Below are 84,017 nucleotides of genomic sequence, written 5' to 3'. Positions count from 1 at the left end.
CGCTACATCGACGAACAACGCAAACTCAACGACGACTTCGTCGCCGAACGCAACCGACCCCCGCCCTTCTAGCGGCACAGCGGGTGTCTACACCAGAGGATCACGGTAACAAGATCGACAAGTTCGGATAACGTCCGCCGTTCGGTCGAAAACCACTGCTACGCTGGCGCTTCCGGCATGAAGAGTGTCCTGAACTGAAGTGCGAGGAAGGCGATGGCTACCCGTCGAGCGTCAGCGGCGTTGTTGACCGCCACCGTCATGTTGGTCGCCATGATCGCCACCCTCGTCCGCCCGAGCGACGTCGCCTCCGCCGTACCCGTCGGCCAGATCTGGACCGGACGCTTCAACGTCGTCAGCTACGCCTCCCAGAAGGCAGGCACCAGCCCCGCCGCCCTGCAGCCCGAAGCCGACTTCACCGGTCAGTACGTCTTCAAGACCGACTGTGTCAGCGGCTCCTGCATCGCCACCGTGGTGAGCGGCCCACGCTCCACCAACCCGACCGTCCCCCAGCCCCTGCGCTATACCTGGGACGGCTCGCGCTGGACCCAGTCCTACGACTGGCAATGGGATTGCTTCATGGGCGACGGTGTTCCGAAAGTGTGGGCACCGGCACGCAGTTTCGTCTACTACGTCCCCCAGCGCGACGGCTCACTGGAAGGCAGCTGGCGCACCGACATTCTCGGCGGCCCATGCAACGGCAACGTCACCATGGCAGTCGCCGCATACCCCGTCTGGTGACCCCTCACCGCTGCGCCAGCGCCCGCAGGAAGAACGTCATGTTGGCCGGCCGCTCCGCGAGCCTGCGCACAAAGTAGCCGTACCACTGCGTGCCGAACGGAACATACACGCGCACAGCATCTCCCGCCTCGGCCAACCGCCGCTGCTCGGCGTCACGGATTCCGTACAGCATCTGGTACTCGAAGTCGCCGGCACCGCGCCCGTGCGCCGAAGCCAACCCCGGGACCGCATCGATCACCACCGGATCGTGCGACGCCACCATCGGATAGCCCCGCCCCGCCATCAATGTCTCCAGGCACCGCAGATACGAATCGGTGACCGCGTCGGCCTCCCGGAACGCCACCGACCGCGGTTCGTCATAGGCGCCCTTGCACAACCGGATCCGCGCACCCGACGCCGCGAACTCGGCACAGTCCTCCGCCGTGCGGTGCAGGTACGCCTGCAGCACCGTGCCGAGCCAGGAAAATTCCGTGCGCAGTTCCCGCACGATCGACAGCGTCGAATCCGTCGTCGTGTGGTCCTCGGCGTCCACGGTCACCCACACCCCGACCCGCTGCGCATGGGTGCACACCGTGTGCGCGTTCTCCAGCGCGATCTTCTCCCCGTCGCGCGGCAACGCCTGCCCCAACGCGGACAGTTTCAGCGACACCTCCAGCGGCCGCACCGAGCCGGCAGGTTCCGAACGCCGGTCCAACCGGTCGAGCAGCTTCACATACGCCTCGACGGTCGCGTTCGCCGTGTCGGCGTCGGTGACGTCCTCCCCCAGATAGTCGACGCTCACCATGCGCCCCGAATCCCGCAGCGCTGCCACCGAATCCAGCGCGTCGTCGACACCCTCCCCGGGCACGAACCGGTGCACCACATTTCGGGTGACGGACAACCGCTCGGCCGTGTGGCGCAGCGACGACGACCGCGCGGCGGCGAGGATCGCGGGCCGGGCGAAACGCTGAAAGGCACCCATCGCTCACACCTCCATGTGGGGATAGTCGTGGGTGGTCGGCGGAACGAAGTTCTCCTTGAGCGAGCGCGCCGACGTCCACCGCATCAGGTTCAGCGCCGACCCCGCCTTGTCGTTCGTGCCCGATGCCCGCGACCCACCGAAGGGCTGCTGCCCGACCACGGCCCCGGTCGGCTTGTCATTGACGTAGAAGTTGCCCGCGGTGTGCCGTAGCCGCTGCTGTGCGCGCAGGACGGCCTGGCGGTCGTCGGCGATCACCGCACCGGTCAGCGCGTATTTGGCGCCGCCGTCGACGACGTCGAGGATGCGCTCGTAGTCGTCGTCGGGATAGACGTGCACCGACAGGATCGGCCCGAAGTACTCGGTGCAGAACGACTCGTCGGACGGATCGTCGGACAGCAGCACCGTCGGGCGTACGAAGAACCCCTCGCCGTCGTCGTAGTCCCCGCCGACCGCGACGGTCACCGACGGTGCGCTCTTGGCCCGCTCGATCGCCGCGACGTTCTTGGCGTACGCCCGCGAGTCGATCAACGCCCCACCGAAATTCGACAGGTCGGTGACGTCGCCGTAGCGCAGCGCCTCGGTCGCGCCGAGTAGATCGTCGCCCATCCGCTGCCACACCGACCGCGGCACGAACGCCCGCGACGCCGCCGAACACTTCTGCCCCTGGTAGTCGAACGCGCCGCGGATCAACGCGGTCCGCAGCACGTCCGGCTGCGCGCTCGCATGTGCGACGACGAAGTCCTTGCCGCCGGTCTCCCCCACGAGCCGCGGATAGCCGTTGTACCGCTCGATGTTCGTGCCGACCTCACGCCACAGGTGCTGGAACGTCGCGGTCGACCCGGTGAAGTGGATACCCGCCAGGCGCGGATCGGCCAGCGCCACGTCGGACACCGCCTTACCGTCGCCGGCCAGCAGGTTGATCACCCCGTCCGGCAGGCCGGCCGCCTCGAGCAGCTGCATCGTCAGGTGTGCGGCGAACATCTGCGTCGGCGACGGCTTCCACACCACGGTGTTGCCCATCAGGGCGGGCGCCGTGGGCAGGTTGCCCGCGATGGCGGTGAAGTTGAACGGGGTGATCGCGTAGACGAACCCCTCCAGCGGCCGGTAGTCGGTGCGGTTCCACACCCCCCGCGTGCTCATCGGCTGCTGGTTGAGGATCTGCCGGGCGAACGCGACGTTGAACCGCCAGAAGTCGATCAGCTCGCACGCGGCGTCGATCTCCGCCTGATACGCCGACTTCGACTGGCCCAGCATCGTCGCCGCGACCAGCGTCTCCCGCCACGGTCCTGCGAGCAGGTCGGCCGCCCGCAGGAACACCGCGGCGCGTTCGTCGAACGGCGTCGCCTCCCAGCCCGGTTTGGCCGCCAGCGCGGCGTCGATCGCGGCGCGCGCATCCTCGTGCGTGGCATTGGTCAGTGTGCCCAGCCGCGCATGGTGACGATGCGGTTGCACGACGTCGATGCGCTCGCCCTCCCCCATGCGGCGGCGGCCGCCGATGACGTGGGGCAGGTCGATCGACTCCGGGGCCACCGTGGCGAGGGCTTGGGTCAGGCGGTCCCGCTCACCCGAACCCGGGGCGTAATCGTGCACCGGCTCATTGGCGGGCAGGGGTACTTCGGTGATCGCGTCCATGGCACCAGAATCGCCGAGCTGAGACCTGCATCACTTAGCTGATCCGCCAAAGAAACACGCGTCGCCTATTACGATCCGACAATATGCGCCCAGCCCGTATCCGGCTCGGCGAACTGCTGTTGGCGCTGGACCGCACGATGGTCACGCTGCAGCAGGCGCCGCGCGGCCTCGACCTGCCGGTGGCCTCGGTCGCCCTCGTCGACGCCGACGACGTGCGGCTCGGCATCGCCCCGTCGGCCGGCAACGCCGACCTGTTCTTCCTGCTCGGTGTGCCCGCCGACGCCGCCGTCCGCTGGTTCACCGCCCAACCCCGGCCGCCGGTGGCCGTCTTCGTCAAGAATCCCTCACCCGATTTCGTCGAGCACGCCGCCGACCGCGGCGCCGAGGTCGTCGCCGTCGACCCGCACGCTCGTTGGGAGCGGCTCTACCGGCTGGTCAACCAGTTCTTCGACCACCACACCGACCGGGACGACCCGCCGCTGCCCGGGGGCACCGATCTGTTCGGGCTGGCGCAGTCGATCGCCGACCGGGCCCGCGGCATGGTGAGCATCGAGGACGCCCAGTCCCACGTTTTGGCCTACTCGGCATCGAGCGAGGAGGCCGACGAACTGCGCCGACTGTCGATCCTCGGCCGCGCCGGACCGCCCGAACACCTGGCCTGGATCGGGCAGTGGGGCATTTTCGACGCACTGCGGTCCTCCCCCGACGTCGTGCGCGTGGCCGAGCGCCCCGAACTCGGGTTGCGGCCGCGCATGGCGGTCGGCATCCATCTGCCCTCGAGCTCCCGTCGGACACCGACGTTCGCGGGCACCATCTGGCTGCAGCAGGGTTCGGCCCCGTTCGCCGACGACGCCGAGGAAGTGCTGCGCGGCGGGGCGGTGCTGGCCGCGCGCGTGCTCGACCGGATGGCCGCCGCGCCGTCGACCCACACCCTGCGGGTACGGGAACTCCTCGGTCTCACCGACGACACCGACGTCGACATCGGCGCGATCGCCCGCGAGCTCGGCGTCGACGCCGACAGCCGCGCGGCGCTGATCGGTTTCGGCACCGAGCCGCCCCCCGACGTGATCGCACTCAGCGCGACGGCTTTTCGCGCCGACGCTCAGGTCGCCTCGACCGGTGAACGGGTGTACGTGCTGTTCCCGAAGATCGGCGCCCCGGCGTCGGTGACGTCATGGGTGCGTGGCGTGGCCGGGATGCTGCGTCGCGAGGTGGGGCTGACACTGCACGCCGTCATCGCCGCCCCGCTGGACGGGCTCGCCGACGCGGCGGCCGCGCGCGTCGAGATCGACCGCGTCTTCGACAGCGCTGCAAGGCATCCCGGTGCCATCGGGCAGATCACATCGCTGGCCGACGCCCGCACGACGGTGGTGCTCGACGAGATCGTCGCCCACGTCGCCGACCATCCCGGGCTCATCGACCCGCGCGTGCGCACGCTACGCGACCATGAACCGCTGCTCGCCGACACCCTGCGCGCCTACCTCGACGGTTTCGGTGACATTGCGGCAATAGCGATCCGAATGCACGTGCACCCCAACACGATCCGCTACCGCATCCGCCGCATCGAGACCCTGCTGGACACCTCGCTCGACGACCCCGACGACCGCCTCGTGCTCGCACTCGGGCTGCGGGCCACCGAAGGAGCTCAGCCGGTGAACGCTCCCTCGACCAGTTCGTCGAAGCGGTCCAGCGCCTCGTCGCTGTCGTCGTCGATCCCGCGCAGCGGTCCGCGGTCCTCCAGGTAGCGCCGCGCATACAGCCGCGCCACCAACGCTTTACGCTCACCGCCCCGCTCGGCGCGCTCCCACGCCGCCTGTTCGGTCAGCAGCGCACCGGCGTACACGTCGGCCATGTACTGCGCCAGCGGGAACAGTCGCGCCTCGGCGACCGCCCCGTCGAGCTTGGTCCACGCCGTCACCGCCGCCTCCAGATCCAGTACCCGTTGCGACACCAGGGCGGTCGTCGCGTCGTCGTCGGACACCGACACGGCGTCGTGCAACCGGCTCAGCAGCGCCTCGTGGGCCGCAGCGCGCCGGATGCCGCGCGCCACGTCCAGGCACAGGATGTTGTCCGGCCCCTCCCAGATCGTGTTGACCTGTGCATCGCGCAGCAGCCGCGCGACGGGCCAGTCCTCGATGTAGCCGTTGCCGCCGTGGATCTCGATCGCGTCCGACGCCATCGTGATGCCCAGGCGGCACACCTTGAGCTTGGTGACCGGGACCGCGATGCGCTGCCGGATCCGCCGTGGCTGACGGTGATTCGCCAGTCCGGTGCCGTCGAACACCAGCGCCTGGGCGGCCTCGACGTCGACGATCATCTCGGCGAGTTTGCGCCGCATCAGCGGTTTGTCGATCAACGCCGATCCGAACGCGTGCCGGTGCCGCGCATAGGTCAGCGATTCCACCAGCGCGCGCCGCGCGTTGCCGAGCGCGAACAGCGCGATGCCCAGGCGGGCGGCGTTGGTGAGCTCCATCATCCGGCCCAGCCCCTTGCCGTCCGACGGACCCGCCTCGGTGCTCGGCTCGCCGGAGAGCAGGAACGCCTCGGCGTCGGCGAACTCCACCTCCCCCGACGCCACCGACCGGGTGCCGAGCTTGTTCTTGAGCCGCCGGATCCGGACCCCGTTGCGGGTGCCGTCGCGCCGGGTGCGCAGCACGAGGAACGAGGCCACCCCCCGCCCGGAGTCCGGGGCCCCTTCGGGTTTGGCGAGGACGACGAACGCCTCACCGTCGCAGTTGGAGGCGAACCACTTGAACCCGTTGAGCCGCCAGGCGTCGCCGTCGCGGGTCGCCGTCGTCTCCAGCGCACCCAGGTCCGAGCCGCCGGTGCGCTCGGTGAGCATCTGCGCGGTCTCCCCCGCCCACTCGCCGGATTCGAACTTCGCCAGCACGTGGTCGCGGACGTCGGTCGGCGCGTACGCCGCCACCAGCGCCTGCACCATCCCGCCGCCGGTGCCCAACGCGCAGCCCATCCCGATGTCGGCCTGATCGAGCAGGTAGTTCGCCGCGAACATCGGGATCGACGAGCGACCGCCTGCGGCGCGGACGTCGTCGCGCAGCGCCTGCTGGCTGTCCAGCACAGCGCGTTTGGCCGCGGTGAACGACGGCGGCATGACCACGCGGCTGACGTCGTGGCCCCACTTGTCGTAGCGCTCCAGCCACGGCGGGTTGCGGTCGGTCTCCTCTGCCCACCGCGCGACGTCGCCGCCCATCAGCGCGCCGATCCGCGTCAGATGCGTTTCGGCGATCGGCAATTGGTCCGGCGGCAGGTAGTAGGCCAACATGAACTGCAGCGTCGGATCGGTGGTGTACCAGTTGAGCCCGACGGCCCCGGCGTAGCGCTCGGTGCGGTAACGCTCGGCCTTCTCCTGAGTGTGGAACGCGTCGCTCATCGACTGCGACGGTATTACGGCGGCGACGTGCTAGCGGTGATTCGCCGAAAGCCGTTCCGCGGCGGCGGCGATGCGCTCGTCGGTGGCGGTCAACGCCAGCCGGACGTGCTGGGCGCCGCGGGGTCCGTAGAACTCTCCCGGCGCGGCCAGGATCCCGAGCCGCGCCAACCGGTCGACGGTCTCCCGGCACGGCTCACCGCGGGTGGCCCACAGGTACAACCCCGCCTCGGAATGGTCGACGGTGTAGCCGGCGCCCTGCAGGGCGGGCAGCAGCACCGCACGGCGACGGGCGTAGCGCTCCCGCTGTTCGTGTTCGTGGGCGTCGTCGTCGAGCGCTGCCACCATCGCGGCCTGTACCGGTGTCGGCACCATCATCCCGGCGTGTTTGCGGACGGCGAGCAGCTCGCCGACCACCGCCGGGTCACCGGCCACGAACCCCGCGCGATACCCCGCCAGCGAGGACGTCTTGGACAGCGAGTGCATCGCCAGCAGCCCGGTGTGGTCACCGTCGCAGACCGACGGGTGCAGCACCGAAACCGGTTCGGCCTCCCACGCCAAGCCGAGGTAGCACTCGTCGGACGCCACAAGCACCCCACGTTCGCGCGCCCACCCGACGACCTTGCGGAGGTGGTCGAGGCCCAGGACGCGGCCGGTCGGGTTGCTCGGGGAGTTGAGGAAGATCAGCGCCGGTGTCTGCGGCCCCAGCTGGGTGAGGGAGTCCGCCCGCAGCACCTGGGCGTGGGCCAGCCGCGCGCCGACATCGTAGGTGGGGTACGCCAGTTCGGGCACCACGACCAGGTCGTCGGGGCCCGCGCCGAGCAGGGTGGGCAGCCACGCGATCAGCTCCTTGGAGCCGATCACGGGCAGCACCGCATCGTCGGTCAGCCCGGTGATGCCGTAGCGGCGTTCCAGCGCGGCGATCGCCGACGCACGCAACGCCGGCGTACCGGCCGTCGTCGGATATCCCGGCGCGCCACTCGCCGCGGCGAGCGCATCGCGGATGACCGGGGCCACCTCGTCCACGGGCGTGCCGACCGACAGGTCGACGATGCCGTCGGGGTGCGAGCGGGCGAGCGCGCCGGCGTCGGCGAGCGTGTCCCAGGGGAATTCGGGCAACCGGGCGGAGACCGCCCGGCGCGCTACCTCAGGGGTGGACGTGTCAGTCCTCGCCCTGCGGCGGCAGGTCCTTGACGGCCTGCGGATCGTTGTCGGTCTGACCCACCTTCGACGCGCCACCAGGAGAGCCCAGGTCGGCGAAGAAGTCCGCGTTGTGCTGGGTGTAACCGCCCCACTGATCCGGGACGTCGTCCTCGTAGTAGATCGCCTCGACCGGGCACACCGGTTCGCAGGCTCCACAGTCGACGCACTCGTCGGGGTGGATGTACAGCATGCGTGCGCCCTCGTAGATGCAGTCGACGGGGCATTCCTCGATGCATGCCTTGTCTTTCACGTCGACACAGGGTTCGGCAATGACGTACGTCACCGGTTCTCCTAGGTGTTCCTCGGTCCAACTGTCCAGTGGGCTGCCCCGGAAGTATGCCCATCCGGCACCTGGACGGTTGTCTCAGCCTGCCCTAACTTTTCACGCGCCCTCCGCACCAGGATTGCGCGCGGTTACTGATACTAAACGTCGCACATACAAAACGCCCACCCGCCACGCCTGATGCGCGTAAGCGGCACTGCGCTGCGGAGACGAAGACGCCACGGCTCCCGTCGGGGAACCGTGGCGTTCGGACCGTGCGCGTCAGGACTGCTTGAGCGCCTCGATCTCGAGGGTGATGGTCACCTTGTCGCCGACGACGGTGCCGCCGGTCTCCAGCGGGGCGTCGAAGTCGATGCCGTAGTCCTTGCGGTTGAGGACGACGGAGGCCTCGAAGCCGGCGACCTCGCCGTGGCCCATCCCGGGGTTGGTGCCTATGAACTCCAGGTCGAGGGTGATCGGACGCGTGTGGCCCTTGAGCGTGAACTCACCGTCGAGGGCGTAACGGTTGCCCTCGGTGCGCACGCCGGTGGAGGTGAAGGTCGCGGTGGGGTGGTTCGCGGTGTCGAAGAAGTCGGCCGCCCGCAGGTGCTCGTCGCGCTGGGGGTTGCGGGTGTTGAGCGAGGCCACGTTGATCTCGGCCGATACCGACGCGGTGCCGTCCTCACCGACGGTGATGGTGCCGCTGAAGTCGTCGAATGTGCCGCGCACCTTGCTCACCATCAGGTGGCGTACGGCGAAGCCCAGCGTCGAGTGGATGGGGTCGATGGCCCAGGTGCCGACGCCGAGCGCGGTGGCAGTGGAGGTGGTCGAGGTCATGGGAGTCTCCTTGGGGTCGTGCGCCGGGCAGGTTCCGGCACTCAATCAACACAAACGGACCTCGGTCCGGTTCTATTCCGGGCGGGCGGTAACGCCCGCTCTCCCGGGTCGATGTGTTCTCGGGTGCCCGCGATCGCAGGCGCACCGTCACGAACCACCTCGGGGGGATTCCATGAAGAAGATCGTCGTCGGTTTCGCGTGCGCGGCACTGGCCACACCGTCGCTGGCGCTGGTGAGCGCTCCAGTGGCGGGCGCGTACCGCAACTGCGACGAGGCGCGTGCCGTGGGGGCGGCGCCGATCCTCGCCGGCCAGCCCGGCTACAGCGCCAAACTCGACCGCGACGGTGACGGCGTGGCTTGCGAGACGGGTGGCGCGCCGGTCTACGCACCGGCGCCGGTGGTGGCCGCCGGCTACAACGTCGTCGTCGACTGGACAGGCACCGACTGCATCGACATCACAGTGCCCACCCCGGACACCCGCGCTTACCAGGTGGTCAACCGGTGCGGTGGGCGCGCGACATTCGGCCAGCCGGTGATCGACGCGAACTCCTACATCGGCGCCGACCCCGCGATCGGCGACGCCGCGACGCTCTCGTGCGAGATCCTCTCCGGCCGACTGGTCGACTCCGGCGTGGCCGGCGACGGACACGACGTGACCTGCCTGACCACAGCGGGCCTGCTGCCCTGACGGGTCAGGCCGCCAGCGGCGCGTAGGTGGTGGTCCGCTGCCGCGCCGGGCGGCCGATGCCCTCGGCGATCGCGACGAGTTCCTCGACGGTCTTCGCCGAGCCGTTCTCCGAACCCGCCATCCGCGAGATGGTCTCCTCCATCAACGTTCCGCCGAGATCGTTGGCGCCGCCCTGCAACATCACCTGTGTGCGCTCGACGCCGAGTTTGACCCAACTGGTCTGTATGTGAGAGATCCTGCCGTGCAACATGATCCGCGCCAGCGCGTGGACCGCCCGGTTGTCGCGGTGCGTCGGGCCGGGACGGGAGCCGCCCGCCAGGTAGAGCGGTGAGGACTGGTGCACGAACGGCAGCGGTACGAACTCGGTGAAACCGCCTGTGCGGTCCTGGATCTCGCGCAGCACGCGCAGGTGACCGACCCAGTGGTGCGGCTGGTCGACGTGGCCGTACATCATCGTCGAACTCGACCGTAGCCCCACCTCGTGAGCGGTGGTGACCACGTCGATCCACATCGAGGTCGGCAGCTTGCCCTTGGTCAGCACCCAGCGCACCTCGTCGTCGAGGATCTCCGCGGCGGTGCCCGGGATGGTGTCCAGCCCGGCCTCGCGCAGCGCGGTCAGCCACTCGCGCACCGACATTCCGCTCTTGGTGACGCCGTTGGCGATCTCCATCGGGGAGAACGCGTGCACATGCATCGACGGCACCCGCTTCTTCACCGCGCGCACCAGGTCCGCGTAACCGGTGACCGGCAGCTCGGGGTCGATCCCGCCCTGCATGCACACCTCGGTGGCCCCGGCGACGTGCGCCTCCCACGCTCGTTGGGCGACTTCGTCGGTCGACAGCGAATACGCGTCGGCGTCGCCCTTGCGTTGCGCGAAGGCGCAGAACCGGCAGCCGGTGTAGCAGATGTTGGTGAAGTTGATGTTGCGGTTGACCACGAATGTCACGTCGTCACCGACGGCGTCGCGGCGCAACGAATCCGCAAGCGCGGCAACGGCGTCCAGCGCCGGACCGTCGGCGGTGGCCAGTGCGAGGTACTCGTCATCCGAGAGTGCCGCCGGGTCGCGTTCCGCGGCCCGCAACGCCGCCAGCACGTCGGTGTCGATGCGCTCGGGCGCCCGCGCCGCCAGCTCGTGGACCTTCTCGCGGATGGACTCCCAGTCGCCGAAGGCGCTTCCCAGATCGCTGCGGGTGTCGGTCAACCGACCCTCGCTGTCGATGGCCTCGTGCAGGTCGATCCGGCCCAGCGACTGCAGCGCCTCGTCGGGTTCCTGCCACGGCCGGCCCACCGGGTTCACGTCGAGTGCGAGCCCGGTCCCCGGGTCGGCCAGCGCGTCGACATGCCCCCGCACCCGCGGATCGATCCACGCCGCACCGGCCTGCACGTACTGCGGTTGCGCGGTCAGGCGCTGCGTCAGGTCGTATCCGGCCTCGGCGGTAACGTCGGCCAGATCATCGAGGGCGGGCCACGGGCGTTCCGGGTTGACGTGGTCGGGGGTCAGCGGCGAGACGCCACCCCAGTCGTCGACGCCGGCGGCGATCAGCGCCAGGCACTCTTCGCGCGACACCAGGTTCGGCGGCGCCTGGATGCGCACCTTCGGGCCGAGCACCAGACGTGTGGTCGCGACCGTGGCGAGGAAGTCCTCGATCCCGGCGTCGGGCGTGGACGCCATCGCGGTGTGGTCCTTGGCCCGGAAGTTCTGCACAATCACTTCCTGGATGTGCCCGAACTCCTTGTGCGACTTGCGGATCGCGTGCATCGTCTCGGCGCGTTCGGCGAGCGTCTCACCGATCCCGACGAGCAGTCCGGTGGTGAACGGGATCGACAGGCGGCCGGCGTCGTCGAGGGTGCGCAACCGCACTGCCGGATCCTTGTCGGGGCTGCCGTAGTGCGCCAAACCCTTGGTCTCGAAGAGCCGCCGGGAAGTCGTCTCGAGCATCATGCCCATCGACGGCGCAACGGGTTTGAGCCGCGAGAGCTCCGCCCAGCTCATCACGCCGGGGTTGAGGTGCGGCAGCAGGCCGGTCTCCTCGAGCACGCGGATCGCCATGGCGCGCACGTAATCGAGGGTGGAGTCGTAACCGCGCTCGTCGAGCCACTGACGGGCCTCGTCCCACCGCTCCTCGGGACGGTCACCGAGCGTGAAAAGGGCTTCCTTGCAACCGAGTTCGGCACCGCGGCGGGCCACGTCGAGGATCTCGTCGGGCTCCATGTACATGCCGAGTCCCTGGGCGCGCAGCCGTCCGGGCACCGTCACGAACGTGCAGTAGTGGCAGGTGTCGCGGCACAGGTGCGTGACCGGGATGAACACCTTGCGCGAATAGGTCACCGGCAGGCGGCCGTTGGGTCCGCGGCGACCGGCGGAGGTCAGGCCGGCATCGCGCACCCGCGCCGCGCTGGCGCACAGGTCGGCGAGGTCGTCGCCGCGCGCGGTCATGGCGATCGCTGCTTCGTCGACATTGAGGGCGACGCCGTCGCGGGCCCGGCGCAGTACACGCCGCAGCGCGGCGGAACCGGGGGCTGCGGGCGTCGGCGGGAACACCGGGCTGGGCAGATCAGCGCCGTGCTGGGGGTTCAGAGCCACTCTCCTTTAACCCCGGCGGAGGCAACTTTCATCCGCGCGTCTCACATCCTGGAAGCACTGACTCCGGCATATCGGCCACAGTAGTCCGCTCCCACTTCAGTCGGCACGGGCACGCCTGAGCAGCCACGCGGCCGGAGCGACCCCGACGACGGTGTAGATCAGCACGCCGTAGGTCATCACGTCATGGCCGCCGAAGACGACGTCGCCGCCCGGACCGAAGGCGAACAGCACGACCAGCGTCGCCAGCCACGCCCACAGCGGGAGGGCGGCGAGGCGGTTCGAGGCGGTCCACTGCTGTGCCGCCCAGACCAATGCGGCGTTGAGGAGGCCGACGATCAGCGCGCTGACCGGGAACGCGACCGCGCCGATGCGCAGCGGGAGGAAGAACGCGCCGAGGATGGCAGCGAGCACACCGTCGACGGTGAGAAGCGCCAGGATGGCGGCGCGGGCCGGCGACGTCCTCAGGTCGGGATGCTGTCGAGCACACCCACCAGAGAACCGACCACCCACTGGAAGCTGTCGAGGCGGTCCTGCCAGTGCTGCAGGTTGGGATCAAGGTCGGGATCCATGACTGCCCCTTCGATGTCGCCGGATGTGGTGGAGCCTACCGTGACCCGTGTTCGCTACGCCACGGTGACGCCGGCGAGCAGGTCGGTTTCCCACCCTCGGTCGTCGCGGGGGCCGGGCTCCCCGGAGACCAACACGTAGTGCTCCTCGGCCGGAATCGGCATCGCGATGTTGTTGCTCAGTGCGCAGCTCTGCCCGTTCGGCGCGACGGTCACCTGGGTGGCGTGGGCGCGCAGGGCGGCGACCTTGGCCGCGAGAGCGTCGCGGACGTATACGACGGCGTCGATGCGGTCGTCGGTGTAGCCGAACGGCACGTCGTCGATGCTGATCCGCACCCAGTTCTCGGGGATGTCGGCGGCGGCGTCGAGCGCCTCCTGCATGGCGGTCCTGGCCAGGACGGTCCAGTACACCTTCGGCACCTGCCAGTGCGCACGCTCGACGGCGGTCATGGTGACGCGGTGGGTCTGGATGTGGTCAGGGTGGCCGTATCCGCCGTCGGGGTCGTAGGTGACGACGACGTGGGGTCGGAACTCGTCGATGGTGGCGGCGAGCAGCCCGCTGGCCTCGGTCATGTCGGCGTCGACGAAGCGGGGATGGTGGCGCGCCGGCGTGCCCTCCATGCCGGAGTCGCGCCAGTGCCCGGGCCCGCCGAGGAAGCGGGGCCCGTCGATGCCCAGCGCGGTCAGGGCGGCCGTGAGCTCGCTGATGCGGTAGCCGCCGAGTTGGTCGGCGTGATCGACGGCGAGTTGGGCGTAGCGCTCCCCGATCACCTCGCCCTCCTCGCCGAGGGTGCAGGTGACGACGCGCACGTCCGCGCCGCGGGTGACGTAGTGGGCGATGGTGCCGCCGGTGGTCAGGGTCTCGTCGTCCGGATGGGCGTGGACGAACAGCAGGCGGGGCGCTTGTGCAGTCATCAGCGGTGAATGTACGCCGGTGCGTCTCCGCCGCGCGGCGACGCATGACGGGGCGCTGACGGCAAACTCTTCCGGTTTTCGGCAGGTTTCCAGCGCAACTGGTTTCGCCGTAGGCGGGGCGTGGGCTGCCGGTTACCGGGTGTGATGACCTTCGGAATTCGTGGTGATACCTATCGCGGTGAATCTTTCTTTATTGCAAGGGTTTTGCACCCCGTCGACGGACGCTCGCGGGGGAACTGCCGTTCACTTGTGGGCATGTGGTGCAGATCACAACGTTGCGATTGTAAAGAAAGAACTTTCGACTGCAATCACCTGTCGTTGCGACGGCAGCAATTACCTCCGAGGCCGCGTCGGCCGGTGTTACGTTTCGCCGCACCTGAGATTCAGCTGAGAGGGAGGTAATAAATGTCGAAGCACCGCAAGCGGCCGCTCCGTAACCGTGTGAGGAGAGCCGCCGTGATGGGCGGGGTGACCGCGACCGCGACGGCCTTGACGATGGGGCTGACCGCCCCGGCGGCCGGCGCCTCGGCGGTGCCCGACCAGAAGGCTCCCCGCACGGATGCGGTCGAGCTGACCGCCCTCTCGCCGACCGACATCCTCAACCTGGGCAGCGTCGTCAACCTCGGCGATCTGCTGGGGCTGAACTTCGACGCCATCAACGGCATCCCGGATCTGCTGGAGCCGTTGGGGATCAACCTCGTCACGACCGGTCCCCCGTTCGGGCTGGCCAACCTGTTCGGGCTCAACCTGGGCTATGTGCCCGCATTCCCGGGGGCCATTGTCGACGAGGTCACCAGCACTGAACCGGGTCTGAACATCGGGCAGTTGCTTGGGCTGGTGAACCCGCAGTTGCCTGCGGTGATCGCCGGACTCGATGCCCTGGCGCCGCTGCTTGAGCCCCTCGGAATCGAGGTCCCTGACATCCCTCTCGCGAACGGAGTTCGCATCCCGATCGTCGTCGGCTTTGGTTTGGGAGCGCTCTCGACAGGTCTCGCCTATCCCCAGATCCGCGATTACTTCACGTCCGAGGAGCAGCGGGACATCCTGACGATCCTGCCGCTCCTTCTGCTGCGGAACTGGGGCCGCGCCGATGGTGGTATCGCGGCGCGCTTCGCACCGCTGCTCGACCCACTCGTCCGCCTCTTCGGCTACGAGAGTGTCGTCACCCCCGACGTCGAAAACGATGCGGACTACGTGAACATCGGCACCGAACCACTCACGGCCGCACAGGTGTTAGCACTGACCGGCGTCTTGGCTCCACTGCCAATCCCTGCGGCGCAGAAGGCCGCGTTGATCGGTGCGCTCACCATCGGCCTGCCCGACATCTCCATCCCCACCGGCGGACTCATCCCGATCAAGATCGACGCGACGGCGGAATACGACCCCTTCTCGGACTTCCCGGCCTGGCCGAACCCGGTCTCGCTCGCGAATTCCGTTGCGGCAGGCCTGTTTCCGACCTACCTCCTGCGTGGTGGCGATGTCGCGGCCCTGGCGCCGCAACTCGCCGCGGCGCTGCCGGGGATCATCGGCGGACTTCTCGACGAGGACGGGGCGATCAACATCTTCCTGACCATCCCGTCGGACCGTCAGCCGATTCTCGAGCCGTTCCGCTACCCGGCCGATGTCGCCAACTTCTTCACCGGCGGCGCCTTCGGCTTCACCAACCCGTTCGCGGATGCCATCGAGCCGGCCATCAAGATCCTCGGGAACCTGGGTTACACGAACGTCGTCCAGAACCCGACCGCGGCACAGCTCGCCGCCGGCATCGACCCGTATGACCGCGATTTCTCCAACAACTACGGTCAGGATTACGCACCCTTCTTCACCTTCCCCGACAACGTCGACTGGGGTCAGGTGCCGGGCGACGTGATCGAAGCCCTCGTCGACGGAGTCCGCGACGCCTTCTTCTTCGGCGGCATCCCGGGGGTCAACAACCCGCCCGACGGCATCTACCGCAACCCGATCGACGTCCTCGGCGACCTGGCGAGCCTGATCCAGAACCTGCCGCCGCTGCCGATCGGCCTGCCCAGCGGGCCGACGACGACCATCACCGCGAATGACGCCCTTGAAGAGGCCACGCCACCGCCAGCCAACCAGAGCCAGCTCGACCAGGGCTCGCAGAAGGTGACCCTCGAGGTCAGCGGTGGCGCGGCCGAGCTCGAGCCGGGTACCGACGTGACCGGCAAGAAGGACCCGATCCTGCGCAACCGCCCGGGCAAGCAACCGGCTCTGATCAAGAATCTGCGCGAAGCGGGCGAGAACGTCCGCGACGCGATGGAGGGCGGCGTCGACCGGCTCAACGATGCGGGCGAGCACCTCCGCAAGACGCTGACCGGTGGGTTGAAGAAGCAGCCCGCTCGCGAGGCCAAGGACGACCAACCCACGAACAGCCAGAACGAGGACAAGCCGGACAAGGAAGCACCCGCTTCCGAAACCGACTGACCGCAGCCAAGGAACGACCCCGGGGCGTGCTGCCCCGGGGTCGCTTCGTCCGCTCTAAACCTGTCGACGCATATTCTCAGGAAATCGACCACTCAGGCTGCTGTATTCTCAGGCCAGTCTCAGCTACGCTTTACCGATTGAACGCTGCGCACGTGGGGAGGGCGCCATGCGGCGGGCCATCGCCCCTTTTCTGGCCACCGGGGTAGTCATATCCGGTGCTGCCGTCGTGGTGGCGAACCCTGTTGTCCCGCTGCCGTCGGACATCCGTGTCTCCGCATCGGATTTCACCGCCGACGGTCACCGGCTCGACGTCCTCGACCCTGAGTTCCTGCAGTCGATCGGCGCCATCCGCCAGGACTGGCTCAGCTCCATCGAGGTGCTGCAGCGGCTGTTCAACGACGTCTCCACCACCGGGCGCGATTCGGTGATCTCCGCATTCGGCACCGGTCTGACCTACACCGAACCCGCTATCCCGCTGTCGGTCGAGGACTTCGCCCCCAACCATGAGCGATCGCTGGTCAGCCACACCCCCACCCCCTTGCCGGTGGGTGTACCGTCGGACGCGATCGGCAACGTCGTCGGCGCCCTGACCGACATCGGCACCAGCTTCGGCGAGGCCGGCATCACCTTCGTCAAGCAGGTCAGCATGGCTCCTGCGGTCGCGCTGGTGCTGACCCAACAGGTGGTGCAGCAACTGCTTACCGGCAAGATCGGTCCCGACGAGGCGCTCCGCCGCCTGATCGTGGAACCGCTCACCGCCCTGCTGGCCGGGCACCCGAATCTCACCGGTATCGAAGAGATCGACAAGGCCTTCCACGAGAGTGCGCTCAAACCTCTCATCCGCGCGTTGATCCGTAACCTGCCGAAACCGATCGGGAAGCCTGGGGGTTTGATCGACCACGTCGACCAGACCGTCGACGACGTCGCAGGCGAAATCCGCGACGGCGCCGCGCCCACGACCAAACCCGGGACCACCGCCCAATCGCAGCTGCCTTCAACGGGAACGGCACCCCAACTTCCCGTGATCATCGAAGAGCCCGCCGCCGGCGACGCCGAGGTTCCCACCAAGACAGTGCGGCCGAGCACGGCGAAGCTCCCCAAGGCTGGCGATCTGGCCAAGGAGTTCGGCGTCCGCGTTCAGCAGGGTCTCGACAACATGCAGTCGACGATCAAGCGCTTGACCCAGGGCCCGAAGAAGAACACTCCGTCGTCGACCAAAGACACCGGCGACGCCACTACCGGCGGCAAGAACGACGATGCCGATCAGGACGCCGACACCTCGTCGCCGAATTCCACGTCGTCCCCGGACGAGAAGCCGAGCGACAAGCCGGCCGGAAACGACGACGGCGCTCAGTCGTAAGACCGCAACCGCATCAAAGCGTCACTGTGACGCTTCGCCGCTCGTGTGAAACCCCGTTGAAAGACTCGGTCATGCGATAGGGCGCATGTCAGCCATTTGACGTCCGCGTCAGCGTCGTGCCGTTCCCAGCGCCGTCTCGGGGCGCCTCCGACCGCTCAGCAAGCGCACGATCAGACCCGCGCACCGCCTACCTGTCCGTTCGCTGCGCAGCGCTCCAGGAAGTTAACTGGACGCCTCAGCCGACTCTCAGATTTCTCGGTCCTTGATAAGGTGGCTAACTACATATGCGCGCTTATACGTCTCGCCGCCCAGGCTACAGCTAACTACTCGAGACGGCCGTGCCTCCGAGTACGGCGACTCGGCTAAGAAGCGGGACCGCCGGCGCGACTCACCCGAATAATCCTCCCACGACCACTCATCACCCACGCCAGAGAAGTCCTGCACAGGTACCCATTTTCGCGAGCGTCAAAACATCCCTCTCAGCTGGGACATCCGCGCCTCCCCGGGCCCCGGCCGGGGCCGCCTGCGCTTCCTGAGAACGTCCGCGCCAGCCCTTCCCGGCCACTGCGGCCGGTTCCCACGTCGATCCGCCTCGGTTCTTTGCCGACACCCCGTCGGACCCAAAACCAGCGAAGACCTGCCCAAACGGTAGCTCCATCACAAGTCCTTGCTGAAACAACAACATGACGACCGTCAACTCGGCGCGACGCGACCTAGAAGCGTCGGAGTGCACCCATCAACGCCAGATAGGCAATCCGCCACCCCGAACACACGACGGCCATACGCTCGAAGAACCTTCACGGTTCAATGTTCCAGCAATTGTCGTTAGCATGGTGAACGACTTTTCACCCCGATCGGAGACAGCTCGTCCCACACCGCCGTCGATTTGCCATTCCGGCGCTTTGTGAACGCGGGCGACATCGAAGGCTAATTACGAGTAGCAGCCGTCAGGCAAACGCGAATCGTAACCTCAGAAAAGCTCCGTAGAAAAAGGCGGGTACCACTTTGTTACTTAGGTAGTTCTCAGGTATGTTTTGCTCCGTCGGGCTTTTTGAGACTCTGAGGGGATGTCATGGAAGTTGCTGTTCGGTCGTACTTGACCGCCGGTGTGGCCGTTGTGGGAGCTACATCGATCGCGTTGGCTCCGGTCGAGGTTCTGCCCCCGGACTTCCAGATTCGTGGCGACCGGATGGTCGCGGTGCTCGACGACGTTTCGCTGTCGGCCCTGTCTGATCTGATCGCCGCCGCCCAGTCCGCGTGGGCGCCGGTCGGTGGTGCGCTCAACAGCGCCTCTCAGGCGACCCAGGCCGCGATCATCGGTCTCGGCGGAGCGCTTCAGGAAGCGCTCGTGAACGCTGTCGGGGAAGGCAACAACGCGTTCCAGGCCGTGGTCGAGGGCCTGCTCGACGGCGGTAGCGTCCTGGCCACCGCGGTCGACAACGCGCTCGCCAACTTCCCGTCGCCCGAGGCCTTCGTCGACGCCGTCGTGTCCGCGTTCGCGTCGATCAATCTGGATCTCGCCGGCGCCATCGAGATCGCTCTCGAAGCCGCGCTGGACCTCGACATCACTCTGGACGCCGGCGCCATCGGTGAGGCGTTCCTCGAGGCCGGTGCCGACCTGGCCGCCGCGTTCAACGCCGCACTGGCCGCGTTCCCGACGCCGGAGGAATTCGTCGGAGCCTTCGAGGCTGCGCTGGAAGGCGTCATCCCGGGCTTCAACGCTGTCGCCACCGCCGCCGCCGAGGCGTTCACCGAGCTGTCGGGTGAGCTCGCCGCCGCCATCGAGGCGGGTCTCGCCACGGGTGCCACCGCATTCGAGGCGTTGGTCGACGGACTGCTCGACGCCGGTGGTGAGCTCGCCGCCGCGTTCAACGCCGCGCTCGAGGCGTTCCCGACCCCCGAGGCGTTCATCGACGCGCTGGTCTCGGCGTTCGGCGCCATCGACGTCGACCTCGGTGCCGCACTCGACGTGGCGCTCGAAGCGCTTGTCGACCTGGGGATCGACCTGGACGCCACCGCGATCGCCGAAGCGCTCATCGAAGCCGGTGCCGATCTGGCTGCCGCGTTCGGGGACGTCTTCGACGGCTTCCCCACCCCGGCCGACTTCTTCGCCGCGTTCAACGCCGCCATCACGGGTGTGCTGCCGGGCCTCAACGCGTTCGCCGAGGCCGCCGGTGAGGCGCTCACCGACCTGTCGGGTGCGCTGGCCGCGGCCATCGACGCCGGCGCCGCCGCCGGTATCGGCGCGTTCGATGCCGTCGTCAACGGTCTGCTCGATGCGGGCAGCGATCTCGCCGCCGCGTTCGCGGCCGCGATCGAGGCGTTCCCGACGCCAGAGGCCTTCCTCGACGCGTTCGTGGATGCGTTCGCCGCCATCGACGTCGACCTGGGTGCGGCGCTCGATGTCGCGCTCGAGGCGATCGTCGACCTCGGTCTGGCCCTCGACGCCACGGCTGTCGCCGAGGCGCTCATCGAAGCCGGCGCCGACCTGGCCGCCGTGTTCGAAGGCGCCATCGAAGGCTTCCCGACCCCGGCGGACTTCCTCGCGGCCTTCAACGCCGCCGTCGCCGGTCTCGTCCCGGGCTTCAACGTGCTCGCCGAGGCCGCGGCCGAGGCGTTCACCGATCTCTCGGGCGCGCTGTCGGCGGCTCTGGAAGCCGGTGCCATCGCGGGTCTGGACGCGTTCGGATCCCTCATCGCCGGGCTGCAGGACATCGGCGGCGAACTGTCCGCCGCCTTCAACGCTGCGATCGAGGCGTTCCCGACGCCAGAGGCGTTCATCGATGCCCTCGTGTCGGCGTTCGGCGCGATCGACGTCGACCTGGGTGCGGCGCTCGACGTGGCGCTCGAAGCCATCGTCGACCTCGGCCTGGACCTCGACGCCGGTGCCATCGCCGACGCGCTGCTCGAAGCGGGTGCGGATTTCGCCGCGCTGTTCGACGGTGTGCTGGAGGGCTTCCCGACTCCGGACGAGTTCATCGCGGCCTTCAACGCCGCCCTCGAAGGCGTCATCCCGGGCTTCGATGCGCTCGCCGCGGCGACCGCCGAGGTGTTCGGTGACCTGTCGGGTGCCCTCACCACGGCGCTGGAGACCGGCTTCGCCGCCGGGGTGGACGCGTTCGACGCAATCGTCACCGGCCTGCTGGACGCGGGTAGCGATCTCGCCGCGGCCTTCAACGCCGCGATCGAGGCGTTCCCGACGCCGGAGGCGTTCGTCGACGCCCTGGTCTCGGCCTTCGGTGCCATCGACGTCGACCTGGCGGCGGCCATCGACGCCGCGCTCGAGGTCGTCGTGGACCTGGGTCTGAACCTGGATGCGACCGCGATCGGCGAGGCCCTCGCCGAAGCCGGTGCCGAACTCGCCGCGATCTTCGACGCCGCCCTCGAGGGCTTCCCGTCGCCCGTGGAATTCGTGGCCGCCTTCGAGGCCGCGCTGGAGGGCTTCATCCCGGGCCTCACCGCCCTGGCCGACGCCACCGGCACCGCGATCGCCAATTTCTCCGGCGCGCTGTCGGCCGCCATCGAGGCCGGCCTGGCTGCCGGTGAGACGGCGTTCGAGGCGGTCCTCGCCGGCCTGCAGGACGCGGGCGGTCAGCTGGCCGCGGCGTTCGAGGCCGCCCTCGGCGCATTCCCGACGCCCGAGGCGTTCCTCGACGCCTTCATCGGCGCCCTGAACGCGATCGACATCGACCTCGGCGCTTCGATCGACGCGGCGCTGGACCTGATCGTCGACCTCGGCATCGACCTGGACGCCGGCCTCATCGCCGACGTGCTGGCCAACGCGGGTGCCGAACTGGCTGCGGCGTTCGACGCCGCGATCGCGGGCTTCCCGACCCCGGCTGAGTTCGCCGCCGCGATCGAGACCTCCATCGAGGCGTTCGCACCCGGCTTCGACGCCATCGCCGATGCCACCGCCGACGCGATCGGCAACCTGTCGGCCGCGCTGACCGCTGCCATCCAGACCGGCATCGACATCAGCGGCGAGTCGTTCGGCGCCTTCCTCGAGGCACTCGTCGAAGGTGGCGGCACGCTCGCCGCCGCGTTCGAGGCAGCCGTCGAGAATCTGCCCAGCCCGGCGGTGTTCATCGATGCGCTCATCGATGCCTCGGCCTCGCTCGGACCGGTGCTGTCCGACCTCGGGCTCTCGCTGGAAGCGGGTCTCGAGGCCGGCCTGGACCTGGGTGCCGCGGCACTGGAAGGCTTCGCCGAGGTCGGTGCGGACATCTCCGCGGCGATCGGCGCGAGCCTCGAGGGTCTGCCGACCCCGGCGGAGTTCGTCGAATCGTTCGGCGAGGCCGGCGCGTACTTCGGTGCGGCAGCCGATTCGCTGACCGAAATCGGCACGGATGCGGTCAACAACATCGCAGCGGCCACCCGCGCGGTGGTCAACGCGTTCCGCGCCACGGCGATCTCTGCCTTGGAGAACGGCAACGACGCGGCCCAGGCCATCGGCGCCGGCATCTTCGCGGCGGCGCGGGCCTTCGCCGAGGCGGCCAGCGACGTCAACATCGGCGGTGCGATCAGCGCGGCGATCAGCGGTGCCATCCGCGGGGCTCTCGGCGGGTTCGGCGGCAGCATCGGTGGTAGCGCGGGCGGCGGCATCGAGGCCAACCGCGTCAACGCCGACGCCTTGCGCACCGGTGCGGTCCAGTCCTCGGACGCTGCGGACGCCTCGGTGGGCAGCGGATCGCGTGCGGTGACGCTGACGACCGAGGACGCCCCGGCGGCCAAGGCGCCGGCCACCAACGCACTGCCGCGACTGCCCGAACTGCCGACCAAGATCACGCTGCCCGCGCCGGCGAACCCGGCTGCCGATCTGCAGAAGCAGGTCACCGAGGCACAGGCGGAGCTGCGTGAGGCGGTCGACAACGCCGGTAAGCAGATCAACGACGGGCTGACCCAGACCCGCAAGAACCTCGAGGGTGCGGTCAACGAGACCCGCAAGAACCTCGAGGGTGCGGCGAACCAGACCCGCAAGAACCTCGAGGGTGCGGCCAACCAGACCCGCAAGAACCTCGACGGGGTCCGGAAGAACATCGAGAAGGCGGTCGGCGGCAACAAGAAGCCGGCCAAGGACTCGAACGACAGCTCCTCGACGAAGACCGAGAAGAAGACCTCCGACTCGGAGTAATCAGCAGCACCGCGAGCGGCCCCGGACCACACGGTCCGGGGCCGCTTTGCGTTTGCCCGGTGACCGGCGCACGTGGCCGGGATGCGCTTGTCTGGCATGCACGTCGACGTGACGAATTTCTGTCTGCAAACAGTTGGCCGCCTTGTTGACGCCATCGTCATCAGCAAAAGACGGCTCGTTCGGTCACCGACAGCAACTCTTCATTGCCCACTCAATGATCATAAAATGATCGTGATGTAGCTAGAGGCTGTCAGATGGCAGACGCAGACGCGACTTTGCGACGGTTCTAGCGAGTTTTATCTCGGCACCTAGCTGGTGTATTGCGTTTCGTGGATAGTCGCTGCGTCTGACGCGGGCCACCTTACGTCGACGTAAGCAAGTTTGCTCAATCCGCTTCCTGTGACCTTACTGAGAGGTAAGTTGCGGTTTCGTCAACAAAACTCCGACGCAAGGAGACTCATGCACCTCGCAGCCCGCTCTTATCTCGCCACCGGCGTAGCGCTCGTCGGCGCCGGCGCCATCGCGATCAGCCCGGTGGCACCGCCTTTGCCGGACGTGAAGGTACCCACCCTGTCGACCATCGGCGTCGAACTGAATGCAGCCGTCAATCCCATCCAGACCTGGATCGACGTCTTCGGCACAACGGCCGAGAATCTCGCCATCCTCGGGCAGATGGTGGCCGAGAACCCTGCCCCGATCCTGCAGCAGGTGATCGAAAATCAGCTGGGGTACATCGAGAAGCTCGCGCCGGCATTCCAGGACTTCGCCGTGGGCTTCGTCGAGGCGCTGGATCCCTTCAACCCCGACGGGATCCCGGCGAACGTCGTGGACGCCCTCGAGCTCATCGTCACGGGGCACCCAGCCCAGGGCTTCCCGGAGTTGTTCCAGGCGTTCCTCACCCCAATCCTCTTCCCCGCGCTCGGCGTGCTCGTGGGCGTTCAGGAAGTCATCACGGCCACCGCCGAGAACATGCTCGACGTCGCCAACATGGCCGTGACTGTCTTCGCGACGGTCGCACTCGGCGTTCTCTCGCCGATCGCAACCGGCTTCGGGGCAGTGGGCGTGGCGACCCAGGCCATCGTGGACGCCGCGGTCGATGGCGACATCCTCGGCGCGATCACAGCGGCGCTCGACGTGCCCGGGTTCGTCACCGGCGCCGTCCTCAACGGGTTCGACTTCAACGGCGGCCTGCTGACGCCCGAATTCGGCACGATCGCGGGCCTGCTCAACCTGCGTCAGATGATCGCCGATGCCCTCAAGCCCGCGGCACCGGTGTTACGAGTCGCCGACGTGCCGTCGACGGACACCGAAGCCGCCGACACCGTCACCTCCGACATCACCGAGTCCGGTGTGACCGGGGCGTCGTTCAAGAGCGCGGTCGACGCCGGTGACGCGTCCGAGAGCTACTCCCCTGAGCCAGATGACGTAATAGCCGTCGTCGACGAGAAGGCCGGCGACGAAACGGTCGTCGAACCCCCCGAGGAGGAGGCGCCCGTGACGGAGGCCCCAGCCGAGGAGGCTACGGAGGAAGAGGAGAACGACGAGGAGGCCGCTCAAGAGGACGCCGCTGACGAGGACGTCACCGAACAGGAGCCGTCGAACGACGAGAACGGTTCCGGCGGAGCCGACAACGGCGGCGGTGACAGCGAGAGCGGCAACGACAACACCGACAACGACAACACCGGCAACGACAACGGCGGAGGCGACGCCGAGTAAATCTCCATCGTTCGACGAAGGCCCCTTCCTCGGAGGGGGCCTTCCTGATGTCACTGGGGCGTTTTCACCCAGTTGCCGGCATCGCCGACGATGCCCACCGGCACCGCGCCGGACAGGCTCACGTTCCGCACACTCGGCCCCGCCGCGACGATCGTGGTGTCCTGCAGGATCGGCAACACCGTCCACATGTTCCACAGCCGCGGTTCGACCGCGTCGATCACCTCGGCGATCGGCTCGCTGCCGTCGAGGGCGGCGTCGATCTTGGGCTGGATGCTGCGGTCGCAGACACCGGTGATGTTGCTCGGCGCCTGCACCAGCGCGCCGGACTCCGGAGCGGGGCTCGGCGTGGCGGTCGGCGTGGCCTGCGGGGTCGACGGCGGTGCGGGCGGGGCCGGCGGTTCGGACGTCTGCGCCGGCGGTGTCGTCGAGGGTGCGGCGGGCGCGGTCGCGACGGGCGTCGCCTCCAGCGCCGGGCAGCCGTATCGCGACGCCAACGCGGTCGCGAGGTCTCCCCCGGCCTGATGCCAGCCCACGATCGCGTCGACGCGGTTCTCGGCCATTGCCTCCCCGTAGAGGGTCACCGGGTCGAGCGCCAGCACCGACGCGTCGATGCCGACGTTGCGCAGCTGATCGGCCGCGGTGTTCGCCACCGCCACCGACGTCGGATCGTTGGCCGCCACCCCGAGCACCAGGTTCAGCGGCACACCGTCTTTCGTGATCCGACCGCGCGTGTGATCCGGTTCGGGCCCCGGCGGCGCATCCCCGGGCCCTGCCAGCTCGTACCCGGCCTCGGCCAGCAGTTCCAGTGCCGCCTCGGTACCCAGCGCCGGCGGCGCGGTCGGCACGTAGCCGGGGTCCGACGGTGAGCGCACCTGCGCCTGCGCCAGCGTGACGGTGTTGTCGTCGCCGGCACCCACCGACGCCAGCAGGTCGACGTCGAGCAGGCCGAGGATCGCGCGGCGGACCGACGGGTCGGCCAGTTTCGGCAGCTGCCCCCGCAACGTCACCTGCATGACCCGCGGGGTCACGATCCGCGCGGTCCGTACGTCCGGGATCGCGCTGAGTTGCGCGAAAGTCGCTGCGCCGCCGTGCACTTGCGCCACCTGGGTGTCCCCGTTGCGGATCGAGTCCGCCAGCGCGGCGGGCGCCCCACCCCGACGAAACAGCACCAGATCGGGTTTGGCGGGGGCGCTCCAGTAGCGGTCGTTGCGGGCCAGCAGGATCTCGTCGCGCTGCGGGTCGATGGTCTCCACCCGGAACTGTCCGCCCGTCACCGGCATCGCCTCTTCCAGCCCGGCACCGAAGCCGCCGGGGACGTCCTTGACGATGTGCGCGGGCAGGATGTTGTTGAACAATTCACGCCAGGCCGGATACGGCTGCGAGAACGTGACCACGACCTGTTTGGCGCCTTCGACCGACTGCACGCCGGTGATCAGGTCGTAGCCGGCCGGGTCGACGACGCCGGGCTGGCTGACCATCTGCCGCCACAGATACCAATAGTCGTCGGCGCCGATCGGGGCGTTGTCCGTCCACTGCGCCTCGGGCCGGATCTTGTAGGTCACGGTGAACGGGTTCTCGTTCGTCACCTCGGCCGACACCAACAGCGTCGGGTCGAGCTCCCACCGCGATCCGGTCGGGGTGTTCGGGTCGGGGATCGGCCGGAACGAACTGGGCAGCACCAGCGCGGCGATCGCCGCGTTGACCGGCGACTGGTCCGACAGCAAATGCGGGTTGAACCCCGGCCCGATCGAATCGATCGCGACGATCACCTGGGTCGCCTTGGGCGCGGGCGGCGGTGTGGTCTCCGGCGTCTCGGTGCTTTGCGGCGCAGGCGGCGGGCTCACGGTGCAGCCGCCCAGCAGGGCGCTGACGGAGAGAAGCACCCCCAACGCCACGCGGTAACGGCGGGGACGGGTCGGCACGCTGCTCAGACTATCGGCCGCCTAATTCCGCGCCTTCGCCCGAGACCGCGCCCTGGCGCGCAACGTGGCCTGCAACTCGACCTTGCGCACCCGCACGATCTCGGGGGTGACCTCGACGCACTCGTCCTCGGCGCAGAACTCCATGGCCTGTTCGAGGCCGAGCTCCAGCGGCCGGGCCAGCGTCTCCATCACGTCGGCGGTGGAGCTGCGCATGTTGGTCAGCTTCTTCTCGCGGGTGACGTTGACGTCGAGGTCCTCGGCGCGCGGGTTGATGCCGACGACGTGACCCTCGTAGGTGTCGTCACCCGGCTCGACGAAGAACTGGCCGCGGTCGGCGAGCTGGATCATCGCGAACGGGGTCACCGACCCGCTGCGGTCGGAGACCAGCGACCCGGTGTGGCGGGCGCGGATCTCGCCGGCCCACGGGCGGTAGCCGTCGAACACCGCGTTGGCGATACCGGTGCCGCGGGTCAGCGTGAGGAAGTCGGTGCGGAATCCGATCAGCCCGCGGCTGGGGACGATGAAGTCCATCCGCACCCAACCCGCGGCGTGGTTGGTCATGTCCTCCATGCGGCCCTTGCGGGCGGCCATCAACTGGGTGACGGCGCCGACGAACTCCTCGGGGCAGTCGATGGTCAGCGCCTCGAACGGTTCGTGCAGCTTGCCGTCGATGGTCTGGGTGACCACCTGCGGTTTGCCAACGGTCAGCTCGAAACCCTCGCGGCGCATCTGCTCGACGAGCACGGCCAGCGCCAGCTCACCGCGGCCCTGCACCTCCCAGGCGTCGGGGCGGCCGATGTCGACGATCTTGAGCGACACGTTGCCGACCAGTTCGGAGTCCAGCCGCGACTTCACCATCCGGGCGGTCAGCTTGTGCCCGGACACCTTGCCGGCGAGCGGCGAGGTGTTGGTGCCGATGGTGACCGAGATGGCCGGTTCGTCGACGGTGATGCGCGGGAGCGCGTGTGCGTGGTCCGGATCGGCCAGCGTGTCGCCGATCATGATCTCGGGGATCCCGGCGACGGCGACGATGTCACCGGCGACGGCCTCCTCGGTGGCAGTGCGTTCGACGCCGACGGTCACCAGCAGTTCGGTGATCTTGGCGTTGGTCACGACGGGATGGCCGTCGACCTCGCGCATCCAGGCGACCTGTTGCCCCTTGCGCAGCTTGCCCTTGTAGATGCGGATCAGGGCGAGCCTGCCGAGGAACGCCGACGCGTCGAGGTTGGTGACCAGCGCCTGCAGCGGCGCCTCCGGATCGCCCTGCGGCGGCGGGATGTGCTCGAGCAGGACGTCGAAGAGCGGGTCGAGGTTCTCGCCGTCGGGATTCTCGCCGTTGACGGGTTCGGTGGTGCTGGCGATGCCGGCCCGGCCCGAGGCGTACAGCACCGGCAGGCCGAGGGCGTCCTCGGCGGCCTTCTGCGCCTCGTCATCGAGATCGGACGCCACGTCGAGCAGCAGATCGTGGCTCTCGGAGACCACCTCCGCGATCCGCGCGTCGGGGCGGTCGGTCTTGTTGACGACCAGGATCACGGGCAGGTGCGCGGCCAATGCCTTGCGCAGCACGAAGCGGGTCTGCGGCAACGGCCCCTCGGACGCGTCGACCAGCAACAGCACCCCGTCGACCATGGACAGACCGCGCTCGACCTCGCCGCCGAAGTCCGCGTGCCCCGGGGTGTCGATCACGTTGATGACGGTCATGGTGCCGTCGGCGTGATGGCGGTGCACCGCGGTGTTCTTCGCCAGGATGGTGATGCCTTTTTCCTTCTCCAGGTCACCGGAGTCCATCAGGCGTTCAACAGCGTCGTCGCCGCGGTGGCTCAGCGCACCGGACTGCCGCAGCATCGCATCGACCAGGGTCGTCTTGCCGTGGTCGACGTGGGCGACGATGGCGACATTGCGGAAGTCATTGGGTAAATCCACGTACTCGATTGTCGCAGTGCGACGACTCGATCGCGAAATGCGCAGTTTGCCGTGCGGGGCCGCGCATGGCACCGCGCGTGGCCCGTGGCAATCTACGTGGCAATGTGAAACGCCGCCGCCCAGCCACCGTCAGGATCCCGCCCGCCCCGTGAAACCCAGCAAGATCGCCGAGCTCAAACCGAAGAAGAAGTGCTGCCGCAGCAAGCCGCGCTGCAAACGGTGCCCGCTCGTCGTGCACAAGGTGCGCAAGGCTGAGCACATGGGCATCCGGGGCAAGGACCTGGAGAAGGTCTACAAACGCGCACGCAAGGCGTGAACGCCCGCTGACCTGTGAATTCGCCTGCCGCGAGGGCGGATACGCGAGTACCGTTGAGGTACCCGTCGAGATCTGTCGTAAGCGCTTGGAGGTCTGATCATGGCGGTTTACGAGGCACTGACCATCGCCTTGATCGTCGTGTTGGCGGCGGCCACCATCGCCGCTCTCTACCTCGGACTGATGAACTGGATCAACGCCGCGCACGTGGTGCGATGCAGTACGTGCCACCACCTCACGGTGGCCGCGGCGCGGGAGCCCCAGCAATCATGTCCGCACTGCCGCCATCCGCTGCTGACCCATCCGCTGTATGCGGTACATCACCCCCGCAGCGCCCGTCAGGTGCGTGTGGTCGGCGACCGCCTGCACTACTGAGCGCCACAGTCGACGACGCAGGCCGTCGGCCTGGGCCCGTGGCGCGGGTTTGTCTGCGGCTGCAGCCGTTCACTCTGCAACTCTCGCTACCTGCCTCCGCGTCGCGAGTCGCCTCGCTGTTCGGCGATCGACGCCGATCCATGACGTCCGCTGACACCGGCGCAATTTGCCGAAAAGCCTCCAGGGCTAACTTACTTCTGGGTAAGTTGTGCGGGTCCTGTTCCTTGCATGTGCAAAGGAGTTCCCGTGCAGCTCACTGCTCGTCCCTACCTCGCCGCCGGCGTCGCATTGGTCGGCGCAAGCGCCATCGCCGTCAGTCCGGTCGCACCGCCGGTGCCGGATGCGGCCGAGGTGGTCAGTCGCGCCGTCGCACCCACGGCATTCGCCAACCCGTTCGCGCCGGTATTCGCCGACGCCGTGACGAACATCGAGAAGCTCATCGCGGCCGTCGCCGCCAATCCGGCCCCCATCCTGACCCAGGTGGTCGAGAACCAGATCGCGACAGCGGGCGTGCTCGGCGGCCTCGGGCGGGACTACGTCGAGAACTTCGTGGGTTTCGTGACCGGCACCGGTGAAGGGGTCACCCTGCCGGGCCAACTCACCGACGCCTTCGAGGCTCTCGAGGACGGCGACTACGGCACCGCGTTCGGTCTCCTGGCGGCCGTGCCGCTCCTCTTCGTGACCGCCGGCAACGTCTTCGGAACGTTGGGGGAGGTCATCCCGCAGATCGGAGCGCTACTCGCGCAGCCGTTCACCAACATGGCCGCGGCGATCACCGCCGCCACCAACCCCCAGAATCTGCTACCGGTCATGCTCGGATTCACGACGCTCACGACGTTCACGGCTCAGACTTTCGGCGAAGGGCTCGAGGGCGTCGCATCGGCGATCCGCACCGGGGATCCCGGGGCGGTTCTGTATGCCGCCCTCGAAGGCGCTGCCGACACGCTCGACGTCTTCCTCAATGGCGGCTTGCTGGCGAGCAGCCCCGTCGATCCGTTCAGCAACGGCATCTTCGGCGGGTTGCTCTGGCTGCGTGATGCGGTCGCCCAGGCCATCGCACCGCAGCCCGCCGCGCCCCTTCTCAACGAAGCGCGGATCGGCGCGGTCAACGAACTCCCCGACCCCGAGCCGAACCTGGTCGCCTTAGCGGCCACATCGGACGACGATGAGGTACAGCAGAAGTCCGACGTGTCGAGCGCCGCCCGGGTCACCACGGCCGAGGAAGCCGCAGACGTCGATCCCGTGGAGGCCGCCGACGAAGAAGCCACCGACGAAGTGGTCACCGACGAAGAGGTGACCGAGGACGAGGCCGTCGAGGAAGAAGCCACCGACGAAGAGGTGACAGACGTCGCGGGCACTGACGAGGAAGCGACGGCGACCGAAGATTCCGCCGACTCCACGGAAAGCGAGTCCACGGACAGCTCCAACGACACGAAGTCGCCCGAGGGCTCTGACGGCGACTCCGCCAACAACGACGCCTGACCCCGCACGACGGCATCGGCCCCCTCTACGGAGGGGGCCGATCGCCGGCCAACGCGCGACCGAGCGCGCCGAGCCAGACGCGGTCGGCGGGCACCCACGGCAGGTCGTCGAGTTCGTGTGCGGCGACCCATTTCAGCGCGCGGTGATCGATCGCCTGCAGCTGCCCGCCGGTGTGGGTGACCAGATAGGCGCGCAGCGAGGTGGTCGGGCTCAGCGCGATGTCCTCGCCGATGCGGGCGCCGACGGCGACGTCGATGCCCAGTTCCTCACGCAACTCGCGCGCCAGCGCATCGGCGTCGTTCTCCCCCGGTGCCACCTTGCCGCCGGGCAGTTCCCACAGCCCGGCCAACTCGGGTGGGCGCTCGCGCTGCGCGACCAGTAGCCGTGATTGCGCGATCAGCGCACCGGCCACCACGATCTGTTCTCCCATCAGCGGCGACGGTATACCGTCGAGGGCATGGCCGTGTTGTCTGACGACGAAGTGGACGCCGCCCTAGGGGATCTGGGCGGATGGGAACGCGTCGACGGGGCGTTGCGCCGCGCGGTGAAGTTCCCCGCGTTCCTCGACGGGATCGAGGCGGTGCGCCGGATCGCCGAGCGCGCCGAGGCGAAGGACCACCATCCGGACATCGACATCCGTTGGCGGACAGTGACTTTCGTTCTGGTCACGCATTCCGAGGGCGGAATCACGCAGAAAGATCTGCAGATGGCGCGGGAGATCGACGCGATCGTCGACCGGTAGCGCCGGTGGTGGCTACCCAAGCCAGCGTGGCCAGCGTCGCGACGATGTAGATCAGCCCCGCCCACGCGAGGTACCACGGTCTGCCGATCTCCCAGATCGTCGGCTGGGCGAAGCTGAGCAGCCACGGGACGCCGACCACCGTCAACACCAGCCACCCCCAGCGCAGCATCCGCGCACCGAGCCGGTGGCGCAGCGGTCCGTACCAGAGCCAGATTATCAACGGCAGGGTCCACACCCAGTGGTGGGTCCACGAAATCGGTGACAGCAGAAGACCGAACAGCTGCACGATCAAGATCGCGCCCAACCGGTCCGCGCTGCCGCCGATCGCCCGCCACGCCAACAGCGCCAACACCGCGGTGAGCACGATCGCCACCACGACGGCCGGGCCGTACCCGGCGTCGTGGCCCAGGATGCGGGAGATCCCCCCGCGCCAGGATTGGTTGAACGACGTGCCGATCGGCCCGACGCGGTCGGCGTCGCCGAGCAGGTCGGTGAAGTAGAAGCGGGCCTGTTCACCGATCACGGCCAGCGACAGCGCGACCGTGGCGGCGAAGACCACGGCCGAGAAGACCGCCGACGCCCAGCGCCGCGCGCCGACGAAGTACAGGCCCGACACCGCCGGGGTCAGCTTGATCCCCGCGGCGAGCCCGACCAGCAAACCCGACAGCCACCACCGGGAACTCAGCACCGCCCCGAGTACCGCCACCACCAGCAGCACGTTGACCTGCCCGTAGTCGAACGTGCTGCGCAGCGGTTCCAGCCAGATGCCGATCGCCGTCCAGAGCATCGCGATCCGGCGGCCGCCGCCGTCGAACAGCACGGGGCCGAGCAGGCGTTGACTCAACCGGACCACGCCGTAGAGCGCGACGATGATGCCGAGTTGCCAGGCGAATGCGACGAGCCCGAACGGCAGCAGGTGCAGCGGATAGAAGACCACCGCGGCGAACGGCGGATAGGTGAACGGCAGCGGGAAGTCCGGCGTCTGATCGGCGTAGACGTAGTCGTAGAGCGTGCCCGGGTTGTCGAGTGCGCCTGCACCGCCGACGTAGACGTGCAGATCGACGAAATTCGCGCCGTTGGCGACGAGGTAGGTCCACGACAGCCGCGCCGCGATGCTCAGCACCAGCAACACCGGAGCGGCCGTGGCCAGTCGGGTGCGTGGGGCGATGGAGGCGGTGTGGTCGTCGATTCGCCCGACTCTACTGATCCGGTAACCGATTCCCGTCACCTCCGTAACGGTTGAATAAATGCCACACATGTCACTTGAGTAACACCAGTAACTGCGTAGCGTCGGGCGCAGACGTGCTGTCGACGGATTGGGAGATCCATGAACCTCACCAGAAAAACCCTCGTGACCAGCGTTATCGCTGCGGCGGGAGCGCTTCCGCTCGCGCTGGGCCTCAGCGGGACCGCCGCCGCCCAGCCCGCGGCGCCCGCACCGCCGGGACCGGCCATCCCGTTCCTGGATCAGCTGGGCAACGCGCCGCAGCTGCTGCAGACCTTCGCCTCGGCGCTGACCGGCAGCGGGATGCCTGCGGCGACCCCGGCCGCCACCCCGGCGGCCGCCCCCGGTGCCACGGCGTCGATCACCCTGCCGCAGCCGCCGGCGGCGCTGCCCGCCACGCCGGCCGCCGCCTCGCCGCTGCCCGGCGTCAGCATGCCGGCCGGCCTGGCGTCGCTGATGCCCGCCGGTTCGCCGCTGACGAGCCTGCTGCCCGCGGCCACTCCGGCGGCCCCGGTCGCCCCGCCCGTGGGCGCGCCGCCCGCCGGCGCACCGGCGGCTCCGGCGCTGTTCCCGGTCTCGGCCCTGCCCTGACCGTCCGCCCGAACGTCTGCGCCCTGACCGAAACTCCCGAGGAGTGACATGTCACCGACTCGAACTCTGTTGACGACCGCGGCCGGGTTCGGCGCGTCCGTCGCATTGCTGTTCAGCAGTGCGACGGCCGCGGCCGAGCCCGCACCCGGGCTTCCGATCGACGCGCTGCAGGCGCCCGGTCTGCCCGCGATGGAGAGCCTCGGTCCGGTCATCCAGCAAGCGGCGGCGGATCCCAACAACGCCGCGTCGATGCTGATGGCCGCTGCCGCCGTATTCGCCGGGGATGCGGCAGCGCCGTCCTCCTCGCGCGATGTGGCGTCGGCCGTCAACCAGTTCGTGGCGGATCCGGCGGCGCATGTGCCCGCCCCGGGCGCGGTGCCCGGGACGCAGGCCCATCTGCCCGCCGGGGTCAATCCGGCGCATGCGGTGGGACCGCTGCCCGCCGGCGCCACCCCGCCGCTGCCGGGTCCGGACCCGGCGGCGGCACCCGCGGCTGCCCCGGCCCCGGCTGCGACGCCCGCAGCCGCTCCGGTCGCCGTCGCCGCCCGACCGGCGCCGGAGGCGGTTCCCCCGGCACCCGAAGCGGCCAACCCCGCGCCGGCGCCCGGGCCTCCGGGGTTCGCCCCGGACAGCCCGCCGACGCAGGACTTCATGTACCCGTCGATCAGCAACGGCTGCCTCAAGGACGGTGGCAACGTGCTGGCCACCGCGATCTCGGTGGCGGGTCCGGCGAAGATCCCGCTGCCCGGACCGGGACCCGGGCAGACGGCCTACGTGTTCACCGCGGTGGGCACGCCGGGTCCGGCGGCCGAGCAGAAGCTGCCGCTGAACGTCACATGGGTGAACCTGACCACGGGCAAGTCAGGCAGCGCGACGCTCAAACCGCGCCCGGACATCAACCCGGAGGGCCCGACGACGCTGACCGCGATCGTCGACACCGGATCCGGCAGCATCATGTCGACCATCTTCGGCCAGGTGACCACCACCGAGAAGCAGTGCCAGTTCATGCCGACCATCGGCTCGACGGTCGTGCCCTGACCCCTGATACGAGGAATCCCCGGTCGCGTTGCGGCCGGGGATTTTTCGTCGAGTGTGGGAGTTCTCAGTACGCCATGAACAGGATGGCGTCGCGGTCGTACTCGCGGCCGGGATGCGCCTCGGACAGGTGCTTCTGCGCCTTCTCGACCAGATCCTCTTCGTCCTTACCGGTGATGGCCTCACCGCACGGGCAGTTCAAGTGTGTCTTCATGCGGCCCAGCCTATTCGCCCTTGGCCATACGAGTCAGCGAGACTGCGCACAGATCGCGAAATCGGCGAATATCGAGATCTGGCAGCAGTCTCGGCGCGCTAACCCTTGGCGGCCTTCGCCGCAGCCTTGGCCTGCTTCTTGTAAGAGCGCACCTTCTCGAGTGCGCCGGGATCGGTCACGTCGGCGATCGACATGTAGGTCCCGGCCTTGCCGTAGTCGCCGGCGGCCTCCCGCCACCCCGTCGGCGTCACCCCGTACTGCTTGCCCAGCAGCGCCAGGAAGATCTTCGCCTTCTGCTCGCCGAAGCCCGGCAGCGCCTTCAGCCGGCGCAGCACCTCGGCGCCATCGGGGTCACCCGAGGTCCACAGCGCGGCGGTGTCGCCGTCATAGCGGTCGACGATCAGTTGCGCGAGCGCCTGGATGCGTTTGGCCATCGACCCGGGGAAGCGGTGCACCGCGGGGGTCACTGAACACAGCTCGGCGAACTTCTCCGGATCGTGGTCGGCGATCTCGCGCGGGTCGATGCCGCCCATCCGGTCGGCGATCTTCTTCGGACCCGCGAACGCCGCCTCCATCGGATACTGCTGATCCAGCAGCATGCCGACCAGCAGTGCGAACGGGTTCGACTCGAGCAGTGCGTCGGCCGCCGGATCCTGGACAAGCTGCAGTTTCGCCACGCCGCCAGTTTATGACGACGAGTGTGCGTTGAAGCGGGACGAGTCCGTTCGGGGATGAGTCTCGCCGCGGTGTGCGATGGTTAGGCGTTATCGGTGGACAGGGCCCCTAGGAGACGGACCATGAGACGGGTGCTTGCACCTCTTGTTGTGGCGGTCGTTGCCGCCTTCGCCTTGGCCGGTACGGCTCAGGCGATACCGGACCAGGGCACACCGGCGTTCGACGAATACCTACAGGGCTTGCAGCGCAACGGTTACAACCTGAATCCGGACACCGCGTGGCGTGTTGCCCACCAGGCCTGCATCGGCGGCCTCCCGGGATACATCAGTTGGGAACTCGCCGCCCAGGGAGTCATCGGCCCCGGAGCGCAGGAGCGGGTGATGGACGTGGCGAGAACGTACGCCTGCCCCGTTCAGTAGGTGGGGTCACCTCACATCGCGCCGTCCCACACCCCGTGAGGTGAGATGTCCGGCGAGTTCGCGCTAGTCCTGGCGGCGGTGCTGATCGTGGCCGCGGTGGCCGCGTCGGTCGTCGTGGTGCGCACCCGCCGCGTGGTGGCCACCCCCACCGAACGCGCCGTGCACGCCGCCCTGCACACCGCATCGCTGGCGGCGCGGGCGCTGCGCCAGGGCCTCGACACCACCTCCGCGGAGTCGGCGGCGCCGTTCCTGCGTGAGCTGACCGGCACCGACGGCATCGCCCTGTTCGACGGCGACGGCCAGCTCCTCGCCCGCGATCCCGACGACGACGCGATCTGGACCGCCGACGTCACCGCCGAGGCCGCAGGCACCGTGCGCGAGTCGATCTCCGGTCAGCGCCGGGTGCTGCGCAGCGTGCGCACCGCCACCGTGATCGCCCAACCCCTGCTGACCGACGCCGGCGACCTGCTCGGCGTACTCACCGTCGTCACCACCCGCGATCCGGGCCCCGGCATGCTCGGCGCGGTCGGCGAGGTGGCCCGCTATGCCGCCGGCCAGCTCGAGCTCGCCGAACTCGACGCCTCCCGCGCCCGCTTGGACCGCGCCGAGGTGCTGGCGCTGCGCGCCCAGATCAGCCCGCACTTCATCTACAACGCGCTCAACACCATCGCCTCGTTCGTGCGCACCGATCCGGACCGGGCCCGCGATCTGATCCTCGAATTCGCCGACTTCACCCGCTATTCGTTCCGGGCCGCCGGGCAGTACACGACGCTGGCCGACGAACTGCGCAACATCGACCGCTACCTGACGTTGGAGCGCGCCCGGTTCGGCACGTCGCTTGAGGTGCGGCTGCAGGTCGCCCCCGAGGTGCTCGGCGTCGTCGTGCCGTTCCTGGCGCTGCAACCGCTCGTGGAGAACGCGGTACGCCACGGGCTGGCCGGCCGCGGCGGCGGGTCGATCGAGATCATCGCCCGCGACGAGGGTTCGGACTGCGTCATCACCGTCGAGGACGACGGCGTCGGCATGGATCCGGCCGCGCTGCGCACCGGGACCGGCGACGCCCTGGGCGGCGACGGTTCGGCCGCGCACGTGGGCCTGACGAATGTCGACCATCGGCTGCGGGCCTCATTCGGCAACGACTACGGTCTGGTGGTCGAGACGGCGATCGGGGCGGGCACGAAGGTCATCATGCGGGTACCGAAATTCCGGTCCGGGGTGCGGGCGTGACATCCGGACTGACCGTGCTGGCCGTCGACGACGAAGCGCCCGCCCTCGACGAACTGGCCTACCTGCTCGGCCGCCACCCCGACATCGGCGAGGTCATCCGCGTCGGCGACGCCACCTCGGCGCTGCGCGAACTCAACCAGCGCAGCATCGACGCGATCTTCCTCGACATCAACATGCCCGGCCTCTCCGGGCTCGAACTGGCCGGAGTGCTCGCCAATTTCGCGCACCGTCCCGCAGTCGTGTTCGTCACCGCGCACGACGACAAGGCCGTCGCCGCCTTCGACGTCGGCGCCATCGACTATCTGCTCAAACCCATCCGGCAGGACCGCCTCGACGAGGCCGTGCGGCGGGTGGGTGCCAGCGCCGACCCCGTGCCCGCCGAGACCGAACCGGACTCCGACGTCGTACCCGCCGAACTCGGCGGCATCACCCACCTGATCCCCCGCGACAGCATCGGCTGGGTCGAGGCCGAGGGCGACTACGCCCGGCTGCACTCCGCCTCGGGTTCGCACCTGGTACGCATCCCGATCAGCACACTCGAAACCCGTTGGCGGGAAAGGGGTTTCCAGCGGATCCACCGGTCCTACCTGGTGGCGCTGCGGTTGGTGACGGGGTTGCGGACCAGCGACGGCGCCGTCCTGGTCCGGTTGCGCGCCAACGGATCCTCCCCCGCCGTCGAACTGCCGGTGAGCCGCCGCCAGGCCCGGGAACTGCGCGACCGGCTGGTGCGCGATCCACTGCGCCACCTGCGACCCGCGGGCGGCGATGACTGAGCCCGCACGCCCGCAGCGCGAACGCGTGGTGCTGGCCCACCGGCGCGGCGCCCGGATGGTCCGCACCCGGGTCGAGGTGCAGGAGCAGACCCAGGTCGGCGACGCGCTGGTGCGCGGCCTGGTGCGCGCGCAGCTGGGCCTGGCGCTGCGGTTGGCCGCCGTGGTGGTGGGCGTGGTCGGCGCGATCGTCGCGGTGTCGGCGCTGGTCGGAGACTGGGCGGCGATCACCGTCGGCGGCGTCCGGCTCAACTGGCTGGTGCTGGCGCTGCTGGTGTATCCGCTGTTCTACGGGGTCGGCCGGCTGTACGTGCGGCTGGCCGAGCAGGCCGAACGCGACTTCGTCCGCGTCATCGACAGCGAACCATGACCGGCTCACCGTTGACGGCGGTGGCGCTGCTGGCGGCGGCGGTGGCCACCATCGCGATCGGCGCCTACGGGGTGCGGTTCTCCCGCACCACCTCCGACTTCCTGGTCGCCTCCCGCACCGTCGGCCCGCAGTGGAACGCCGCCGCCGTCTCGGGCGAATACCTCTCCGCCGCATCGTTTCTCGGGGTCGCGGGGCTGATCGCCAAATACGGCGCCGACGCACTGTGGTACCCGGTCGGGTTCACCGCGGGCTACCTGGGTCTGCTGCTGCTCGTGGCCGCACCGCTGCGCCGGTCGGGGGCCTACACGGTGCCCGACTTCGCCGAGTTCCGGCTCGGCTCACGGCGTCTGCGCAAAGTGGCGATGCTCGTGGTCATCGTGATCTGCGTGGTGTACCTGGTCCCCCAGTACCAGGGCGCCGGCCTCGCGCTCAAGACGCTGCTCGGGATGCCGGTGTGGATCGGGCCGGTGGTCGTCGGCGGCATCGTGATCGCGAATGTGGTCGCGGGCGGGATGCGCTCGATCACGTTCGTGCAGGCCTTCCAGTACTGGCTCAAGCTGACCGCGATCGCGGTGCCCGCACTCGCGCTGGTCGGGCTGTTCTTCACCGACCGCGGCGATCTCGGCGGACCGCTGCCGCCGACGGTCACCCAGGACACCACCGTCGCGATCGAGACCGACGTCGTCGTACAGGTCACCGAACCGGCGGGGATCACGGTGACCGGCACGCTCGACGGCCGTCCGGTGACCGCCGCGCCGATCGGCGCGCCCGGGGAGCACGAACTCGGCGCGCACACCACGATGACACTCGCCGAGGGGGCGACCACCCCGGTGCTGGCGGGCACGCCCGTGGCGGGCAGTCAGTGGCTGGCCTCCGGCGGCGGCCTGGGTGGCCCGCATCCGCTCTACCAGGTGCTGTCGATCATCGTCGCCACGTTCCTGGGCACCATGGGACTGCCGCACGTACTGGTGCGCTTCTACACCAACCCGGACGGGCGGGTGGCCCGGCGCACCGCGCTCGCAGTGATCGCGCTGCTGGGGCTGTTCTACCTGTTCCCCACCCTGCTCGGGGTGTTCTCCCGGCTCTACGTACCGCAGTTGCTCAGCACCGGTGCCGCCGACGCGGCGGTACTGCTCGCGCCCGGTGCGGCGATCGGCGGGGTGTTCGGCCAACTGCTCGCCGCACTCGTCGCCGCCGGCGCGATCGCGGCGTTCCTCGCGACCTCGTCCGGGCTGCTGGTCAGCATCGCCGGCGCGCTGGCCACCGACGTGCTGCGCGGCCGCGTGCGTGACTTCCGGGTCGCCGCGTTCGTCGGCGGGCTCATCCCGATCCCGTTGTCGCTCATCACCTCCGGACTGGAGCTGTCGCGCAGCGTCGGGCTGGCGTTCGCGGTCGCCGCGTCGACGCTGTGCCCGTTGCTGGTGCTGGGCATCTGGTGGCGGGGGCTCACCGCGATCGGCGCGATCTGCGGACTGGTGGTCGGCGGGGTGGCCTCGGGGACGGCGGTGACGCTGGCGATCGCGGGCGCCGTCGACGAGGCCGCGCTCGGCGGATGGGCGGCCGTGGTCGTCGGGTATCCGGCCGCGGTCACGGTGCCGCTGGCGTTCGTGACGATGATCGCCGTCAGCCGGCTGACCCGGCGCCGGATCCCCGCCGACGTCGCGCAGATCTTCGCGCGGATGCACGTCCCCGAACGGCTGGGCATGGGCATCGAGCGATTGCCCGGCAACTGACCGTCCCGCCGCTTGTCGTCGCCGACCGACCGTTCACCGCACCGCCGCTGGTTCTCGCCGAGCGGAACGGGTATGTGACCTACCTCTCAGTTAGGTTCGGCCGAGAACCACTTCACATACGACGAGGTCAGGAGTCACGGTGTCCGAGACGGAGCTTCCACCACGCGAGGCAGTGATGCCCAGCGGTGAGCAATATGTGGCCATGCAGGCCAGTCCGGAGTTCCAGGATCTACGGAACCGGTTGCGCCGCTTCGTGTTCCCAATGAGCGCGGCCTTCCTCATCTGGTACGCCCTCTACGTGCTGTTGAGCACGTTCGCCACCGACTTCATGGCCACCAGGGTCTGGGGCAACATCAATATCGGCCTGCTGATCGGTATCGGTCAGTTCGTCAGCACATTCCTCATCACCGGTATCTACGTGCGGTACGCGAACAAGGTGATCGATCCGCGCGCCACGGAGCTGCGCGCCGACCTGGAGGGACACGCGCCATGACCGTGCTCGCCGCCGAGACCATCGGTAACCCCGTCGCGAACATGTCGATCTTCGCGCTGTTCGTGTTGGTGACGCTGTTCATCGTCATCCGCGCCAGCAAGAAGAACGCCACCGCGACCGAGTTCTTCACGGCGGGCCGCGCCTTCACCGGTCCGCAGAACGGCATCGCGATCAGCGGTGACTACCTGTCGGCCGCGAGCTTCCTCGGCATCGCGGGCGCCATCGCCGTCTACGGGTACGACGGGTTCCTCTATTCGATCGGCTTCCTGGTCGCGTGGCTGGTGGCACTGCTGCTCGTCGCCGAATTGCTGCGCAACACGGGCAAATTCACGATGGCCGACGTGCTGAGCTTCCGGCTGAAGCAACGTCCGGTGCGGTTGGCCGCGGCCACCAACACCCTGGCGGTGTCGCTGTTCTACCTGCTGGCCCAGATGGCGGGCGCCGGTGTGCTGGTGGCGCTGCTGCTCAACATCGAGAGCGACATCGGGCAGTCGGTCGTGATCGCGGTCGTCGGCGTGCTGATGATCGTCTACGTGCTCGTCGGCGGGATGAAGGGCACCACATGGGTGCAGATCATCAAGGCGGTGCTGCTGATCGGCGGCGCGGGCATCATGACGGTGATGGTGCTGGCGAAGTTCGGGTTCAACTTCTCCGAGATCCTGGGCGGCGCGCAGGCGATGGTCAGCGGCAGCGAGGACGCGAAGGTCGCCGGCCGCGACGTGCTCGCACCGGGCGCCCAGTACGGGGTATCGCTGACCACGCAGGTCAACTTCATCTCGCTGGCGCTGGCGCTGGTGCTGGGCACCGCGGGCCTCCCGCACGTGCTGATGCGGTTCTACACGGTGCCGACGGCCAAGGAAGCGCGGCGCAGCGTGGTCTGGGCGATCGCGCTCATCGGCGCCTTCTACCTGTTCACGCTGGCGCTCGGTTACGGCGCCGCCGCGCTGGTCGGACCCGACCGCATCCTGGCCGCGCCCGGCGGGGTGAACTCCGCGGCCCCGCAGTTGGCGTTCGAACTCGGCGGCGTGGTGCTGCTCGGGATCATCTCGGCCGTGGCGTTCGCGACGATCCTCGCGGTCGTGGCGGGTCTGACGATCACGGCGTCGGCGTCGTTCGCCCACGACATCTACGCCAGCGTGCTGAAGAACGACAACGTCTCCGAGGCGCAACAGGTGAAGATCTCGCGGATCACCGCGGTGGTACTGGGCGCACTCGCGATCGGCCTCGGCATCCTGGCCCGCGAACAGAACGTCGCGTTCCTGGTGGCGCTGGCGTTCGCGGTCGCGGCGGCGGCGAACCTGCCGACCATCCTCTACTCGCTGTACTGGCGGCGCTTCAACACCCGCGGTGCACTGTGGAGCATGTACGGCGGTCTGATCTCGACGATCGTGCTGATCGTGTTCTCCCCCGCGGTGTCCGGCACGCCGACGTCGATGATCGAGGGCGTCGACTTCGCGTGGTTCCCGCTGGCGAACCCGGGCATCGTGTCGATCCCGCTGGCGTTCATCCTCGGCATCGTCGGCACGTTGACCTCGCCGGACGACGAGGACCCGACGATCGCCGCCGAGATGGAGGTGCGCTCGCTGACCGGGGTGGGCGCCGAGAAGGCCGTCTCGCACTGAGTGGGGATTGCGGGGGTGCGACGGTAACGTTGCACCCCCCATGCCCCGAATCCCCGTGAGCCGTTACGCGTTCGCCCTCCTGGCGTACGCGTTCGCGGTCACCATGCTCGGCACCACCGTGCCCACACCGCTGTACGCCCTCTACGCCGACCGCATGCACTTCGCGGTGCTGACCACCACGGTCATCTTCGCGGCCTACGCCGGTGGCGTTCTGGTCGCACTGCTGGCGTTCGGTCGCTGGTCGGACACGGTCGGCCGACGGCCCATGCTGCTGGCCGGGGTGGGGTTCGCGATCGCCAGCGCGGTGGTGTTCCTCGCGGCGGACTCGGTGCCGGTGCTGCTGGTCGGACGCGTGCTGTCCGGGCTGTCGGCCGGGCTCTTCACCGGGACGGCCACTGCGGCGGTCATCGAGGCCGCACCGGAGAGTTGGCGCAACCGGGCGGCCGCGGTGGCGACGGTGGCCAACATCGGCGGGTTGGGCGCCGGGCCGCTGGTCGCCGGGCTGCTCGTGCAGTATGCGCCGCAACCGCTGCATCTGGTGTTCGTCGTCCACATCGTGCTGGCCGTGCTGGCCGGCGTCGCGGTGTTCGTGGTCCCGGAGACCTCACCGCGCGGCGGCCGCATCGGGTGGCAGCGGCTGGCCGTCCCGCCGGAGGCCCGTCCGGTGTTCGTGATCGCCGCGCTCGCGGCGTTCGCCGGGTTCGCGGTCACCGGACTGTTCACCGCGGTGGCGCCGTCGTTCCTCGCCCAGGTCGTCGGCATCTCCAACCACGCGGTCGCCGGGGCGATCGCCTGCTCGATCTTCGCCGCCTCGGCGGTCACCCAGGTGCTCGCCAACCGGGTGCCGCCGCCGCGTGCGGTGGCGGCCGGATGCGCGATCCTCGTGGTGGGCATGGCGATTCTCGCCGTCGCGCTGCACTTCTCGTCGCTGCCCGGCCTGATCGTGGCCGCCCTGGTCTCCGGCGTCGGCCAAGGGATGAGCTTCAGCCGCGGCCTGGCCGCCGTGGCCGAGCGCACCCCGCCGGAGCGGCGCGCCGAGGTCAGTTCGACGTACTTCGTGGTCGCCTACGTGGCGATCTCGCTGCCGGTGGTCGGTGAAGGGCTGGCCGCGCAGGCGGTCGGGCTCAAGACCGCGGGTGTGGGGTTCGCGATCGCCGTCGCGGTGCTCGCCACGGGCTGCCTGATCGCGATCCTCTCGCGGGAGAAGTCGAGTGTTTCTACTCATGAGTGAGGGGTGGCGCGCGGCTTAGCTTTGCCGCATGACCGTTGCGACCCGCCTGTTCCCCACCCCCGACGAGGTCACGGCGGCGACGCCGCAGACCCGCGACCGGGCCATCGACGTCATCCGGATCGCGGCGCTGGCCGGGGTGGTGCTCGGCCACACGATGATGGCGACCAGCGCGGTGCGCGACGACGTCTTCCTGTGGGGCAACCTGCTCACCACCTCCCCCGTGCTGCAGGCGCTGACCTGGGTGTTCCAGATCATGCCGCTGTTCTTCTTCGCCGGGGTCGCGGCCTGCGTGGACTCGTGGCGGCCGGGGTCGAGCTGGGGCGGGTGGCTCCTGCGGCGCTGCACCCGGCTCTACCGGCCGGTGTTCTGGTACCTGGCGTTCTGGGCGGTGACGCTGACGGCACTGCGGCTGGTGCTGCCCGTTCACGTCTACGACCCGATCGCCGGGGTCTCGATCCAGTTGCTGTGGTTCCTCGGCGCCTACGTCCTCGTGTTGGCGGCCGTGCCCGCGCTCGCCCGTATCACCACCGCCATCCAGGCGGCGTGCACCGTAGCGGGGGTCTACGTGGTCATCGCCCTCGTCGACGCGATCCGGCTCCACACGGAGGGCCTGACCGCGCTCGGATACCTCAACACCGTCGTCTGGCTGATTCCCGCGGTGTTCGGCGTCGCGTACCGGCGCCGTCTGATCGCGGGCCGCACCGCCGCGCTCGTCGGGGTCGGGGCGCTCGTGGTGAACATCGCCGTGGTGGTGTTGGGCCCCTACGAGCTCAGCCTCGTCGGCATCGACACCCAGCAGGTCAAGAACATGACACCACCGTCGCTGCTACTCGCCGGCCACGCAATCATGATGTGCGCGTTCGCGATTGCCGCCGCCCCTGCCATCGCGCGGTGGGCGCGCAGGCCGCGGGTGTGGTGGCTGGCCGCGATCGGCAACTCCGGCGCGATGACGCTGTACCTCTGGCACATGCCCGCGCTACTGGCGACGCACCTGGCGTTCGCCTACCTCGGCCTGGCCCGATTCGACCCCGCCGCACCGGATTTCGTGACGATCTCGGTGGCCCAGGTGATCGTGATGGCGGTGCTGGTCGCGGCGGCGTTCACTCTGTTGCGGCCGCTGGAGAACGATCCGCTGCCGCTGTGGGACGGCGGCACCGTGACCGGTCCGGGTGCGCGCAGCGCCGCCGTCGGCGCACTGCTGTGCGTGGCGGGTGCGGCCACACTCACCTCGGTCGGCTGGGGCCTCAAGGAACAGGGGCTGTGGTGCGTGGCCGCGATGCTGGCCGCGCTGGTGGGCGCCCGCGCCATGGCCGTCCGGGACTAACCGCTCTTGCGGCGGAATTCGCGACGGTTCTCCACCGGCCCGTGCGCCTTCGGCTGCTTGACGCCGCCGTCGGTGTGCGCCGATCCCGCCGCGTGTGCCTTCTTGCGCTCGAGCGCCTCCCGGAACTTGCGCTTGGTGTCGTTCTCGGGTTGGTCAGCCATGCCGGCAGCCTAACCCGTTCGGCGGCGGGCCGTCGCCTCCTTTTACCGACGGCCCGGCGGCATCCCGTACAGGTGGCTGATCGGCAGCGTGAGCAGGACCCGGCGGTCGTCGACCATCGCGCGCCGGTAGTCGTCCCAGTCGGGGTGTTCCCCGGCGATGTTGCGGTACAACGTGATCAACCCTTCGACAGTCGCGTCGTCGGGCGCCGCGGCGGGTGGGGTGAGGACCGCCTCGCCCTCGGCGACGGCGTAGGCCCACCCGTCGTCGGAGCTGACATGGATGGACGCGCGCGGGTCGCGGCGCAGGTTGCGGGTCTTGGCCCGCGGTTCGGTGATCGACACCTGCAGCGCGACCGCGCGGGCATCGAAGTAGTAGGTGACGTTGGACAGCTGCGGGCGGCCGTCGCGTTTGATCGTCGCGAGCACACCCAGCGAGTTACCGCTGATCAAGGCCAACAGCTTGTCGTCGAACACCTGACGCACCATTCTGCGAGCCTACTTTCCTCGGTACCTTCGCGTCATGACACGTTTCGTGGCGTTCCTGCGCGGAGTCAACGTCGGCGGCGTCAACCTCAAGATGGCCGATGTGGCCGCGGCGTTGACCGAGGCGGGGTTCACCGCGGTGAAGACGATCCTCGCCAGCGGCAACGTGCTGCTCGACAGCGATGCCGACGTGGCGAGCGTGCGCCGCACCGCCGAGCAGGCGCTGCGGACCCGGTTCGGATACGACGCGTGGGTGCTGGCCTACGGCGCGGCGACCGTGGCGGCCATCTCGGCGGGCTACCCCTTCGAACGCGAGGTCGAGGGCCACCACTCCTACGTCACGTTCGTCACCGACGAGCAGGTGCTCGACGAACTCGCTGAGCTCGCCGCCGACGCTCCACCCGAGGAGAAGATCCAGCGCGGCGACGGCGTCGTCTACTGGCAGGTGCCCAAATCTACGACGCTGGAGACCACGATCGGCAAGACCATGGGCAAGAAGCGCTACAAATCCTCGACCACCACCCGCAACCTGCGCACCCTGGACAAAGTGCTGCGTTCGGTAGATTCGGCGAGGTGACGGATACACCACCGGCCAAGGTGGACGGCAGCGCGCTGACCGGGGTCTCGGAGACGGCGTTGCTCACGCTGCTCGTCCGTGCCAACGAGGCGCGCCGCCGCGACGGCCTCATCGACGACCCGATGGCGATCCGGTTGGTCGAGTCCATCGACTTCGACTGGGGCAAGTTCGGGCCGAGCCGCCGCCAGGACATGGGCTTGCGCGCCAAGGCTTTCGACGCCTACACCCGCCGCTATCTGCGCACCCATCCCCGCGCCACCGTCGTCGCCCTGGCCGAGGGGTTGCAGACCAGCTTCTACCGGATCGACGCCGCCGACGTCGGCCACGACTTCGGATGGCTGACCGTCGACCTGCCGCCGATCATCGAACTACGGCGAAAGCTGCTCCCGGCGTCGGACCGGATCCGGGTGTGCGCGCAGTCCGCGCTGGACTTCAGCTGGATGGATCAGGTCGACGACTCCGAGGGCGTGTTCATCACCGCCGAGGGCCTGCTGATGTACCTGCAGCCCGAGGAGGCCATGTCGATCATCCGGGCCTGTGCGCAGCGGTTCCCCGGCGGACAGATGATGTTCGACCTGCCGCCGTCGTGGTTCGCCCGCTGGGCGCGGGTGGGGATGCGAACCTCCCTGCGCTACAAGGTTCCTCCGATGCCGTTCAGCCTGAGCCCGGCCGACGCCGCCGCGCTGGCCGACTCGGTCCCGGGCGTGCGCGCCGTACACGATCTGCCGTTGCCGGAGGCTCGCGGCCGGGTGATCAACGCGCTGCTGTGGACGGCGCAGCGGCTTCCGCTGTTCGATCAGATACGCCCGGTGTGGACGCTGCTCGAGTTCGGCTGACGCCTTAGAACGCTTCCTCCACGTAACGCAGCGCCTCGGACTTGTCGAGCCCCAGCGCCTTGGCCGTCGACACGAACGCCTGCGCGGCACTGGCCATCGCGGTGTCGGCGGGGTCGACGCGGGAGACGAACGTCCCGAACCGGCCCCTGGTCTCCAGCACGCCCGCCGCCTCGAGTTCGCGGTACGCCCGGGCGACGGTGTTGACGGCCAGACCGATCTGCCCGGCGAGTTCCCGCACCGTCGGGAGCCGGGTGCCGGGCGGCAACCGGCCGTCGCGGACGGCCTCGATGATCTGGGTGCGCAGCTGGTCGAACAGGGGTTTGGATCCCCGCGCGTCGACCGTCAACCACTCCCCCATACCGGCCACGTGACCAGTATCTCCCACACCCGCTAGGTTGGTCATGTGCAGGTGACGGTGCTCAGCGGGGCCGGCATCTCCGCCGAGAGCGGGGTGCCGACGTTCCGCGATGTCGAGACGGGGTTGTGGGCGAAGGTCGACCCGTACGAGATCTCCAGCGCCGAGGGATGGGCCGCCAACCCGGAGAAGGTGTGGGCCTGGTACCTGTGGCGCCACTACATGATGGACGCGGTGGCACCCAACGACGGGCACCGCGCGGTCGCGGCGTGGCAGGACTACGCCGAGGTGCACGTCGTCACCCAGAACGTCGACGATCTGCACGAGCGGGCCGGCAGCCGCAACGTCTACCACCTGCACGGCAGCCTGTTCGAATTCCATTGCGACGCTTGCGGTTCCCGCTTCGAGGGCACCCTGCCCGAGATGCCCGAACCCGTCGAGGCCGTCGACCCGCCGCAGTGCCCGTGCGGTGGTCTGATCCGCCCGAACGTGGTGTGGTTCGGGGAGGCGCTGCCCGAGGACGCGTGGAACCGCTCGGTGCGCGCAGTCCTGACCGCCGACGTGGTGGTCGTCGTCGGCACATCGTCGATCGTCTACCCCGCGGCCGGGCTGCCGGAGATGGCGCTGTCGCGCGGCACCAGGGTCATCGAGGTCAACCCGGAGCGCACCCCGTTGTCGGACACCGCGACCCTCTCGCTGCGCGAGACCGCGACCGGCGCACTGCCGACGCTGCTGCAGCGCCTGCCCGAACTCCTGTCCTAAGGGCGCACCGCCCGGCCCAGCGCGACCTCGGCGACCGGCAGCGGCACCCACGGCGGCAGCATCCACTCTCTGCGGGCGCGCTCCACCCGGAAACCGGCGCCGGTGATCGCGGCCTCGGTGTGCCGGTGGGTGTGGCAGTTCCCGAGCAGCCGCGGCCACACCGTCGCGTCGGCGACCCGCTGCAGCCGGGCCCGCGGGCCGGTGGCCGCGATGTGTTCGAGGTAGCGCAGTTCGCCACCCGGCCGCAACAGCGAGAACAGTTGCCGCAGCACACTATCCGGATCGTCGACCGAGCACAGCACCAGCGAGCACACCACGGCGTCGAACGGTTCCCCCGCGGTCAGTTCCTCGACGCTCTCGGTGCTCACCTCGATGGGTACCGGTGCGTGGGCGGCGGCCTCACGGGCGTGCGCGGCCAGCCGGCGTTCGGGTTCGATGGCCACCACCTCGGCCACCGTCGGCGGATAGTGGGCGAAGTTGGTGCCGGTGCCCGCGCCGACTTCGAGCACCCGGCCCGCGAGACCGGCGAGGTTGTCGGCGCGCAGGTGCCGCATCGCGTCGGTCTCGTGGCCGGACATGGCCGTCCACAGCCGGGCGAAGAACGGATTGTCGACGCTCACCCCGCCTATCCTGCCACCGGTTCGCGGTGGCGGGGCGGTCCGGATTCGGCGATGCCGATGCGGTCGTGCAGCCGCGCCAGCGGACGCGGCGCCCACCAGTTCCAGCGGCCCATCAGGTGCATGAACGCGGGTACCAGCAGCATGCGGACCAGCGTCGCGTCGGCGAGCACCGCGAGGGTGAACCCGAGCCCGAACATCCGCATGAACGACACCTGCGCGGCGATCAGCGCCGCGAACGAGATCGTCATCAGCAGTGCCGCGGCGGTGACCACCCGGCCGGTGCGGGCGAGGCCGAGCGCCACGCTCTCGTCGTTGTCGGCGCGGGTGCGGCCGGACTGCAGCCAGAACTCGCGGATCCGCGATATCAGGAAGACCTCGTAGTCCATCGACAGGCCGAACGCGATGCAGAACAGCAGCACGGGCATGTTCGCGACCAGGGTCCCGGTGGGTGTCGTGCCCAGCGCCCCGAGGTGCCCCTCCTGGAAGATCCACACCAGTGCCCCGAACGCCGCCGACAGCGACAGCACGTTGAGCACCAACGCCTTCAGCGGGATGATCACGCTGCCGGTGAGCAGGAACAGCAGCACGAAGCTGATGACGGCGATGATGCTCAGCACCAGCGGCAGCCGCGAGGTGATCGACTCCGAGCTGTCGCGGTTGACCTGGGCGGTGCCGGTGAACTCCACGGGTTGGCCGCCGGGGGTGGGCACCGCGTGCAGGGCGTCGAGTTGGCTCTCGGATGCGTCGGTGAACAGATCGGTGTCGCTGCCGACGGTGAGGTACGCGCTGCCCGCGTTCAGTCCGCTCGCCGCCGACGGGGGCCCGACCCGCGCGCCGGCGACGTAGGTGCCGCCCGGCGCCGCCACCCTGACCACATCCGCCACCTGAGAGAGGTCCGCGGCGTAGCGGTCGATGTCGGCCGGTGTCAGATCCGCGGTGTCGGGGATGACGACGGTGACGTCGGTGGCGGTGTCGATCGCGAAGTCGTTGCGCAGCTCGTCGCCGACCTGCCGCGCCGACGAGGACTGCGGCAGCACGCGGTCGTCCGGGAAACCCCACTTGATGCCGAGGAACGGCGCGCCGAGCACCAGCAACAGCCCCACGACGACCACACCGATCGGAAGTGACCGGCGCTGAACGTATTTGGTGGAGCGGTACCAGAACGTCCGCTCGACGGGTTTGACGGCCGGTTCGGATCGCCCGGTCGCCCGCCGCAGCAGCCGGCGCACGTCGAACGCGTCGAGACGGTCTCCGAGCAGCGCGATCGCCGCGGGCGCCACGACGATCGCGGCCGTCGCGGAGAATCCGACCACCGCGATGCCTGCGTAGGCGAACGACTTCAGGAAGTACATCGGGAACAGCACCATGGTCGCCATCGACAGCGCGACGGTCAGCGCCGAGAACAGCACGGTGCGGCCCGCGGTGGCCATGGTCCGGATGAGTGCGCGGTCGCGGTCGACACCGTCGGCGAGTTCGTCGCGGAACCGGCTGACGATGAGCAGCGTGTAATCGATCGCCAATGCCAGCCCCATCGCGACCGACAGGTTCAGCGCGAAAATCGACACGTCGGTGAACATCGTCAGCACCCGCAGCACCGCCATGGTGCCGACGATCGCGAACACCCCGACGGCCACCGGAAGCGCCGCGGCCAGCAGTCCGCCGAACACCCACACGAGCACCCCGAAGCTGAGCGGGATCGCGATGAACTCCATTGTCAGCAGGTCTTTTTCGGTCTGCCTGTTGATCTCGACGTAGGTCATCGCCTCGCCGCCGGCCCGCACGGTCACCCCGTCGCGGTCGTTTGCCAACCGGTCGGAGAGCTCCTTGGCGTGCTTCTGGGCACCGGTCTCGCCGCCGGTGATGCCCGCGATCACCAGGCCCGTCGTGCGGTCCCTGCTGAGCAGCGACTCGGCGGCCTCCGGCGGTGCGGTCCAGGCCGAGGTCACCCCGGAGACGCTGGGGTCGGCTTCGAGTTCGGCGACGATCTCTGTGGCGACGGCGGTGGCGGCGGGCGCCTGGGCACCGTCGTCGGCGCTGATGCTGATCATCAGATCCATGTCGCCCTGGTCGAACTTGTCGACGAGGACCTGGTTGGCCCGCGCGGACTGCGACGTCGGGTCCTGAAAGCCGCCCGCGGAGAGCGTCTGGCTGACCGGGATTCCCAGGACGGCGGCCACGACCACGACGAACGCGGATACCACGAGGATCCGTTTCGGCGAGGCGACAGCCGCACCGGCAATACGTGACAGCACGTCCCGTCCTCTCCCCCACCCGATTGGCTAGTTTGTAGCCGCGGCAAGGACCGTTGAATCTGTCAGAACCGTGACCACCGGTTCGCGATGAGAAGTGACGGGCGCACAGGTCTAGACGATGATGGGAAGCGACTTCCCAGGCGGTTCACAGCACAGGGACGGAGACCATGGCAAGCACCGATGTGAGAACGACAGTCACCACCCCCACCTCGACGGGCACCGACATCGCGCTGCTGGTGCTGCGGGTGGCCGTGGGCGCCACGATGTTGCAGGCGGGGCTCATCAAAGCGGTCGACTTCACGACGACCGCCGGGTTCATGGAGGCCGGCGGGTGGCGGCTGCCGAAACTGGCGGCGTTCATGGTCACCGCGGCCGAGACGCTCGGCGGGATCGGACTGCTGCTGGGCTTGCTCACCCCGCTCGCGGCGGTGGCGGTGATCGCCGCGATGATCGACGCGTGGGCGGTCAACGTGTCCGGGTCGGCGTTCTGGTCCGAACCGTTCAACGTGCCGTTCCTGGTGGCGTTCGGCGCGATCGCGCTGCTGTTCGCCGGCGCCGGACGGTATGCGGTGGATGCCCAGGTCGATCGGATCCGCTGGTCGACGCGGACGGCGGCGCTGCTGCTCGCCGTGGCGGTGGCGGCGGCCGTGGTGACGTGGGTGGCGCTCAACGGGACGAACCCGATCCACTTCACGTCCCCTACTGGCTAGAAACCTACCCGAAAGTAGTATTGCCAGCGTTTTCCGAATCGTGACTCAACGATTCCTTAATGGTGACTCATACGCTCATTGGCATGTGGATCGACGACACCAGTGCCGATGTCATCAAGGTTGATTTCGAGGCGCTCTACCACGGGGATTTCCTCGTCGAGGGCGACACCTCCGAGCAGCTCGAAGACTGGACCCCGCTGGCTCAAGCGGGATGAACACGCGCGCCCGTGCGGGCGCGCGTGTTCTTCAGCCGTTTGCTGCCCCCTTGCGGGTACAAGGGTTGACCGGCGTCAGGCCGACACCCGCTCGGCGGCGGGCTTAACCAGCCCGGCCAGCCGATCCGTGATGAGCGCTTCGGCGTCGGCGACCATCCGGCTCACCAGCTCGCCGACCGTCGGGATGTCGTTGATCAACCCCATCGACGTGCCGACGCTCCAGATGCCGGCGTCCAGATCGCCCACTTCGTAAACCTTCACGCCACGCTTACCGGCGACCAGGTCTTTCACATCGTCGAACTGACCGCCGCGGTTGAGGATCTCCACGACTTCCCGCGAGACGGTGTTACTGGCCACCCGGGCGGTGTTGCGCAGCGGCCGGAAGATCAATTCGGTGTCGAGCTCGGTGCCCGCCACGATCGCTTCCTTGACCTTCTGGTGGATCGCCGACTCCACCGTGCACATGAACCGCGAACCCATGTTGATGCCGTCGGCGCCCAGTGCCAGCGCCGCGACCAGGCCGCGGGCGTCGGCGAAACCGCCGGAGGCGATCATCGGGATCTCGATCTTGGCGGCGGCGGCCGGGATCAGCACCAGGCCGGGGATGTCGTCCTCGCCGGGGTGGCCGGCGCATTCGAATCCGTCGATGCTGATGCCGTCGACACCGAGGCTCTGCGCCTTGACCGCATGGCGCACCGAGGTGCACTTGTGCAGCACTTTGATGCCGTTGTCGTGGAACATCGGCAGGTGCGGCGCCGGGTTCGACCCCGCCGTCTCGACGATCTTCACCCCGGAGTCGACGATGACCTGACGGTATTCGTCGTACGGCGGCGGGTTGATCGTCGGCAGGATCGTCAGGTTCACGCCGAACGGTTTGTCGGTCAGATCGCGGCAGCGCGCGATCTCGTCGGCCAGATCCGCCGGCGTCGGCTGGGTGAGCGCGGTGATGAACCCGAGCGCACCCGAATTCGCCACGGCTGCAACCAATTCGGCGCGGCCGACCCACTGCATACCACCCTGGACGATCGGGTGCTCGACACCGAAGGTCTCGGTGAACTTCGTGCGCAAGCTCATCGCGGCGCCATCCGGATCGCACCGTCCAGGCGGATCACCTCGCCGTTGAGCATCGGGTTCTCGACGATGTGGACGGCCAGCGCACCATACTCGTCGGGATCGCCCAGGCGCGCGGGGTGCGGCACCTGCTGACCGAGTGAGCGCTGCGCCTCCTCGGGCAGCGAGCCCAGCAGCGGGGTCTTGAACAGACCGGGTGCGATGGTGCAGACGCGGATGAACTCGCGCGACAGGTCGCGCGCGATCGGCAGGGTCATGCCGACCACGCCGCCCTTGGACGCCGAGTACGCGGCCTGCCCGATCTGACCTTCGAAGGCCGCGACCGATGCGGTGTTGATGATGACGCCGCGCTCCTCGCCGATCGGGTCGGTCTTGGCGATCCGCTCCGCGGCCAGCCGCAGCACGTTGAAGGTGCCGACCAGGTTGACCTGGATGACCTTGTTGAACTCCTCGAGCGGGAAGGCGCCGTTCTTGCTCAGCGTCTTGATCGCGTTGCCGATGCCTGCGCAGTTGACGTTGATGCGCAGCGGGCCCATCTCCTCGGCGGCGTCGAGCGCGGCGGAGACCTGTTCGGGGTCGGTGACGTTGGCCTGCACGAACTTCGCGCGCTCGCCGAGTTCGGCGACGGCCTCTTCACCCTTGAGGTCGATGACCACGACCGAGGCGCCCCGGTCGAGCAGTCGCTTGGTGGTGGCCAGGCCGAGGCCCGATGCGCCGCCGGTGACTACGGCTGCAGCGTCCTTGATTTCCACTCGCACATACCTTTCTGTTGTTTCGGTCGTGTTGGTTCAGCTTCAGACCCAGTCGTTGAGAACTGCTTCGGTGTCGCCGCCGGGCACACCGGGCGGCGTCGGGGTGGCGGGCACGGTGCGGGAGAACCGCGGGGCGGGCGCCGGGAACAGGAAGTCACCTTCGCGGTAGAAGGTGTCGCGTTCGGTGTTGTGCGGTTCCTGCTCCACCTCCGCGAACGACAGCACCGGAGTGCAGCAGGCGTCGCTGCCGGCGAAGACCTTGGTCCAGTGGTCGCGGTCGTGTTCGGCGAACGCCTTGGTGAGCGCCTCGCGCAGTTCGGGCCAGCGGCTCATGTCGTTCTGATCGGGCAGTCCGGCCGGGTCGAGGCCGAGCTTGTCGAGCAGTTCGGCGTAGAACTGCGGCTCGATCGCGCCGACGGCGACGTAGCGGCCGTCGGAGCACTCGTAGGTGTCGTAGTAGGGGGCGCCGGTGTCGAGCATGTTGACGCCGCGTTCGTCGGACCACATGCCCATCGAGCGGAACGCCCACATCATCTGGGCCAGCACGCTGGATCCGTCGACCATCGCGGCGTCGACGACCTGCCCCTTGCCGGAGCGTTCGCGCTCCCACAGCGCCGACAGGATGCCGACGAGCAGGAACATCGAGCCGCCGCCGAAGTCACCGGCCAGGTTCAGCGGCGGGACCGGGCGTTCGCCCTTGCGCCCGACCGCGTGCAGCACACCGTTGAGCGAGATGTAGTTGATGTCGTGGCCGGCCTGCTGGCTGCGCGGCCCGGTCTGGCCCCAGCCGGTCATCCGGCCGTAGATGAGCCGTTCGTTGACCTTGGCGCAGTCCTCGGGGCCGAGGCCGAGGCGTTCGGTGACGCCCGGGCGGAAGCCCTCGATGAGGACGTCGGCCTTGGCGATGAGCTTGAGCACCAGGTCGCGGCCCTCGTCGGTCTTGAGGTTGGCGCCGACCGACCGGCGGTTGCGTAACAGCTGGTCACGACCCTTGGTCTGGATACCGGGGCCCTTACCGGGCCGTTCGATGCGGACGACGTCCGCACCCAGATCGCCGAGGATCATGGCCGCGTGCGGGCCGGGGCCGATACCGGCCAATTCCACAACACGCAGTCCCTGCAGTGGTCCCGCCATTTCTACCGCCCCTTCGGAGTAGTTGACCGCGACATAGCTTACTTATATAACCTTCTCGACCGGCCACGGGCCTTGACCCACTCATGCGAAGGTGTAGCCATGACGACCACCGACTCCGCTACCGGCACGTACGTGAGCATTGACGACCTCATCGTCGCACTCGACGACGGGGTGCTTTCGGTGACGCTCAACCGGCCGGACAGCCTCAACTCGCTGACCGCCGAGATGCTGGACGGCATCGCGGACACGCTGGACAAGGCGGCCGGCGATCTGGCGGTGAAGGTGGTGCGGCTGGGCGGGGCCGGGCGCGGGTTCAGCTCCGGGGCGGGCATCAGCGAGGACGATCAGGCCAAGAAGCAGGAGATCGGCATCAACGCGGTGCTCGATGCGGCCAACCGGGCGGTGCGGTCGATCGTCGCGGCGCCGAAGCCGGTGGTGGCGGTGGTGCAGGGCCCGGCGGCCGGTGTGGGTGCGTCGTTGGCATTGGCGTCGGATGTCGTATTGGCGTCGGAGAAGGCGTTTTTTATGTTGGCGTTCACCAAGATCGGGTTGATGCCCGACGGGGGTGCGTCGGCGTTGTTCGCCGCGGCGGTGGGCCGGATCCGGGCGATGCGGATGGCGCTGTTGGCGGAGCGGATCACGGCGCGCGAGGCGTACGAATGGGGGCTGGTGACGTCGGTGCACCCCGCAGAGGAGTTCGACGCCGAGGTGGACAAGGTGCTGGAGACGCTGAAATCCGGTCCCGCGGTGGCACTTCGGAAGACGAAGCAGGCGATCAACGCGGCGACGCTGACGGAGCTCGAGGGTGCGTTGGGGCGTGAGACGGAGGGGCAGCTGGCGCTGCTCGCGTCGCACGATTTCCGCGAGGGCACGCGGGCGTTCCAGGAACGCCGCAGCGCGTCGTTCACCGATCACTGAGGGCAGGGGGTTCCGGCGCCGCGCGCCCGGAACACATGCCACCTCCGTTTTCGATATCCACCGGCGATAGCTGATAGCACCCGCGACATCAGAACCGAAGACGACATCCCCTTCCGGCGCCGCGCGCCCGGAACACATGTGACCTTCAGAACCGATATCGCCGGCGCTAGCTGATAGCACCCGCGACATCAGAACTGAAGACGACATCCCCTTCCGGCGCGCGCACCTGACGCCGCGCGCCCGGCGACGCGGGCAGAATTGTCACACCCCTGCGCCATCATCAGGCCATGCCGTCCTACACCTATCGAGCCGAATGGTCGCCCAGCAGAGGCGAATACGAGGGGCGCTGTCTCGAGTTCCCCGGCCGTGTCGAGCGCGGCGCCACCGCCGCGGAAGCCATCACGAACATCGAACGCGAGATCGCCAACGAGCTCGGCCACTACCACGCCAACGGTGTGGACCCGCCGCCCTCCCTCTCCGACAAGCAGTACAGCGGCACCTTCGTCGTCCGCGCCTCCCCTGAACTCCACAGTCGGCTCACGGTGGAAGCCGCCGAGCAGAACGTGTCCCTCAACCAGTGGGCCATCACCAAACTCGCCGGCCGCCTACCCTCACTCAGCGACCTCTTCTGAGCCGAAAATCGTTGGACGGGCGCGGGATCATCGAAAGATGAGCACGCCAACCCTGAACCAGCGACCGGCCGGTCGATGGCGCGTGCTCGCACCCTTCGCCTCCCGCGAGTACCGCTTGCTGATCGCGGCCGTCTCCCTGTCGATCTTCGCCGAGGGCATGTGGACGGTGGTGATGGCCCTGCAGGTCATCGCCCTCGACAACGATCCCGCCGCCCTGTCACTGGTCGCGACCTGCCTCGGCACCGGCCTGGTCGCGTTCGTGCTCGTCGGCGGGATCGCCGCCGACCGGTTCAGCCAACGGGCCATCATCATCGTCGTCGAAGCGGTCAACTTCGCCGCCGTAGCCACCATCGCCGTTCTCGGAACCGTTGGCGCCTTGCGCATCTGGCATCTGGCGGTGGCCGCCGCGGTACTCGGCATCGCCGCGGCGTTCTTCTTCCCCGCCTACAGCGCGATCCTCCCGCGCATCCTGCCCGCCGACCAGCTCCTCGCCGCCAACGGCGTCGAAGGCGTCGTCCGCCCGGTCATGCAGCGGTCGGTCGGCCCCGCCGTCGCGGGCATGGTCGTCGGCGCCACCCTGCCGTCGATCGGCGCCACCGTGGTCGCGGTCCTGTTTGGTTCCGGGCTGCTGCTCCTGCTGGCCACCCGCCCGGCGCGGACCGCACGGCAACCGGCGGCCCACACCCACGTCCTGCACGATCTGCGCGACGGGTTCGGCTTCATGGTCCGCACCCCGTGGCTGCTGTCGACGCTGCTCTTCGCGAGCGTGTTCGTACTCGTCGTGATCGGCCCGATCGAGGTGCTGCTGCCGTTCATCGCCCAGCAGCGATTCGCCGACGGTGCCCGCGCCTACGGCTTCATCCTCGCGTTCTTCGGGGTGGGCAGTGCGCTCGGCGCGCTCGCGGTCTCCTCGGCGCGCATGCCGCGGCGCTACCTGACGGTGATGATGACGATGTGGGGCGCCGGCTCACTCCCGCTGGTGGTCATCGGCACCACGAGTTCGTTCCCGCTGATGGCCGCCGCCACGTTCGTCGTCGGGGTGACCGACGGTGCCGGCATGGTCATCTGGGGCACGCTGCTGCAGCGCCGGGTGCCGACGGCGATGCTCGGCCGGGTGTCCAGCCTGGACTTCTTCGTCTCGCTGGTCTTCATGCCGGTGTCGTTCGCCGTCGTCGGCCCGCTGTCGAAGATCGTGTCGATGGAGACGATCTTCCTGGTCGCCGGCGTCGCGCCGGTACTGCTCGCGGCGGTCGCGGTCACCGCGGCGCGCATGCCGCGCGACGAGCTGGCCAACCCGCTGCGTTAGACCCCGAAGATCGGGGGCAGCGCGAGCACCATGACCAGACCCCAGAAGAAGTGGGTCAGCATGGGGGCGAGCACTCCCCCGGTCGCGCGGCGTTCCAGCGCGCACACCGTGCCCAGCACGATGGCCGCGATCGCCAACATGAAGTTCTGCGTGCTCACGCCGGTCACCAGCACGTAGACCGCCGTCGACCAGAGCACCGCCCACCAGCCGTTCCACCGGTTGCCCAGCGAGCTGTAGAGCGCCCCTCGGAAGAACAGCTCCTCGGCCAGCCCGTTGACCACGGTGATGACGACGACCAGCCACAGCGCGCCGACATTGGCGTGTTCGAGCACCTTGACGGCGTACTCGCTCATCAGCGGGATCTCGCGCGCCACCAGCCCGGCGACGATGAACGCCGCACCCAACAGCAGCCCGACGGCGGTGCCGGTGATCACCGGCCGCTGATTGCGTCCCCGAAAACATATGCGGCCCATGTGAATCGGGCCGGACAGGAATGCGCCGAGGGTCCACCAGACGGCCAGCCCGGCGGTGAACCAGTAGAAGTCAGGGTCACCGGGCGGGATGGACAGCGAGTAGCCGAGCAGCCCGAAGCCGATGACGACGAAGATCGCGACGATGATCCGGCGGCGGCGGATCACCGCGGGCCACTCCCCCGCCGGCGCGGCGACGCTGCCGACGACGCGCCGTGCCTCCTGGAAGAAACCGTTTCGTTCGTCGCACGGCGCTGGCGTCGGTGACGTCGAATGCTCGGTTTCGGTCATGCCGAATGCCCTTTCGGTACCAGGTTGACGAGGGTGTCCAGGCCCGTGCGCATCGCCGCCGCGACCGGACCGGGGACCAGACAGAGCAGTCCGAGCGCAGGCCGCGCGATCGGTGGTGTCACCGTCCGCGCCAGCCGCGCGATGCGTTCGTTGTCGCCGCCGGCCCAGTCCGGATCCGTGTCGGCGAGGTGGTGCACGTCGACCAGCGCGTTGACCGGCCTGGCCCGCTGCGGGGACAGCGACCGGCGCATGGCCTCCTCGACACCGGTCAGCCCGCCCGAGGGGGCGTCGACGTAGTCGCCCAGCCCGTCCTTCGAGGCGGTCATCGGGTGGTCGAGGGATTCGATCAGGTCACCGGCAAGCCCGGCGGGGACCGGCAGCACCAGCCCGCTGAGGTGGGAGACGACGGAGGTGTCGACCCCGCGTACCGGCAGCGGGGCGCGGCGCCGGCCGGCGACCCGCGCGTAGGTCTGCAGCAGTTCGCCGTAGGTGGTGGTCTCGGGGCCGTGGATGTCGTAGGAGCCGGCGGGCACCTTGTCGACGTCGGCGGCGGCCACCAGATAGTGCAGGGCGTCGCGGATGGAGATCGGGTCGATCGGGTTGGCCGCCCACTTCGGCAGCGGCAGCACCAGGAATCGGTCGGCGACGTAGCGCAGCATCTCGAAGGACGTGGAGCCGGCGCCGATGATGATCGCCGCACCCAGCCACACCACGTCGGGTCCGCCCTCGACGGTCAGCGCCTCGGCGACCTCGGCGCGGCTGGCGAGGTGTTCGGACAGCGTGTCGTCGGTGGGCACGAAGCCGCCGAGGTAGACGATGCGGCGCACCCCGGCCTCGCGCGCGGCCTCGGCGACGTTGGCCGCGGCCCGGTTGTCGGCGTCACGGAAATCGGGCTGGCCGATGGCGTGCACCAGGTAGTAGATGACGTCGACCGAGCCCGCGTCGGCCAGTGCCTGCTTCACCGATTGCGGTTGCTGCGCATCGAGTGCGACCGACGTCACATCGTCGTACCACCCGAAAGACCGCAGCCGCGAGGGGTTGCGGCTGGCCACCACGACGTCCGCGCCCGCGTCCACAAGGGCGCTGACCAGGCGCGATCCGACATATCCTGTGGCGCCGGTGACGAGCACTCGCTGGTTCTTCACCGTCCCTAGGTACCCAGGTCCCCCGGATCGGAATCGGTTTGCCCGGGTCAGCGGTGGACGTCGACCAGATGCTGGTAGAGCACGGCGTTCGTGCGGTTGCCCTCGATCTCCTGGTCGCTCAGTTCGCGGCGCACCTTGCCGGGCACCCCGGCGACCAGCGAGCCCGGCGGGACCTCGACGCCCTGGGCCACCACCGCGCCGGCGGCGACCAGTGAGCCGCGGCCGATCTTGGCGCCGTTGAGCACGACCGCGCCCATCCCGATCAGGCAGCCGTCCTCGATCGTGCATCCGTGCAGAACGGCGTTGTGCCCGACGCTGACGTCGGCGCCGATGGTGGCCGGGAAGCCCGGGTCGACGTGGATGGTCACGCCGTCCTGGATGTTGGAGCCGGCGCCGATCCGGATGGGTTCGACCTCGGCGCGCAGCGTGGCGCCGTACCAGACGCTGGACTTGGGCGATAGCGTCACCCACCCGATGACCGCGGCATTCGGCGCGACCCACGCCGTCTCGTCGAGTTCGGGGGCATGTTCGCGCAGCGCGACGATCAGCGGTTCGGGCATGGCCGTCATGGTAGGCGGCGGCCGGTCAGGCGCCCTGGTACACCTTGCGATAACTCGTCGGCGACATGCCGACGCCGCGGCGCAGGTGGTGGCGGAGATTGCCCGCCGAGCCGAGACCGGAGAGCCGGGCCACCTCGTCCACCGGCAGATCGCGCGACTCGAGCAGTTCGCGCGCCCGGTCGACGCGCCTGCTGCGGATCCACGCACCCGGCGCCTGCCCCGTCTCCTCGCGGAACCGCCGGTTGAAGGTGCGTGTGCTCATCCGCGCGTGGGCCGCCATCCGCTGCACTGTCAGCTCCTCGTCGAGGTGGTGCAGCGCCCACTCACGGGTGGCCGCGGTCGACGCGTGGTCGCAGGCGTCGACATGCCGGTCGATGAACTGCGCCTGACCGCCCTCGCGCCACGGCGGCACCACGCAGTAGCGGGCGACCCTGTTGGCCACCTGCGCGCCGTGGTCGGACCGGATGATGTGCAGGCACAGGTCGATTCCGGCCGCCAGCCCCGCCGACGTGAGCACGTCGCCGTCGTCGACGAACAGCACGTTCTCGTCGAGCTGAACGGCCGGGTGCAGCCGCCGCATGTCGTCGGCGAACTGCCAGTGGGTGGTGGCGGGCCTGCCGTCGAGCAGGCCGGCGGCGGCCAGGACGAAGGCGCCGGTACAGATCGACACCAGGCGCGTGCCCGGGCGGATCCCGGCCAGCGCCTGCGTCACCGGACCCGGGAGGACCCCGTCCACCCGCGCGGGCCGGTAGCGGGTGCCCGGGATCACGACGGTGTCGGCGTCGGTGAGCGCCTCGGGTCCGGCGGTCGGGACGATCCCGAACCCGTTCGTCGACGGCACGGCGGCCCGCGACAGCCCGCACGTCACCACGTCGTAGAGCGGCCGCCCCTGCGCGTCGGCGGCACTGCCGAACAGCGTCGGCGCGATGGCCGCGTCGAAGCCGACGACCGGCGGCAGGAGCAGAACGGCGACGCGATGCACACCGCCAGTTTGGCACGTCTTTGACGAATCATGTCATTCATGCCACTGGTCCCGGTTGACGGAGATCGGGCACAGTGTTCTCGTGACGCTGACCGCCGACGACCGAAGCACACGTCTGCACTGGGGCTGGGTGGTAGCCGGGGTGAGTTTCGTCGCCCTGCTCGGGGCCGCAGGCTTCCGCGCGGTGCCCGGGGTGTTCATGAACCCGCTGCACCATGAGTTCGGGTGGTCGCACGGCACCGTCGGGCTGGCGATGTCGGTGAACATGACGCTGTTCGGGCTGACCGCACCGTTCGCCGCCGCGCTGATGGACCGCTTCGGTATCCGCCCCGTGCTGGCGACGGCGCTGCTGCTGATCGCGGCGGGCTCATCGCTGTCGGTGACGATGACCGCGAGCTGGCAGCTCGTACTGCTATGGGGCGTATTGGTCGGCGTCGGGACCGGGGCGATCTCGATGGGCTTCGTCGCGACCGTCGCCACCCGCTGGTTCGACGCCCGCCGCGGACTGGTCACCGGGGTGCTGACGGCCGCGAGCGCCACCGGGCAGCTGATCTTCCTTCCCGTCGTCGCCGCGGTGACCGAGGCGCACGGCTGGCGGTGGGCTTCACTGATCGTCGCGGCGGCGGCGCTGGCCGTCGTGCCCCTGGTCGCGGTGTTGATGCGCAACCACCCGGGCGACAAGGGGCTGTTGCCGTACGGCGCCACGGGTCCGGCGGAACCGCAGGCCGTGCCCACGGGCACGTTCCGGGCCGCGTTCGACGGGCTGCTGCGCGGCGCCCGGGTGCCGGCGTTCTGGCTGCTGGCGGGCAGCTTCGCCATCTGCGGTATGACGACCAATGGTCTGATCGGCACGCACTTCATCCCGGCGGCCAACGATCACGGCATGCCGACCACGGTCGCCGCCGGGCTGCTGGCCACGATCGGCGTGCTCGATGTCGCGGGCACGGTGTTCTCCGGATGGCTCACCGACCGCGTCGATCCGCGGGTGCTGCTCGGCATCTACTACACCGGCCGCGGGCTGTCGCTGCTGCTGCTTCCGGCCCTCCTCTCCCCGGACGCCACCCCGGGCACCTGGGTGTTCATCATCTTCTACGGGCTGGACTGGGTGGCCACCGTCCCGCCGACCATCGCCCTGTGCCGGCAGTACTTCGGTGCGCGCACACCGGTCGTGTTCGGCTGGATCTTCGCCTCCCACCAACTCGGGGCGGCGGTCGCCGCGGCAGGAGCGGGTTGGGTGCGTGACGCCAACGGCGGCTACGACGTCGCGTTCTACGTGGCGGCCGGTCTGTGTGTCGTCGCCGCGGCGCTGTGCGTGAGCATCCGTGTGAGACAACCAACGTAACGTTCCGTGAAACGCCTGGTCAGAGCGGGGTCGCCGGTGGCAACCCTCGACCTCGACTTGGCCGTTACCATTCCGTGCCCATACGATGCGATGCGGCGCCGCATAGGTAGCCGGCCCGACGCCGCCCATCGGCAGGCGTTTGACGAGCTGAGGAGCCGATCGTGAAGACCCGTACCAGGACCCTGGGCGCAGCCGTGGGCATCGCCGCCATCGCCGTGTCGCTGCCCCTGTCCGTGACCGCGCATGCCGAACCCGAGACGGTGGAGACCCCGGTCCCCGGCCTCGAAGGCGACTGCGACCCCTTCCGGGCGGCTGTGCCGACCTGGAAGACCTTCATCAACCAGCCCGTCAGCCAGGTGCTGGCGCAGATCCCGGACATCAGCACGTTCAGCTCCGCGGTCTCCGGTGGGCTCAACCCGGCCGTCAACGTCGCGTCGGTCCTCGACAACGGCCCGTACGTCGTGTTCGCCCCCACCAACGAGGCGTTCGCGAAGCTGCCGCCCGAGCAGCTCGAGGCGATCAAGAGCGACCCGGCGGCGCTGACCGACCTGGACTACTACCACGTGTTCCTTGGCCTGCTGGGTCCCGGCGACGTCAAGGGCCAGCGCGCGACGCAGCAGGGCGCCGAGATCAAGGTCGTCGGCACCAACGGCGACATCAAGATCAACGACACCGCCAAGGTGATCTGCGGTGGCATCGCGGCCGAGAACGCCCGCATCTACCTGATCGACACCGTGCTGAACCCGGCCGAGGCGCCGGAGCCGCTGACGCCGGCGGGCACGTCGGCCGAGTCGACCTCCACCGAGGCGACCCCGACGACCGAGCCCACACCGCTGCCGGCCGAGGAGGCCCCCGCCGCCGCCACCCCGGCCGCCGCGGCCGACATCCCGGCCGCGGACGCGCCGATCGGCTGACACCCGAGCACACCAGAAGCGCCCCTCGCGAAGAGGGGCGCTTTTGTGTCTTCTGGGCGGCGCTGACGCCCAGCTTCCGGCCCCCGTCAGCCGCGGGCTAGGTGTGCGCAATCTGTTCCTGAACGGTGAATTCGAGACCGTCGGCGGCGGCGATGTAGACGTCCTGGCTGACGACGTTGCCCCAGATGCGCATGAGCCCGCGGGGGCTCTCGTAGAAGAATCCGGAACGGACCGCGTCCACGTCCTCGACATCCAGCGAGCCGGATTCCCGGGCCACCTCGGACAGCAGGTGCAACGCCTCGTAGCACGACTCACCCACGCCGTTGAGCGGAGGCGCGACCGCGCCGAAGTGGGCGTAGTAGCGATCGCTGAACCGGTGTCCTTCAAGGGTGTCGATCGTGTCGAAGTACGCCTTCGCCGAGAACAGCCCCTCATTGGCGCCGACATCGCCGGCAAGCAGCGCACTCTCTTCGACCGTCGTCGCGAGCCGGGGAATCTCGGAGCCGAGCCCCCGCTCCCCGAACTGCCGATTGAAGTGGACCGCGTCGGCTCCGATGAGGAGCAGATACACCGCATCGGGACGGGCCGCCTCGATGGCGTCGAGTTGCTCAGTGAAATCGGTCGTACCTCGCGGGACGAACGTCGTCATGTCCAGCGTCGCCGTCCTCGGCATTCCGGCCCGAACGCTGCGCACTGCCTCACGCGGGTAGATGTAGTCGTTGCCGACGAACGCCCAATGCCGCACGCCGAGAGCCTGGTGCATCCAATTCATCGCGGGTTGAAGCTGATTGGCGGCGCGCTCACCCACCATGAACAAACCCCGCGTGTCGTCGCCGTCCTCGTGCTCGGCCGCGAACGCATAGACGACGCGTCCGCCCACGCGTTTCGTGATGGCTCGCCGCACGTCTGAGCTGTGCCAGCCTGCCACGGCGTCGACGACGCGAGCGTCCACCAGGCGCGCGATCTGATCACCGACACGGGCCGCCGGCTGGGCGCCGTCAATCGGTATGAGATCCACTGGGAGACCGAGAATTCCGCCGGAGGAGTTGATCTCCGTGACGGCAAGTTCGGCACACGCCAGACACGATGGTGCGTAAAGCCCCTCCGGACCCTTCATGGGCACGACGAAGGCGATGGACATTCGACCCGCGGCCCCGCTGCGTGGCGACGGACCAACCAATCCGGTGTACGGATGACTCGTCATGTGCTCACCGCCCGATCGTCTTACACTTCAACCGACGGCAAGTCCGTCATCAGCAGTAGGCATCCTCGGCGACACCGTACTTGGAGTGTGCATGCGCACCGTTCGACAGCATAGTCTCGCCACGCTGCTGTTGTATTGCCAGCGCGATCTGCTGGCGGAGTTCGTCCCCTTCCTCGAGGAACGCGGGCTGACGCTCGACCAGTGGCGCATTCTGGCGGCATTGCAAGGGACGGAGGGCATCCCGATGGCCGAGTTGGCCAGCACCGCCGTCCTCCCGCCACCCAGTCTCACCCGGAACATGGACCGACTGGTAGAACGCGGATCCGTCGTGCGCGCCGTCGACCGCGCCGACCGCCGGAAGGTGGTGGCGGTGCTGACCCCAGCCGGCAAACGCGACGTCGCGGAGTTGCGACGCCATGAGCGCGAGGCCGAGCGCGCCATGGCCGATCGCATGGGCAGGCATCGGTTCGACTCGCTCGTCGCCGAACTGACCGAACTCGTCGATCCCCTTTGACACTTGGCAATTTACTTCCAGATGGAAGGTTTACGTGCGCGTAACCAAGTTCAAGGCGCCGTAACACGGCTGCCCGGTAACTTGAGCGACGCGCCCCGATGAAACTCGGCCGGCGGCAAACCGATACCGATCGCGGAGCTGAAGCCTCCGCGCTCGCTTCCATTCAGCGACACCCAGGAGTCGTCCATGTCCAATGCGCAAATCGTCCTCGACTCGATCGAATCCATATGGAACAAAGGAGAACTCGACCGCATCCCGGAGTTCTACACCGAGGAGTTCATCTCGTATCAGGGCGATCACGGCTTGTTCGACTGGCCACCCGGACGCGACGGCCTCAAGCAGGTGGTCACCACCATGCGCACGGCATTCCCCGACTACCTCGAAGAGCCAGCAATCGTATTCTCCGAAGACGACCTGGTGATCGTCCGGCAGGCGATCAGCGGGACCAACACCGGTGACGCGTCGTTTCCCGCTACCGGAAAACAGATGAAGGTGGTCGACATGATGATCTGTCGACTCAAGGACGGCAAACTGCACGAGCAGTGGGGGTTGACCGACAACTACGCCATGCTTATTCAGCTCGGCATGCTGGAGCCGCTGGTATGACGGGTCGACGCTGGACCATGCTCGCCGCTGTCGCGGCACTCAGCACGGCCCTGGTGTCGTGCAGTTCGGGTGAATCCGACGACAACGCAGTACTGATCGCCATCCCCGTCGGTCTCACCGGCGCCAACTCGGTGATCGCGCCGGGAGTCGTACAGGCCAGTGAACTCGCCGTCGACGAGATCAATGCCGCAGGCGGAGTACTCGGTGGCCGGCAACTCAAGTTGAAGGTGTACGACGATCAGAGTGGTGCCAACGGAGCGCTGAAGGCATTCACCGCTGCAGTGCAGGAAGACAAGGTAGTTGGAATCGTCGGCATGGAGACCACCGCAGCCCGCAACGCCGGCCAACCCATCGCCGAGCAGGCCGATACCCCGTATGTGTACACGTCGTCTTACGAAGGAAAGGCTTGCGGGGGAAACCTTTTCATCAACGGCGCGGTTCCGGAACAGTCCATCGATCCGCTGCTCGCATATATCAACAAGACGATGACACCGAAGTCGTGGGCGATCGTGGCCAGTGACTACGCGTTCGGTCGGGACACTGCGAAGTACCTCGAGCAGGCAGTGACCGATAGTGGCGGTGACGTCGTCTCCACGCAGTTCAACCCCATCGACGCCGGCGACTGGACGAGCGTACTGCAGAACATCAAGAGCGCGAACGCCGATGTGGTCGTGTCCATCTTGGCCGGCGGCACCCCGAGCGTCACCCTTAGCAAACAGTGGAAGCAAAGCGGAATGACCGTGCCACTGTTCAATCTCGGCATCGACGAGGACACGGCCAAGACCATTGGTTCCGACGCAGCCGGTGTGCTGTACCCGAGCATGTACTTCACCGCCAACGACACCCCGGAGAACAAGAAGTTCATCGAATCGCTCAAGGCGAAGTACGGAGATAAGGCACACGTGCCGAACAATCTGACGGTGCCGCAGTACGTCGGCGTACACCTGCTGGCCAAGGCCATCGACGCGGCCGGCTCCACCGATTCCGACGCCGTCATCGCACAGCTGCCGAACGTGAGCTTCGACGGCCCGAGCGGACGGATGCAGATGAACAAGGAGCACCACACCGACATGAATTTCTACCTCGGTGAAGTGCAACCGGACGGCACCACGAAGGTGATCGCCGACTTCGGGCAGGCCGGTCCCGGCTCGCAGTGCCCGCAATTTGCCACGGGCACAAAGTAACCGCCCCGACGGCGGTGCGTGGTCACGATGGGCCACGCATCGCCGCCGGCCGAACGGAGGATCAATGACAACCGGGCTGTTACTCGACGGTCTCACCACCGGAGCACTCTTCTTCATCGTGACCGCCGGTCTGCTGATCGTCTTCGGGATGATGAAGCTCATCAACTTCGCGCACGGCGCGTTCCTGGCGCTCGGCGCCTACACCTCGGTGCTGGTGACCTCGTACGGATTGCCCGTCTGGTTGCCGATTCTCATCGCGCCGATCGTCACCGCGGCGGTGGCTGCGGTGATCGAACCGCTGGTGCTGCGCCGACTCTACGGCCGTCCCATGGACACCCTGCTGGCCACGTGGGGTCTGAACATGATCATCACTCAACTGATCACGCTGTACTTCGGGCGCGGAACGCAACCCGTCAAGACACTGGACCTGGGCGCAATCGACATCCTCGGCACCACCTACTCGCTGTACCGGCTGCTGTTCATCCCCATCGCGGTTGCGGTGGGTGTGTCGATCGCCCTGATGCTCAACAGGACTCGGCTCGGCCTGGTGGGCAGGGCGGTGATCATGGACGAGAATCTCGCCCAGGTCCTCGGCATCAACGATTCACTGGTCAGGTTCGCCTCGTTTCTGCTCGGGTCCGCGTTGGCCGGTCTCGCCGGCGCATTGCTCACCCCGATCGCGAGTGTGGACCCGAACATCGGCGTTCCCTGGCTGTTCGCAGCATTCATGATCTCGTTGCTGGTCGGCGTGTCACCCGTCGCCCTCGGCGCCGCGTGTGTGCTGCTCGGCGTGCTTCAGGTCAGCATGGCCTCGGTGTGGGATCCGACGATCGCCACGCTGGCGGTACCGGTAACAGTTGTGCTGATCCTTCGCGTCATGCCGGAGGGTTTCGTCCGAAAGGCCCGCATCTGATGAACACTTTGACCTCTCGTCCCCAAGTTCGCGCACTGGCCGCAATCGTCGCGGTCGGCACGTTGCTGCTCCTCACCGCCCCCGCGATCGACGTCTACACGAAGATGATCCTGACCGTCTCGTTCATCTACGGGCTCACCGCGATCTCCATCGATCTGCTCTGGGGATACACCGGCGTGCTGAGCTACGCGCACGGCGCACTGTTCGGTATCGGCGCATACGCCGTGGCCATCTCGGCCAGCTCAGATTCCCTGTCCGACAAGACCACAGCCATTCTGCTCGGAGCCGTCATCGGGATTGCCGCAGCCTGCGTCACTGCGCTGGCGATCGGGGTGTTGTCATTTCACTCCAAAGCGGACTGGCTGTACGTGGGTGTCGTGTCCTTCGCGGCACCGTTCATCTTCGAACGCGTCGTGTTGGCCGGCGGCGATACCACCGGTTCGAGCAGCGGCCTGTCGGGATATGTCACACCGCTTCTGGCGCCCACCCAGTGGTATCTGCTGACCGGCGGAATCCTGCTCGGCGCGCTGTTCGCTGCGATGCTGGTGGTGTACTCGGACACCGGGACGCTGCTGAAGGCGATCCGGGAGAACGAAACCCGCTGCACCTATCTCGGTATCCGCGTCAACCGGGTAAAGACTGTGCTGTTCACTGTCACTGCGGCGCTGACGGCGTTCGGTGGTGCGCTGCTGGCCAGCTCACAGAATGTCGTCGCACCCGATCTTGGCGGCATCATGGCCGCCACGCTGATGGTCATCTGGGTGGCACTCGGCGGACGCGGGACACTCGTCGGACCGGTGGTCGCCGCCGTCGTGATCGACTACGTCACCGCCGTCATCGGCGCCGAGTTTCCTTTCGTCTGGCAACTGGGTCTCGGCGTCGCCTTCCTGCTGGTGGTGCTCTACCTGCCCGGCGGATTGATGTCGGTCGTGTCCATCCCCTTGGCCTGGATCCGTACGAAACTTCGTCGGCGTCAGGCGGTTCCACCCTCGCGCGGAACGATCCGACAGGTCGCCGCGCCCCAATCTGCGTCTGACAGCCGGAATCCACTTCTCTACCTCGAACGCGTTACCTGCCGGTTCGGGAGCCTGACGGCGGTCTCCGGCATCGACCTGCAGGCCCGTGCCGGGGAGGTGGTCAGCATCGTCGGGCCGAACGGAGCCGGGAAGTCGACGCTGATGCGCTGCATCAGCGACGGGAAGTTCCGCACAGCGGGCGTCGTCGAGATCGCCGGCCGCTCGATCGCGCGGAAAGAACCGGCAGCCGTGGCTGCCATGGGAGTAAGCAGAAAGTTCCAGCATGCCAGCGTATTTGGTCCGTTGACGGTGTTCGAGTGCCTCAGGATCGCGCGGACCCGCGCCAGTAGACCCAGCCTCTGGCGACGGGACGGAATATTGGAACTGCCGACGGCCGCCGCGCGGGTGCTGGACGCCACCGGACTGCACCTGGTACTCCACGAGCCGGCCGGCACCCTGTCCCATGGACAAAAGCAGGCGCTGGAGTTGGCCATGGTCATGGCGACCGATCCGACAGTAGTGCTACTCGACGAGCCCACCGCCGGCCTGTCCCACGAAGAGCGGTCGGTGCTCGGCGCCGTGTTCCGTGAGATCGCCGCCGACGGCAAACTTGTGATTCTCGTGGAGCACGACCTCGACTTCGTCCGTGCGATCAGCTCCCGGATCGTGGTTCTGCATCAGGGCGAGTTGCTGCTGGACGGATCGGTGGACGAGGTGGTCACTTCGCGGGTGGTCAAGGAGATCTACACCGGAACCTTCGAAGAAGCGGAGTTGGCCGATGCTCACGAGTCCTGAAGACAGGCTCCAGTGCGCCACCACGTTGACGCCGATGCTGGAAGTGCGCGCGTTGCGGACTGGCTATTCGAGCGCCGAAGTCGTTCGCGGCGCAGACTTCTCAGTTCGCCAGGGCGGCGTGGTGGCGATCATCGGTAAGAACGGAATGGGTAAGTCCACCTTGCTCAAGGCGATGGTGAACATCGTCAAGCCCTGGTCCGGTGAGGTGCTGGTGGCCGGAACCTCACTGCGTCCCCTGAAGCCGTTCCGCGTCGCACGGCAAGGGGTGACGTATATCCCGCAAGAGAAGGCGATCTTCGGCGACCTCTCAGTGGAGGAGAACATCCGCCTCGGTCTGCCCAAGAACGCCGACATCGACGCAGCGATGTCCGAAGTGGTGACACTGTTCCCCAAACTCAGGGGTCGGACCAACCAGAAGGCCGGCACGCTGTCCGGCGGTGAGCAGAAAATGCTGTTGCTCGCGCGGGCCCTGGTGTCACGGCCCGCGCTGTTGATCATCGACGAAATCACTGAAGGGTTGCAGCCGTCCGTGCGCAACATCCTGCGCACCGCGCTCGCCCACGAACAAGAAACCCGAGGCACCACCATCGTGCTCGTCGAGCAGGATTTGGAGTTCGCCTTTGGCGTCGCCGACTCCTACGCGGTGATGAAGCTGGGCCAACTGAGTGCGCTCCGTCCCACCGCGGGTGCCGACTGGCGGACCGTCGCGGAGGCCCATCTTGCCGTCTGATGGCTGTTCCGCTTTGGAAGCGCGGATCGTCCGTTTGGAGAACTTGCTCGCCGCGAAGACGGGTGTCGCTGCCGCCGGCGTCGCGTGCGACGACGGACCCTACGACGCCGACATGGCGACCGCCGGATGGCACCACGACGGCGAGTTCTCCTCGGAGGACGAGACGTTCACGGGTATCGACGACATCCGCCGGTTCTTCGAGGGACTGGTGGCGGACTTCACCCTGCACATATTCACCAACCTCGAGGAAGTGGGCGGCACTGCCGACACACCCGTCGTCCACGGCTACGGTCTGGAAGCCCCCGTGCTGGGCGGGGTGGCTCACTTCGGCGCCTTCACCCACACCATCACGCACGACCACACGACGGCAACGCCATTGACGGCGAGGTGGCGACAACGAATCCACTTGATCACCCCCGCGCTGTACGGATGGGTGCGCGGCGCGAAGGTCGTCGACCAAACCGCATGACGATCCAGGAGACAACCCAATGACCGACAACCACCTCAATACGCGTGTGCTCCAGCTGGAGGACACCGTCGCCATATCGAACGCGAAGATGGCGTTCGTCCGCAGTGTGGACGAAGCCGTCAACGACGGACGGCTCGCGTCCGCTCCACCGCCTCCGGCGCTCGCCTCACTGACCGTCGACGTGGCAGCGCCTTTGCAGAGGTCGTGGGGTTTCTCCGAACTGACTGATCTGCTAGGGCGCGTCACGTTCTCGTTGTGCTTCCTGGGCAGCGAGCAGATCAAGGTCGACGACCACCGGGAGTTCGCGATCGGGCAGTGGGTCAGCTGGCATCCGATGACAGTGGACGGCTCGGCGTGGCTGGTGGCCGGACGCTACCGCGACAATTTTCACCGCGTGCACGGCGAGTGGCGGCTGGCCCGCATCGGCTTCACACCCGAGATCTGCTGCCTCTGGGAAGTCGGGTGGGGCGCCGACCGGATCAGTGAGTTGCTCGCTGTTCGCGGGTTAGGACCACCGTCGTCCTCCCACTGACGAGCGTGCGCTTACTGCCGTGACCCGCCGCGCCGGGCGGACGAACACGCACGCTCGCGGAGTAAGGGAACCCGAGTAGCAAACGCATTCGGCGCGGTCTCGTTCGCAAAAGCGAGACCGCGCCGAATGGTGCGAGGGAAGGGTCAGACGCCGAGGTCGCGCCCGATGATCTCCTTCATGATCTCGGTGGTGCCACCGAAGATCGTTTGGATGCGGCCGTCGACGTAGGCCCGCGCCACGCGGTACTCCAACATGTAGCCGTAGCCGCCGTGCAACTGCACGCACTGGTCGACGACCTTCTTGGCGACCTCGGTGGCCCACCACTTGGCCTTGGCGGCCTCGACGGCGGTCAGCTCACCGTCGACGACGCCCTGCAGGCAGCGGTCGATGTAGGTCTCGGTGACCTCGAGCTCGGTCTCCATCTCGGCGAGCAGGAACCGGTTGTGCTGGAAGCTGCCGATCGGCTGACCGAACGCCTTGCGGTCCTTGCTGTACTGCAGCGTCTCGTCGAACACCGCACGGGCACCGGCGATCGCGGAGATCGCGATCGACAGCCGCTCCGACGGCAGGTTGGTCATCAGGTGGTAGAACCCCCGACCCTCCTTGCCCAGCAGGTTGGCGTTCGGCACGCGGACGTTCTCGAAGTGCAGCTCTGAGGTGTCCTGGCTGTGCAAGCCCATCTTGTCGAGCTTGCGGCCGCGGCTGAAGCCCTCCATGTCGCGCTCGACCACGAACAGCGAGAAGCCCTTGTGTCCGGCTTCGGGATCGGTGCGCGCGACCACGACGACCAGGTCGCAGTTGATGCCCGACGAGATGAAGGTCTTGGAGCCGTTGATGATCCAGTCGTCGCCGTCGCGCACCGCGGAGGTGCGGATGCCCGCGAGGTCGCTGCCGGCGCCGGGTTCGGTCATCGCGACGGCGATGATCGTCTCGCCGCTGGCGATACCGGGCAGCCAGCGCTGCTTCTGCTCGTCGTTGGTCAGGTCCTTGAAGTAGGGCCCGACGACGTCGTTGTGCAGGCTCAGCGCCGGTCCGTGGACGCCGGCTTTGGCGATCTCCTCGTCGATGATCGCGTTGAACCGGAAGTCGTCCGAACCGCCGCCGCCGAACTCCTCCGGCATGTTGAACCCGATGAGCCCGTACTTGCCCGCCGCGGTGTACGCCGACCGGTCGACGATCCGCTCGCTCTCCCACTTGTCGTGGTTGGGCACGAGCTCACGCTCGATGTACTCCTTGACGGTCTCGCGGAACGCCTCGTGTTCGGCGTCGTAGATCGTTCGCTTCATCTTCTCCTACTTCGCTTTCCAGACCGGTTGACGCTTCTCGGCGAAGGCCAGCGGCCCCTCCTTGGCGTCGTCTGACTTGAGCACCGTGCGCATCTCGCGCCCGGAGCGGTCCCATGAGGTTTCCTCGGCGGCGATCACGCCGTCGTCGGCGCCGTAGGCCACGCGCTTGCTGGCCCACACCGCGAGCGGGGCGTTGACAGTGATGCGTTCGGCCAGCGCCAGTGCCGCGTCGAGTGCGGTGCCGTCGGGCACCACCTCGTTGATCAGACCCCACTTCAGCGCATCGGCCGACGTCATCGGCTCACCGGTGAACAGCAGCTCCATCGCCACCTTGCGCGGCAGGTGGTCGACGATGCGGAACACCCCACCCGCGGCGGCCATCAGGCCCCGTTTCACTTCCGGCAGACCGAATTTCGCACGCTCCTCGGCGACCACCAGATCGCTGGCCAGTGCCAGTTCGGTGCCGCCGCCGAGTGCGGTGCCGTTGACCGCGGCGATGGTCGGCTTGTCGATGAAGTGGTGGACGTAACCGGCGAAGCCCCACTCCGGGTGTTCGGGGTGAAAGAGGTTCTCGCGCCGGTAGATCGCCTTGAGGTCGGCGCCCGCGCAGAACGACGGCCCGCTGCCGGTGAGCACGACCGCGCGCACCTCGGGATCGTCCTGCGCCTGCTGCAGCGCATCGCCGACGGCGGTGCTCACCGCGCCGTTGACGGCGTTGCGGGCCTCGGGCCGGTTGAGCGTGATGATCAGGACATTACCCCGCCGCTCGGTGAGAGCGGCGGGGGCCGTTGCCTTTTCGCTCGTATCGGTCACAGCAGCTCGAGGATGGTGGCGTTGGCCTGGCCGCCGCCTTCACACATGGTCTGCAGGCCGTATTGAATGCCGTTGTCGCGCATGTGGTACAGCAGCGTGGTCAGGATGCGCGCGCCGGAGCCGCCGAGCGGATGGCCGAGCGCGATGGCGCCACCGTTGGGGTTGAGCTTCTCCACGTCGGCGCCGATGTCCTTGAGCCAGGCCATCGGAACGGGCGCGAAGGCCTCGTTCACCTCGAACGCACCGATCTGGTCGAGGCTCAGACCCGACTTCTTCAGCGCCTTCTGGGTGGCCGGGATCGGGGCGGTCAGCATGATGACCGGATCGGCACCGGCGAGGACCGCGGTGTGCACCTTGGCCAGCGGCTTGAGGCCGAGTTCCTTGGCCTTCTCGGCGGACATGAGCAGCAGCGCCGCCGCACCGTCGGAGATCTGGCTGGAGTTGCCGGCGTGGATGACGCCGCCCTCCTTGAACGCAGGCTTGATCTTGGCCATCGACTCGACGGTGCCACCGCGGCGGATACCGCCGTCTTCGAGCACGACGGTGTCGTTGCCGTCGGCGTCCTTGGTCTCGATGCCGACGATCTGGTCCTTGAAGGCACCGGAATCCTGTGCCGCGGCGGCCTTCTCATGCGAGCGCAGCGAGAACTCGTCGAGTTCGGTGCGGCTGAAGCCCCACTGCTCGGCGATCATCTCGGCGCCGACACCCTGGTTCGGGGTCTTGTCGTAGCGGGCCTTGAACGATTCGCCGTAGGGGTTGCCGCCGTTGGCCAGCGAGGAGCCCATCGGGGTGCGCGTCATCGACTCGACGCCGCCCGCGACGACCACGTCGTAGTGCCCGGCCACCACACCGGCGACGGCGAAGTGCAGCGACTGCTGGCTGGAACCGCACTGGCGGTCGACGGTCACACCGGGAACGGTCTCGGGCCAGCCGGCGGAGAGCACCGCGGTGCGCGCGATGTCGAGGGCCTGCTCGCCGGCCTGCATGACGCAGCCCCAGATGACGTCGTCGACCAGTGCCGGGTCCACACCCGCACGCTGCACCAGACCGTTGAGCACCTGTGCGGACAGTTCGGCCGGGTGGACCCCCGCCAGTGCCCCGTTGCGCTTGCCGACGGGCGACCGTACAGCCTCGACGATGACGGCTTCAGCCATGTCACTTCTCCTTCGAAGTCGGATACCGCTCACACACTTGGACACGACGGTAGAGCACAAGGTTTACTAGGTCAACCTACTGGTTGGTGGGGTCGGCCTGCATCGAAAGCGCCTCGGCAGATGGTTTACTGAGTTGTACAGCTGACAACCAGTCGGCGTGACTCAACCGGGAGGTCAGGTGGCTCGTACGCCCCCGCTGGCTCCCATGATCGGGGCCAGTCCCTCGGCGACGACGGTGCGCTCCCCCAAGACGGCGGAGCTGGTCGCGGGCACCCTGCGCCGCATGGTCGTCGACGGCAAGCTCAAAGAGGGCGACTTCCTGCCCAACGAGGCCGAGTTGATGGCGCACTTCGGCGTCAGCCGCCCGACGCTGCGCGAAGCGGTGCGGGTGCTCGAATCCGAACGCCTCGTCGAGGTCCGCCGCGGTTCGCGGACGGGCGCGCGGGTGCGGGTGCCCGGACCGGAGATCGTGGCGCGCCCGGCGGGTCTGCTGCTGGAACTGTCCGGCGCGACGATCGCCGACGTGATGACCGCACGGTCGGGTATCGAACCGATGGCCGTGCGGCTGCTGACCGAGGGCGGTGACACCGCGGCGTTCGACGAACTCGAGCAGACCCTCGACGAACACGTCGTGCAGAGCTGGCAGGACGGCCGGCTCGCCGAGACCACCGGCGACTTCCACCGCCGCATGGTCGAGCTCTCCGGAAACGCCACGCTGACGATCATGGCCGGCATGCTCCACGAGATCACGGTCCGCCACACGGCGTTCGCGATGAAGGAGAGCAACCCGCCGTCGAAGGCCGACTACGAGAAGTTGATGCGGTCCTACCGCCGGCTGCTGCAGCTGATGCGCTCCGGCGACGGCGCGGGCGCCGAGGCGCACTGGCGGAAACACCTCGACACCGCGCGCGCCCTGCTGTTGCAGGGACTCGAGGACGTCAAGGTCCGCGACGTGATGGGCTGACGCCCTCCCGCCACGTCACATGCACCGCGATGTCGTCGCTCCACGGCTGCCCGGTCACCATGTCCGCCACGTTGACGTAGCCGCGTTCGAACTCTCCGGTGGCGGCGTCGACCAACCGGTACTCCTGGCGTTGCCGGTGGATGGGCTGGGCGTCGAGGAGGATGACGCGCACCTCGTCCGGTTCGAACTGGCAGCGCTCCTGCATCGCGGCGATCAACTGCTCGTTGTGCATGTGGCCGTCGCCGAAGTTCCAGCCGACCGCGGTGCTGCAGAGGCGCTCACCCTCGGTGATGACGTAGTCGTCCTCGTTGCGTCCGGCGAGCGCGTTGTGCACCAGGGTCAGCAGCGCCTTGCCGTGAGAATTGAAGCCGCGGAACGCATATCCCTTGTACAGGTAGATCATCGCCTGCTCGGGGCTGCCGTAGACCTTCTCCAGTTGGGAGGCGGGCATGCTGGCGATCGCGACGAGCCCGCGCTCGATCTTCTCGTTCGCCGACGGTTTGATGCACCACCACGTGGTGTCCCAGTTACCCGCGTAGTACCGCATCCCGGGCAGGAAGGAGACCTTGCGCGGGAACAGGTTTCCCAGCGCGACGGTGACGGCCAGCACGGCGAACAGCACCACCGGCAGCGGCGTGCTCATCTCGGACAGGCCGAGGTCGGCGTGGCCGACGAACAGCGTCACGACGCTGAACATCATGAAGACGTTCCACTCCAGCGGCACGCCCATCGGGATCGCCGACAGGATGCCGAAGTGGAAAACCAGCATCACGAACGCCGCGATCGCGGTCGGCCAGCCGCCGTGGCTGAACAGCAGCACCAACGGCACCAACATCTCGATCGCGGTGCTGAAATGCGCAATGACCCGCGAGATCCGGCCCGGCCGCAGATCGTCGGGGAAGTTCTCGAAGAACTTGCGCTTGAGCCACTTCGTGCGGATCAGCGGATTGTTCGACATCATCGTCGAGATCACGAACGGGAAGTGCTTGTTGAGCTTCGAGGTGGCCGCGCCCACCCAGATCGCGACGCAGACGAGTTTGGCGGCCAGCAGCATGTCCACGCCGTGGCCGACGAACAGGAACGCGACGGTGAACGAGCCGTACACCTCACCGCGAGCGGCCAGGAAGATCACCTTGTCGCGCAGCCCGAGTACCGCGAGCAGCCCGAGCACGGTCCAGATCTGCCACAGCGGCAGCACGCCGACCGTCGTGCCGAGTGCGGGCACCGGACCGGTCCCGCCGGAGAAAAGCGCGACGAGCAGGACGACGAGCAGCGCCCCGTAGAGCGCCGCGTCGAAGGGAGTGCGGGTGTCGCCCTTGGTCAGCGGTACCCGGCCTGGCCACGGTGGCAGCCGGATGGTGCCGGGCCGCAACCAGTAGAGGATCGACCCCATCGGCGGGAAGAACCGGTTGTTGAGCGGACCGAAGCCGCAGCCGAGGCCGACCACCTCGAACAGCATCGTGAACAGCACGACCTTCTGGAACACGATGGGTTCGGTCCACCACTGGGCGACGTTGGTGAACCCGTCGATACCCGGGGTGGCCAGCGCGAACAACCAGCCGCCGAGGACGTAGAGCAGGATCTTGACCACGTAGAACAGGTGCATGACCACGGGCGTGCCGAACCCGACCTCGGCCCAGTGCCGGGCCATCGGGCGGATCTTCTCGGAGCGGGTGCCCTTGTTCCACTCTTCGAAGTCGACGACGGGCATGTCGGGCTTGAGAAATCCCATGCCCCAAAGACTAGAACGTGTTCTAGTTGCGCGGAACGGGTTGGGTCATCTCCGCGCGACCAGACACAGATTCGCGTGATCCGCGGCCCGAGAGCGCGAATCTGTGTCTGCTCGCGCGAAACGTCACCCGGTCTTGGCCGGCGGGCGGTAGAAGATCGCCAACTGGCCGATACCCCCGGCCAACCCGAGGATCAGCGCGATCGCCAGACCCCACCAGCCCGACACCAGATCCCATACCCCGGTGCCGTGGAACAGCGCGTAGTCCAGGCTGAGCTTGCCGGGTCCGATGGCGGGGATGGCGACGGCCGCGGCGGCCAGCACCAGGTTGTACTCCCAGCCCTCCTTGACGATGAAGAACCCGTTGGCGCGGTGCACGGTCCACGCGGCGACCAGCATCAACGCCACGAAGCCCGCGGCGGGCACCGGGGTGAGCAGGCCGACGGCCAACCCGATCCCGGCGGCCATCTCGGTGGTCGCGGCGACGCGGGCGTGGAACATACCCGGTTTCATGCCGATGCTGTCGAACCAGCCGGCGGTGCCGGGGATGCGGCCGCCGCCGAAGAACTTGTTGTAGCCGTGGGCGGCCATCGTCAGGCCCAGCACCACGCGCAGGATCAGAACGCCGACATCGTAGGCAGTCATGCGACAGAATCTAGGCCATCTGTAAGGCCGTCGAGTACCCCACCTCGCTAGGTGCGTCGGTCCAGCGCGTCGGCCAGCCGCGACATGTAGACGTCGAGGTCGCCGACCGCGGATGCGGCGGCGTGCACGCTGACCGCGACGGTGTCGCCGATGCCGTGCACGCCGTGGGTGAGCCCCATCATCGGCGACAGCGCCGGACAGCCGGTCGTCAGCACCACCGGCGCACCGCCGAAGTGCAGATCGGCGGCCCCGCGCGCCACGCTCGAGACGACGGTGTTGCCGATCGCCGTCGGGGAGCGCACGGTCGGGTCGAAGGCGTCGACACCCCACCGCATCAACGGTGCGGGCACCGCCGCGGACGCCAGTGCCGCGGCCCGCATCCCGGGGTGCGCGGCGCGCTGCCGTCGCTGTGCGAGTTCACCGGCGATACGGGCGCTGCGCTCGGCATGCGGCAGATCGGGATGCAGCCCGACGCCGACGTTGCCGAAGTGATTGTGCGCGCGCCGGGGTCCCGCGGTCGCCATCGGCACCTCGGCGCCGAGCGCGGACGGATCGTCGCCGAGGTCGCGCAGGTGGTCGGCCAGCGCGCGGGACACCGCGGCGAGGACGGCGACGGTGACGGTCGGGCCGGCCAGCTCGTCGCGGCGACGGACCAGGACCCGCAGGCCGAGACGTCCGTCCGGGCGGGCGTTGCTGCGTAAGACGGGTCGCGAATCAGCCTGCGCGGGAACGTTGCCCGCGTCGACGTCGCGGACCAGCTGTCGGTGGGTGCGGGCCGCGCGAACCGCCCGTGCGGGCAGCGTCCACGTCTCCCACGTCGGCACGGGCACCGGCGGGACGGGGGTGGCGCGGCCGAACAGCCACCCGGCCAGCGCCGCGGACCGCATCCCGTCGGCCAGCGCGTGCGACATCTGCACCACCGCCACGGTCGCCGGACCTTCCACGCCCGGCATGCCTGACACCGGGGTGAACACGTGCAGCCGCCACGCGGCCGTGCGCGCATCGAGCGGATCGGCGGTCAGCTCCGACACCGCCGCCAGACAGCCCGCCCAGTCGCCGCCCGCATGGGTCCGCACCTGGGTCCGGTCGACCCCGCCGTCGATCCACTCGGGATACCGCAACCGACCCCGCTCGCGCACCCGCAACCGCAGCTCACCGCAGGCCCGCGCCCGATCCACGACCGCCGCGAGCGCCTCGGACAGGTCGTCGGGGACACCGGCGAAACCGTAGATCAGGAACTGGTCGTTCGGGATCTTCGCCGCGATCCACAGGTTCTGGGCGTCGAGCGCCGCGAGCCGACGCACGGTCATGGTGTCCGAGGTTAGGCTTCGGCGCATGCTCCCGCCCACCAGCACCACCGGCGTGGCGCTGGTCACCGGCGCCTCGAAAGGTATCGGCGCCGAGATCGCCCGCGAGTTGTCAAGACGCGGTTACCGTTTGGCGCTCGTCGCCCGCCAGGCCGACCAGCTGCACGCACTGGCCGCCGAGCTGGGACCCACCGCGCACGTCCTGCCCGCCGACCTGTCGCGCCCCCAGGACCGCGCCGCGCTGGCCGGGCGGATCGGCGACCTCGGCGTCGAGGTGGACCTCCTGGTCAACAACGCGGGCATGTCGAACCTAGGCCCGGTCGCGCAATCGAATCCGGCGGCCGAGCTGGCGCTGGTCGAACTCGACGTCGCCGCGGTGGTCGACCTGTGCAGCCGCTTCGTACCGGGCATGGTCGCGCGCGGGCGCGGCGCGGTGCTCAACGTCGCCTCCGTCGGCGCATTCGGCCCCGTGCCCGGGCAGGCGACCTACGCGGCGGCCAAGGCGTTCGTGCTGTCCTACACCCACGCGCTGCGCGAGGAGACGCGCGGCACCGGAGTCTCGGTCGCGACGCTGTGTCCGGGACCGGTGCGCACGGGGTTCGGCGAACAGGTCGGCATCCCCGATGACGTGGCCGAGAAGATGCTGCCGCCCTTCATGTGGCGACAGCCCGACGCGGTGGCCCGCGCGGGTCTCGACGGGCTCGCGGCAGGCCGGGCCGTCATCATCCCGGGGGCACCGAATCGCATTGCGGCAGCGGTCAATCACCTCACCCCGCGGCGGCTCCTGCTGGCGGCGCTGAGCCGGGCGCACCCGGGGATGACGCGGACCTAGCCGGCGGTCCCGATGAAGTCCACGATGTGGCGACCCACCACGTCGGGCTGTTCGAGCTGCAGGAAGTGCCCCGCGTGGTCGACGATCGCGGTCGCACTGCCCGCCGGCAGCACCCGCTCCACCCACGGCGTGAAATCGGCTGTTGCACAACCGTCGTCGCGGCCGTGCAGGTACAACGTGGGCAACGCGGGCGCCGACAGCCAGTGCCGGTGCAGTTCGGCGTACTGCGCGGGCGGCCGCGAATTGCGCACGGTCGCACGGTAATAGCCCAGCGCGGCCCGCCACCTGCGGCGCACACCGATGGCCGCGTCGACGTGTCGCACGTCCTCGGCGGCGTGATAACCCGGTGACCACTGCCGCCACAGCCGGGGCACCACCCAGGACGCCGACCGGTCGGGCAGGCCGGGCAGCTGGAAGAAGAAGATGTACCAGCTGCGCAGCATCTGCCGGGGCAGTTGGGCGGCCAGTCGCGCACCGTTCGCCACCCGGCCCAGCGGCCGGAACGCGGCGGCCGGCGGCACCGACATGATGACGGCCCGGTCGAACGGACTGTGCGGCATCGCGGCCAGCCCGGTCCCCGCGATGGCGCCCCAGTCATGGCCGATGATCACATCGCGACCCGTCGGACCCGCCGCGGCCAGTACGCGCAGCGCGTCGTCCATGAGCGCGCCGACGTGGTAGCTGCGGTCGGACGGCACCGACGACGGCACGTACCCACGCATGAACGGCGCCACCACCCGCCAGCCGGCGTCGGCGAGTGCGGGCGCCACTTTGCGCCAGCCGTAGGCGGTGTCGGGGAACCCGTGCAGGCACAACGCGACCGGGCCGTGTTCGGGACCCCAGACCAGCGCCCGCAGCTGCCCGGCGGGCGTGGACACATCCAACCAGCGCGGCGTCATCAGATCGGCTGGAAGTTGGAGACGAGCCACTGGTCGCCGACCTTGTCGAGGGTGACCCGCACGCTCGACGCGGTGGTGCTCGGCGGCTCGGAGCCGACGGTGACGGTCTGGTTGACGAACAGCAGCACCACGGCGTGGTCGGCGTCCGCGCTGACCGACGCGGCGGCGGGCACGTCGGTGACGGCGGCGATCTGCTGCTCTCGGGCGCCGGGCACGACGACGCTGTCGATCAGCGAACTGTAGGTGTCGCGGAAGCTGCCGGTCAGCTTCTCCTTGGCGGCGCCGAGTTGCTGGTCCACGGTCTGCGGTTCGTAGGTCAGCATCGCGATCGCGATGCTGCGGGCCGCGGCCACCGAATCCTCCCGCGCCGCCTCGGCGCCGTCGGTGGTGGAGTTGCGCCAGAACAGGTAGCCGCCCGCGACGGCGAGGATCAGTGCGACGGCGGGTACCACGCCGAACGCCACCACCCGCGACCACGGGATTCCGCGGCGGGCGGCCGGCGGCGCGGCGGTGGCTGTCTCGTCGGGAACGGTCTCCTCGACCGCGGTCGTCTCGGGCTCGAGCTCGTCGACGGTCTTCTGCTCTTCCTCGGGGATGCCGGTCACTGCACGAACTCCACCTGCGAGACCTTCGCGCCGTCGTCGACGCGTTCGACCGTCAGCCGCATGCGCCACGCCCGCGGCGCCTGCTCCGGCGCACCCGCGTTCGACGACTGCACCGTCACCGCCACCAACACCTCCGCCTTACCGTCGGACACCGACTCCAGCCCGGCCTCGCCGAGCGTGCCGACCGACTTGGACTTGGCCTCCTTGACCACCTGCAGGAACGGTTCGGCCCGCTTCTGGAAATCGTCGTAGAACGTTCCGGTGGCCACGTCGAGCACCCGTTGCACGTCGGCGTCGGCCTGCTGCCAGTCGATCGAGGTCAGGTTCTGCGCGGCCTGACGGCCGACCTGCAGGTAGAGCTCCCGCTCTTTGCTGTCCTGGTTGGCCTGGTAGGCGCGGTAGCCGAACCAGCCCGTCACGCCGGCCAGCACGACGACCAGCGCCAGTCCTGCGATGAGGACGGTCCGCACCGGTGAGCGGCCCGCGGGCGCCACGATAGGCGCGGCATCGGCGGGTTCGACCGCGGTTTCGTCGTCGACGGTCGCGATCGGTTCGCCGTCGGGGGCGGGGGCATCGTCTGCCATGTCTGCTCCTCTGCGGCACCCGGGATCACCTCATCCCGGCTTCCGCCAAACGTTACGTGGCGGGCCGTGAGCGTCAGTCGGCGACGTGCCGCAGCGATCAGACGGGGGCGACCGCGTCCTCGAGTTCGGCGATGACGATTCTGCGCATCCCGAGCATCGCCTTCGAGGCCGCCGCGGCCCGGACCGGATCCGGGTCGTCGAGCAGTTCGGTGAGCCGGTCCGGCACGATCTGCCAGCTCAGCCCGAACCGGTCCTTGAGCCAGCCGCACTGCGACTCCTCACCGCCCTCGACCAGCCGGTCCCAGTAGTAGTCGACCTCGTCCTGGTCGGCGCAGTGCACGGTGAACGACACCGCCTCGGTGAACGGGAACTGCGGCCCGCCGTTGATGCCGATGAACCGGGTGCCGTCGAGCACGAAGACCCCGGACACCACCTCCCCCGTCGGGCCGGGGCAGGCCTCGGTGAAGCGACTGAGGCTCTCCACCTTCGAGTTGGGGAACACGGACGTGTAGAAGGCGACGGCCTCCTCCAGGTCGTCGTTGAACCAGAGCGACGGGGTGATCGACGGCATCGGAACTCCTCGGGATTGTCGTGGCGTCTTCCCAGAGGTGACTCGCGCGGACCGCCGAACTCATCGCGGCCGGGCGCAAACGCCCCGGTAACGTGACGCGCGTGAGTACCGCGGAGACCGTGTCGTATCGGGGCGCCGAGGGGCTCACCCTCGTCGGCGACGAGTGGAATCGAGGCGCGGAGTCGGCCGCGGGCCGGCCCACGGTGCTGATGCTGCACGGCGGCGGCCAGAACCGGTTCTCGTGGAAGAACACCGGCCAGATACTCGCCGACGCGGGTCTGCACGTGGTGGCGCTGGACAGCCGCGGCCACGGCGACAGCGACCGCTCCCCCGAGGCCCATTACTCCGTCGACGTGATGTGCGCCGACGTGCTCGCGGTGCTCGATCAGATCGCCAGGCCGGTGGCCTTGATCGGCGCCAGCATGGGCGGGTTGACCGGCATCCTCGTGGCCCGCGAGGCCGGCGCCGAGCGGGTCACCCAGTTGGTGCTCGTCGATGTGGTGCCGCGGTTCGAACAGGACGGCAGCGCCCGGATCCGCGACTTCATGGTCGACCATGTTCACGGGTTCGACACCCTCGCCGACGCCGCCGACGCGGTGGCCGCCTACCTGCCGCACCGGAGGCGACCCAAGAGCCATGACGGCTTGAAGAAGAACCTGCGCCAGCGCGACGGCCGGTGGTACTGGCACTGGGATCCGGCATTCGTCGCGGGGAACGGCGACGACCCGTTCGTCCACGCCGACGAGCTGGAGAAGGCCGCGACGGAACTGACGATTCCGATCCTGCTCATCCGTGGCAAGCTTTCCGACGTGGTCAGTTATGAAGGGGTGCAGGAGTTCCTGCGCACGGTCCCGAGCGCGGAGTTCGTCGAGCTGTCCGACGCCGGGCACACCGCTGCCGGTGACGACAACGATGCGTTCACCGAAGCCGTCGTCGGTTTCGTGAGCCGGTGACCGCCCGCCGCACGGCCGGATTCGACTTCCTCGAGACTCCGGCGCTCCCCGCCCCCCAGGTCAGCGTCGCCGACGCGCAGCGCATCCTCGCCGCGCACTACGGCATCGACGCCGAGGCCGTCTCCCTCGGCAGCCAGCAGGACAAGAACTTCGTGGTCCGCCGGCCCGGCACCGACGACGTGCTCGGCGTGCTCAAGGTGTCCAATCCCGCCTTCAACGAGGTGGAGGTGGCGGCGCAGGACCTCGCCGCGCACGCGATCGCCGACGCCGAACCGCAGCTGCGGATCGCGGTGCCGCTGCCGAACTCCGCCGGCGCCGAGGTGACGGCGGTGGACGGGTTGCTGGTGCGGCTGCTGACGTTCCTGCCCGGCGGCACGCTGATCGACGCCGACCACATCGGCCCGGCGGCGGTCGCGGGCCTCGGCGAGGTCGCGGCGCGGGTCAGTCGGGCGCTGAGCGGGTTCGAGCACCCTGGGCTGGACCGCGTGCTGCAGTGGGATCTGCGCTACGGCGCCGACGTCGTCGACGCGCTGATCGGCCACGTCGGCGACCATGTGCAGCGGGAACGGCTGCAGACCGCCACGCGCGAGGCCTGGGCGCGGATCAGCCGCGTCGCCGACGACCTGCCGCGTCAGGCCGTGCACCTGGACATCACCGACGCGAACGTCGTCGTGTCGCGGGCGGCCGACGGGTCCCGGCGGCCCGACGGGGTCATCGACTTCGGCGATCTCACCCACACCTGGGCGGTGTCGGAGTTGGCGATCGCGGCGTCGTCGGTGCTGGGGCACACCGGCACCGAACCCGTGTCGATCGTGCCCGCGGTGCGCGCCTTCCACGCCATCCGCCCACTTTCCGCCGCGGAGATCGACGCGCTGTGGCCGATGGTGGTGCTGCGGACGGCGGTGCTCATCGTCAGCGGCGCCCAACAGGCCGAACTCGACCCGGACAACGCCTACGTCACCGAACAGTCCGACGGTGAGTGGCGGATGTTCGAGCAGGCCACCTCGGTCCCGATGGACGTGATGACCGCGGTGCTGCGCGCTGAGCTCGGTGTCGCCGCGCCGCGCGCCGAGGTCACCGCCACGGTGCCGATGGTCGGCGCGGAAGACGTTGTC

83 protein-coding genes (1 of these 83 only partly in view) are annotated in these 84,017 nt (G+C 68.7%); 44 read left to right on the top strand and 39 right to left on the bottom strand.

The window, feature by feature from the left end; translation table 11 throughout:
- Positions 1 to 213 precede the first annotated feature (213 nt).
- Positions 214 to 738 (top strand): hypothetical protein, encoded by a 525-nt coding sequence (locus AU194_RS05580; RefSeq protein ID WP_059088238.1) that lies wholly within the window; start codon positions 214 to 216, stop codon positions 736 to 738.
- Positions 739 to 742: 4 nt separating this feature from the next.
- Here AU194_RS05580 and AU194_RS05575 read toward each other — a convergent pair whose 3' ends face one another.
- Entirely contained in the window at positions 743 to 1,699 is a 957-nt protein-coding gene (locus AU194_RS05575) for a proline dehydrogenase family protein (protein WP_059088237.1), read from the bottom strand.
- A 3-nt stretch (positions 1,700 to 1,702) separates the two neighbouring features.
- Positions 1,703 to 3,331, bottom strand: coding sequence for an L-glutamate gamma-semialdehyde dehydrogenase (pruA, locus tag AU194_RS05570; RefSeq protein ID WP_059088236.1), 1,629 nt, complete (start codon positions 3,329 to 3,331; stop codon positions 1,703 to 1,705).
- Between the two features lie 83 nt (positions 3,332 to 3,414).
- On the opposite strand from pruA, the gene AU194_RS30940 reads away from it, so the two are divergent.
- On the top strand, positions 3,415 to 5,076 hold the full coding sequence (locus AU194_RS30940) for a CdaR family transcriptional regulator (RefSeq protein ID WP_082698489.1): 1,662 nt from the start codon (positions 3,415 to 3,417) through the stop codon (positions 5,074 to 5,076).
- Here the strand turns inward: AU194_RS30940 and AU194_RS05545 are convergent.
- The 4 genes from AU194_RS05545 to AU194_RS05530 form a co-directional block, all read right to left on the bottom strand.
- Positions 4,977 to 6,722 (bottom strand): acyl-CoA dehydrogenase family protein, encoded by a 1,746-nt coding sequence (locus tag AU194_RS05545; protein WP_059088231.1) that lies wholly within the window; start codon positions 6,720 to 6,722, stop codon positions 4,977 to 4,979. The two genes, AU194_RS30940 and AU194_RS05545, sit on opposite strands and share 100 nt — an antisense overlap.
- 30 nt (positions 6,723 to 6,752) lie before the next feature.
- A complete protein-coding gene (dapC, locus tag AU194_RS05540) occupies positions 6,753 to 7,838 on the bottom strand; it encodes a succinyldiaminopimelate transaminase (protein ID WP_082698488.1) in 1,086 nt (361 codons plus the stop codon).
- A 43-nt stretch (positions 7,839 to 7,881) separates the two neighbouring features.
- A complete protein-coding gene (gene fdxA, locus AU194_RS05535; protein ID WP_059088230.1) occupies positions 7,882 to 8,205 on the bottom strand; it encodes a ferredoxin in 324 nt (107 codons plus the stop codon).
- Between the two features lie 261 nt (positions 8,206 to 8,466).
- Positions 8,467 to 9,021 (bottom strand): YceI family protein, encoded by a 555-nt coding sequence (locus AU194_RS05530; RefSeq protein ID WP_059088229.1) that lies wholly within the window; start codon positions 9,019 to 9,021, stop codon positions 8,467 to 8,469.
- A 172-nt stretch (positions 9,022 to 9,193) separates the two neighbouring features.
- Here AU194_RS05530 and AU194_RS30935 point away from each other — a divergent pair, with 172 nt between their 5' ends.
- Positions 9,194 to 9,709 (top strand): excalibur calcium-binding domain-containing protein, encoded by a 516-nt coding sequence (locus AU194_RS30935; protein ID WP_082698487.1) that lies wholly within the window; start codon positions 9,194 to 9,196, stop codon positions 9,707 to 9,709.
- 4 nt (positions 9,710 to 9,713) lie between these two features.
- Here AU194_RS30935 and AU194_RS05520 read toward each other — a convergent pair whose 3' ends face one another.
- From AU194_RS05520 to AU194_RS32135, 4 genes are all read right to left on the bottom strand, one after another.
- Positions 9,714 to 12,293, bottom strand: coding sequence for a bifunctional FO biosynthesis protein CofGH (locus AU194_RS05520; RefSeq protein WP_059088228.1), 2,580 nt, complete (start codon positions 12,291 to 12,293; stop codon positions 9,714 to 9,716).
- 96 nt (positions 12,294 to 12,389) lie between these two features.
- Positions 12,390 to 12,803: a hypothetical protein gene (locus tag AU194_RS05515; protein ID WP_059088227.1), complete on the bottom strand. Its 414-nt coding sequence runs from the start codon at positions 12,801 to 12,803 to the stop codon at positions 12,390 to 12,392.
- A 113-nt stretch (positions 12,804 to 12,916) separates the two neighbouring features.
- A complete protein-coding gene (mshB, locus tag AU194_RS05510) occupies positions 12,917 to 13,777 on the bottom strand; it encodes an N-acetyl-1-D-myo-inositol-2-amino-2-deoxy-alpha-D-glucopyranoside deacetylase (protein ID WP_197417523.1) in 861 nt (286 codons plus the stop codon).
- Positions 13,778 to 14,157: 380 nt separating this feature from the next.
- The gene (locus tag AU194_RS32135) at positions 14,158 to 14,478 is read right to left on the bottom strand and encodes a hypothetical protein (protein ID WP_197417520.1); all 321 of its coding nucleotides are present in this window, start codon (positions 14,476 to 14,478) and stop codon (positions 14,158 to 14,160) included.
- On the opposite strand from AU194_RS32135, the gene AU194_RS05505 reads away from it, so the two are divergent.
- From AU194_RS05505 to AU194_RS05490, 4 genes are all read left to right on the top strand, one after another.
- A complete protein-coding gene (locus AU194_RS05505; RefSeq protein WP_197417519.1) occupies positions 14,459 to 16,216 on the top strand; it encodes a PE-PPE domain-containing protein in 1,758 nt (585 codons plus the stop codon). The genes AU194_RS32135 and AU194_RS05505 overlap by 20 nt on opposite strands.
- 166 nt (positions 16,217 to 16,382) lie before the next feature.
- Positions 16,383 to 17,576: a hypothetical protein gene (locus AU194_RS05500; RefSeq protein WP_231743171.1), complete on the top strand. Its 1,194-nt coding sequence runs from the start codon at positions 16,383 to 16,385 to the stop codon at positions 17,574 to 17,576.
- A gap of 1,072 nt (positions 17,577 to 18,648) precedes the next feature.
- A complete protein-coding gene (locus tag AU194_RS05495; RefSeq protein WP_059088223.1) occupies positions 18,649 to 22,707 on the top strand; it encodes a hypothetical protein in 4,059 nt (1,352 codons plus the stop codon).
- Between the two features lie 459 nt (positions 22,708 to 23,166).
- Complete coding sequence (locus AU194_RS05490; RefSeq protein WP_059088222.1) at positions 23,167 to 24,423, top strand: hypothetical protein; 1,257 nt, start codon at positions 23,167 to 23,169, stop codon at positions 24,421 to 24,423.
- A 50-nt stretch (positions 24,424 to 24,473) separates the two neighbouring features.
- Here AU194_RS05490 and AU194_RS05485 read toward each other — a convergent pair whose 3' ends face one another.
- Together AU194_RS05485 and typA are read right to left on the bottom strand one after the other, a co-directional pair.
- Positions 24,474 to 26,345 carry an ABC transporter family substrate-binding protein gene (locus AU194_RS05485; RefSeq protein ID WP_059088221.1) on the bottom strand — a complete coding sequence of 624 codons (1,872 nt, stop codon included), beginning with the start codon at positions 26,343 to 26,345 and terminating at the stop codon, positions 24,474 to 24,476.
- Between the two features lie 21 nt (positions 26,346 to 26,366).
- Positions 26,367 to 28,268: a translational GTPase TypA gene (gene typA, locus AU194_RS05480; RefSeq protein ID WP_059088220.1), complete on the bottom strand. Its 1,902-nt coding sequence runs from the start codon at positions 28,266 to 28,268 to the stop codon at positions 26,367 to 26,369.
- 148 nt (positions 28,269 to 28,416) lie between these two features.
- Here typA and AU194_RS31650 point away from each other — a divergent pair, with 148 nt between their 5' ends.
- From AU194_RS31650 to AU194_RS05470, 3 genes are all read left to right on the top strand, one after another.
- Positions 28,417 to 28,584 carry a hypothetical protein gene (locus AU194_RS31650; protein WP_157575908.1) on the top strand — a complete coding sequence of 56 codons (168 nt, stop codon included), beginning with the start codon at positions 28,417 to 28,419 and terminating at the stop codon, positions 28,582 to 28,584.
- Positions 28,585 to 28,683: 99 nt separating this feature from the next.
- Positions 28,684 to 28,956 carry a hypothetical protein gene (locus AU194_RS05475; protein ID WP_059088219.1) on the top strand — a complete coding sequence of 91 codons (273 nt, stop codon included), beginning with the start codon at positions 28,684 to 28,686 and terminating at the stop codon, positions 28,954 to 28,956.
- Positions 28,957 to 29,202: 246 nt separating this feature from the next.
- Positions 29,203 to 30,438, top strand: coding sequence for a hypothetical protein (locus tag AU194_RS05470; protein WP_157575907.1), 1,236 nt, complete (start codon positions 29,203 to 29,205; stop codon positions 30,436 to 30,438).
- Positions 30,439 to 30,463: 25 nt separating this feature from the next.
- On the opposite strand, the gene AU194_RS05465 is transcribed toward AU194_RS05470, so the two are convergent.
- Entirely contained in the window at positions 30,464 to 30,868 is a 405-nt protein-coding gene (locus AU194_RS05465; protein WP_059088217.1) for a (deoxy)nucleoside triphosphate pyrophosphohydrolase, read from the bottom strand.
- A gap of 27 nt (positions 30,869 to 30,895) precedes the next feature.
- Here AU194_RS05465 and AU194_RS05460 point away from each other — a divergent pair, with 27 nt between their 5' ends.
- Positions 30,896 to 31,180, top strand: coding sequence for a 4a-hydroxytetrahydrobiopterin dehydratase (locus tag AU194_RS05460; protein WP_059088216.1), 285 nt, complete (start codon positions 30,896 to 30,898; stop codon positions 31,178 to 31,180).
- Here the strand turns inward: AU194_RS05460 and AU194_RS05455 are convergent.
- Positions 31,125 to 32,438, bottom strand: coding sequence for a mannosyltransferase (locus AU194_RS05455; protein WP_059088215.1), 1,314 nt, complete (start codon positions 32,436 to 32,438; stop codon positions 31,125 to 31,127). The genes AU194_RS05460 and AU194_RS05455 overlap by 56 nt on opposite strands.
- Before the next feature lie 69 nt (positions 32,439 to 32,507).
- Here AU194_RS05455 and AU194_RS05450 point away from each other — a divergent pair, with 69 nt between their 5' ends.
- On the top strand, positions 32,508 to 32,996 hold the full coding sequence (locus tag AU194_RS05450; protein WP_059088214.1) for a hypothetical protein: 489 nt from the start codon (positions 32,508 to 32,510) through the stop codon (positions 32,994 to 32,996).
- Between the two features lie 48 nt (positions 32,997 to 33,044).
- Positions 33,045 to 34,034, top strand: coding sequence for a hypothetical protein (locus AU194_RS05445; RefSeq protein ID WP_059088213.1), 990 nt, complete (start codon positions 33,045 to 33,047; stop codon positions 34,032 to 34,034).
- A gap of 64 nt (positions 34,035 to 34,098) precedes the next feature.
- Here AU194_RS05445 and AU194_RS30930 read toward each other — a convergent pair whose 3' ends face one another.
- Positions 34,099 to 34,245 (bottom strand): DUF1059 domain-containing protein, encoded by a 147-nt coding sequence (locus tag AU194_RS30930; protein ID WP_011561426.1) that lies wholly within the window; start codon positions 34,243 to 34,245, stop codon positions 34,099 to 34,101.
- 98 nt (positions 34,246 to 34,343) lie between these two features.
- On the bottom strand, positions 34,344 to 34,922 hold the full coding sequence (locus AU194_RS05440) for an HhH-GPD-type base excision DNA repair protein (protein WP_059088212.1): 579 nt from the start codon (positions 34,920 to 34,922) through the stop codon (positions 34,344 to 34,346).
- 120 nt (positions 34,923 to 35,042) lie between these two features.
- On the opposite strand from AU194_RS05440, the gene AU194_RS05435 reads away from it, so the two are divergent.
- The 9 genes from AU194_RS05435 to AU194_RS05395 all read left to right on the top strand — a co-directional run bounded on the left by AU194_RS05435 (position 35,043) and on the right by AU194_RS05395 (position 44,109).
- Positions 35,043 to 35,339: a DUF732 domain-containing protein gene (locus tag AU194_RS05435; protein ID WP_059088211.1), complete on the top strand. Its 297-nt coding sequence runs from the start codon at positions 35,043 to 35,045 to the stop codon at positions 35,337 to 35,339.
- Between the two features lie 45 nt (positions 35,340 to 35,384).
- On the top strand, positions 35,385 to 36,566 hold the full coding sequence (locus AU194_RS05430) for a sensor histidine kinase (protein ID WP_059088210.1): 1,182 nt from the start codon (positions 35,385 to 35,387) through the stop codon (positions 36,564 to 36,566).
- Positions 36,563 to 37,339 carry a LytTR family DNA-binding domain-containing protein gene (locus tag AU194_RS05425; protein ID WP_059088209.1) on the top strand — a complete coding sequence of 259 codons (777 nt, stop codon included), beginning with the start codon at positions 36,563 to 36,565 and terminating at the stop codon, positions 37,337 to 37,339. The genes AU194_RS05430 and AU194_RS05425 overlap by 4 nt, the downstream gene beginning before the upstream one ends.
- Positions 37,332 to 37,706 (top strand): hypothetical protein, encoded by a 375-nt coding sequence (locus AU194_RS05420; protein ID WP_059088208.1) that lies wholly within the window; start codon positions 37,332 to 37,334, stop codon positions 37,704 to 37,706. Before AU194_RS05425 ends, AU194_RS05420 begins: the two co-directional genes overlap by 8 nt.
- Positions 37,703 to 39,439 (top strand): cation acetate symporter, encoded by a 1,737-nt coding sequence (locus tag AU194_RS05415; protein ID WP_059088207.1) that lies wholly within the window; start codon positions 37,703 to 37,705, stop codon positions 39,437 to 39,439. Before AU194_RS05420 ends, AU194_RS05415 begins: the two co-directional genes overlap by 4 nt.
- A 139-nt stretch (positions 39,440 to 39,578) precedes the next feature.
- A complete protein-coding gene (locus AU194_RS05410) occupies positions 39,579 to 39,932 on the top strand; it encodes a DUF485 domain-containing protein (protein ID WP_369804027.1) in 354 nt (117 codons plus the stop codon).
- Positions 39,929 to 41,554 (top strand): cation acetate symporter, encoded by a 1,626-nt coding sequence (locus tag AU194_RS05405; protein WP_059088206.1) that lies wholly within the window; start codon positions 39,929 to 39,931, stop codon positions 41,552 to 41,554. The genes AU194_RS05410 and AU194_RS05405 overlap by 4 nt, the downstream gene beginning before the upstream one ends.
- A gap of 40 nt (positions 41,555 to 41,594) precedes the next feature.
- A complete protein-coding gene (locus AU194_RS05400) occupies positions 41,595 to 42,785 on the top strand; it encodes an MFS transporter (protein ID WP_059088205.1) in 1,191 nt (396 codons plus the stop codon).
- Between the two features lie 28 nt (positions 42,786 to 42,813).
- Positions 42,814 to 44,109 carry an acyltransferase gene (locus AU194_RS05395; protein WP_059088204.1) on the top strand — a complete coding sequence of 432 codons (1,296 nt, stop codon included), beginning with the start codon at positions 42,814 to 42,816 and terminating at the stop codon, positions 44,107 to 44,109.
- Here AU194_RS05395 and AU194_RS31645 read toward each other — a convergent pair.
- Together AU194_RS31645 and AU194_RS05390 are read right to left on the bottom strand one after the other, a co-directional pair.
- Complete coding sequence (locus AU194_RS31645; protein ID WP_157575906.1) at positions 44,106 to 44,270, bottom strand: DUF5302 domain-containing protein; 165 nt, start codon at positions 44,268 to 44,270, stop codon at positions 44,106 to 44,108. The two genes, AU194_RS05395 and AU194_RS31645, sit on opposite strands and share 4 nt — an antisense overlap.
- Before the next feature lie 42 nt (positions 44,271 to 44,312).
- Complete coding sequence (locus AU194_RS05390) at positions 44,313 to 44,756, bottom strand: PPOX class F420-dependent oxidoreductase (RefSeq protein WP_059088203.1); 444 nt, start codon at positions 44,754 to 44,756, stop codon at positions 44,313 to 44,315.
- 34 nt (positions 44,757 to 44,790) lie between these two features.
- Here AU194_RS05390 and AU194_RS05385 point away from each other — a divergent pair, with 34 nt between their 5' ends.
- Positions 44,791 to 45,330, top strand: a complete 540-nt coding sequence (locus tag AU194_RS05385; RefSeq protein ID WP_059088202.1) for a DUF1697 domain-containing protein — start codon at positions 44,791 to 44,793, stop codon at positions 45,328 to 45,330.
- A complete protein-coding gene (locus AU194_RS05380; RefSeq protein ID WP_059088201.1) occupies positions 45,327 to 46,166 on the top strand; it encodes a class I SAM-dependent methyltransferase in 840 nt (279 codons plus the stop codon). The genes AU194_RS05385 and AU194_RS05380 overlap by 4 nt, the downstream gene beginning before the upstream one ends.
- Positions 46,167 to 46,170: 4 nt before the next feature.
- Here AU194_RS05380 and AU194_RS05375 read toward each other — a convergent pair whose 3' ends face one another.
- Positions 46,171 to 46,524 (bottom strand): GntR family transcriptional regulator, encoded by a 354-nt coding sequence (locus AU194_RS05375; RefSeq protein WP_369804028.1) that lies wholly within the window; start codon positions 46,522 to 46,524, stop codon positions 46,171 to 46,173.
- Positions 46,525 to 46,569: 45 nt separating this feature from the next.
- Between AU194_RS05375 and AU194_RS05370 the strand changes: the two genes are divergently transcribed.
- The gene (locus AU194_RS05370; protein WP_059088199.1) at positions 46,570 to 47,283 is read left to right on the top strand and encodes an NAD-dependent deacylase; all 714 of its coding nucleotides are present in this window, start codon (positions 46,570 to 46,572) and stop codon (positions 47,281 to 47,283) included.
- On the opposite strand, the gene AU194_RS05365 is transcribed toward AU194_RS05370, so the two are convergent.
- Together AU194_RS05365 and AU194_RS05360 are read right to left on the bottom strand one after the other, a co-directional pair.
- Entirely contained in the window at positions 47,280 to 47,861 is a 582-nt protein-coding gene (locus AU194_RS05365) for a bifunctional 2-polyprenyl-6-hydroxyphenol methylase/3-demethylubiquinol 3-O-methyltransferase UbiG (protein ID WP_082698494.1), read from the bottom strand. The two genes, AU194_RS05370 and AU194_RS05365, sit on opposite strands and share 4 nt — an antisense overlap.
- A gap of 47 nt (positions 47,862 to 47,908) precedes the next feature.
- The gene (locus AU194_RS05360) at positions 47,909 to 50,155 is read right to left on the bottom strand and encodes an MMPL family transporter (RefSeq protein WP_059088197.1); all 2,247 of its coding nucleotides are present in this window, start codon (positions 50,153 to 50,155) and stop codon (positions 47,909 to 47,911) included.
- A gap of 167 nt (positions 50,156 to 50,322) precedes the next feature.
- Here AU194_RS05360 and AU194_RS05355 point away from each other — a divergent pair, with 167 nt between their 5' ends.
- Both AU194_RS05355 and AU194_RS32830 read left to right on the top strand, forming a co-directional pair.
- Positions 50,323 to 50,865 carry a DoxX family protein gene (locus tag AU194_RS05355; RefSeq protein ID WP_059088196.1) on the top strand — a complete coding sequence of 181 codons (543 nt, stop codon included), beginning with the start codon at positions 50,323 to 50,325 and terminating at the stop codon, positions 50,863 to 50,865.
- Positions 50,866 to 50,948: 83 nt separating this feature from the next.
- Positions 50,949 to 51,080 carry a hypothetical protein gene (locus tag AU194_RS32830; protein ID WP_255374825.1) on the top strand — a complete coding sequence of 44 codons (132 nt, stop codon included), beginning with the start codon at positions 50,949 to 50,951 and terminating at the stop codon, positions 51,078 to 51,080.
- A gap of 75 nt (positions 51,081 to 51,155) precedes the next feature.
- Here the strand turns inward: AU194_RS32830 and AU194_RS05350 are convergent, their stop codons facing one another.
- From AU194_RS05350 to AU194_RS05340, 3 genes are read right to left on the bottom strand one after another with little or no spacing between them, the layout of a single operon-like run.
- Positions 51,156 to 52,154: a nitronate monooxygenase family protein gene (locus tag AU194_RS05350; protein WP_059088195.1), complete on the bottom strand. Its 999-nt coding sequence runs from the start codon at positions 52,152 to 52,154 to the stop codon at positions 51,156 to 51,158.
- A complete protein-coding gene (locus AU194_RS05345; RefSeq protein WP_059088194.1) occupies positions 52,151 to 52,903 on the bottom strand; it encodes a 3-hydroxyacyl-CoA dehydrogenase in 753 nt (250 codons plus the stop codon). Before AU194_RS05345 ends, AU194_RS05350 begins: the two co-directional genes overlap by 4 nt.
- A gap of 42 nt (positions 52,904 to 52,945) precedes the next feature.
- Positions 52,946 to 54,037, bottom strand: a complete 1,092-nt coding sequence (locus tag AU194_RS05340; protein ID WP_059088193.1) for a CaiB/BaiF CoA-transferase family protein — start codon at positions 54,035 to 54,037, stop codon at positions 52,946 to 52,948.
- A gap of 99 nt (positions 54,038 to 54,136) precedes the next feature.
- Between AU194_RS05340 and AU194_RS05335 the strand changes: the two genes are divergently transcribed.
- The 3 genes from AU194_RS05335 to tet(V) all read left to right on the top strand — a co-directional run bounded on the left by AU194_RS05335 (position 54,137) and on the right by tet(V) (position 56,893).
- Positions 54,137 to 54,955, top strand: a complete 819-nt coding sequence (locus AU194_RS05335) for an enoyl-CoA hydratase (RefSeq protein ID WP_059088192.1) — start codon at positions 54,137 to 54,139, stop codon at positions 54,953 to 54,955.
- Positions 54,956 to 55,242: 287 nt separating this feature from the next.
- Positions 55,243 to 55,587, top strand: a complete 345-nt coding sequence (locus AU194_RS05330) for a type II toxin-antitoxin system HicB family antitoxin (protein ID WP_059088191.1) — start codon at positions 55,243 to 55,245, stop codon at positions 55,585 to 55,587.
- 37 nt (positions 55,588 to 55,624) lie between these two features.
- Positions 55,625 to 56,893, top strand: coding sequence for a tetracycline efflux MFS transporter Tet(V) (gene tet(V), locus AU194_RS05325; RefSeq protein ID WP_059088190.1), 1,269 nt, complete (start codon positions 55,625 to 55,627; stop codon positions 56,891 to 56,893).
- Here the strand turns inward: tet(V) and AU194_RS05320 are convergent.
- Genes AU194_RS05320 through AU194_RS05305 form a run of 4 tightly spaced genes read right to left on the bottom strand, consistent with a single transcriptional unit; the run spans position 56,890 to position 60,341 of the window.
- Complete coding sequence (locus AU194_RS05320) at positions 56,890 to 57,654, bottom strand: CPBP family intramembrane glutamic endopeptidase (RefSeq protein WP_059088189.1); 765 nt, start codon at positions 57,652 to 57,654, stop codon at positions 56,890 to 56,892. The genes tet(V) and AU194_RS05320 overlap by 4 nt on opposite strands.
- Complete coding sequence (locus AU194_RS05315; RefSeq protein WP_059088188.1) at positions 57,651 to 58,799, bottom strand: NAD(P)H-binding protein; 1,149 nt, start codon at positions 58,797 to 58,799, stop codon at positions 57,651 to 57,653. The genes AU194_RS05320 and AU194_RS05315 overlap by 4 nt, the downstream gene beginning before the upstream one ends.
- A 47-nt stretch (positions 58,800 to 58,846) precedes the next feature.
- Positions 58,847 to 59,359, bottom strand: coding sequence for a gamma carbonic anhydrase family protein (locus AU194_RS05310; protein ID WP_059088187.1), 513 nt, complete (start codon positions 59,357 to 59,359; stop codon positions 58,847 to 58,849).
- Positions 59,360 to 59,384: 25 nt separating this feature from the next.
- Positions 59,385 to 60,341: a GlxA family transcriptional regulator gene (locus AU194_RS05305; protein WP_059088186.1), complete on the bottom strand. Its 957-nt coding sequence runs from the start codon at positions 60,339 to 60,341 to the stop codon at positions 59,385 to 59,387.
- Positions 60,342 to 60,423: 82 nt separating this feature from the next.
- Here AU194_RS05305 and AU194_RS05300 point away from each other — a divergent pair, with 82 nt between their 5' ends.
- The gene (locus AU194_RS05300) at positions 60,424 to 61,683 is read left to right on the top strand and encodes an MFS transporter (RefSeq protein ID WP_059088249.1); all 1,260 of its coding nucleotides are present in this window, start codon (positions 60,424 to 60,426) and stop codon (positions 61,681 to 61,683) included.
- Positions 61,684 to 61,844: 161 nt separating this feature from the next.
- Positions 61,845 to 62,597, top strand: a complete 753-nt coding sequence (locus AU194_RS05295; RefSeq protein ID WP_059088185.1) for a fasciclin domain-containing protein — start codon at positions 61,845 to 61,847, stop codon at positions 62,595 to 62,597.
- 97 nt (positions 62,598 to 62,694) lie between these two features.
- Here AU194_RS05295 and AU194_RS05290 read toward each other — a convergent pair whose 3' ends face one another.
- Positions 62,695 to 63,738, bottom strand: a complete 1,044-nt coding sequence (locus AU194_RS05290; RefSeq protein WP_255374824.1) for a substrate-binding domain-containing protein — start codon at positions 63,736 to 63,738, stop codon at positions 62,695 to 62,697.
- Between the two features lie 154 nt (positions 63,739 to 63,892).
- Here AU194_RS05290 and AU194_RS05285 point away from each other — a divergent pair, with 154 nt between their 5' ends.
- The 8 genes from AU194_RS05285 (at position 63,893) to AU194_RS05250 (ending at position 70,560) form a co-directional block, all read left to right on the top strand.
- Positions 63,893 to 64,315: a MarR family winged helix-turn-helix transcriptional regulator gene (locus AU194_RS05285; protein ID WP_231743174.1), complete on the top strand. Its 423-nt coding sequence runs from the start codon at positions 63,893 to 63,895 to the stop codon at positions 64,313 to 64,315.
- Positions 64,316 to 64,501: 186 nt separating this feature from the next.
- The gene (locus AU194_RS05280; RefSeq protein ID WP_059088182.1) at positions 64,502 to 64,921 is read left to right on the top strand and encodes an ester cyclase; all 420 of its coding nucleotides are present in this window, start codon (positions 64,502 to 64,504) and stop codon (positions 64,919 to 64,921) included.
- 17 nt (positions 64,922 to 64,938) lie between these two features.
- Entirely contained in the window at positions 64,939 to 66,105 is a 1,167-nt protein-coding gene (locus AU194_RS05275; protein ID WP_059088181.1) for a substrate-binding protein, read from the top strand.
- Between the two features lie 64 nt (positions 66,106 to 66,169).
- Positions 66,170 to 67,018, top strand: coding sequence for a branched-chain amino acid ABC transporter permease (locus AU194_RS05270; RefSeq protein WP_059088180.1), 849 nt, complete (start codon positions 66,170 to 66,172; stop codon positions 67,016 to 67,018).
- Positions 66,922 to 68,829, top strand: a complete 1,908-nt coding sequence (locus tag AU194_RS05265) for a branched-chain amino acid ABC transporter ATP-binding protein/permease (RefSeq protein ID WP_157575904.1) — start codon at positions 66,922 to 66,924, stop codon at positions 68,827 to 68,829. Before AU194_RS05270 ends, AU194_RS05265 begins: the two co-directional genes overlap by 97 nt.
- Positions 68,830 to 68,863: 34 nt before the next feature.
- Positions 68,864 to 69,559, top strand: a complete 696-nt coding sequence (locus tag AU194_RS05260) for an ABC transporter ATP-binding protein (protein WP_197417517.1) — start codon at positions 68,864 to 68,866, stop codon at positions 69,557 to 69,559.
- Between the two features lie 34 nt (positions 69,560 to 69,593).
- The gene (locus AU194_RS05255) at positions 69,594 to 70,028 is read left to right on the top strand and encodes a hypothetical protein (RefSeq protein ID WP_059088177.1); all 435 of its coding nucleotides are present in this window, start codon (positions 69,594 to 69,596) and stop codon (positions 70,026 to 70,028) included.
- A gap of 19 nt (positions 70,029 to 70,047) precedes the next feature.
- Positions 70,048 to 70,560, top strand: a complete 513-nt coding sequence (locus AU194_RS05250; protein WP_059088176.1) for a nuclear transport factor 2 family protein — start codon at positions 70,048 to 70,050, stop codon at positions 70,558 to 70,560.
- A gap of 143 nt (positions 70,561 to 70,703) precedes the next feature.
- On the opposite strand, the gene AU194_RS05245 is transcribed toward AU194_RS05250, so the two are convergent.
- The 3 genes from AU194_RS05245 to AU194_RS05235 are packed head-to-tail and all read right to left on the bottom strand — an operon-like array spanning position 70,704 to position 73,813.
- The gene (locus AU194_RS05245; protein ID WP_059088175.1) at positions 70,704 to 71,846 is read right to left on the bottom strand and encodes an acyl-CoA dehydrogenase family protein; all 1,143 of its coding nucleotides are present in this window, start codon (positions 71,844 to 71,846) and stop codon (positions 70,704 to 70,706) included.
- A 6-nt stretch (positions 71,847 to 71,852) separates the two neighbouring features.
- Positions 71,853 to 72,659, bottom strand: coding sequence for a crotonase/enoyl-CoA hydratase family protein (locus AU194_RS05240; RefSeq protein WP_059088174.1), 807 nt, complete (start codon positions 72,657 to 72,659; stop codon positions 71,853 to 71,855).
- Positions 72,656 to 73,813 carry a thiolase family protein gene (locus tag AU194_RS05235; RefSeq protein ID WP_059088173.1) on the bottom strand — a complete coding sequence of 386 codons (1,158 nt, stop codon included), beginning with the start codon at positions 73,811 to 73,813 and terminating at the stop codon, positions 72,656 to 72,658. Before AU194_RS05235 ends, AU194_RS05240 begins: the two co-directional genes overlap by 4 nt.
- Positions 73,814 to 73,991: 178 nt before the next feature.
- Between AU194_RS05235 and AU194_RS05230 the strand changes: the two genes are divergently transcribed.
- Entirely contained in the window at positions 73,992 to 74,777 is a 786-nt protein-coding gene (locus AU194_RS05230) for a FadR/GntR family transcriptional regulator (RefSeq protein ID WP_059088172.1), read from the top strand.
- On the opposite strand, the gene AU194_RS05225 is transcribed toward AU194_RS05230, so the two are convergent.
- From AU194_RS05225 to AU194_RS05215, 3 genes are all read right to left on the bottom strand, one after another.
- A complete protein-coding gene (locus tag AU194_RS05225) occupies positions 74,752 to 76,509 on the bottom strand; it encodes a DUF3556 domain-containing protein (RefSeq protein WP_059088171.1) in 1,758 nt (585 codons plus the stop codon). The two genes, AU194_RS05230 and AU194_RS05225, sit on opposite strands and share 26 nt — an antisense overlap.
- 123 nt (positions 76,510 to 76,632) lie before the next feature.
- Positions 76,633 to 77,151, bottom strand: a complete 519-nt coding sequence (locus AU194_RS05220) for a DoxX family protein (protein ID WP_059088170.1) — start codon at positions 77,149 to 77,151, stop codon at positions 76,633 to 76,635.
- 47 nt (positions 77,152 to 77,198) lie between these two features.
- Positions 77,199 to 78,461, bottom strand: a complete 1,263-nt coding sequence (locus AU194_RS05215; protein ID WP_059088248.1) for a WS/DGAT domain-containing protein — start codon at positions 78,459 to 78,461, stop codon at positions 77,199 to 77,201.
- Positions 78,462 to 78,486: 25 nt separating this feature from the next.
- Here AU194_RS05215 and AU194_RS05210 point away from each other — a divergent pair, with 25 nt between their 5' ends.
- A complete protein-coding gene (locus AU194_RS05210; protein ID WP_059088169.1) occupies positions 78,487 to 79,290 on the top strand; it encodes an SDR family oxidoreductase in 804 nt (267 codons plus the stop codon).
- On the opposite strand, the gene AU194_RS05205 is transcribed toward AU194_RS05210, so the two are convergent.
- From AU194_RS05205 to AU194_RS05190, 4 genes are all read right to left on the bottom strand, one after another.
- The gene (locus tag AU194_RS05205; RefSeq protein ID WP_059088168.1) at positions 79,287 to 80,189 is read right to left on the bottom strand and encodes an alpha/beta fold hydrolase; all 903 of its coding nucleotides are present in this window, start codon (positions 80,187 to 80,189) and stop codon (positions 79,287 to 79,289) included. The genes AU194_RS05210 and AU194_RS05205 overlap by 4 nt on opposite strands.
- Entirely contained in the window at positions 80,189 to 80,794 is a 606-nt protein-coding gene (locus AU194_RS05200; protein WP_059088167.1) for a hypothetical protein, read from the bottom strand. The genes AU194_RS05205 and AU194_RS05200 overlap by 1 nt, the downstream gene beginning before the upstream one ends.
- Positions 80,791 to 81,378, bottom strand: a complete 588-nt coding sequence (locus AU194_RS05195) for a tetratricopeptide repeat protein (RefSeq protein WP_059088166.1) — start codon at positions 81,376 to 81,378, stop codon at positions 80,791 to 80,793. The genes AU194_RS05200 and AU194_RS05195 overlap by 4 nt, the downstream gene beginning before the upstream one ends.
- A gap of 97 nt (positions 81,379 to 81,475) precedes the next feature.
- Positions 81,476 to 81,949, bottom strand: coding sequence for a VOC family protein (locus AU194_RS05190; RefSeq protein ID WP_059088165.1), 474 nt, complete (start codon positions 81,947 to 81,949; stop codon positions 81,476 to 81,478).
- Positions 81,950 to 82,041: 92 nt separating this feature from the next.
- On the opposite strand from AU194_RS05190, the gene AU194_RS05185 reads away from it, so the two are divergent.
- The gene (locus tag AU194_RS05185) at positions 82,042 to 82,902 is read left to right on the top strand and encodes an alpha/beta fold hydrolase (protein ID WP_369804025.1); all 861 of its coding nucleotides are present in this window, start codon (positions 82,042 to 82,044) and stop codon (positions 82,900 to 82,902) included.
- Positions 82,899 to 84,017, top strand: the 5' portion of a protein-coding gene (locus tag AU194_RS05180; protein WP_059088163.1) for an aminotransferase. 1,815 nt of this gene lie beyond the right edge of the window; the window shows 1,119 of its 2,934 coding nt (coding positions 1-1,119); the start codon lies at positions 82,899 to 82,901; its stop codon lies beyond the right edge, outside the window. Before AU194_RS05185 ends, AU194_RS05180 begins: the two co-directional genes overlap by 4 nt.

The organism is Mycobacterium sp. GA-2829 (genome assembly GCF_001499965.1).
GTDB lineage: Bacteria > Actinomycetota > Actinomycetes > Mycobacteriales > Mycobacteriaceae > Mycobacterium.
Note: the sequence above shows the minus strand (reverse complement) of the source record. Positions and strands in the feature narration are given on the sequence as shown.

What these genes read in the sequence shown, in the direction of transcription:
- AU194_RS05460 (WP_059088216.1), top strand. Translation starts at nt 30,896, where the DNA reads ATGGCCGTGTTGTCTGACGACGAAGTGGACGCCGCCCTAGGGGATCTG.
- AU194_RS05285 (WP_231743174.1), top strand. Translation starts at nt 63,893, where the DNA reads ATGCGCACCGTTCGACAGCATAGTCTCGCCACGCTGCTGTTGTATTGC.
- AU194_RS05500 (WP_231743171.1), top strand. Translation starts at nt 16,383, where the DNA reads ATGCGGCGGGCCATCGCCCCTTTTCTGGCCACCGGGGTAGTCATATCC.
- AU194_RS05250 (WP_059088176.1), top strand. Translation starts at nt 70,048, where the DNA reads ATGACCGACAACCACCTCAATACGCGTGTGCTCCAGCTGGAGGACACC.
- AU194_RS05280 (WP_059088182.1), top strand. Translation starts at nt 64,502, where the DNA reads ATGTCCAATGCGCAAATCGTCCTCGACTCGATCGAATCCATATGGAAC.
- AU194_RS05415 (WP_059088207.1), top strand. Translation starts at nt 37,703, where the DNA reads ATGACCGGCTCACCGTTGACGGCGGTGGCGCTGCTGGCGGCGGCGGTG.
- AU194_RS05340 (WP_059088193.1), bottom strand. Translation starts at nt 54,037, where the DNA reads ATGGCGGGACCACTGCAGGGACTGCGTGTTGTGGAATTGGCCGGTATC.
- AU194_RS05330 (WP_059088191.1), top strand. Translation starts at nt 55,243, where the DNA reads ATGCCGTCCTACACCTATCGAGCCGAATGGTCGCCCAGCAGAGGCGAA.
- pruA (WP_059088236.1), bottom strand. Translation starts at nt 3,331, where the DNA reads ATGGACGCGATCACCGAAGTACCCCTGCCCGCCAATGAGCCGGTGCAC.
- AU194_RS30940 (WP_082698489.1), top strand. Translation starts at nt 3,415, where the DNA reads ATGCGCCCAGCCCGTATCCGGCTCGGCGAACTGCTGTTGGCGCTGGAC.
- AU194_RS05430 (WP_059088210.1), top strand. Translation starts at nt 35,385, where the DNA reads ATGTCCGGCGAGTTCGCGCTAGTCCTGGCGGCGGTGCTGATCGTGGCC.
- AU194_RS05450 (WP_059088214.1), top strand. Translation starts at nt 32,508, where the DNA reads ATGAACCTCACCAGAAAAACCCTCGTGACCAGCGTTATCGCTGCGGCG.
- AU194_RS05335 (WP_059088192.1), top strand. Translation starts at nt 54,137, where the DNA reads ATGACGACCACCGACTCCGCTACCGGCACGTACGTGAGCATTGACGAC.
- AU194_RS05220 (WP_059088170.1), bottom strand. Translation starts at nt 77,151, where the DNA reads ATGACTGCCTACGATGTCGGCGTTCTGATCCTGCGCGTGGTGCTGGGC.
- AU194_RS05310 (WP_059088187.1), bottom strand. Translation starts at nt 59,359, where the DNA reads ATGCCCGAACCGCTGATCGTCGCGCTGCGCGAACATGCCCCCGAACTC.
- AU194_RS05375 (WP_369804028.1), bottom strand. Translation starts at nt 46,524, where the DNA reads ATGGGGGAGTGGTTGACGGTCGACGCGCGGGGATCCAAACCCCTGTTC.
- AU194_RS31645 (WP_157575906.1), bottom strand. Translation starts at nt 44,270, where the DNA reads ATGGCTGACCAACCCGAGAACGACACCAAGCGCAAGTTCCGGGAGGCG.
- AU194_RS05210 (WP_059088169.1), top strand. Translation starts at nt 78,487, where the DNA reads ATGCTCCCGCCCACCAGCACCACCGGCGTGGCGCTGGTCACCGGCGCC.
- AU194_RS05385 (WP_059088202.1), top strand. Translation starts at nt 44,791, where the DNA reads ATGACACGTTTCGTGGCGTTCCTGCGCGGAGTCAACGTCGGCGGCGTC.
- AU194_RS05580 (WP_059088238.1), top strand. Translation starts at nt 214, where the DNA reads ATGGCTACCCGTCGAGCGTCAGCGGCGTTGTTGACCGCCACCGTCATG.
- AU194_RS05395 (WP_059088204.1), top strand. Translation starts at nt 42,814, where the DNA reads ATGACCGTTGCGACCCGCCTGTTCCCCACCCCCGACGAGGTCACGGCG.
- AU194_RS05215 (WP_059088248.1), bottom strand. Translation starts at nt 78,461, where the DNA reads ATGACCGTGCGTCGGCTCGCGGCGCTCGACGCCCAGAACCTGTGGATC.
- AU194_RS05290 (WP_255374824.1), bottom strand. Translation starts at nt 63,738, where the DNA reads ATGTCCATCGCCTTCGTCGTGCCCATGAAGGGTCCGGAGGGGCTTTAC.
- AU194_RS30930 (WP_011561426.1), bottom strand. Translation starts at nt 34,245, where the DNA reads ATGAAGACACACTTGAACTGCCCGTGCGGTGAGGCCATCACCGGTAAG.
- AU194_RS05390 (WP_059088203.1), bottom strand. Translation starts at nt 44,756, where the DNA reads ATGGTGCGTCAGGTGTTCGACGACAAGCTGTTGGCCTTGATCAGCGGT.
- AU194_RS05235 (WP_059088173.1), bottom strand. Translation starts at nt 73,813, where the DNA reads ATGGCTGAAGCCGTCATCGTCGAGGCTGTACGGTCGCCCGTCGGCAAG.
- AU194_RS05420 (WP_059088208.1), top strand. Translation starts at nt 37,332, where the DNA reads ATGACTGAGCCCGCACGCCCGCAGCGCGAACGCGTGGTGCTGGCCCAC.
- AU194_RS05445 (WP_059088213.1), top strand. Translation starts at nt 33,045, where the DNA reads ATGTCACCGACTCGAACTCTGTTGACGACCGCGGCCGGGTTCGGCGCG.
- AU194_RS05195 (WP_059088166.1), bottom strand. Translation starts at nt 81,378, where the DNA reads ATGGCAGACGATGCCCCCGCCCCCGACGGCGAACCGATCGCGACCGTC.
- AU194_RS05270 (WP_059088180.1), top strand. Translation starts at nt 66,170, where the DNA reads ATGACAACCGGGCTGTTACTCGACGGTCTCACCACCGGAGCACTCTTC.
- AU194_RS05495 (WP_059088223.1), top strand. Translation starts at nt 18,649, where the DNA reads ATGGAAGTTGCTGTTCGGTCGTACTTGACCGCCGGTGTGGCCGTTGTG.
- AU194_RS32830 (WP_255374825.1), top strand. Translation starts at nt 50,949, where the DNA reads ATGTGGATCGACGACACCAGTGCCGATGTCATCAAGGTTGATTTCGAG.
- AU194_RS05350 (WP_059088195.1), bottom strand. Translation starts at nt 52,154, where the DNA reads ATGAGCTTGCGCACGAAGTTCACCGAGACCTTCGGTGTCGAGCACCCG.
- AU194_RS05225 (WP_059088171.1), bottom strand. Translation starts at nt 76,509, where the DNA reads ATGGGATTTCTCAAGCCCGACATGCCCGTCGTCGACTTCGAAGAGTGG.
- AU194_RS05545 (WP_059088231.1), bottom strand. Translation starts at nt 6,722, where the DNA reads ATGAGCGACGCGTTCCACACTCAGGAGAAGGCCGAGCGTTACCGCACC.
- AU194_RS05475 (WP_059088219.1), top strand. Translation starts at nt 28,684, where the DNA reads ATGGCGGTTTACGAGGCACTGACCATCGCCTTGATCGTCGTGTTGGCG.
- AU194_RS05455 (WP_059088215.1), bottom strand. Translation starts at nt 32,438, where the DNA reads ATGTGTGGCATTTATTCAACCGTTACGGAGGTGACGGGAATCGGTTAC.
- AU194_RS05400 (WP_059088205.1), top strand. Translation starts at nt 41,595, where the DNA reads ATGCCCCGAATCCCCGTGAGCCGTTACGCGTTCGCCCTCCTGGCGTAC.
- AU194_RS05260 (WP_197417517.1), top strand. Translation starts at nt 68,864, where the DNA reads ATGCTGGAAGTGCGCGCGTTGCGGACTGGCTATTCGAGCGCCGAAGTC.
- AU194_RS05245 (WP_059088175.1), bottom strand. Translation starts at nt 71,846, where the DNA reads ATGAAGCGAACGATCTACGACGCCGAACACGAGGCGTTCCGCGAGACC.
- AU194_RS05365 (WP_082698494.1), bottom strand. Translation starts at nt 47,861, where the DNA reads ATGTCCGGCCACGAGACCGACGCGATGCGGCACCTGCGCGCCGACAAC.
- AU194_RS05275 (WP_059088181.1), top strand. Translation starts at nt 64,939, where the DNA reads ATGCTCGCCGCTGTCGCGGCACTCAGCACGGCCCTGGTGTCGTGCAGT.
- AU194_RS05575 (WP_059088237.1), bottom strand. Translation starts at nt 1,699, where the DNA reads ATGGGTGCCTTTCAGCGTTTCGCCCGGCCCGCGATCCTCGCCGCCGCG.
- AU194_RS05190 (WP_059088165.1), bottom strand. Translation starts at nt 81,949, where the DNA reads ATGCCGTCGATCACCCCGTCGCTCTGGTTCAACGACGACCTGGAGGAG.
- AU194_RS05320 (WP_059088189.1), bottom strand. Translation starts at nt 57,654, where the DNA reads ATGACCGAAACCGAGCATTCGACGTCACCGACGCCAGCGCCGTGCGAC.
- AU194_RS05355 (WP_059088196.1), top strand. Translation starts at nt 50,323, where the DNA reads ATGGCAAGCACCGATGTGAGAACGACAGTCACCACCCCCACCTCGACG.
- AU194_RS05405 (WP_059088206.1), top strand. Translation starts at nt 39,929, where the DNA reads ATGACCGTGCTCGCCGCCGAGACCATCGGTAACCCCGTCGCGAACATG.
- AU194_RS05490 (WP_059088222.1), top strand. Translation starts at nt 23,167, where the DNA reads ATGCACCTCGCAGCCCGCTCTTATCTCGCCACCGGCGTAGCGCTCGTC.
- AU194_RS05205 (WP_059088168.1), bottom strand. Translation starts at nt 80,189, where the DNA reads ATGACGCCGCGCTGGTTGGATGTGTCCACGCCCGCCGGGCAGCTGCGG.
- AU194_RS05465 (WP_059088217.1), bottom strand. Translation starts at nt 30,868, where the DNA reads ATGGGAGAACAGATCGTGGTGGCCGGTGCGCTGATCGCGCAATCACGG.
- AU194_RS05435 (WP_059088211.1), top strand. Translation starts at nt 35,043, where the DNA reads ATGAGACGGGTGCTTGCACCTCTTGTTGTGGCGGTCGTTGCCGCCTTC.
- AU194_RS05530 (WP_059088229.1), bottom strand. Translation starts at nt 9,021, where the DNA reads ATGACCTCGACCACCTCCACTGCCACCGCGCTCGGCGTCGGCACCTGG.
- AU194_RS30935 (WP_082698487.1), top strand. Translation starts at nt 9,194, where the DNA reads ATGAAGAAGATCGTCGTCGGTTTCGCGTGCGCGGCACTGGCCACACCG.